This is a genomic window from Flavobacterium sp. LK-23, assembly GCF_058135255.1.
Map to the genome: position 1 here is coordinate 1 of NZ_JBYUVT010000017.1, position 99,573 is coordinate 99,573.

At 33.0% G+C, this 99,573-nt stretch carries 95 protein-coding genes and 2 tRNA genes; 59 read left to right on the top strand and 38 right to left on the bottom strand.

Features of this window, described 5'->3' with window-relative positions; all coding sequences use genetic code 11:
* Window positions 1-239: 239 nt before the first annotated feature.
* A complete protein-coding gene (locus AC3Y25_RS19560) occupies window positions 240-1,286 on the top strand; it encodes a virginiamycin B lyase family protein (protein ID WP_489903899.1) in 1,047 nt (348 codons plus the stop codon).
* A gap of 66 nt (window positions 1,287-1,352) precedes the next feature.
* Here the strand turns inward: AC3Y25_RS19560 and carB are convergent, their stop codons facing one another.
* Window positions 1,353-4,208, bottom strand: coding sequence for a carbamoyl-phosphate synthase large subunit (gene carB / locus AC3Y25_RS19565; RefSeq protein WP_489903900.1), 2,856 nt, complete (start codon window positions 4,206-4,208; stop codon window positions 1,353-1,355).
* A 145-nt stretch (window positions 4,209-4,353) separates the two neighbouring features.
* A complete protein-coding gene (gene rpmH / locus AC3Y25_RS19570; RefSeq protein WP_008464848.1) occupies window positions 4,354-4,515 on the bottom strand; it encodes a 50S ribosomal protein L34 in 162 nt (53 codons plus the stop codon).
* Window positions 4,516-4,684: 169 nt separating this feature from the next.
* Here rpmH and AC3Y25_RS19575 point away from each other — a divergent pair, with 169 nt between their 5' ends.
* On the top strand, window positions 4,685-5,200 hold the full coding sequence (locus AC3Y25_RS19575) for a DUF2892 domain-containing protein (RefSeq protein WP_248728046.1): 516 nt from the start codon (window positions 4,685-4,687) through the stop codon (window positions 5,198-5,200).
* Window positions 5,201-5,420: 220 nt separating this feature from the next.
* Here the strand turns inward: AC3Y25_RS19575 and AC3Y25_RS19580 are convergent, their stop codons facing one another.
* Together AC3Y25_RS19580 and AC3Y25_RS19585 are read right to left on the bottom strand one after the other, a co-directional pair.
* A complete protein-coding gene (locus AC3Y25_RS19580; protein ID WP_489903901.1) occupies window positions 5,421-5,924 on the bottom strand; it encodes a hypothetical protein in 504 nt (167 codons plus the stop codon).
* A 171-nt stretch (window positions 5,925-6,095) separates the two neighbouring features.
* Window positions 6,096-6,752, bottom strand: a complete 657-nt coding sequence (locus tag AC3Y25_RS19585; protein ID WP_489903902.1) for an alpha/beta hydrolase family protein — start codon at window positions 6,750-6,752, stop codon at window positions 6,096-6,098.
* Between the two features lie 291 nt (window positions 6,753-7,043).
* Between AC3Y25_RS19585 and AC3Y25_RS19590 the strand changes: the two genes are divergently transcribed.
* Window positions 7,044-7,346: a GNAT family N-acetyltransferase gene (locus tag AC3Y25_RS19590; RefSeq protein WP_250837246.1), complete on the top strand. Its 303-nt coding sequence runs from the start codon at window positions 7,044-7,046 to the stop codon at window positions 7,344-7,346.
* Here AC3Y25_RS19590 and AC3Y25_RS19595 read toward each other — a convergent pair.
* The 3 genes from AC3Y25_RS19595 to AC3Y25_RS19605 form a co-directional block, all read right to left on the bottom strand.
* Complete coding sequence (locus tag AC3Y25_RS19595) at window positions 7,343-8,773, bottom strand: anion permease (protein ID WP_250837247.1); 1,431 nt, start codon at window positions 8,771-8,773, stop codon at window positions 7,343-7,345. The genes AC3Y25_RS19590 and AC3Y25_RS19595 overlap by 4 nt on opposite strands.
* Before the next feature lie 20 nt (window positions 8,774-8,793).
* Entirely contained in the window at window positions 8,794-9,948 is a 1,155-nt protein-coding gene (locus AC3Y25_RS19600) for a porin (protein ID WP_489903903.1), read from the bottom strand.
* 233 nt (window positions 9,949-10,181) lie between these two features.
* Window positions 10,182-11,816 (bottom strand): ABC-F family ATP-binding cassette domain-containing protein, encoded by a 1,635-nt coding sequence (locus AC3Y25_RS19605; protein ID WP_489903904.1) that lies wholly within the window; start codon window positions 11,814-11,816, stop codon window positions 10,182-10,184.
* A 329-nt stretch (window positions 11,817-12,145) separates the two neighbouring features.
* Here AC3Y25_RS19605 and AC3Y25_RS19610 point away from each other — a divergent pair, with 329 nt between their 5' ends.
* Window positions 12,146-12,589, top strand: a complete 444-nt coding sequence (locus AC3Y25_RS19610) for a PepSY-like domain-containing protein (protein WP_489903905.1) — start codon at window positions 12,146-12,148, stop codon at window positions 12,587-12,589.
* Window positions 12,590-12,727: 138 nt separating this feature from the next.
* On the opposite strand, the gene AC3Y25_RS19615 is transcribed toward AC3Y25_RS19610, so the two are convergent.
* Together AC3Y25_RS19615 and AC3Y25_RS19620 are read right to left on the bottom strand one after the other, a co-directional pair.
* Window positions 12,728-13,903, bottom strand: a complete 1,176-nt coding sequence (locus tag AC3Y25_RS19615) for a GlmU family protein (RefSeq protein WP_489903906.1) — start codon at window positions 13,901-13,903, stop codon at window positions 12,728-12,730.
* A 160-nt stretch (window positions 13,904-14,063) separates the two neighbouring features.
* Window positions 14,064-14,318 (bottom strand): type B 50S ribosomal protein L31, encoded by a 255-nt coding sequence (locus AC3Y25_RS19620; protein ID WP_250837252.1) that lies wholly within the window; start codon window positions 14,316-14,318, stop codon window positions 14,064-14,066.
* Between the two features lie 251 nt (window positions 14,319-14,569).
* On the opposite strand from AC3Y25_RS19620, the gene AC3Y25_RS19625 reads away from it, so the two are divergent.
* The 5 genes from AC3Y25_RS19625 to AC3Y25_RS19645 all read left to right on the top strand — a co-directional run bounded on the left by AC3Y25_RS19625 (window position 14,570) and on the right by AC3Y25_RS19645 (window position 20,822).
* On the top strand, window positions 14,570-15,100 hold the full coding sequence (locus AC3Y25_RS19625; RefSeq protein WP_427875072.1) for a DUF4199 domain-containing protein: 531 nt from the start codon (window positions 14,570-14,572) through the stop codon (window positions 15,098-15,100).
* An 8-nt stretch (window positions 15,101-15,108) separates the two neighbouring features.
* Complete coding sequence (locus AC3Y25_RS19630) at window positions 15,109-16,065, top strand: glycosyltransferase family 2 protein (protein ID WP_248728057.1); 957 nt, start codon at window positions 15,109-15,111, stop codon at window positions 16,063-16,065.
* 127 nt (window positions 16,066-16,192) lie between these two features.
* Window positions 16,193-17,920, top strand: a complete 1,728-nt coding sequence (locus AC3Y25_RS19635) for a phospho-sugar mutase (RefSeq protein ID WP_489903907.1) — start codon at window positions 16,193-16,195, stop codon at window positions 17,918-17,920.
* A gap of 241 nt (window positions 17,921-18,161) precedes the next feature.
* Window positions 18,162-19,991: an ABC transporter ATP-binding protein gene (locus tag AC3Y25_RS19640; RefSeq protein WP_489903908.1), complete on the top strand. Its 1,830-nt coding sequence runs from the start codon at window positions 18,162-18,164 to the stop codon at window positions 19,989-19,991.
* A gap of 129 nt (window positions 19,992-20,120) precedes the next feature.
* Window positions 20,121-20,822, top strand: coding sequence for a hypothetical protein (locus AC3Y25_RS19645; RefSeq protein WP_095929503.1), 702 nt, complete (start codon window positions 20,121-20,123; stop codon window positions 20,820-20,822).
* A 433-nt stretch (window positions 20,823-21,255) separates the two neighbouring features.
* Here the strand turns inward: AC3Y25_RS19645 and AC3Y25_RS19650 are convergent, their stop codons facing one another.
* From AC3Y25_RS19650 to AC3Y25_RS19660, 3 genes are all read right to left on the bottom strand, one after another.
* Window positions 21,256-21,975 carry a CREC-EF hand family protein gene (locus AC3Y25_RS19650; protein ID WP_427875075.1) on the bottom strand — a complete coding sequence of 240 codons (720 nt, stop codon included), beginning with the start codon at window positions 21,973-21,975 and terminating at the stop codon, window positions 21,256-21,258.
* Between the two features lie 88 nt (window positions 21,976-22,063).
* Window positions 22,064-24,529 carry a TonB-dependent receptor plug domain-containing protein gene (locus AC3Y25_RS19655; protein ID WP_489903909.1) on the bottom strand — a complete coding sequence of 822 codons (2,466 nt, stop codon included), beginning with the start codon at window positions 24,527-24,529 and terminating at the stop codon, window positions 22,064-22,066.
* Window positions 24,530-24,541: 12 nt separating this feature from the next.
* Window positions 24,542-26,224, bottom strand: a complete 1,683-nt coding sequence (locus AC3Y25_RS19660; protein ID WP_427875077.1) for a M23 family metallopeptidase — start codon at window positions 26,222-26,224, stop codon at window positions 24,542-24,544.
* 180 nt (window positions 26,225-26,404) lie between these two features.
* On the opposite strand from AC3Y25_RS19660, the gene AC3Y25_RS19665 reads away from it, so the two are divergent.
* From AC3Y25_RS19665 to rny, 3 genes are all read left to right on the top strand, one after another.
* The gene (locus AC3Y25_RS19665; protein ID WP_095929500.1) at window positions 26,405-26,695 is read left to right on the top strand and encodes a hypothetical protein; all 291 of its coding nucleotides are present in this window, start codon (window positions 26,405-26,407) and stop codon (window positions 26,693-26,695) included.
* 4 nt (window positions 26,696-26,699) lie between these two features.
* A complete protein-coding gene (locus AC3Y25_RS19670; RefSeq protein WP_250837260.1) occupies window positions 26,700-26,993 on the top strand; it encodes a cell division protein ZapA in 294 nt (97 codons plus the stop codon).
* Window positions 26,994-27,202: 209 nt separating this feature from the next.
* Window positions 27,203-28,762 carry a ribonuclease Y gene (rny, locus tag AC3Y25_RS19675; protein ID WP_091497308.1) on the top strand — a complete coding sequence of 520 codons (1,560 nt, stop codon included), beginning with the start codon at window positions 27,203-27,205 and terminating at the stop codon, window positions 28,760-28,762.
* A 69-nt stretch (window positions 28,763-28,831) separates the two neighbouring features.
* Here the strand turns inward: rny and AC3Y25_RS19680 are convergent, their stop codons facing one another.
* The 4 genes from AC3Y25_RS19680 to AC3Y25_RS19695 all read right to left on the bottom strand — a co-directional run bounded on the left by AC3Y25_RS19680 (window position 28,832) and on the right by AC3Y25_RS19695 (window position 32,774).
* Window positions 28,832-30,352 carry a PAS domain-containing sensor histidine kinase gene (locus AC3Y25_RS19680; protein ID WP_489903910.1) on the bottom strand — a complete coding sequence of 507 codons (1,521 nt, stop codon included), beginning with the start codon at window positions 30,350-30,352 and terminating at the stop codon, window positions 28,832-28,834.
* Between the two features lie 154 nt (window positions 30,353-30,506).
* Window positions 30,507-31,403, bottom strand: coding sequence for a site-specific tyrosine recombinase XerD (xerD, locus tag AC3Y25_RS19685; protein ID WP_320493163.1), 897 nt, complete (start codon window positions 31,401-31,403; stop codon window positions 30,507-30,509).
* Window positions 31,404-31,482: 79 nt separating this feature from the next.
* Window positions 31,483-32,064 (bottom strand): porin family protein, encoded by a 582-nt coding sequence (locus tag AC3Y25_RS19690; RefSeq protein ID WP_427875080.1) that lies wholly within the window; start codon window positions 32,062-32,064, stop codon window positions 31,483-31,485.
* Between the two features lie 206 nt (window positions 32,065-32,270).
* A complete protein-coding gene (locus tag AC3Y25_RS19695) occupies window positions 32,271-32,774 on the bottom strand; it encodes a hypothetical protein (RefSeq protein WP_095929495.1) in 504 nt (167 codons plus the stop codon).
* A gap of 291 nt (window positions 32,775-33,065) precedes the next feature.
* Here AC3Y25_RS19695 and AC3Y25_RS19700 point away from each other — a divergent pair, with 291 nt between their 5' ends.
* The 3 genes from AC3Y25_RS19700 (at window position 33,066) to AC3Y25_RS19710 (ending at window position 36,829) form a co-directional block, all read left to right on the top strand.
* Window positions 33,066-33,626, top strand: a complete 561-nt coding sequence (locus tag AC3Y25_RS19700) for a porin family protein (RefSeq protein WP_489903911.1) — start codon at window positions 33,066-33,068, stop codon at window positions 33,624-33,626.
* Window positions 33,627-33,756: 130 nt separating this feature from the next.
* The gene (gene aroQ / locus AC3Y25_RS19705; RefSeq protein ID WP_489903912.1) at window positions 33,757-34,170 is read left to right on the top strand and encodes a type II 3-dehydroquinate dehydratase; all 414 of its coding nucleotides are present in this window, start codon (window positions 33,757-33,759) and stop codon (window positions 34,168-34,170) included.
* 169 nt (window positions 34,171-34,339) lie between these two features.
* A complete protein-coding gene (locus AC3Y25_RS19710; protein WP_489903913.1) occupies window positions 34,340-36,829 on the top strand; it encodes a DUF5686 and carboxypeptidase regulatory-like domain-containing protein in 2,490 nt (829 codons plus the stop codon).
* A 174-nt stretch (window positions 36,830-37,003) separates the two neighbouring features.
* Here AC3Y25_RS19710 and AC3Y25_RS19715 read toward each other — a convergent pair whose 3' ends face one another.
* The 4 genes from AC3Y25_RS19715 to AC3Y25_RS19730 form a co-directional block, all read right to left on the bottom strand.
* Window positions 37,004-37,882: a cation diffusion facilitator family transporter gene (locus AC3Y25_RS19715; protein ID WP_250837267.1), complete on the bottom strand. Its 879-nt coding sequence runs from the start codon at window positions 37,880-37,882 to the stop codon at window positions 37,004-37,006.
* 88 nt (window positions 37,883-37,970) lie between these two features.
* Window positions 37,971-39,284 (bottom strand): UDP-N-acetylglucosamine 1-carboxyvinyltransferase, encoded by a 1,314-nt coding sequence (gene murA / locus AC3Y25_RS19720; protein WP_095929490.1) that lies wholly within the window; start codon window positions 39,282-39,284, stop codon window positions 37,971-37,973.
* 192 nt (window positions 39,285-39,476) lie between these two features.
* Window positions 39,477-40,199, bottom strand: a complete 723-nt coding sequence (locus tag AC3Y25_RS19725; RefSeq protein WP_250837269.1) for a DUF4290 domain-containing protein — start codon at window positions 40,197-40,199, stop codon at window positions 39,477-39,479.
* A 4-nt stretch (window positions 40,200-40,203) separates the two neighbouring features.
* Complete coding sequence (locus tag AC3Y25_RS19730) at window positions 40,204-40,500, bottom strand: DUF493 family protein (protein ID WP_066033683.1); 297 nt, start codon at window positions 40,498-40,500, stop codon at window positions 40,204-40,206.
* 271 nt (window positions 40,501-40,771) lie between these two features.
* Between AC3Y25_RS19730 and AC3Y25_RS19735 the strand changes: the two genes are divergently transcribed.
* The 7 genes from AC3Y25_RS19735 to AC3Y25_RS19765 all read left to right on the top strand — a co-directional run bounded on the left by AC3Y25_RS19735 (window position 40,772) and on the right by AC3Y25_RS19765 (window position 47,477).
* Complete coding sequence (locus AC3Y25_RS19735) at window positions 40,772-41,683, top strand: alpha/beta hydrolase family protein (protein ID WP_489903914.1); 912 nt, start codon at window positions 40,772-40,774, stop codon at window positions 41,681-41,683.
* A gap of 10 nt (window positions 41,684-41,693) precedes the next feature.
* A complete protein-coding gene (locus tag AC3Y25_RS19740) occupies window positions 41,694-42,470 on the top strand; it encodes a hypothetical protein (RefSeq protein ID WP_489903915.1) in 777 nt (258 codons plus the stop codon).
* A 423-nt stretch (window positions 42,471-42,893) separates the two neighbouring features.
* Entirely contained in the window at window positions 42,894-43,427 is a 534-nt protein-coding gene (locus AC3Y25_RS19745) for an AAA family ATPase (protein WP_250837272.1), read from the top strand.
* Between the two features lie 65 nt (window positions 43,428-43,492).
* Window positions 43,493-45,388 (top strand): RecQ family ATP-dependent DNA helicase, encoded by a 1,896-nt coding sequence (locus AC3Y25_RS19750; protein WP_489903916.1) that lies wholly within the window; start codon window positions 43,493-43,495, stop codon window positions 45,386-45,388.
* Complete coding sequence (gene fmt / locus AC3Y25_RS19755; RefSeq protein WP_489903917.1) at window positions 45,388-46,335, top strand: methionyl-tRNA formyltransferase; 948 nt, start codon at window positions 45,388-45,390, stop codon at window positions 46,333-46,335. Before AC3Y25_RS19750 ends, fmt begins: the two co-directional genes overlap by 1 nt.
* Before the next feature lie 180 nt (window positions 46,336-46,515).
* Entirely contained in the window at window positions 46,516-46,788 is a 273-nt protein-coding gene (locus tag AC3Y25_RS19760) for an HU family DNA-binding protein (RefSeq protein ID WP_008464760.1), read from the top strand.
* A gap of 128 nt (window positions 46,789-46,916) precedes the next feature.
* Entirely contained in the window at window positions 46,917-47,477 is a 561-nt protein-coding gene (locus AC3Y25_RS19765; protein ID WP_008464759.1) for a YqgE/AlgH family protein, read from the top strand.
* Here AC3Y25_RS19765 and AC3Y25_RS19770 read toward each other — a convergent pair.
* On the bottom strand, window positions 47,474-48,310 hold the full coding sequence (locus tag AC3Y25_RS19770; protein ID WP_489903918.1) for an aminotransferase class IV: 837 nt from the start codon (window positions 48,308-48,310) through the stop codon (window positions 47,474-47,476). The genes AC3Y25_RS19765 and AC3Y25_RS19770 overlap by 4 nt on opposite strands.
* A 54-nt stretch (window positions 48,311-48,364) precedes the next feature.
* Entirely contained in the window at window positions 48,365-48,757 is a 393-nt protein-coding gene (locus AC3Y25_RS19775) for an START-like domain-containing protein (protein ID WP_095929482.1), read from the bottom strand.
* Window positions 48,758-48,907: 150 nt separating this feature from the next.
* Between AC3Y25_RS19775 and AC3Y25_RS19780 the strand changes: the two genes are divergently transcribed.
* From AC3Y25_RS19780 to AC3Y25_RS19810, 7 genes are all read left to right on the top strand, one after another.
* Window positions 48,908-48,981 (top strand) — tRNA-Met (locus AC3Y25_RS19780).
* 76 nt (window positions 48,982-49,057) lie between these two features.
* The gene (locus tag AC3Y25_RS19785) at window positions 49,058-49,468 is read left to right on the top strand and encodes an ACT domain-containing protein (RefSeq protein ID WP_250837276.1); all 411 of its coding nucleotides are present in this window, start codon (window positions 49,058-49,060) and stop codon (window positions 49,466-49,468) included.
* A 70-nt stretch (window positions 49,469-49,538) separates the two neighbouring features.
* Entirely contained in the window at window positions 49,539-49,796 is a 258-nt protein-coding gene (locus AC3Y25_RS19790; RefSeq protein ID WP_248728084.1) for a hypothetical protein, read from the top strand.
* 68 nt (window positions 49,797-49,864) lie between these two features.
* Window positions 49,865-50,464, top strand: coding sequence for a DUF6624 domain-containing protein (locus AC3Y25_RS19795; RefSeq protein ID WP_489903919.1), 600 nt, complete (start codon window positions 49,865-49,867; stop codon window positions 50,462-50,464).
* Window positions 50,465-50,632: 168 nt separating this feature from the next.
* Window positions 50,633-51,001, top strand: coding sequence for a hypothetical protein (locus AC3Y25_RS19800; protein ID WP_489903920.1), 369 nt, complete (start codon window positions 50,633-50,635; stop codon window positions 50,999-51,001).
* 20 nt (window positions 51,002-51,021) lie between these two features.
* The gene (locus AC3Y25_RS19805; RefSeq protein WP_489903921.1) at window positions 51,022-52,440 is read left to right on the top strand and encodes an aminotransferase-like domain-containing protein; all 1,419 of its coding nucleotides are present in this window, start codon (window positions 51,022-51,024) and stop codon (window positions 52,438-52,440) included.
* Window positions 52,441-52,543: 103 nt separating this feature from the next.
* Window positions 52,544-52,930 carry a GNAT family N-acetyltransferase gene (locus tag AC3Y25_RS19810; protein ID WP_489903922.1) on the top strand — a complete coding sequence of 129 codons (387 nt, stop codon included), beginning with the start codon at window positions 52,544-52,546 and terminating at the stop codon, window positions 52,928-52,930.
* A gap of 64 nt (window positions 52,931-52,994) precedes the next feature.
* Here AC3Y25_RS19810 and AC3Y25_RS19815 read toward each other — a convergent pair whose 3' ends face one another.
* Window positions 52,995-55,115 carry a cation:proton antiporter domain-containing protein gene (locus AC3Y25_RS19815; RefSeq protein WP_489903923.1) on the bottom strand — a complete coding sequence of 707 codons (2,121 nt, stop codon included), beginning with the start codon at window positions 55,113-55,115 and terminating at the stop codon, window positions 52,995-52,997.
* Window positions 55,116-55,118: 3 nt separating this feature from the next.
* Window positions 55,119-55,691, bottom strand: a complete 573-nt coding sequence (locus AC3Y25_RS19820) for a hypothetical protein (RefSeq protein WP_489903924.1) — start codon at window positions 55,689-55,691, stop codon at window positions 55,119-55,121.
* A 288-nt stretch (window positions 55,692-55,979) separates the two neighbouring features.
* Between AC3Y25_RS19820 and AC3Y25_RS19825 the strand changes: the two genes are divergently transcribed.
* The 5 genes from AC3Y25_RS19825 to AC3Y25_RS19845 all read left to right on the top strand — a co-directional run bounded on the left by AC3Y25_RS19825 (window position 55,980) and on the right by AC3Y25_RS19845 (window position 61,178).
* Entirely contained in the window at window positions 55,980-56,504 is a 525-nt protein-coding gene (locus AC3Y25_RS19825; protein WP_489903925.1) for an RNA polymerase sigma factor, read from the top strand.
* Window positions 56,505-56,550: 46 nt separating this feature from the next.
* A complete protein-coding gene (locus AC3Y25_RS19830; protein ID WP_489903926.1) occupies window positions 56,551-56,766 on the top strand; it encodes a hypothetical protein in 216 nt (71 codons plus the stop codon).
* A gap of 4 nt (window positions 56,767-56,770) precedes the next feature.
* The gene (locus AC3Y25_RS19835) at window positions 56,771-57,613 is read left to right on the top strand and encodes a FecR family protein (protein ID WP_489903927.1); all 843 of its coding nucleotides are present in this window, start codon (window positions 56,771-56,773) and stop codon (window positions 57,611-57,613) included.
* A 99-nt stretch (window positions 57,614-57,712) separates the two neighbouring features.
* Window positions 57,713-60,331 (top strand): TonB-dependent receptor, encoded by a 2,619-nt coding sequence (locus tag AC3Y25_RS19840; RefSeq protein WP_489903928.1) that lies wholly within the window; start codon window positions 57,713-57,715, stop codon window positions 60,329-60,331.
* A 4-nt stretch (window positions 60,332-60,335) separates the two neighbouring features.
* The gene (locus AC3Y25_RS19845; protein WP_489903929.1) at window positions 60,336-61,178 is read left to right on the top strand and encodes a DUF4249 domain-containing protein; all 843 of its coding nucleotides are present in this window, start codon (window positions 60,336-60,338) and stop codon (window positions 61,176-61,178) included.
* Window positions 61,179-61,221: 43 nt separating this feature from the next.
* Here AC3Y25_RS19845 and AC3Y25_RS19850 read toward each other — a convergent pair whose 3' ends face one another.
* The 6 genes from AC3Y25_RS19850 to AC3Y25_RS19875 all read right to left on the bottom strand — a co-directional run bounded on the left by AC3Y25_RS19850 (window position 61,222) and on the right by AC3Y25_RS19875 (window position 66,721).
* Window positions 61,222-61,761, bottom strand: coding sequence for a GNAT family N-acetyltransferase (locus tag AC3Y25_RS19850; protein WP_489903956.1), 540 nt, complete (start codon window positions 61,759-61,761; stop codon window positions 61,222-61,224).
* Between the two features lie 11 nt (window positions 61,762-61,772).
* Window positions 61,773-62,402, bottom strand: a complete 630-nt coding sequence (locus tag AC3Y25_RS19855) for an MgtC/SapB family protein (protein ID WP_489903930.1) — start codon at window positions 62,400-62,402, stop codon at window positions 61,773-61,775.
* 47 nt (window positions 62,403-62,449) lie between these two features.
* Window positions 62,450-62,992: a hypothetical protein gene (locus AC3Y25_RS19860; RefSeq protein WP_111285767.1), complete on the bottom strand. Its 543-nt coding sequence runs from the start codon at window positions 62,990-62,992 to the stop codon at window positions 62,450-62,452.
* Window positions 62,993-62,998: 6 nt separating this feature from the next.
* Window positions 62,999-64,189, bottom strand: coding sequence for an ImmA/IrrE family metallo-endopeptidase (locus AC3Y25_RS19865; RefSeq protein ID WP_489903931.1), 1,191 nt, complete (start codon window positions 64,187-64,189; stop codon window positions 62,999-63,001).
* 147 nt (window positions 64,190-64,336) lie between these two features.
* The gene (locus tag AC3Y25_RS19870) at window positions 64,337-64,765 is read right to left on the bottom strand and encodes a helix-turn-helix domain-containing protein (RefSeq protein ID WP_489903932.1); all 429 of its coding nucleotides are present in this window, start codon (window positions 64,763-64,765) and stop codon (window positions 64,337-64,339) included.
* A 153-nt stretch (window positions 64,766-64,918) separates the two neighbouring features.
* Entirely contained in the window at window positions 64,919-66,721 is a 1,803-nt protein-coding gene (locus tag AC3Y25_RS19875; protein ID WP_489903933.1) for a glycoside hydrolase family 2 protein, read from the bottom strand.
* Between the two features lie 311 nt (window positions 66,722-67,032).
* On the opposite strand from AC3Y25_RS19875, the gene AC3Y25_RS19880 reads away from it, so the two are divergent.
* The 5 genes from AC3Y25_RS19880 to AC3Y25_RS19900 all read left to right on the top strand — a co-directional run bounded on the left by AC3Y25_RS19880 (window position 67,033) and on the right by AC3Y25_RS19900 (window position 69,813).
* Window positions 67,033-67,356 (top strand): hypothetical protein, encoded by a 324-nt coding sequence (locus tag AC3Y25_RS19880; RefSeq protein ID WP_489903934.1) that lies wholly within the window; start codon window positions 67,033-67,035, stop codon window positions 67,354-67,356.
* 351 nt (window positions 67,357-67,707) lie between these two features.
* The gene (locus AC3Y25_RS19885) at window positions 67,708-67,989 is read left to right on the top strand and encodes a hypothetical protein (RefSeq protein WP_489903935.1); all 282 of its coding nucleotides are present in this window, start codon (window positions 67,708-67,710) and stop codon (window positions 67,987-67,989) included.
* A gap of 520 nt (window positions 67,990-68,509) precedes the next feature.
* Window positions 68,510-68,917, top strand: a complete 408-nt coding sequence (locus AC3Y25_RS19890; protein WP_489903936.1) for a hypothetical protein — start codon at window positions 68,510-68,512, stop codon at window positions 68,915-68,917.
* Between the two features lie 63 nt (window positions 68,918-68,980).
* A complete protein-coding gene (locus AC3Y25_RS19895; protein WP_489903937.1) occupies window positions 68,981-69,196 on the top strand; it encodes a hypothetical protein in 216 nt (71 codons plus the stop codon).
* The gene (locus tag AC3Y25_RS19900) at window positions 69,181-69,813 is read left to right on the top strand and encodes a hypothetical protein (RefSeq protein WP_489903938.1); all 633 of its coding nucleotides are present in this window, start codon (window positions 69,181-69,183) and stop codon (window positions 69,811-69,813) included. Before AC3Y25_RS19895 ends, AC3Y25_RS19900 begins: the two co-directional genes overlap by 16 nt.
* A 290-nt stretch (window positions 69,814-70,103) precedes the next feature.
* On the opposite strand, the gene AC3Y25_RS19905 is transcribed toward AC3Y25_RS19900, so the two are convergent.
* Entirely contained in the window at window positions 70,104-70,232 is a 129-nt protein-coding gene (locus AC3Y25_RS19905; RefSeq protein ID WP_489903939.1) for a hypothetical protein, read from the bottom strand.
* Window positions 70,233-70,525: 293 nt separating this feature from the next.
* On the opposite strand from AC3Y25_RS19905, the gene AC3Y25_RS19910 reads away from it, so the two are divergent.
* Both AC3Y25_RS19910 and AC3Y25_RS19915 read left to right on the top strand, forming a co-directional pair.
* On the top strand, window positions 70,526-71,368 hold the full coding sequence (locus AC3Y25_RS19910; RefSeq protein ID WP_489903940.1) for an SIR2 family NAD-dependent protein deacylase: 843 nt from the start codon (window positions 70,526-70,528) through the stop codon (window positions 71,366-71,368).
* A complete protein-coding gene (locus tag AC3Y25_RS19915) occupies window positions 71,365-71,841 on the top strand; it encodes a hypothetical protein (RefSeq protein ID WP_489903941.1) in 477 nt (158 codons plus the stop codon). The genes AC3Y25_RS19910 and AC3Y25_RS19915 overlap by 4 nt, the downstream gene beginning before the upstream one ends.
* A 178-nt stretch (window positions 71,842-72,019) precedes the next feature.
* On the opposite strand, the gene AC3Y25_RS19920 is transcribed toward AC3Y25_RS19915, so the two are convergent.
* Window positions 72,020-72,628, bottom strand: coding sequence for a 5'-methylthioadenosine/S-adenosylhomocysteine nucleosidase family protein (locus AC3Y25_RS19920; RefSeq protein WP_489903942.1), 609 nt, complete (start codon window positions 72,626-72,628; stop codon window positions 72,020-72,022).
* A gap of 172 nt (window positions 72,629-72,800) precedes the next feature.
* Here AC3Y25_RS19920 and AC3Y25_RS19925 point away from each other — a divergent pair, with 172 nt between their 5' ends.
* From AC3Y25_RS19925 to AC3Y25_RS19940, 4 genes are all read left to right on the top strand, one after another.
* Entirely contained in the window at window positions 72,801-73,364 is a 564-nt protein-coding gene (locus AC3Y25_RS19925) for a DUF6642 family protein (protein WP_095929461.1), read from the top strand.
* 1 nt (window position 73,365) lies between these two features.
* Window positions 73,366-74,283, top strand: a complete 918-nt coding sequence (locus tag AC3Y25_RS19930) for a helix-turn-helix domain-containing protein (protein WP_489903943.1) — start codon at window positions 73,366-73,368, stop codon at window positions 74,281-74,283.
* Window positions 74,284-74,353: 70 nt separating this feature from the next.
* Complete coding sequence (locus tag AC3Y25_RS19935) at window positions 74,354-74,554, top strand: hypothetical protein (RefSeq protein ID WP_095929569.1); 201 nt, start codon at window positions 74,354-74,356, stop codon at window positions 74,552-74,554.
* 25 nt (window positions 74,555-74,579) lie between these two features.
* Window positions 74,580-75,152 carry a pentapeptide repeat-containing protein gene (locus AC3Y25_RS19940; protein WP_489903944.1) on the top strand — a complete coding sequence of 191 codons (573 nt, stop codon included), beginning with the start codon at window positions 74,580-74,582 and terminating at the stop codon, window positions 75,150-75,152.
* Between the two features lie 133 nt (window positions 75,153-75,285).
* Here the strand turns inward: AC3Y25_RS19940 and AC3Y25_RS19945 are convergent, their stop codons facing one another.
* The 4 genes from AC3Y25_RS19945 to AC3Y25_RS19960 all read right to left on the bottom strand — a co-directional run bounded on the left by AC3Y25_RS19945 (window position 75,286) and on the right by AC3Y25_RS19960 (window position 83,754).
* The gene (locus AC3Y25_RS19945; protein ID WP_489903945.1) at window positions 75,286-76,857 is read right to left on the bottom strand and encodes a DUF4957 domain-containing protein; all 1,572 of its coding nucleotides are present in this window, start codon (window positions 76,855-76,857) and stop codon (window positions 75,286-75,288) included.
* A 37-nt stretch (window positions 76,858-76,894) separates the two neighbouring features.
* Window positions 76,895-78,697: a RagB/SusD family nutrient uptake outer membrane protein gene (locus tag AC3Y25_RS19950; protein ID WP_250837302.1), complete on the bottom strand. Its 1,803-nt coding sequence runs from the start codon at window positions 78,695-78,697 to the stop codon at window positions 76,895-76,897.
* A 17-nt stretch (window positions 78,698-78,714) separates the two neighbouring features.
* Window positions 78,715-81,960, bottom strand: coding sequence for a SusC/RagA family TonB-linked outer membrane protein (locus AC3Y25_RS19955; protein WP_489903946.1), 3,246 nt, complete (start codon window positions 81,958-81,960; stop codon window positions 78,715-78,717).
* Window positions 81,961-82,587: 627 nt separating this feature from the next.
* A complete protein-coding gene (locus tag AC3Y25_RS19960; protein ID WP_427875111.1) occupies window positions 82,588-83,754 on the bottom strand; it encodes an MFS transporter in 1,167 nt (388 codons plus the stop codon).
* Between the two features lie 103 nt (window positions 83,755-83,857).
* Here AC3Y25_RS19960 and AC3Y25_RS19965 point away from each other — a divergent pair, with 103 nt between their 5' ends.
* The 8 genes from AC3Y25_RS19965 to AC3Y25_RS20000 all read left to right on the top strand — a co-directional run bounded on the left by AC3Y25_RS19965 (window position 83,858) and on the right by AC3Y25_RS20000 (window position 92,916).
* Entirely contained in the window at window positions 83,858-84,691 is an 834-nt protein-coding gene (locus AC3Y25_RS19965; protein WP_489903947.1) for an AraC family transcriptional regulator, read from the top strand.
* A 70-nt stretch (window positions 84,692-84,761) separates the two neighbouring features.
* Window positions 84,762-85,121: a hypothetical protein gene (locus AC3Y25_RS19970; protein ID WP_489903948.1), complete on the top strand. Its 360-nt coding sequence runs from the start codon at window positions 84,762-84,764 to the stop codon at window positions 85,119-85,121.
* Between the two features lie 98 nt (window positions 85,122-85,219).
* Window positions 85,220-85,750, top strand: a complete 531-nt coding sequence (locus AC3Y25_RS19975) for a DUF3347 domain-containing protein (protein WP_489903949.1) — start codon at window positions 85,220-85,222, stop codon at window positions 85,748-85,750.
* A 1-nt stretch (window position 85,751) separates the two neighbouring features.
* Window positions 85,752-86,312 carry a helix-turn-helix domain-containing protein gene (locus AC3Y25_RS19980; protein WP_489903950.1) on the top strand — a complete coding sequence of 187 codons (561 nt, stop codon included), beginning with the start codon at window positions 85,752-85,754 and terminating at the stop codon, window positions 86,310-86,312.
* 323 nt (window positions 86,313-86,635) lie between these two features.
* Window positions 86,636-89,170 carry a heavy metal translocating P-type ATPase gene (locus AC3Y25_RS19985; RefSeq protein WP_489903951.1) on the top strand — a complete coding sequence of 845 codons (2,535 nt, stop codon included), beginning with the start codon at window positions 86,636-86,638 and terminating at the stop codon, window positions 89,168-89,170.
* The gene (locus tag AC3Y25_RS19990; protein WP_489903952.1) at window positions 89,170-91,416 is read left to right on the top strand and encodes a multicopper oxidase family protein; all 2,247 of its coding nucleotides are present in this window, start codon (window positions 89,170-89,172) and stop codon (window positions 91,414-91,416) included. Before AC3Y25_RS19985 ends, AC3Y25_RS19990 begins: the two co-directional genes overlap by 1 nt.
* Before the next feature lie 202 nt (window positions 91,417-91,618).
* Window positions 91,619-92,635 (top strand): DUF4062 domain-containing protein, encoded by a 1,017-nt coding sequence (locus AC3Y25_RS19995; RefSeq protein ID WP_489903953.1) that lies wholly within the window; start codon window positions 91,619-91,621, stop codon window positions 92,633-92,635.
* Window positions 92,636-92,754: 119 nt separating this feature from the next.
* Window positions 92,755-92,916 (top strand): hypothetical protein, encoded by a 162-nt coding sequence (locus tag AC3Y25_RS20000; protein ID WP_250837310.1) that lies wholly within the window; start codon window positions 92,755-92,757, stop codon window positions 92,914-92,916.
* Window positions 92,917-93,049: 133 nt separating this feature from the next.
* On the opposite strand, the gene AC3Y25_RS20005 is transcribed toward AC3Y25_RS20000, so the two are convergent.
* On the bottom strand, window positions 93,050-93,502 hold the full coding sequence (locus AC3Y25_RS20005; RefSeq protein ID WP_250837311.1) for a DUF4442 domain-containing protein: 453 nt from the start codon (window positions 93,500-93,502) through the stop codon (window positions 93,050-93,052).
* 231 nt (window positions 93,503-93,733) lie between these two features.
* Here AC3Y25_RS20005 and AC3Y25_RS20010 point away from each other — a divergent pair, with 231 nt between their 5' ends.
* From AC3Y25_RS20010 to AC3Y25_RS20030, 5 genes are all read left to right on the top strand, one after another.
* Window positions 93,734-94,213, top strand: a complete 480-nt coding sequence (locus AC3Y25_RS20010; protein WP_248728122.1) for a DUF4870 domain-containing protein — start codon at window positions 93,734-93,736, stop codon at window positions 94,211-94,213.
* 126 nt (window positions 94,214-94,339) lie between these two features.
* Window positions 94,340-94,672, top strand: coding sequence for a PadR family transcriptional regulator (locus tag AC3Y25_RS20015; RefSeq protein WP_008464689.1), 333 nt, complete (start codon window positions 94,340-94,342; stop codon window positions 94,670-94,672).
* A gap of 3 nt (window positions 94,673-94,675) precedes the next feature.
* Entirely contained in the window at window positions 94,676-96,439 is a 1,764-nt protein-coding gene (locus AC3Y25_RS20020; RefSeq protein ID WP_427875123.1) for a PspC domain-containing protein, read from the top strand.
* 3 nt (window positions 96,440-96,442) lie between these two features.
* Window positions 96,443-97,177 (top strand): head GIN domain-containing protein, encoded by a 735-nt coding sequence (locus AC3Y25_RS20025; protein ID WP_427875125.1) that lies wholly within the window; start codon window positions 96,443-96,445, stop codon window positions 97,175-97,177.
* 83 nt (window positions 97,178-97,260) lie between these two features.
* Window positions 97,261-98,121 (top strand): GIN domain-containing protein, encoded by an 861-nt coding sequence (locus tag AC3Y25_RS20030; protein ID WP_489903954.1) that lies wholly within the window; start codon window positions 97,261-97,263, stop codon window positions 98,119-98,121.
* Window positions 98,122-98,247: 126 nt separating this feature from the next.
* On the opposite strand, the gene trxB is transcribed toward AC3Y25_RS20030, so the two are convergent.
* Window positions 98,248-99,195, bottom strand: a complete 948-nt coding sequence (gene trxB / locus AC3Y25_RS20035; RefSeq protein ID WP_489903955.1) for a thioredoxin-disulfide reductase — start codon at window positions 99,193-99,195, stop codon at window positions 98,248-98,250.
* Window positions 99,196-99,372: 177 nt separating this feature from the next.
* On the opposite strand from trxB, the gene AC3Y25_RS20040 reads away from it, so the two are divergent.
* Window positions 99,373-99,447: transfer RNA gene (locus tag AC3Y25_RS20040), tRNA-Pro, on the top strand.
* Window positions 99,448-99,573 lie beyond the last annotated feature (126 nt).

Genomic DNA, 99,573 nt, shown 5'->3' on the forward strand with positions numbered 1-99,573 from the left:
AAACATGAGTTTACTACTGTCTAAAATTGTATTTTTATTTTTTATTAATCCTGTATCACTTTTTCAGGACTAGACAAAATTTCAATTGTTAGCATTAAAATCAGACTTCTTTTTAACTAAACAAAAGTGTCTCAATAGTATAGTAAATTAAAAATACAATCTTCAAAATATATTTTCTTACAAAAAAAATAATTTATTCACTTAAAATTATATCTTTGACCAAACCCTAAATATACTATATGAAAAAAATTTTACTCTTTACATTATTATCAGCATTTGGCGCAAATGCACAAACTCCAACCGATTACGTAACTACAGGATTTAACACTCCAACCGGGATTGCTTTTGATGCTTCTGGAAATTTATTTGTTGCTGATTTCTACACTTACAAAGTAACAAAAGTTACACCTCAATTAGTACAAAGCAATTTTGCAACAGTAAATGGTACACCACAACAAATTGCTTTTGACAAGAGTGGAAATCTTTGGATGGCAGGCTCTGGTTTCATTCAGGAAATAGAAAAAATCACACCATCAGGAGTAGTTACAGCGTATCCAGCAAGTGGAAGCCCTTACGGAATTGCCATCGATGCAGACGACAATGTATTTTACTCTGAATCAAATTCAGGAAACATCAAAAAAAGAACTGCTGCAGGAGTAACTTCAACTTTTGCTACAGATTTTTCCCAGCCTAATGGTTTAGCATTTGACAAATCAGGTAATTTACTTGTTGCTGACAAACTAGATGGTGTAGTTAAAAAAATCACACCAGCAGGTGTCGTAAGTACATTAATTTCAGGAATTAGCAACCCGACGAACTTAGTTGTCGCAGGAAATGGCGATTTGTATATTTCTACAGGTTCTCTAAGAAATATTTACCGTTTCCCTGCTGGAGGAGTAGATGGAGACGAAGAACTTTTTATCAAATTGAGTATCAACGACTATCCTGCTCAAATGGCAATTTATGATGGAGCTCTTTACGTTAGTACAAGCTCTAGCTCTAAAAAAGTTATTAAAATCACATCTCCAACTTTAGGTTTAGGTGATATCAAAAAAACTGAAAAAGGTCTTGCAGTATATCCAAACCCAGCAACAGATTTGGTACACATTGAAAATGGTAGCGATGTTACAATCGAAACTATTGATTTGTATGATGTGACAGGAAGAAACGTTAAAAGCTATAAATCTTCAGATGTAAAAAACAATGTTATTTCTGTATCAAATGTAGTTCCAGGAAATTATATTTTAAAAATAAACAATACTTCAAAGAAGATTATTGTGAAGTAATAAAATATTCTAAAACAAAAAGCTCCAATTTTCATTGGAGCTTTTCTTTTATAATAGAATCTGAGATTATTTACTCAAATACATTTTTCTTCTAGAGTACAATTCGTAGAATTGATCGTCTTTTAAGTCATCAATAAACAAGATACTTTCTCCTGTCGATTTCATTTCTGGCCCTAAAGCTTTGTTTACGTTCGGGAATTTACTAAAAGAGAAAACCGGTTGTTTGATTGCGTATCCTTTTAATTGCGGATTGAAATCGAAGTCAGTTACTTTATTGTGACCTAACATTACTTTTGTAGCATAGTTTACATAAGGCTCTCCGTAAGCTTTTGCAATAAACGGAACCGTTCTTGAAGCTCTTGGGTTTGCCTCGATGATGTAAACTGTATCGTCTTTAATCGCAAACTGAATATTGATTAAACCAACCGTTTTTAAAGCTCTTGCAATTTTATGCGTATGATCTTTAATTTGCTGCATTACAAATTCTCCTAAGTTAAAAGGAGGCAATGTAGCGTTACTATCTCCAGAGTGAACTCCACAAGGCTCAATGTGCTCCATAATTCCGATGATGTAAACATTTCCATCAGCATCACAAATTGCATCAGCCTCAGCTTCGATTGCTCCTGCTAAGTAATGATCTAAAAGTAATTTGTTTCCTGGAATTGCTTTTAACAAATCGATAACGTGCTCTTCCAACTCTTTTTTGTTGATTACAATTTTCATTCCCTGACCTCCTAATACATAAGAAGGACGAATTAAAAGTGGGAAATCTAAAGTATCTGCCAATTTTGAAGCTTCATCAGCCGTTTCAGCGATTCCGAATCTTGGGAAAGGAATATTTAATTCAGTCAATAAGTCTGAGAATCTTCCTCTGTCTTCAGCTAAGTCAAGTGCATCAAAACTAGTTCCGATGATTTTCACTCCATATTTAGATAATTTATCTGCTAATTTAAGAGCTGTCTGACCTCCCAGCTGCACGATTACACCTTCTGGTTTTTCGTGTTGGATAATGTCATAAATATGCTCCCAGAAAACTGGCTCGAAGTATAATTTATCAGCTGTGTCAAAGTCTGTAGAAACTGTTTCAGGATTACAGTTAATCATGATCGTTTCGTAACCGCATTCTTTTGCAGCTAAAACTCCGTGTACACAAGAGTAATCAAACTCGATTCCTTGACCAATTCTGTTTGGTCCAGAACCTAGAACGATTACTTTCTTTTTATCTGTAAGAACACTTTCGTTATCTACATAACGCTCTCCATTTGCTTTTTCGATTTCTGCCTCAAAAGTTGAGTAGTAATAAGGTGTTTTAGCTTTAAATTCAGCTGCACAAGTATCAACCAATTTGAACACACGGTTGATGTTCATGTTCATACGTAAAGTGTGCACTTCACTTTCTAAACAACTCATCATGTGAGCGATTTGTCTATCTGCAAAACCTTTTTGTTTTGCCTCAAGCAATAATTCTTTTGGAAGATTTGAAACTTTGTAGTTTGAGATTTCTTTTTCTAAAGTATAAAGCTCTTCGTATTGCTTTAAGAACCACATGTCGATTCTTGTAATTTCGTGAATGGTACTTAATGGAATTCCCATTGCAATGGCATCGTAGATTACGAATACACGATCCCAACTTGCATAAGTTAGTTTTTCGATAATTTGTTCGTAATTTTTATATCCTTTTCCATCAGCTCCTAAACCATTTCTCTTAATCTCTAAAGATTGAGTTGCTTTGTGAAGTGCTTCTTGGAAAGAACGTCCGATTCCCATAACCTCACCTACAGATTTCATCTGAAGACCTAAAGTTCTGTCTGAACCTTCAAATTTATCGAAGTTCCAACGTGGTATTTTTACGATTACATAATCTAAAGTTGGTTCGAAAAGAGCCGAAGTCGATTTTGTAATTTGGTTTTGTAATTCATCTAAGTTGTATCCTAAAGCTAATTTAGAAGCAATTTTTGCAATTGGATATCCAGTTGCTTTTGATGCTAAAGCAGAAGAACGAGATACACGAGGGTTGATCTCGATTGCTACGATATCTTCTTTTTCGTCTGGCGAAACTGCGAATTGCACGTTACATCCTCCAGCAAAATTTCCGATACTTCTCATCATTAAGATAGCGTAGTCACGTAATTTTTGGAAAGTTGTATCAGATAATGTCATCGCTGGCGCAACCGTAATCGAATCTCCAGTATGGATTCCCATTGGATCCATGTTTTCGATAGAACAGATAATTACAACATTGTCATTTTTATCTCTTAAAAGTTCTAACTCGTATTCTTTCCATCCCATTAACGCTTTATCAATTAAAACTTCGTGAATTGGAGAAGCTTCAAGTCCGCGAGTTAAAAGCTCATCAAAATCTTCTTTTTTGTAAACCACAGCTGCTCCAGTTCCTCCTAGTGTAAACGATGGACGAATTACAAGCGGGAAACCAAATTCCTGAGCGATTTCTTTTCCTTCAAGGTAAGAAGTAGCTGTTTTTGCAGGTGCAGTTGGCACATTAATTCTTTCTAAAAGCTGCTTAAACTGCTCTCTGTCTTCTGTAATATTAATAGCATTTACATCAACACCGATTAATCTCACTCCGAAATCTTGCCAGATTCCTTTTTCCTCAGCTTCCAAACACAAGTTTAAGGCTGTTTGTCCTCCCATTGTTGGTAAAACAGCATCAATTTGCGGATGTTCCTTAAGAATTTCAATAATCGATTTTGTCGTTAAAGGTTTCAAATAAATATGATCGGCCATAGATGGGTCGGTCATAATCGTCGCTGGATTCGAGTTAATCAAGATAACCTCAATTCCTTCTTCACGAATCGAGCGTGCAGATTGAGATCCCGCATAATCGAATTCGCAAGCTTGGCCAATAACAATAGGTCCTGAACCTATTATTAAAACTGATTTTATTGATGTGTCTTTAGGCATTTTGTATGTATTGTGTAGTTGTTTACGATTTAAAAAAACTTTTCTAGTGCACTATAAACTAGAAAGTTGAGAGATTTTTTACCGACAAGGTATAAAAAAAGGCGATACTAAAAAAGTAATCGCCTTATGTATGTTTATACAAACATTATTTTTTGTGTCTAGGCTCGCTAGAAACAGTTAATTTATGTCTTCCTTTTGCTCTTCTACGCGCTAGAACTTTTCTTCCATTCGCAGAAGCCATTCTGTCCATAAATCCGTGCTTATTTCTTCTTTTTCTTTTCGATGGTTGAAACGTTCTTTTGCTCATTGCTTTGTATCTTTAAAAATGGTATCTATTAACTCGTTTATTTGGTTTTGGATATCGTTGTTCAAAAACCGAGTGCAAATATACAAAGACTTTTTTTTCTGGCAAGTACTTTTATAAAAATATTTTTAATTCCTTTTACTATCTTTGCAATCACAAATTTACAATAATTATGTTTCACAAGAATATTAAACTTATTTTGGCCGGACTTCTTGTAGTGGCGGGCGTTTGGCAATTTACAGAAAGTAATATTGGGAATGGTATATTCCTTATCTTATTGACTGCAATTCCGATTTTTCTTTATTTTAAAAACGAATTTATCCTTTTAGCCTTCCTTAAATTAAGAAAACAAGACTTCGAAGGTGCTAATAAATGGTTATCATATATCAAAAATCCAGAAGGAGCATTAGTAAGAAAACAACAAGGATACTTAAATTATTTACAAGGTATCATGTTATCTCAAACCAATATCAACCAAGCGGAGAAACATTTCAAAAAAGCAATCGAACTTGGACTATCAATGGATATGGATTTGGCTGTAGCTAAATTAAACCTTGCAGGAGTTGCAATGTCTCGCAGAAGAAAATTGGAAGCGACTAATTTATTAAACGAAGCTAAAAAATTAGACAAACAAGGTATGCTGAAAGAGCAAATCTCTATGATGAAAGAACAAATGAAGAAAATCTAATTTTCTAAATTACAATATTATAAATCCCAAATTCCAAAAGAGTTTGGGATTTTTTTATTTTAGATTGTTGAGTTTAGATTTTAGATTTTGCTCAATTTATGTCTTCCTGATCGAAGTCGAAGGACACCCAAAGTAAAGAAAACACTGAATGGATTTAGCATGCGATCCTTCGACTTCGCTCAGGAGGACAAAACTTTGTGGTTCCTTTGTGTAAATCTATTTATTTTAGAGAATCTTTTTTACGAGGCAAAAATTTAACTTCTGAAATTACCATTTTATTTATTTCTCTTAAATCTATTTTTTTATTTATTTTTAAAAACTGAAGATTGAGCTTAATTTTATCCAATGTTTCTCCAAAATGCCAAAACTGTTTAGGACCAGAAATCCCATAAATTTTAATCTTTTTAGATTCCTTACCATTCTTTAATACGAACGCATTAGTTTCTCCATCATTAAACACTATATCTTCAAAAGTATCATTCTTTGGAAAAGTTATAGTGTCTAATATATTTTGAATTCTTTCTTTTTGTTCTTTATTTAAAATTGCAAAAAAAGTCTCTAACTTAATTCCATGAGCATCTACACAATAGAGCGTATCAGAAGAATTAAACTTCAAATAATAAGATTCATGGATATTCCATTTAAAAAATGTAAAATCGTAATCTTTCTTTGGAGATTTACATCCTGCTAAAATCAAAAGCAAAGCTACTATACTGATTCTCATATTTTTCTTCGAATTACTTTGTGGAGTTACTTGCGAAGATTTCTCCCTACGGTCGAAATGACAAGATTGCGTGCAAATTTTCTTAAATACATCTTTGTCAAAGTTTTTAAACTTTGACAAAGATTACAAATCCTCAAAGTATTGGAATTTGGAATTTTTAAAATTGGAATTTTACTCAAGTATAATAGAAGGCAAATTCTCATTCAGCCATTTGTACTTATTCAAGATCATAATATGAGTTCCGCCCTTTACTAAAATGCATTTATCGATATATTTAATCGGAAAAACTTCGTCTTGATCTCCGTGTATATGCACTACATTTTCATCAATTTTATCGCGATCCCATAATATTACACTTTCTACCGCCCACTGTAAATAACCCAAATCCCGTACAGATAAAAATTTCTCGTACAATTTAATACGTTTATTGACTTTTTCGCCAAATGAAAATTTAGCCAATTTCTCAATATTAAGAATTAACTGCATCGGAATTAGTTTGTAAGCTTTTGTTCTCTTCCCTATTTTCATTCTTCTCGGGAACTCCAAATTACTTCTTACACTCGATATAATAATAACTTTTCGTGCTTTTATATGTTTCGAAATTTCCTGAACTAGAATTCCGCCAAAAGAAACTCCGACCAAAACAGGATTTTCGTGTTTTATGTTTTTACTAATTCGAAGTGCATAATCTGACAAAGATTCTTTCGGATGTGGAATTTCCCATTCCAAAAGATGCATTTCAAAAGTATCTTCATCCAATTTTATTCTTTCAAAAATAGATGAACTCGCAGCCAAACCTGGCATAAAATAAACTGGAATTTTACTCATAACATTAAAATGAAATTACCATTAAGATATTTATTCTAAAAAATAAAGTTACTTTTTTTAATGTCATGATAATCAAATTTCAGACCTATTTTATAGCAATTCAAAAAAAATCCAAGTTCAAAACAAAAACTTAAAGTTTATAGCTGCAAAAAATAATTTATTATTGAAAATCAAATGATTACCTTTGCAATTCGAAATATTTCTTGAACTTAAAACTTATAAAGAATTTTCTTTCAATAAAATTTCGAGTCCCAAATTCACTATTTACCAATAACCTAACAAGAAATTACTATGGAATCTTCTGTAACTATGGAAATCAAAGACAACACTTTTGCACGCCAATTTGAAACTGTCATCCCTGAAGGAATGTTAGCAGTTGAGTATTCATTTCAAGAAAAAAAAATCTTTTTAACCAAGATCAATAAACCAGATTCATACGAAAACGAAGAAACGATCAACATGCTTCTTAAAAATATATTAGATTTAAGTTCTGAAAAAAATTACAGAGTAGTTCCTATTCACCCAAAGATTGTTTCATTTTTCAAAAAAAACCCTAGATATAAAGAATTACTTCCTCCAGGAATTAGAATCTAAAAATATCCAATTACTCGGAGCCACAATCCTCCTATTACCATATAAATAAAGAGCATAACCAAACCCGTTATAAGCCCTTTGACCCACCAGCTCTTTAGGTCAACGTAACCGCTCCCGAAAAATACGGGTGCCGGACCGTGACCATAGTGCGTTAAAGTTCCGTAAAGAGATCCCACAAAACCAAGCATAAATGCTAGCAATAATCCCGGAATTCCCAGCGAAACACCAACACCAAGCAAGGCTGCGTACATTGCTGCAACGTGCGCAGTTGCACTTGCAAAAAGATAATGACTAAAGAAGTATACCAATATAATGATCGGAAAAGCCATCTGCCAGCTTAATCCGCCAATTTCTGCTTTTACTAAATCGCTAAACCACGCGATAAAGCCTAATTCATTAAGTGAACTGGCCATCATTACTAAAACAGAAAACCACACAATGGTATCCCAAGCACCTTTTTCAGCTTTTACATCATCCCATGTCAAAACTGAAGTTAAAAGTAAAATCACCAATCCGATAAAAGCTGTTGTTGTTGCATCGATAGAAAGCAGATCCCCTGTCATCCAGAGAAAAAGCAGAATAAAAAAGGTCAGCAACATCATCCATTCATCTCTAGTTATTGCCCCCATTTCTTTCAATTTCTGTGTTGCTATCTGCGGCGCATCTCCAGTCTTTTTTAATTCTGGAGGATAAATTTTATACAGCACAAACGGAATTACAATAAAAGCACACAACCCCGGAACAATTGCAGCCGCCGCCCAAGACATCCAGCTAATTTTTATTCCTAAATTAAGCGCAAACTTCTGACACATCGGATTACTCGCTGTTCCTGTTAAAAACATCGAAGAAGCAATCAGATTCATATTATAACTATTTAAAGTTAAATAAGCCCCTAATTTTCTATGCGTTTCTGGCTTATCTGGCATTGAACCAAAACTCATCGACATTGATTTCATGATCGGATAAACAATTCCTCCTCCTCTAGCCGTATTACTTGGAACAGCTGGCGCTAAAACCAAATCTGCCAATCCTAAACCATACGCGAGTCCTAAAGAACTTTTTCCGAATATTTTTATAAATAAAAAAGCAATTCTGTTTCCCAGACCTGTTTTTATAAATCCTCTTGCTATAAAAAATGAAATTCCGATCAGCCAGATTACTTTATCACCAAATCCTTTTAATGCTAATGTGATCGATTTTCCAGGATCTCCTGGAGCCAAAACCTGAGACATCGCCGTTAAAGCAATTGCAATCATACACATTGTTCCCATCGGAGCCGCTTTTAAGATAATTCCTAAAATAGTGGCTACGAAAATGGCAAATAAATGCCAAGCTTCTGTTACAACCCCTTCTGGAGCAGGAACAAACCAAATGGCAACCAAAACTGCCAACGTAATTAGGGTCTGTGGAATTTTTACTTCTTTCATAAAAACAAAGATTAAGTGAATTAAATTCTGAGCTGTAACTGAATTAAAAATAAATTATCGTTGTAGGTTGACGTATCTGGAATGCTTTTATCAAATCGGTCAATTTCAAATCCCATCTCGATACGTCCTGTATACGATTTCCCGAATTCCAAACTAACCATTGGCGTATAAGTGGTGCGTACATTTGAATCGATTTTGTAGCTCGGATCAAAAGTTTCGTAGCGACAAGAAATTTCAAATGCTGTAAGTTTTTTATAATCTACTTCATATCTAAAATTCGGCAGAAAATAGATTCCGCGCATTTGATAATCTGCAACATTATCTGTACGGCTAGCAACTGGCAAAGAATAATATAAACTATGGTTTGTTCCTTGCTTATATTCTATCTGCAAATCAAAACTAAGTCTATCGGTTATTTTAAAATCACTGGTAATATCTGCTCCTAATGCAAAAACATCTTCCTTAAAGACTTTCCCGAAACCTCCGTTTAAACCCAGATTAATTTTATGCTCTTTTGACAAACCAAAAACCCATCTTGAGGAATATTGTTTTCCGTTATCTTTATCCATTTCTACATTTTTCCCATTTCCATTCAAAATAGAAACCGCATAATTCACTGGGATTTTCCCAATATCAAAACCTCCTGTCGCTGATGCTCCTATTTGAAAACTTGTCCATCCATTTTTTCCAAATTCATAATACTGATTCGAAAAATCAAAAGATTTAATAATATCTACCGGAACAAGCTCCTCAAGACCAAATGCTGGACGAAATTGCCCTCCTGTTAAAGCTATATATTTATTAAAAGTATATTTACCGTAGGCATTTTCAAGAACTTTTCCTTTTGGATCAGATTTAAAATCGGCTAAATTGACCAGAATTACAATTTCTGTAGTCTCGCTTAACTTTGTATTTAAACCAACTCGCATTCTTTTTATGTCAAAAGTACTCTGAACTGCATCTCCCGTTGAATGATGCGTTCCTAAAACATCTACATTATCTCCAAAACTCTCTAGATATCTTGCTTGAAGAAGCCCTTTTAATTGAAATTGCGGATATTTTACTTCTTCACTTTCTTTTTTATCAGCTCCTTGATTCACATCTCCTTGGGCATATAAAAAAAATGGGGTTATAAAAAAAAGGAAAAAAAATGGCGATAGTAGACTTTTACTCATAGGCTTAAATTAAATGAAACAGTAATGCTTATATAGTGATTTAAAAATCAGCGTTCTATTCTTGATCAAAAAACTTAATTACTTATAGTCAACACGAAATGAGAACACTAAAGTAACAAAAAAAGACATTTTATGTAAAAAAAATTGCATTAAAATACTGTTACGAATATTGCAACAAAGAAAAAGGGCATAAGAATAAACTTATGCCCTTTGAAAATTATATTGAAAAAATACTATTTCTCAATCTCTCTCATAGAATCCATTTTCTTATGCGCTAAGAAACCAGCAACATCTTCAAAGTGTTCTTTAACTCTTTTATTTCCGAATTCAAAAACTTTAGTCGCTAATCCGTCAAGGAAATCACGGTCGTGAGAAACCAGAATCAAAGTTCCGTCGAAATCGCGTAAAGCATCTTTAATGATGTCTTTGGTTTTCATATCCAAGTGATTCGAAGGCTCATCTAGAATTAATAAGTTAACTGGCTCCAACAACAATTTAATCATTGCCAAACGAGTTTTCTCTCCTCCAGAAAGCACTTTTACTTTTTTAGTAATATCATCACCTTGGAACATGAAAGCCCCTAAAATATTTTTGATTTGTGTTCTGATATCACCAACTGCAATGCTATCGATTGTTTCAAAAATGGTAGCATTTTCATCTAATAAAGCAGCTTGATTTTGAGCAAAATATCCGATTTGTGCATTATGACCAATTTCTACGCTTCCAGAATCAACACCAATTTCTTTCATAATCGCTTTAATCATTGTCGATTTTCCTTCACCATTTTTTCCAACGAAAGCTACTTTTTGTCCACGCTCGATTACAATGTTTGCATCTTTAAAAACAACATGATCACCATAAGCTTTAGACATTTCTTTTACAATAACAGGATATTGCCCAGAACGTGCTGCTGGCGGAAATTTTAATCGTAAAGCCGATGTATCTACTTCATCAACCTGAACAATTTCCAATTTTTCAAGCATTTTTACACGAGACTGAACGGCATCTGTTTTAGAGAATGTTCCTTTGAAACGATCAATAAAAGCACGATTTTCTGCAATCATTTTTTGTTGCTCATCATATGCTTTTTGCTGGTGAATTCTACGATCTTTTCTTAATTCTAAATAATGAGTATATTTTGCTTTATAATCATAAATCCTTCCCATTGTAACCTCAATAGTACGATTGGTGATATTATCAACAAAAGCTCTATCGTGCGAGATTACCACTACAGCTTTAGCTTGGTTTAGCAAAAATTCCTCTAACCACTGAATACTTTCAATATCCATATGATTCGTTGGCTCATCTAGCAAAATCAAATCAGGTTTTCTCAATAGGATTTTAGCCAATTCGATACGCATTCTCCATCCTCCTGAAAATTCAGAAGTTTGACGTCCAAAATCTTCACGTTCAAAACCTAAACCAACCAAAATTTTCTCAACTTCAGCTTCGTAGTTTACTTCTTCAATTGCATAAAATTTTTCGCTTAAGTCAGAAACTCTTTCGATCAATTTCATGTATTCGTCACTTTCATAATCTGTACGAACTGTCAATTGCTCATTAATAGCATCGATTTCAGCTTTCATTGTAAAAATCTCACTGAAAGCTTTTGATGCTTCTTCCATAACCGTTGCACCATCTTCGGTAAGCAAATGCTGTGGCAAGTAAGCGATTACAGCTTCTTTTGGAGCAGAGATACTTCCAGTTGAAGGTTTGTTTACACCCGCAATTATCTTTAAAAGTGTCGATTTTCCCGCACCATTTTTACCCATAAGGGCAATTTTATCATTTTCATTTATAGCAAAAGAAACATCGCTAAAAAGTGTAGTTCCGCCAAACTGAACCGAAATATCGTTAACTGTAATCATTTATGTTTGTTAATTTGTTTAATCGGTTAATCGTTTATTTGACTACCCATTTTTTTTCGTGCTGCAAAGATAGATTTAATTAGATAATGTCCCAATTTGATAATTAGATAATTTTGGAAATGTGTTAATTAGATATTTTTTTTTGCCACAGATTAAAGAATTTTTACTGATTATTTTTTTTAAAGAATCCATATTCTAAAAAAAAATCTTTTTAATCTTTTAATCTGTGGCAAAAAAAAGAAGCTTGATTGATTTTTAAACCTGACCAGATTTTCCAATTTCAAAATTTTAGTCTTAACTTGTACTATAATTTTAAAAATCAGCAAAATATGAGAACGAAATTAAAACTGACCATCTGCTTAATTACGGGATTACTATTTGGACTTTCTGCAAATGCACAAAAAACCGTAATTAAAAAAGAAGCTTTACCGGGCAATGCACAAACATTCTTAAAAACCCATTTTGGATCTAAGAAACCGAGCTATATACTAGAAGACAAAGAAATTCTTTCTACAGAATACAAAGTGCAATTTAGCAATCAAATCGAAATTGAATTTGACAAAAAAGGAAACTGGAAAGAAGTGGATGCTAAAACTGGAAAAGTTCCAAAATCTATTATCCCAAAAAAAATTGCTTCTTACATAAAAGCAAATTTCCCTAAAGAAGACGTAACCAAAATAGAAATTGGTTCTTCTGGATATGAAACAAAATTAACCAATGGTTTAGAATTAAAATTCAACTTAAAAGGGGATTTTATTAAGATTGATAAATAAGTAAAATTAGAAAATGTTTCAATTAGGAAATTAGAAAATTCTCTAAAACCTTAAAATAACAAAACCCGACAGGTTTTTAAAACCTGTCGGGTTTGCTATAATTATCTAATTTCCTAATTGACTAATTACCTAATTAAATTAGTCTTTTCTCCATTTTTTAGTTTCTTCGAAAATATGCTCCATAATTGCAACTTCCGTTGCATCGAATTCTACATTTCTTCGGCTCATCACTAACCTTGCTGTTTCAAAAGCTTTTTTAGTTACGTAAGTTGTAAAACCTGCAGCGCCTCCCCAAGAAAAACTAGGAACAAAATTACGAGGAAATCCAGAACCGAAAATATTAGCACTTACACCAACAACAGTTCCTGTATTAAACATCGTATTGATTCCGCATTTACTGTGATCTCCCATCATTAAACCGCAAAACTGAAGTCCAGTTTTAGCAAAACCTTCTGTTTCGTAGCTCCACAATTTTACTTCTTCGTAATTATTTTTTAGGTTTGAGTTATTAGAATCTGCTCCAATATTACACCATTCGCCTAAAACAGAATCGCCTAAAAACCCTTCATGACCTTTATTTGAATTGGCAAAAAGAACTGAGTTTTTAACTTCTCCGCCTATTCTCGATCCTGGCCCAACAGTCGTTGCACCATAAACCTTCGCTGACATTTTTACCATTGCATTTTCGCATAAAGCAAAAGGTCCACGAATTACAGTTCCTTCCATAATTTCGGTATTCTTACCTATATATATAGGACCGTTTGAAGCATTTAGAGTTACAAACTCTAGTTTTGCACCTTCTTCAATAAAAATATTTTCTGGAGCAATTACATTAACGCTTTTAGGAATGGGTTGCGAAGTACGATCTTCTGTCAAGTATTTAAAATCTTGACGAATCGCTGCATCGTTTTTTGAGAAAATATCCCAAGTATGCTCTATTGCAATACAATCTTCATTATACTGAATAATTTCATAAGAATCAAAATCGACTTCTTCTTGGTTTTCGTTTGCAAAAAATGCAATTACATCTTCACCTTTAAAGATCGCTTGGTTTTCTGTTAAATTAGAAACCATCTCTGCAAGAGTATCATTTGGCAAATACGCTGCATTGATCATTACATTTTCCTCCATTTCAACCATTGGAAATTTCTCCGATAAATATTCCTCTGTTATAGTAGTGATTGTCGAACCAAGATATTTTTCCCATTTCTGGCGTATTGTCATGATTCCTACCAAAATATCAGCTACCGGTCGTGTAAAAGTAAAGGGTAATAAAGCATTTCGAACGGGACCGTCGAAAAGAATGTAGTTCATAAATAATTGAGTGTTTGTTAAAATTTGATTTGGTTACCTGGCACCAAAGTTACAAATATTTTACCGGTTTAGTAAAAAACCACTTTAACGAAAAGTAATATTTAACGCATAAAAAAAGCCTTCCGAAATTGGAAGGCTTTTGTATAATGTAAAACAGCTATTATTTTTTAGCGTGTTTAGCGTATTTAGTTTTGAATTTATCAATACGTCCTGCAGTATCGATAAGTTTAGATTTACCAGTATAAAAAGGGTGAGATGTTCTAGAAATCTCCATTTTTACAACTGGATACTCAACTCCGTCAACTTCAATTGTTTCTCTTGTATCTGCAGTAGATTTAGTGATAAAAACGTCATCATTAGACATGTCTTTAAATGCAACTAATCTGTAATTTTCTGGGTGAACTCCTTTTTTCATCTTGTCTTTTTATTTATTGTTAATAGAGCACTTTTATTTTGAAGCTTTTTCATGGTTAGAAAAAGGTATAAACAAACATTACTCTTTTTTGTTTAAAAATTTAATTATTTTTGAGTGTGCAAATTTACAATTCTTTTTTAATAAACAAACAGTTAGCTTATTTTTTTTTAGTTTATTTCGAAAAGCTTTTTTTATATCCGATTATAGGGGGAATTACTATATTTGTGGATTAATTTTAAAACTATCACAATATGATTAATGAAGTTATAAAAAAGAACGGCGTTACTTACGGAATCATCTTAGGAATTATTCTGGCATTAATTACAGCAACTATCTATGCGGTAGATTTAAAATTATTTGTTTCAGGCTGGATTGGCGGTCTAAGTTTTGTCATTTATGTAGTAATTGGAATCTTATTACTTACTAAAACAAAAAAAGACATCAATGGTTTTTTCTCTTTTAAAGACGCTTTTACAACCTTCTTTATAACTACAATAATTGCTCTCGCAATTTCTACTTTGTTCAGCATCGTATTGTTTAATGTAATTGATCCTGAAGCAAAAACAACTATAAGCGAATTATTGGTTAAATACATGGCCGAAACATTGCAGAAATTTGGAACTCCAGCCGCGAAAATAAATGAAGCATTAGCTAAAATGAAAGAAAACAATCCTTTCTCAACTGTTGAACAATTAAAAGCTCTTATTTTCAGCATTATTGGCTATTCAATCTTAGGATTAATTTTAGCGGCATTTTTTAAAAGCAAATCTACACAAGAATAAAAATATAAATGAATTTATCTATACTTATACCGCTTCTAAACGAGGAGGAATCACTTAAAGAACTGTACACATGGATCATTAAAGTGATGCAGTCTAACAATTACTCTTATGAAATCATTTTTGTAGATGATGGTAGTACAGATAATTCTTGGCAGATTATTGAAGGTTTCTCCAACGAAAACCCTAGTGTAAAAGGGATTCGTTTCATGAAAAACTTTGGAAAATCTCAAGCTTTACATGCTGGTTTTGCAAAAGCAAAAGGTGATGTTATTATTACCATGGATGCCGACTTGCAAGACAGTCCAGACGAAATTCCTGAATTGTACGAAATGATTATAAATCAGAAATACGATTTGGTTTCTGGATGGAAAAAGAAACGTTACGATTCTGTTGTGGCCAAAAATCTTCCTTCAAAATTATTTAACTGGGCGGCTAGAAAAACTTCTGGCGTTGAGCTAAACGATTTTAACTGCGGATTGAAAGCCTACAAAAATGTCGTGGTAAAAAACATCGAAGTTTCTGGCGAAATGCACCGCTACATCCCGGTTTTGGCCAAAAATGCTGGATTTGGAAAAATTGGCGAAAAAGTAGTCATTCACCAAGCTAGAAAATATGGTGAAACAAAATTCGGAATGGAACGTTTTATAAACGGTTTCTTGGATTTGATTACGATTTGGTTTTTATCAAGATTCGGAAAAAGACCTATGCACTTATTTGGTGCAATGGGCTCGTTAATGTTTATAATCGGATTTTTGTCTGCAGGATACATTGGCGTTTCCAAACTATACCATATGTATACTGGAATGAAATATACTTTGGTTACCAACAATCCGTGGTTTTACATTGCTTTAACCACAATGATTCTTGGCACTCAATTATTTTTAGCAGGTTTCTTAGGCGAAATTATTCTAAGAACTAAAAGCAATGAAGCACGTTACAAAGTAGCTCGAGAGGTTAATTTTTAATTTTTTTGTCTTTATGCAGTATTTTTTTTTAAAATCCGTTTTTTAAATAAGACACAAAAATATTGCATACAGCACCATTAACCCTCTGTAAAAATCTATTTTTAAATAAATAAAAACGAAATCAAAAATGAATATAGCACCAAACATACTAAACGCGGTCAATGAATGGTTAACACCAACATTTGACCAAGAAACGCAAGCAGCAGTTAAAGAATTAATGACCACTTCTCCAAAAGAACTGGAAGAGAGTTTTTACAAAAACTTAGAATTCGGAACTGGAGGAATGCGTGGTGTTATGGGCGTTGGTGATAATAGAATCAACAAATATACGCTTGGAAAAAATACTCAGGGATTATCTGACTACCTGCACAAAGTTTTTCCAAACGAGCCTTTAAAAGTGGTTATTGCTTACGATTGTCGCCATAACAGTAATACTTTAGCAAAAGTGGTTGCTGATGTTTTCTCAGCAAACGGAATTCAAGTGTATTTGTTCTCTGATTTGAGACCAACACCAGAATTATCTTTTGCACTTAAATATTTAAAATGCCAGTGTGGAATTGTTTTAACAGCTTCTCATAATCCGCCAGAATACAACGGATACAAAGTTTACTGGCAAGACGGAGGACAAATTGTTCCTCCACAAGACAAAGAAATTGTCAATGTAATTGAAAGCTTAGGTTACGACAAAATTAAATTCAATGCAAACGAAAGTTTGATTGAGTACATTGATACAGAACTTGACAAAGCATTTATAAAATCATCTATCGAAAACGCAAGTTTTAATACTCCGGCTGAAGCCAAAGACAATCTTCATATTGTGTTTACTTCACTGCATGGAACTTCTATAAAATCAATTCCAGATGTTTTATCGCAAGCTGGATATAAAAATGTTCATATTGTTCCTGAGCAAGCTGTTCCAGACGGAGATTTCCCTACAGTAAAATCGCCAAATCCAGAAGAACCAGAAGCTTTGACTATGGCTTTGGCTTTGGCAGACAAAACAAATTCTGACATTGTAGTAGGAACAGATCCTGACTGCGACCGATTGGGAGTTGCTGTTCGTAACAACGATGGCAAAATGATTTTATTGAACGGAAATCAGACTATGGTTTTAATGACTTCTTTCTTATTGAAACAATGGAAAAAAGCAGGTAAACTAAACGGAAAACAATTCGTAGGTTCAACAATTGTTTCTACTCCAATGATGATGGAATTGGCGTCAAGTTATGGTGTTGAATGCAAAGTAGGATTGACTGGTTTTAAATGGATCGCAAAAATGATCAAAGATTTTCCTGAGCTTGAATTTATCGGTGGTGGTGAAGAAAGTTTCGGATTTATGGTTGGCGATGCCGTTAGAGACAAAGATGCTGTTGCCGCTACCTTATTAATATGCGAAGTTGCCGCTCAGGCAAAAGCTGCAGGAAGTTCTGTTTATAAAGAACTTTTACAGCTTTATGTTGAAAATGGCTTCTACAAAGAATTCTTAGTTTCTTTAACTAAAAAAGGAATGGAAGGTTTACAAGAAATCAACCAAATGATGATCGATTTACGCGAAAATCCTTTAAAAGAAATTAACGGACAAAGAGTTATTATGGTTGAAGATTATCAATCATCTATTGCTTTGAATTTATTAGACGGTTCAGAATCGACAATGGAAATTCCAAAATCGAATGTATTGATTTATTATACAGAAGATGGATCAAAAATTTGCGCTAGACCTAGTGGAACTGAACCTAAAATTAAATTCTATATCAGTGTAAATGCTGCAATTGAATCGGCTTCTGATTTTGATGAAGCAGAGAAATTCTTAGACAACAAAATTAAAAATATCATTGCAGACATGCAGTTAAATTAAACCTGCATTTTTCAATTAATACAATTTTGCAAATTGCATGCAGAATTACAAGTTCGATATCTTTGAACTCTGGTTTACAATCTTGAAAGTAAATCAGAGTTTTTTTTATAAAAAAAACTAAAAAGAAATTGAAAACACCTCAATTGGATTAATTTTGTGCATTGAAAATTACATGCTCAAAATAAATACTAAAACCCAAAAGAGCTGACCAACCAAAAGAAAATAACATCAAGAAAAATAAATGAGTAATTTCAAAAAAATAGTTCCTTTTATATATCCGTATAAAAAATACGCATTCTTAAATATCTTTTTCAATGTTTTGTATGCGCTTTTCAGCACACTTTCGTTTGTGGCTTTAATTCCTATGCTTCAGGTATTATTTGAAAAAGGAAAAAGAGTAGAAATAGAGCCCGTTTACGAAGGCATTTTTAAAATAAAAGAATATGCCGAAAACTATTTGGCTTACTACATTACCACTGCACAAAAAAACCACGAACCCGGTTATGTTTTGTCGGTAATGGTTGCCATTATCATTTCGATCTTTTTACTTAAAAACTTAGCCGATTATTTGGCGATGTTTTTTATCAATTTCCTTAGAAACGGAGTGTTAAAGGATATGCGAAATGCTTTGTACAAAAAAACATTAGAACTTCCTTTAGCATTTTATTCTGAAAAAAGAAAAGGAGACGTAATTTCTAGAATTTCAGCTGACGTAAACGAGGTTCAAAACTCTTTCTTGGCCATCTTGGAGCTTATTGTAAAAGAACCTTTAACGATTATCTTTACCATAACCACGATGCTTATCATTAGTGCTAAGCTGACTTTGTTTGTTTTCATTTTTATTCCTGTTTCTGGATATATTATTTCATTGATCGGAAAACAGCTTAAAAAACAATCAACCAAAGCCCAAGAAGAGCAAGGAAGGTTCCTTTCTACTATCGAAGAAACAATTGGAGGATTGAAAGTTGTAAAAGGATATAATTCAGAAAATTACTTTAATAAAGTTTTTCAAAACTCGACAGAGCGCTTTTTCACTTTATCAAATAGTATTGGAAACCGCCAAAACTTAGCTTCTCCTGCAAGTGAATTTATGGGAATTACCGTAATTGCCATTTTGCTTTGGTACGGCGGTCAGATGGTTTTGATTGACAAAACACTACAAGGCGCTGCATTTATTGCTTACATGGGATTAGCTTACAACATTCTAACTCCTGCAAAAGCCATTTCTAAAGCTTCGTATGGAGTAAAAAGAGGAAATGCCGCAGCAGAACGTGTTCTTGAAATTTTAGAGCAAGAAAACACTATCGTTTCTAAAGAAAATGCTATTGAAAAAACTTCTTTTGATGACAATATCAGTGTTCAAAATGTAAACTTTAAATACGAAGAAGAAACAGTTTTAAAAGACTTCTCTCTTCAAATAAAAAAAGGACAAACTGTTGCTCTTGTTGGACAATCTGGAAGCGGAAAAAGTACAATAGCAAATTTATTGACTCGCTTTTACGATGTTAACGATGGCTCTATTTCTATTGACGGAATTAACATTAAGGACATGAATCTGCAGTCTCTTCGAAGTCTGATGGGATTGGTAACGCAAGACAGCATTTTATTTAATGACACCATTAAAGCAAATATCGCTTTAGGAAAATTAGACGCTACTGATGACGAGATTATCGAAGCACTTAAAATTGCGAATGCTTATGAGTTTGTAAAGGATCTTCCGCAAGGAATCTACACGAATATAGGTGACAGTGGAAACAAGCTTTCGGGAGGACAAAAACAGCGTTTATCTATTGCTCGTGCCGTATTGAAAAATCCGCCGATTATGATTTTAGATGAAGCAACATCGGCTTTGGATACAGAAAGTGAAAAATTTGTTCAGGTAGCATTAGAAAACATGATGCAGAACAGAACGTCAATTGTAATTGCACACCGACTTTCGACTATTCAGAAAGCAGATGTGATTGTCGTAATGCAAAAAGGAAAAATCGTTGAACAGGGAACTCACGAAGAATTAATTGCCCACAACGGAACTTACAATAAACTGGTAACCATGCAGTCTTTCGAATCGTAAGAACACATCAAACACCAGATTAATTTACACAGATTAAGGAAATATTAAAACTCAGTTTAATTTCTTTAATCTGTGTTTATTTTTATAACTTTAGGTTGATTAAGAACAAAACTTGTAACTCTGCCCAAAATGTATCTTAAAAACCCCAACATAAAACTTCCAGATGACTCTGATACTATTGTGTGGAAATATCTTGATTTATCTAAATTTCTAGACCTTTTACTTTCTAAAAAACTATTCATGTCTCGTTCCGACAAGTTTGAAGATCAATACGAAGGCACCTTTAGCGAACCGACTTACGAAGAAATTAAAAAACTAGCGGCAGATAATCCTGAATTTTTAAATTACTACAAAACACATCGTGAAAAAGTAGCCATTAGCAGCTGGCATATCAATGAATATGAATCTTTTGCCATGTGGCAGATTTTCACAAAAAATAACGAAGGCTTAGCTATTCAATCTACAATTGGAAGGTTGCAAAAAGCAGTAAAACCAGAAAACAATTTCGACCAGTTTATTGGTGAAGTAAATTACATCGATTATAAAAAAGAATATATTCCGTTTGATGATTTATTCTTTCCGTTTTTATTTAAAAGAAAAAGTTTTCAATACGAGAGAGAAGTCCGCATTCTGAGTGATACGTCCAAAAGCGACATCAAATTAAACGACGGATTAAAGATCAACGTCGACATCAACCAATTAATCGAAAAAATATACATTCACCCAAAATCTGAAAACTGGTATAAAAAACTGGTAATTGAATTGGTTGAACGTTTAGGATTTGGTTTCGAAATTGAGAAATCTGATCTTGAAAGCGATATATTAATTTAAAGATACTAAGGTTCTGAGATGCTAAGATTCTAAGTTTTTTTTTGCCACAGATTAAAAGGATGAGAAAGATTTTTTTTTCCCGTTTCTGATTTGATTATGTTCCGTAGGAACATTTCATCGGTAGAAAAAATTATATTGTTTTGGTTAATTACGTTCCGTAGGAACGTTTGATTTAGACATTTTTTTGACAATCCAACACATCAAATGTTCCTACGGAACGTAAATTGATTTGTCATCATTTTTCTACCGACCAGACATTCCTACGGAATGACGGCTTGATGTATAAAAATAAAAAACGTTGTTTTCATTAATAAAAGCAATTTAAAAAAGAGAGGCTGTTTCAACTTATTGAAACAGCCTCTCTTTTTATAAATCTTTTTAATCCTTTAATCTGTGGCAAGAAAAAAACTTAGAATCTTAGCATCTCAGAACCTTAGATAGGTTTATAACTCTTCACTTCCCATTTTTTAGAAGCCAAATCTATATAGTTGTAGTGCAACACATCATTTTTATCAAACTGTCCGTTTTGGTTAGTGTCTTCGATTGTTCTAAAATACAGACGGTTTTTAGATTCTATCAAACTCCAATCTACCAATTCTTCCAAATCGGCTGAAACTTTTGTAAAATTTTCACCGCTGATATCGCTTAAGTACAAAGTTTTAATATCGCTTGTATCAATTTTCCCGTCTTTATTAGTATCCGAATCTGTTAATGTATAAACCATAACATTATTATGCGTTTTATCTGCAACGGTTTTCAGAAAAGTAGCCGTTAAAATTAGAACTGGTTTATCTGATAAAGGTCGGATAGAATCTGAATCAACTTTTTGGAATTTTAAATTCTGAAGATATCCTGTAATTTCATATTCACCTAAATTAGAAATCGTAAAACTTACATCATTAACGCTCGAAGAACCAAATCTTGCCTTAGATCCTCTTTCAAAAACCCTTAAATCTCCAACTGGATGAATTAAATAATTGGTTCCTTCCATTTGAATTGGCAAATCGGCGATTTCAATCTGGGTCGTATCGGTTTTAGTAATGCTCACTTTATTTGAAGCACCGTAACTTACTTTTGGTTTTTGAACTTCTTCTCGGCAGCTTATGACTGTTCCGATAAGTATAAGGGCGATATATTTAAAATACTTTTTCATCTACAATGATTATATACGATTATCAAATATACTATTTTTGATTGTATTTTTTGTTTTTATTGAATTTTATAACCGATCACGGAGCAGATTAAAGCCTCGCATTAATCTTAACGTTAAAAACCCTCGAAGTCATATAATTTGGAATCGCATATTGATTTTTTGAATACACATCACGAACCCAAGTATTTGTAATCGCATTTTGATTATTAAAGAGATTAAAAATTTCTAACCCCAAAGACAATTCTTTAAAGTTTTTTAGCCAGCCTGTTTTTGTGTTCTGCGTACTGCTGTCTACAAAGACTTTTGCAAAACCAATATCTGCCCTTCTATAATCATTTAATCTATTTTGATACAAGTATGGATCTGTGTAAGCTGGCGCACCGCCTGGCAAGCCTGTATTGTAGACTAAATTTAAATACACTTTCACACTTGGAATGTTCGGCATATAATCCTGAAACAACATCCCAAATTTTAATCTCTGATCTGTCGGACGGGCAATATATCCTTTGTTTTCGTAATTTTCTTCCGTGTTCATGTATCCAAAACTTATCCAAGATTCGGTTCCTGGTACAAATTCGCCGTTTAATCTAAAATCTAAACCTTGCGCATATGCTTTTGCATTGTTATTGGCAACATAACGAATACGAACATTATCAATAGAATACACGTTTACATCTGAAAGTGATTTATAATAAAGTTCCGTCACCCATTTAAAGGGGCGATTCCACATTTTAAAATTATAGTCGTTACCCAAAACAACATGAATCGCTTCTTGTGCTTTTACATTCGGATTTACGACGCCGTCCAGATCTCGAAGTTCCCTATAAAATGGCGGTTGATGGTACAATCCTCCAGAAATTCTAAAAACCATATCGCGATCCCAATCTGGTTTTATTGCAAATTGCGCCCGCGGACTTACCACAAATTGTGTTTTTCCTTCTTCTATTGCTCCCGAAACATTCCATCCTTGAAAACGCGCTCCTAAATGATACCAAATCTGACTTGAACCAATTTCCGATTGTTTATTCCACTGCGCATAACCAGAAAATCTATTTATGGTATTAAAATTTGTAGCACGAATATCTTGATACGGCAAAAGTGGCCCAGTGTAAGGAGCATAGGGCTGATTATTTTTTGGAAGAATAAGCAACGGCGGATTTATAGAAAATCCAGCAGAATCGATTACCTCCCATTCTACTACTCGATCTCGAATGGACTCTCTAGTATATTTTAAACCAAATTCTAACTGGCTTTCTTTCCAGTTCTGAATTCCTTTCAGTTCAATATTTGCAATTAAAGCATCCAAATCGTTACGGGCATGATTTAGCTGAGAACCAATTCCGCGCGTAAAATCAATAGCAGAAGCATTTTCTGGATCTTCAGCGTTTACGCTTCCTAAACGATATTGCGCCAAAATATCAAAATGCTCCTTTTCTGTAGTATGAAATAAAGAACCAATTAATTTTAAAGTAAGTGTAGAAGATGCTTTATAAGTAGTTTTAAGAGCCCCAAAATAAGTATCGTATTGATCTTTTTCTTGCCCGTCATAATATACTGAAAGCGCCATTGGCTGGTCTGCTGTACCAAAATTAGTTTGACGCACCAAAGGTTCATACGAATATTTATTTTGAGAAATATTTCCTAAAAAGCTCATTTGCCACTTTTCAGAAATATCGTAATTGATATTCGTTTGAATGTCGGCAAAAGTCGGTTTGTAATTAGTCTCTGTATCTTGGCTGTTTACCAAAAGGCTATTATTTCTATAACGCACTCCAGTTACCGCTGACCATTTTTTGTTTTTTGAAACTAAATCGACCGCGGCACTTCCTCCTAGAAAACTGGCTTCAAAAGCAGCACCAAATTGCGTTGGCTTTCTATAAGTAATATCTAAAACAGAAGACAATTTATCTCCAAACTTGGCTTGAAATCCACCAGCAGAAAATTCAACATTCTGAACCAAATCTGTATTCGTAAAACTTAAGCCTTCTTGTTGTCCCGAACGAATTAAAAACGGACGATAAACTTCTACTTCATTCACATAAACTAGATTTTCATCATAATTTCCGCCTCGCACCATATATTGCGAACTCAACTCGTTATTGGAATTAACACCAGGAAGCGTTTTCAAAATATTTTCGATTCCGGCATTTGCGCCTGGAATTTTCTTTATGGTTTCTGCATCAACAGAGGTAATTCCTTGAACTCGCTTTCTATTTCCAGAAGAAACAAAAACCTCTCCCATTTGCTCCTCAGAATTATTCATAATCGGATTAAAAACAAAAACTTCATTTGTTTTCAAACTAACGGTTAGACTCATCATTTTTAATGAAACGTGAGTAAAAATCAAAGAAACTTTTTTGTTTGAAGGAATTAAGATTTCATAAAACCCATTCGAATCTGACTGAACAAAAGTATTCTGCCAGGAGACATTCACGCCCGAAACAGGATGTTTCTCTGCATCTAAAATCAGCCCTTTAATACGAGCGTTTTGAGCTAATGCAATACAGCTGAAAAATAAAAAGAGAAAAGCGAATGTAAACCTATTTTGACTCAAAGATTTTGGGTTTTATTTTTTTTGACTTCTAAAAAAACGAGTTTCAAAGATAGTAGTATTTCCTACATTATCAACTACCTCAATTTTTAAAACGTTTTCTCCTTCTGCCAAATACTGATCATCAAAAGTATGAGTAATTCTTCTGGCTTTATTCTCATATTCAAACAAAACCCAACTTCCGTTTAAATATCCATTGTAAGACTTAATTCCCGACAAAGCATCGCCTATTGTAAAGTCAATTTTCTTTTGATCGCTAATCCATTTTCCTTCAACTGGTTTTGCAATTTTTATCACTGGCCCAATTGTATCCAAAACCAAACCATATGCACCTAATATTTTTGCCTTGGCAGTAAAAACGTCTCCTTTTCTAATGGTTCCATTATAACTTGTTCCTTTGCCAATATACAGCTTGTCTCGCAATGATTCTGGATAAGTATCGTCTTTTATCGTAATTGTAAAATTAGAATGCACCGGAACCGTATCGTCATGAATAAAAACTTTGTTATTTCTAACATCAAAATTCATATTAAAATCATCATAGAAAGTTCCTGCTGGAAAGAAAACCGACATATTATCTTTCTCAAAGTTGGCATCTCTGTTATACTTAATAAAATATTTTCCGTTAACTGGCTCCGCTTCTACAAGTGGCGTCGCGGTATCAAACTCAATTGGAATGGTCACCGAATTCATGTTTCCAAAATAATCTGAGACTTCGATTTTGTAATTTGAAGTTAAATTAGGTTCTGCTTTTACAATACCACGAAGAGAATCTGTTTTTATAATGCTTAAAGCAAAAGGCGTTTTCATAAAAAGCTTTTGCACGCGCTGTCCAGATTTTTTATAACGAGAATAATCTATCAGAGCATTGATGTAACGCATTTCATCAAAAGAATAGGTATTAAATTGATAATTATAATTCTGATTTCCGTTTAAAAAAGTCGAAACATTAAAAACGCCATTTTTGTTATGCGAGACATCATCGGTATCTACCGCATTAATTCCGAAACCTATTTTTCCATTAGCTTTTACTTTAGAAGCTAAATAAGTTCCATCTTTTTGAAGCACCATATTAACCAACAAAGGCTGTTTTGAAAGATTTACTGTACCATTATCCAAAGGATAGGCATATAAACTTGACAAAGTAGGCTTTTTGGTATCTTTTAAATTTTGGTCAAAGCCAAAGAATATCGGATTGATGACAAACTCCGTTTTAGTATCTCTTATTTCAAAATGAAGATGCGGACCTTCAGAGGAACCTGTATTTCCAGAAAGGCCAATTATGTCTCCTTTTGCAACCGGAAGTTCATCTGGTTTTGGAAACATTTCAATTTCATACGCCTTTTCTTTATAATGTGTTTTTGTTACATAATCTAAAATGGCACCCGTTGGCGTTTGCAAATGCCCATAAACAGAAGTATAACCATTTGGATGCGTGATGTAAATACATTTTCCGTTTCCAAAAGTTGAAATTTTGATTCTCGAAACATATCCATCGGCAATAGCATGCACAGTTAATCCTTCTCTCTGATTGGTTTTCAAATCAAAACCAGCATGAAAATGATTAGGCCTTAACTCTCCAAAATTGCCAGAAAGCTGCATCGGAATATCTAATGGAGGACGAAAATAGTCTTTAGGATATTGCGTTTGAGCAAATATAAAATTACAAATCAAAAGGGTAAAGGCAGAAAATCTCATAAGCAACATTTTTGCTAAGATAAAGAAAAATAGACCAATAAAAGCAAGAAAAAACCTATAATTTCACAATTAATTGAATTACATATATTTATCTATTTTAATGTAAAAAAATCGATAAAAAATTGCATTAATAAAAAGGAATATTAACTTTGTAGGATTAAGTAATGAATAGGATGTATAATGAGTGTAATTGCAGAAATAATTGATACTCTTGAATATAAAGCCCAAAAGCTTTTTGAGAAATCAAAAGGTTTGGAGCAAAACAATCAAGTATTACGATTAGAATTAGCCAAAGCTGCGCAAATTATCCAGAAACAATCTGAGGAAATGGAAGCTTTGAAAAAGCAAAATGAAACACTTAAAATAGCCAATTCGTTACTTGGCAGCGACAATAACAAGAGAGAGACAAAGCTTAAAATAAATTCATTAATTCGCGAAATTGATTACTGTATAGCACAACTATCAGATTAATAATATGGACGGAAAGCTTAGAATTAAAATATCAATTGCAGACCGCGTTTATCCGCTTACGGTTGAACCTAGTCAGGAAGAAGGGCTTAGAAGTGCTTCTAAAAAAATTGATGCTATGATAAAGCAGTTCGAAGAAAATTACGCGGTTCGTGACAAACAAGATGTTCTAGCCATGTGTGCATTACAATTTGCATCGCAAGTAGAACAAAAACAAATTGACAACGCAATCGATGGAGAAGAAACCATCGAAAGAATTAAAAGATTAAATTCGCTTTTAGATCAATATCTCGAAAAATAAACGTTCTTTACAGAAACTAAGATACTGCCTACATTAGTTCACAATTGGTAAACTCAACACTAACAATTTAGAATGAGCAAATCGTCGCTACTATAGTATGCCCTCCATTTGGCTGGGAAACTTGAACAGTGAGTTAGCTCAAAACTTGTCTTTACGAGTTTATACAAGCAATTAATGTAGGCTTTTTTTATATATAAACCCTAACAAACATGGACATCATAACGATCATCATTGGTATTGTAGGTATTGCAGCAGGATTTGCAATAGCTAAAATTATCGAGAAAAGTAATATTTCAAACCTAATTAAAAACGCTAAAAAAGAAGCAGCTTCTATCTTAAAAGACGCTAATTTAGAAGCCGAAAATATCAAAAAAGATAAAATTCTTCAAGCAAAAGAACGTTTTATCGAATTGAAATCAGAACACGAACAAGTTATTTTAGCACGTGATAAAAAAGTGGCTGAAGTAGAAAAACGTGTACGCGATAAAGAATCTCAAGTTTCTAATGAACTTTCTAAAGCTAAAAAAGTTAACGACGACTTTGAGGCTAAAACTGCCGAATACAACAATAAAATCGAGGTTTTAGACAAAAAACAAGCTGAAGTTGACAAACTTCATAAAAGTCAATTACAACAATTAGAAGTAATTTCTGGTCTTTCTGCTGAAGAAGCAAAAGAGCAATTGGTAGAAGGTTTAAAAGCTGAAGCTAAAACGAAAGCAATGTCTCATATTCAAGAAACTATTGAAGAGGCAAAATTAACTGCACAGCAGGAAGCTAAAAAAATCATTATCAACACTATTCAAAGAGTTGGAACTGAAGAAGCAGTTGAAAACTGTGTTTCTGTTTTCAACATTGAATCTGACGATGTAAAAGGACGTATTATTGGTCGTGAAGGACGTAACATTAGAGCTCTTGAAGCTGCAACTGGAGTTGAAATCATTGTTGATGATACACCAGAAGCAATTATCCTTTCTTGTTTTGATCCTGTTCGTAGAGAAATTGCTCGTTTGTCTTTACACAAATTGGTAACTGACGGACGTATTCACCCAGCACGTATCGAAGAAGTTGTAGCTAAAACAGCCAAACAAATTGATGACGAAATTATTGAAGTTGGAAAACGTACCGTAATCGACTTAGGAATTCACGGTTTACACCCAGAATTAATTAAAGTGGTGGGTAGAATGAAATACCGTTCTTCTTACGGACAAAACTTATTACAACACTCAAGAGAGGTTTCTAAACTTTGCGGTATCATGGCTGCAGAATTAGGATTAAACGTAAAACTAGCTAAAAGAGCTGGTTTATTACACGATATCGGAAAAGTGCCAGATACAGAAAGTGATTTACCACATGCACTTTTAGGTATGCAATGGGCTGAGAAATACGGTGAAAAAGAAGAAGTTTGCAACGCAATTGGAGCGCACCACGATGAGATTGAAATGAAATCTTTGTTATCTCCAATCATTCAAGTTTGTGATGCCATTTCTGGAGCTAGACCAGGTGCAAGACGTCAGGTTCTTGATTCTTACATCCAGCGTCTTAAAGATCTTGAAGATGTTGCTTACGGATTCAGCGGAGTTAAAAATGCTTATGCAATTCAAGCTGGTAGAGAACTTCGTGTAATTGTAGAAAGTGAAAAAGTTTCTGACGACAATGCAGCAAACTTATCTTTTGAAATTTCACAAAAAATTCAAACAGAAATGACTTATCCTGGACAAGTAAAAGTTACAGTTATTAGAGAAACAAGAGCTGTAAATATTGCTAAATAATCTTAGGAACATAAATAAAAATAAAGGCTGTCAATTGACAGCCTTTATTTTTTTATCTCTATTTAAGTTTTACATATCATTAAAAACGATTTTAAAGCTAGTTCCTACTCCTACTTCACTTTCCACTTCAACCGTTCCTTTCATAGCCTCAATTTGATTTCTTGTAATATACAATCCGATACCTCGAGCTTCTTCGTGTTTATGAAAGGTTTTATACATTCCGAATATTAAATCGCCATAAACCTTCAAATCGATTCCTAGACCGTTATCTGAAATCTTAAGCGATTTAAAGCCTTCTGGCTCTATTGCAAAATCAAAAGTAATTATCGGATCACGATCAGGATGTGCATATTTAATTGCATTTGTTGTAAAATTCAGCAAAACACTTTCCATATACGCAGGATTAAAATTAACCGTGAGATACTTCGGAACGTTGTTTATAATCGTTACTTTTCGCTGTTTATCATAACCTTTAATAGTCGAAATTGTCTTCTCGATATACTCACAAAGCTTTAACGGAACGACTGCAATATTAATATTGCTTTGCGTTTTTACAATTTGGGTAAGATTTGAAATAGTTTCATTGAGATCGTTAGAAACGGCTCGCAAATATTCCAGCATTTCAGCTACAGTTTGCTTACTAACATCAGCATCGATAAGATCTAAAATCGATTTTATGTTCCCGGCCTGTGTATTTAAATTGTGCGAAACAATATGCGAAAAATTCAATAAACGACTGTTTTGATCACTATACAGTTTCATCGTTTTTAAAAGTTCCAGCTCTTTTTCTTTTTGCGCCGACACATCTGTATGAGTTCCAATTACACGCAGAGGCTTTCCATTTTCATCCCGTTTAATCACTTTTCCCCGATCCAAAATCCATTTGTAATTTCCACTGGAAGTCATTACACGATGATAATTTTCGTAAAACGGAATCTTATTATCAAAATGTTCATGAATGTCGGAGTAATATTTTGGAAGATCATCAGGATGAACGATTTTATCCCAACGTTCTGGATCATCAAAAATATCGGTAGATTCCAGTTCTAAAATTTTAAGAGACAGAGATGAATAAAAAACACTATTGGTAACCATATCCCAGTCCCAAATTCCAACAGTAGAAGCATCAAGAGCAAATTGAAAACGTTCTTCAGAAATCTTAAGTTTCTCTTCTTTATCTTTCAGTTCCGTAATATCCGAAACATGTCCATAGAAAATTACATTTCCATTTGAAGAAGATTCTGTTTTAGAGGAAACCCTAAACCAGCGCATTCCTTTTTTTGGAAGAACAGCTCTAAACTCAATTTCCCAAGGTTTTATTTCTTTTCTAGCTTTGACTAAAGACTGAAAAAAAAGCTCACGATCCTGTGGTATAATTCGATCGTAAACTATAAACTTTATATCATTATTAAAATCCACTGCAGAAAGTTCAAATATTTCGTCGGCCGATTTACTTACAAGTGGAAAGGTGTAATTATTATCAGCATCAATAACAAACTGAAAAAGCAGGTCGGGCATTTCGGCCAACAATTTTTTATAAAAATTATTTACCTCCAAGCAATCGTCATTTCCATATAAATCAAAAACCATATACTACTTTTTTATGTAAATAAGATATTCAAAAACTTACTCAAGTGAAGTAAAACAAAAACATCATATTTCACTGTATTTAATTCACTTTAACGCAAATTTTTAACACAATATATAAATTTTCAAAACAAAAAACGCACAATGCAATAAAAAATTATTTTCTCGGATGAAAACTATGCATAACCTCTTTTAAAAAACTGCGATCCAGATGAACATAAATTTCTGTTGTTGTAATAGATTCATGCCCTAACATTAATTGAATTGATCTTAAATCTGCACCATTTTCAAGCAGATGTGTAGCAAACGAATGGCGTAATGTATGCGGACTTATATTCTTCTTCAACCCCATTTTTTGTGCAAGATCTTTAATGATAGTAAAGACCATCGCGCGTGTTAACTGATTTCCTCTTCGATTCAAAAATAAAGTATCTTCTGCTCCTTTTTTAATATTGAGATTACAACGAATTGCATTTCTATAAATATCAATATATTTCTGAGTTAATGATCCTATCGGAACAAACCTTTCTTTGTTTCCTTTACCCGTAATTTTAATAAAGCCTTCATCAAAAAACAGATCTGATATTTTTAGCGAAATCAACTCAGAAACACGAAGTCCACAGCCATAAAGAGTTTCCAGCATGGCGCGGTTTCGCTCGCCTTCGTTGGTGCTTAAATCGATGTTTTCAATCAAAGCGTCAATTTCCTGAAGCGATAAAGTATCAGGTAATTTACGGCCTGTTTTGGGGGCTTCAATTAATTCTAAAGGATTATCATTTCGATAATCTTCAAAAACCAGATAATTGAAGAAACTTTTGAGTCCAGAAATTATCCTTGCCTGTGATCTCGGATTTACTTCTTTGGCAACCGAATAAATAAATTGCTGTAATGTTTCATCCGAAATTTTTATCGGCGAAACATCAATTTGATTGGTTTCTAAAAAAAGACACAAACGTTCGATATCAAAGCCGTAATTTTCGATTGTATTTTTAGACAAACCTCTCTCAATCCTCAAGTACGACTGATAATCCTTTATATATCTACTCCAATTCATATTTACAAAGTAAGTAATTTTTTGGCATAAAAAAACCTTCCATTATTCGGAAGGTTTTTAAAATATTTTAAAATTCAGATTAGAATTTATAAGCTAAAGAAAGCTGTAAGTTGCTATTTTTTGCGCTATCATAATATTCTTCTGAATCATCAATATCCCTATCAGAAATAGGAGACAAACCGATAGTATAACGAAGTCCCACAGAGAAGTTATCAGTGAAGCTATATCCGGCTCCTAAATTAAAACCAAAATCTGTTGATCTTGTATAATCTTTAAAGTCTTCACCATCTGCCTTAGCCGATACTAAAATACCTAGTTGAGGCCCCGCTTCTACATTAAATTTTTTATCTACAATGTAGTATTTTGCTAGCACAGGAATGTTTATATAGTTTAATTTGATATCTCCATCACTTCCAAAAGGTCCATCAAATTTAGCTCCTTGTGTAGAGAATAAAAGCTCTGGCTGAATATAAAACTTTTCAACTATGTGAATCTCAGCTAAACCTCCAACGTGAAATCCAACTAATGTTTTATTATCGTCTATATCTCCACCAACGATATTTGAAAGATTAAGACCTCCTTTTATTCCAAATCTTGTTTCCTGAGCATTTGAGAATGCAAAAGCCATAATTGCAATGGCAGATAAAATAATTTTTTTCATTCTAATTTGTTTTGGGTTAAATTAATTACATCAAATATAAAAATATTCTTCATAAATCTATATTAGGTTTTTAACAAATAAAATAGTAAATATTACAGTAATTGTTAATTTTGAATTAAGCCAATTTAAATTAGAATTTCCATAATACAAAAAGCCTCTTCATTTTAGCGAAGAGGCTTTTAAAAAACACTTGATTAACTAAATACTTAGAAGTGTAAAGCGAAACCAACGTTGAATTGGAAAACATCTTTATAGTCATTCAAACCAATATTATAACGTAGACCTGGTTCAACAGAAACATTTTTTCCAAGAAACCAAGCATAGCCACCTTGTAAACCAACAAAAGAAGGGTTTTCATCATAACCTTTTATACTAGCTCCAGTATAAGAAGCCTCTAAAGGAAATTTATTTAATAAATAATACTTTGCCCCTACTTTATAAGAAAATGCATTGTCACTGTGTCCAAAATCATTATAGCCAAGACCAACTTTAACTGCTAGATTATCAGCTACAAAATATCCTCCTTCTGCTCCTAATCCCCAAGTAGTTTCTCCATCAACACTCGATAATGAGAATCCTGTATTACCTACATTAGTAGCTCCAAAAGAAGTATTAGTTTCAATTAACCATTTTCCTTTTGCTGTTTGTTCTTGAGCATTTGCCCATCCGAAAGTCAATACTGCAATAGCAGCTAAAACAATTTTTTTCATAATTTTTAAAATATTATTTGATTTAATATTTAGCAAAACTAAGATTAGACTTACAAAACATACTCCACTATAAGCTTAAAAAGTATTAAAATAAGACAAAAATGAAATCGATATAGACTAATTGAAAATCAAAGCTTTGAAAGAAAAAAAGAGGTTTTTCAAATATAAAAAAGCAGTTTGAGTGGGAATTTTAGTAATTATTTAATCCAAATTATAATGCAATAAAATGCTAAATATGTAGTTTTGAACTTTAAATAACATTTTAAAATACCAATTTTTAAAAACCTTTTTATGAAGAAAATACTTTTAGTAGCTGTTATGTTTATTGCAACATCAGCAGCAGTAAACGCACAATTTGTACAAATCGGGGTAAAAGCAGGAGCTAACTTTGCTAACCAAACTGGAGGTTCAGACTTTAATGGAATCTCTGTTGATAAAGAAGGTATTACAAGTTACCACGCAGGTCTTGTAGCAGAACTTAAATTATTAGAAAAATTCTCAATTCAGCCAGAGCTTTTATATTCTACTCAAGGAGCTACGTATAAAAATGCTATTTCAGAATTTAAAAATGAGATGGGATATATTGCTATTCCTGTAATGGCAAAAATCTATATGACTAAGTCTCTTAGTTTAGAACTTGGTCCACAGGCATCGTTCCTTGTTAGCAATAAAAAAGAATTTGACGCTGCAGATCCAAAAACATTCGATTTTTCTCTTAACGCAGGTTTAGGATTAAAAGTTGTTGGAGGTCTTTTTGTTCAAGCTCGTTACGGAATTGGTCTTACTGAGATTTCAGAAGAAGCTGATTTTAAAAACTCTGTATTCCAACTTTCTGCTGGATACATGTTCTAAAAAAAATATATCACATACTTTTACAAAAACCGCTCTATTTATTAGTGCGGTTTTTTTTATTTTTACACAGCTCAATGACAATTGCAAAAATCAATAGCAATGTCAATATCTCAAAACAAAACATACACATATGAAAATCTGCATTATCAACGGACCCAACTTGAATCTTTTAGGAAAACGCGAACCTGAAGTTTATGGAAGCCAAACCTTTGAAGATTATTTTGAAACGTTGAAACAAAAATTCCCAAACATTGAACTTTCATATTATCAAAGTAATATTGAAGGCGAGCTGATTGGTAAAATTCAAGAATGCGGTTTTAGTTATGATGGAATTATTCTAAATGCAGGCGCATATACGCATACTTCTATTGGTTTGGGAGATGCGATTAAAGCCGTTACAACTCCTGTAATAGAAGTTCATATTTCTAATACTTACGCTAGAGAAAGTTTTAGACATCAGTCGTATTTATCCGGAAATGCCAAAGGCGTTATTCTCGGATTTGGTTTAAAAAGTTACGAATTAGCGATTCAGTCGTTTTTATAATTTTTTTAAATAAATGTGATCTTGAGCGAAGTCTAAGACTACTGGAAACCAGATGAGGCTTCGACTTCGCTCAGCCTGACATACAAGTCACTAGTTTCTTATCGAATTTAACAAATTATTAGTAACCTCATTTTCAACTTCTTTTATTTTTGTGAGAGAAACCACTTTCATGAGAAACTATACTTTACTCGCTTTTTTTTTATTTTCTATTTCCAATTTCGCTCAAATCAAAGGAACTGTAACCGATGAAAAGGGAAATCCGTTGCCATTTGTTTCTATTTTTCAAGAAGGCACCTATCACGGCACCACTTCTAACGAACAAGGAAAATATCAGCTTAATGTAAAAGAAATTGCGGGAAGCACCATAATTTTTCAATATTTAGGCTATAAAACTCAAAAGAAAATTGTTCTCGCAGCAACAACAACAGTCATTTTGGATGTTCAGCTTCAAGAAGAAAGCTTCGCATTAAATGAAGTTGTAATTGATCCTAAAAATAATCCCGCAAATGCAATTATAAAAAGTGCCATTGCCAATAAAAAAGAAAACTCAGATAAAACAGGAAGATATACTGCCGACTTTTATTCGAAAGGAATGCTTAAAGTAAAAGATCTTCCTAAAAAAATTCTAGGCAAAAAAGTAGAATTAGGTAGCGATATGGGGGCTAATTTAGATTCGACCGGAACAGGGATTTTATATTTATCTGAAACAATATCTAAAGTTAGTCTTGAAAAGCCAAACAAGTTTAAAGAAAACATTATAGCTTCTAAAATTTCTGGAAATAACCGTGGCTACAGTTACAATACAGCAGCATTATCCAATTATGATTTTTATGATAATGCCTTAGATTTTGATGTTAAACTCATCTCTCCTATCGCAGACAATGCTTTTAATTACTACAAATACAAATTAGAAAGTACTTTTTACGACGATAACAATCAACAGATTAATAAAATTAAAGTCATTCCGAAACGCGATAAAGAACCCGTTTTTGAGGGTTACATTTATATTGTAGACGATAGTTTTGCCATTTATGCCATCGATTTAGAGATCAAAGGGTATAGAATGAAAAATGAATTTACTGAAATAATGAATCTAAAACAGAGTTTCAGTTATAACTCCAAAAATAAAATATGGTCCAAAAATGCACAGACACTTTCTTTTAATGCGGGTATTTTTGGCGTAAAGTTTTCTGGAAATTTCAATTATGTTTATTCGAATTATGAATTTCCAGCGTCGTTTGAAAAGAAAACTTTCGGAAATGAATTGGTGGCATTTGACCTCAATGCGAATAAAAAAGATGATGCTTTCTGGAATGAAATTCGTCCGATTCCGTTAACTATGGAGGAAAGTAATGATTACACCAAAAAAGACAGTCTGCAAACCATTAGAAAATCAAAAAAATACACCGATTCTATAGACGCAAAAAACAATAAATTTAAAGTCTGGGATGTTTTAATGGGTTACGATTATAAAAACACTTTCAAGAAATATTCTTTTGATTATAAAGGTTTGCTAAATATTTCTTCTTTAAGTTTTAATACCGTTCAGGGTTTTAATCTGGATTCTGGTTTCTCTTTTAAAAAATGGAATGAGGAAAAAGGAACAAACACTTCAATAAGCACCACTTTTAATTATGGCTTTTCGGATCAACGTTTTCGTGCAATTGGCGAATTCAGCCATCGATTCAACACGATCAATTACGCAACAATTTGGGGTTCTGGAGGAACGAAAACAGCACAATTTAATAGTGCAGAACCTATTTCTAAATTGATCAATTCTGTAAGTTCTTTGTTTTTTAAAGACAATTACATGAAGCTGTATAACTTAGAATTTGTTGAAATTAACTACGGTCAAGATATTGCAAATGGTGTAAACCTTACCGGAAAAATTGGCTACGAACAGCGTAAACCACTTTTTAACACCACCGATTATTCGTTCTTTAAAAAAGAGGATCTTTATTCTTCCAATAATCCGCTGGCGCCAAACGATTTTACAACTCCCGCTTTTGATCAGCATCATTTGTTTAAAGCGCTTGTGACAACGAGAATTAACTTTGGCAACAAATACATTTCGAGACCAGACGGAAGATTTAATTTTAAAGATGATAAATATCCGACCATTTATTTAGCATTCGAAAAAGCATTCGCGGCAAGCGAAAAAAAGTACGAATACGAAAGAATAGGTGCTTCTGTTCAGTATGATTTATCTCTTGGAAATAAAGGTCTTTTAGGAACTAATTTTAGAGGAGGCAAGTTTTTTAATGCAGAAAATATTTCGTTTATCGATTACAGACATTTCAACGGAAACCAAACCCATATAGGAACAAGCGAACGTTATTTGAATGTTTTTAATATGATGCCATACTATTCTAACAGCACAAACGATAGTTATTTCGAAATGCATACTGAATACAATGATACAGGTTTTGTTATGAATAAAATTCCGTTATTGAATCTTTTAAAATCGACTATGAATATTGGTTTTCATGCTTTAGCGATTCCGGACAGAAAACCATACTCTGAATTCACTGTTGGTTTAGACAATTTAGGTTTCGGAAAATTTAAATTATTCCGAGTGGATTATGTGCATTCTTATCAAGGAGGGATTCAACAAAATGGTGTTGTATTTGGGTTGAAGATTTTGAATGCGTTAGACTAAGATTCTAAGATCCTGAGATCCTAAGATTCTAAGTTTTTTCCTTTAGTAACCTATTTACTAATTTTTGTCAGGTTGCGCGAAGTCGAAGCCCACACGAAGATTTTTAAATTAATCTTTGTCAAAGTTTTAAACTTTGACAAAGAAAAAACTTAGAATCTTAGAACCTTAGCATCTTTAACAATGATAATCATCTGGTTCAATATGAATCAAAACATTTCCTAACTGAGGAATTTGTTCTTTTAAAGTATCTTGAAGTTTATGAGACAAATCGTGTCCTTCTTTTACAGAAATTTTTGCCGAAACTATGGCGTGAAGATCAACATGATAACGCATTCCTGCTTTACGAATAAAACATTTTTCGGTTCCAAGAATTCCTGGAACAGTTAAAGCGACAACACGAATTTCTTCTACTAAATCGTCGTTTAAGTTTTCATCCATGATTTCGCCAAGCGCTGGTCTGAAAATTTTATAACTGTTATATAAGATAAAAAAAGCGGCAAAAAGCGCAGCCCAATCATCTGCAGATTCGTAGCCTTTGCCCATAATTAAGGCAATTGAAATTCCGATAAAAGCGGCTACAGAAGTAATGGCATCACTTCTATGATGCCAAGCATCGGCTGCTAAAGACGAACTATTTGTTTGTTTGCTTCGTTTCATTACCAAACGAAAAGAATATTCTTTCCAGATAATAATTGCGCCTAAAACATATAGAGTCCACGATTTCGGTAAATCGTGCGAAGTCCCAATATTAGCAATACTTTCGTAACCAATAATTGTTGCCGAAGTAATTAAAAATCCAACAACCAAAAACGTAATAAGAGGTTCTGCACGACCATGACCATAAGGATGATTTTCGTCTGCCGGTTTATTCGAATATTTGATTCCAAACAGCACCAAGAAGGATGCAAATATATCTGTCGTCGATTCAATCGCATCTGCAATCAAGGCATAAGAATTGCCAAAAAAACCTGCAAGACCTTTTACAAGGGCCAAGCAGGTGTTTCCAACTATACTAAAGATAGTAGCTTTTATAGCTTTTTGTTCGTTTGTCATTTAGACTATTTTTTTTCGCCACGAATTCACGAATTACTTTTTATAATCTTTGAAAATAAAAATTCGTGAATTCGTAGCTATAAACTTTTTAAGCTCTCACGATTTTTGCGCCGATTGCTCTCAAACGCTCGTCGATACGCTCGTATCCACGGTCGATTTGCTCGATATTTTGAATTGTGCTGGTTCCTTTTGCAGAAAGCGCCGCAATCAATAATGAGATTCCTGCGCGAATATCAGGAGAAGACATTGTAGTTGCTTTCAATTGAGATTCGAAATTATGTCCCATAACCACAGCTCTGTGCGGATCACATAACATAATTTTTGCTCCCATATCAATTAGTTTATCTACGAAGAACAAACGGCTTTCGAACATTTTTTGGTGAATTAAAACGTCTCCTTTTGCTTGTGTTGCCACAACTAAAACGATACTTAATAAGTCAGGTGTAAATCCTGGCCATGGAGCATCAGCAATAGTTAAGATAGAACCGTCGATATCTGTTTTTACTTCATATCCGTCTTTGTGAGCAGGAATGTAAATATCGTCGTTACGTTTTTCGATTGTGATACCCAATTTTCTGAAAGTATTCGGAATCAAACCTAAATTTTCCCAGCTTACATTTTTGATTGTGATTTCGCTCTTTGTCATAGCCGCAAGACCAATCCAAGAACCAATTTCGATCATATCTGGTAAAATTCTGTGCTCGCAACCTCCAAGGCTTTCAACACCTTCGATAGTCAATAAGTTAGACCCAACTCCAGTGATTTTTGCTCCCATAGAGTTTAGCATTTTACACAATTGCTGTAAGTATGGCTCACAAGCAGCGTTGTAAACTGTAGTTGTTCCTTTTGCCAAAACTGCTGCCATTACAATGTTTGCAGTTCCAGTTACAGAAGCTTCGTCTAAAAGCATATCTGTTCCAGTTAAGCCCTCTTTTGGAGATTCTACTCCATAAAAATGATCTTCTCTGTTATATCTAAATTTTGCTCCAAGGTTAATAAAACCTTCAAAGTGTGTATCTAATCTACGGCGACCGATTTTATCTCCTCCTGGTTTTGGAATATATCCTTTTCCGAAACGAGCCAAAAGCGGACCAACAATCATAATAGAACCACGAAGCGCTCCTCCTTCTTTTTTGAAAGCTTCAGTTTCTAAATATCCAACATTAACTTCGTCAGCTTGAAAAGTAATCGAACCTGGTTCGTTACGTTGAATTTTTACCCCTAAATTACCCAACAAAGTGATTAATTTATTGATGTCTATAATGTCAGGAATGTTATTAATTTTTACTTTCTCTCCTGTTAGAAGCACGGCACATAAAATTTGTAATGCCTCATTCTTTGCTCCTTGCGGAGTGATTTCTCCTTTTAAAGGAGTTCCTCCTTCGATTTTAAAAATTCCCATAGATTTCTTTTAGGTTCTTTCAAAGTTTCTAAGATTCTGAGATTCTAAGATTCTAAGTAAAAAAACTCAGCAACTTAGTAGCTTAGTAGCTTAGCAGCTTTTTTTTATTTTTGTTTTTGTTTTTGTTTGTTTTTAAGCATCTAAGTAAAAAACCTTATCAACTAAGAAGCTTAGCCTCTTAGCACCTTTTTTTTACTTTTGATTATTATTTTTTTGAAATGTCTTTTTTTGACCGCCTTTATTATTGTTTTTGTTATTCTGAGTTTTCGGCTGTATACCAGAAGCTGTTTTATTAGACATGCGTTTATTGGTACGCATTAAATCTGTAGTGTTTAACAGTTCTTCAGTACTGTGCAATAAGTTGATTTTGCCTCCCGATAATTCAAATAAATGTTCAAAAATCACATCGTCTTTTACGGTATCTTTGTTCCAGCTTAGGAACGATTTTTTCATGTGATTCGCAATTACCATCACCAAAGCAGTTTTCATTTCGCCTTCTTCCCATTTATTAGCAACATCAATCATGTATTTAATGTTGTTTCCGTAAAATCTATATTTCGGGAAATTCTGAGGATATTGCAAAATCTCAGGTTTCAGTTGCAAAACATCTCTTGACGGAATCGGATATGGTGATTCTACATTAAGTTTAAAATCAGACATAATAAAAAGCTGATCCCAAAGTTTATGTTGAAAATCTGGAACATCACGCAAATGCGGATTCAGACTTCCCATAACCTGAATGATATATTTTGCGGCTTTATTGCGCGTTTCATCATCTTCGATTGCAGTTGCCTGATCAATCAATTTTTGCAAATGACGACCGTACTCCGGAATAATTAAACGCTGTCTTTCAGAATTGTATTCTAAATTGAAAACAACGTCACTTGCGGCTTCTCTTTTATATTTTTCGATCATAAGTTTATAATGAAACTATACCTTCTATTGTAGAAACTTCTTTGTATTTACTGATTACATCATCTGAGCTGTGCATAGTAACATCTACAGAAACGCTGGTAAATTTACCAGTTTTTGATTTTGTTGTTTTAATCACCGCTCCCATTCTATCGAAAGCTTTTTCAACACGCTCTACATTATCTGCTACAGAAGGCACAATAAATTTGTACAAGTATTCTGCTGGCCAAGTGTTTGCGTTATCAAGCTCCACTTTTAATCTTTCGTAAAATTCGGCTGTATTTTTTTCTTTATCGTTCTCCATTCGTAATTAAAAATAAACGCAAATATACGGTTTTTGATTTTAGATTTTTTATATTTTTTCTTCGAAAAAAGGTTCAAAGTTACAAAGTTACAAAGGTGCAGAGAAAAAAGCTTTGGAAGATTATTTCATTGTAAATTTTACGCTTATATTTGAGAAAATAATCCGCAGAAATCTCTCGCAAAGTCGCAGAGTCGCAAAGTTTTTTTACTAATTAAGCTTTTAAGAAATTACTTTGCGTCTCTGCGACTTTGCGAGATTAAAAAATACTATAATGAAAAAACTCCTTTTACTTTTTATCGCTTTAACAATAAATTCAATTCAAGCACAAGAAGTCAAAACCTTAACCTATTTCCAAAATGACACTTTAAAACTGGATTTAGATTTATATCTGCCTAAGAAAAAAGCTGGCGAAAAAATTCCGTTAATTATGTTCGCTTTCGGTGGCGGATTTTCTGGAGGAGAACGAACAAGCGAAAAAGAATTCGGAAAATTTATGGCTCAAAACGGTTATGCCGTTGCCAGTATTTCGTACAGTTTATATATGAAAGGAAAAGATTTTGGTTGCAAAGGAACTTTAACCGAAAAAATAAAAGCGATCCAAATTGGCGTAAGCGATATGTGGCAGGCAACAGCTTTCTTAGTTGAGAATGCTGATAAATATAATCTTGACACTTCAAAAATCTTTATTTCTGGAATTAGTGCCGGAGCAGAAATTGGTTTTCATGCTTCGTTCTGGGATTATAAATTAATGAATTTATACAAAAGCAATCTCCCTGAAAACTTTAAATACAAAGGTTTCATTGGAGGTTCGGGAGCGATTCAGGATATTAATTTGATTACAAAAGAAAAAGCAATTCCGATGTTATTGGCGCACGGAAGCAATGATGATACTGTTCCATACGCTGCAGGCTCACATCGTTCTTGCCCAACAAATGCTTCGGGCTGGCTGATTCTTTTTGGCTCTTATGCCGTTTACAATCAAATGAACGATTTACATAAAGACATCGAACTGATTACTTTTTGCGGTGGTGGACATGAATTCTCTGGTTATCTTTTCCACGAAGGACAACAATATGTTTTAGATTTTGTGAATGATGTTCTGAAGGGAAAAAAATTCCAATCGCATTTGATTGTTCCTTCTAAAAACGGAAAAAGTTCTGAGAAGTATTTGTTTTGTGAGTAAAATAAAACCTATGAAAATAATATTGTCAATAATTATTCTAGGATTATGCATTCAATGTAAAGAAGCTAAATCTAAAAAAAATGAACAAAAGATCGAGCAAATCTCTGCTGTAAATCATTATAATTTCTTTGGCAAGTCAAGCTTCAAATTTCAATTTTTCTCCGATAGTTCATATATCTTTACAATTATTGAAAAAGATATAAATCATGAAAAATTAGAAAAATTTAGTGACTTCTGCTACAAGAAAAATGACACTATTTATTTCAGTCAAACACGTTTCCGTTATAACGGAAGTAAAAAAGCAGTCATAAAAAATAATTTCATTGAATTTATTGACGGAGACTTTCCTCTAAAAATTGAAGTCAAAAAGAATGTGTTTCATACAAAAAGTAAATTAGATTTAAAAAAACATAAGGACTACGCTTTTTTTAGTTTTGAAGAGAAATTTCATGAAAGATACTTTCGAAATAGATCAAAAAACATTAAACCTTTAGATTTAAATCAAAACGAATTAACCGAATTGGATGAAATTTTAAAAAAATGCTTTTCAGAAAATAGTTCAAAACTTAGAAACATAAATCAATACCTAAAACAATGTATTGTTGTTTTAAATGAAAAACAAGAAAAAGAAATATGGATAAGCTGTTATTGTAAAGATTTCGATTTGAATGAAACATTTCAATATAGCCTAATAGATATGAGTGATGGCGGAAACTGCAATATTAATTTAAAGATCAATTTAACCAAACATAATTATTCAGATCTAAACATTTCAGGAAGAGCATAAAAAATAATTTTCTTTTTTTCCATTTAAAAAACTGCTCCAGCGGAGCAAAATATTTATAGAAAAACAATTTACCACATATCAAAAAGCTCCGGAGGAGCGACATATAAATTACTCTAAAATGTATCGCTCCTCCAGAGCTTTTTAACCTATGACATCCCTACTTTCTCTATAAATATGTCGTCCCTCTGGGACTTTTTTGTTTCGTAAAATTATATTCATAAAATAATTCCAAAAACAAAACCATCTCTCCTTTTTAGCCCTGATGGAAGCGGAAATCCTTTTGCTTTTTCCTTTAAAAAGCAAAAGATTGCAGCGGACAGCAGGAACCCATGACTACAAAAAATGCCAAATCTTTCGCTTCAAGCAAATATTCTTTTTAATTATAAATAAGTTTAGGTAAATTTGCGCTTTATTTTTAGAATAGTGCAAAAAGAAATTATAGTCTTGCTTGGCGGACCTGGTACTGGAAAATCAACACTTATTAACGAATTGGTAGCTCGTGGCTTTTGCTGCTATCCAGAAATCTCTAGACAGGTTACCATGAAAGCGCAAGAACAAGGCATTGAGCAGTTGTTTCTAGAACAGCCGCTTTTGTTTAGCGAAATGTTATTGGAAGGTCGTATTGATCAATATAAAAATGCTCTTGAAGAACCTGATAATGTGGTTTTTATTGATAGAGGAATTCCAGATGTGGTAGCTTATATGGATTATATTGGCGATGAATATCCGGAAAGTTTCGTTAAAGCATGCGAAGATTATAAGTATTCTAAAACTTTTATTTTACCGCCTTGGGAAGAAATTTACCAAAGTGATTCTGAACGTTATGAAAATTTTGATCAGGCAGTAAAAATCCAAGAGCACCTTGTTGAAACTTACAAAAAATATGGTTACGAACTGATTGAAGTTCCTAAAGATACAGTTGAAAACAGAATTCTTTATATCTTAGACAAAATTTAGCGGTATGGTTTAAAGTTGCAAAACTAGAAACTGTTTTCTAAATTTTTAACTTTAAAACCAAAGCAATGCTCGGAGCACAGGATATTCTTCTAAAATACTGGAAACACGACAGTTTTAGACCGTTGCAAAAAGAAATTATCGATTCGGTTCTGGAAGGACAGGATACTTTTGCCGTACTTCCTACGGGCGGCGGAAAATCAATTTGTTTTCAGGTCCCCGCTATGATGCAAGAAGGAATCTGTCTCGTTATTTCGCCTTTGATCGCCTTAATGAAAGATCAGGTGATGAATCTGCAGAAAAGAGACATCAAAGCGATTGCACTTACGGGCGGAATTCATACCGAAGAACTGATTGATCTTTTGGACAATTGCCAGTACGGAAATTATAAATTTCTCTACTTATCACCAGAGCGTTTGCAATCGGATTGGATTCTGGAACGTATTAAAAACTTGCCTATCAATTTAATTGCTATTGACGAAGCGCATTGTGTTTCGCAATGGGGTCATGATTTTAGGCCTGCGTATCTTAAAATTTCGGAATTGAAAAAGTTCTTTCCGAAAATTCCGTTTTTAGCTTTGACAGCGACAGCAACTCCGAGAGTTATTGAAGATATTAGAACGCAATTAGAATTAAAAAATCCAAGACATTTTCAACAATCATTTGAGCGAAAAAATATCGCTTATATGGTTTTTGAAGTGGAAGATAAATTATACCGCACTGAGCAGATTCTTAAAAAAAATCCGCAACCTTCTATTATATATGTGCGAAATCGCAAAGCGTGTTTAAACATGTCTTCGCAATTGCAATCGTTAGGTTTTACATCAACTTACTATCACGGCGGACTTTCATCTAAAGAAAAAGACAAAAACATGCAGTTGTGGATGTCTGAGCAGGCGCAAGTTATTGTTGCCACGAATGCTTTCGGAATGGGAATTGACAAAGACAATGTAAAAACCGTTATTCATACACAGCTTCCAGAAAACTTAGAAAATTATTATCAAGAATCTGGGCGCGCAGGACGAAATGGCGCAAAAGCCTTTTCGGTTCTTTTGTATAATAATTCAGATTCTATTCAGACCGAGCAGCAATTTTTAAATATTTTGCCAGACAAAAAATTTCTGAAAACGATGTACAACAAACTTTGCAACTACTTCCAGATTGCTTACGGAGAAGGTTTAGACGAAACTTTTTCTTTCAAACTGAATCATTTTTGCAATAAATACGACTTCCCTACTCTTAAAACCTATAATGCTTTACAGTTTCTGAATCAGCAGGGAATTATTACCATGTCTCAGGAGTTTTCAGAAAAAATCAATATTCAGTTTTTGATTGAATCTAAAGAAGTGATTCGATACATGAGCCTAAACCCAAATGACGAAGAAATCATATTGGCCATTCTAAGAACGTATCCAGGAGTTTACGAGGTAAAATCTAATTTAAACCTGGGATTGATTGCTAAAAAAGCGAATCGTTCTGAAGAACAGGTTCTTTCTGTTTTAGATAAATTAAAAGAAAAAGAAATTATTGAATATAAATCTAAAAATAACGATGCTACAATTTTATTTAATGAAGTTCGCGAAGATGATCATACTATAAATAGAGTTTCGAAATATTTAGAAAAACAGAATGAAGTTAAAAAAGAACAGCTTTTATCGGTTCTTCATTATATAAAAGACAATAAGACCTGCAAAAATAGATTGGTTTTGGATTATTTTGGAGAAGAAACAAAAGAAAACTGTGGCATCTGTTCGTACTGCATTACACTAAAAGGAAAAATTACCGAGGCCGATTCCATTGCAGATAAGATTTTATCTTTACTCAGAACCGCTTCTCTGACTTCGAGAGAAATAGAAAATCAGATAAAAATGGATACAAAAGACATTTTATCGGTTCTTCAGGAATTACTCGAAAACAATCATATCATTATACAAGCGAATAATAAATACACTTTAAAATCATAATGGAGAAATTGAAAATTATATTTATGGGAACACCAGAATTTGCCGTTGGCATTTTGGATACCATTATTAAAAATAACTATGAAGTTGTTGGCGTAATTACTGCTGCAGATAAACCAGCAGGACGCGGACAAAAAATTAAATATTCGGCTGTTAAAGAATATGCACTTGCCAACAACCTTACTTTATTACAGCCAACCAATTTAAAAGACGAGAGTTTCTTAGCCGAATTAAAAGCTTTAAATGCCAATTTACAAATTGTAGTTGCTTTTAGAATGCTCCCGAAAGTGGTTTGGGAAATGCCAAGTTTAGGAACCTTTAATCTTCATGCTTCTTTATTGCCAAATTATCGTGGGGCGGCTCCTATTAACTGGGCTATTATTAATGGCGAAACTAAAACTGGAGTTACGACTTTCTTTATTGATGATAAAATTGATACCGGTGCCATGATTTTAAATTCGGAGATCAATATTGAGCCAGAAGAAACGGCAGGTCAATTGCACGATCGTTTAATGGAACTAGGAAGCACAACTGTAATTGACACTTTAAAAGTTATTGAAAGCGGAAATGTTACCACAACAATCCAAGAAGACAATGACGATATTAAAACCGCTTATAAATTAAACAAAGAAAACTGCAAGATCGACTGGACAAAATCTGGTGCAGAAATAAATAACTTAATTCGAGGATTAAGTCCGTATCCTGCATCTTGGTGTTTTTTAAAAGATCAAAATGAAGAATTAAACATCAAAATTTACGAAGCCAAACTAGTCTCAGAATCACACTCTTATGAGATTGGAAAGCTAATTAGCACTAAAAAAGAAATCAAGATTGCAATAAAAGAGGGCTTTATTCAGTTATTAAGTCTACAATTTCCAGGAAAAAAGAGAATGCTTGCTTCAGAATTATTAAATGGGGTGAGTTTTTCAGAAGTTGCAAAAGTGTATTAAGGTCAGTAAAACAGGGGTTTGTACCTGTTTTTCATCGATGAACAACACTCTTTATGAACAAAAAAAGCAAGTTATTAACAATTTTTGCTAAAAATAAAGAAAACACTTGCACGCAACGGATTTCCTACTAAATTTGTGTATTAACAATTTTTTTTAACCAACAATTAATAACTAATTATTATGAACAAATCAGAATTAATCGATGCTATCGCTGCTGATGCAGGAATTACAAAAGCTGCGGCGAAATTAGCTTTAGAGTCTTTTTTAGGTAATGTAGGAACTACTTTGAAAAAAGGTGGAAGAGTTTCATTAGTAGGTTTCGGATCATGGTCAGTATCTTCAAGAGCTGCTAGAGACGGTAGAAACCCTCAAACAGGAAAAACTATCAAAATCGCAGCTAAAAACGTTGTAAAATTTAAAGCTGGTGCTGAATTAGAAGGTGCAGTGAACTAAGTAAGAAAGTTCTCTAAACTTATAATATAATTAAAACCTTCCTTCTGGAAGGTTTTTTTATGCGGTTTAACGATTTTTTTTGTGATTTTAATTTTTTTATGATTAAATTTAATAAAAATTGTAACCGTATGATTTCAGAAAAATTAAAAAAAGGACACCTGCTTATTGCCGAGCCTTCAATAATTGGAGATTTATCTTTTAATAGATCGGTAATTTTATTAGCAGACCATAACAAAGAAGGATCAATAGGTTTTATAATTAACAAGCCATTAAAATATACTATTAATGACTTGATTCCTGAAATTGATGCTAACTTTAAGATATATAACGGCGGCCCTGTAGAACAAGACAACCTTTATTTTATTCACAATATTCCCGAGTTAATCCCAAATAGTGTTGAGATTTCAAACGGGATTTATTGGGGTGGCGATTTTGAGTCAACCAAAGACTTAATAAACAACGGATCTATTAGTAAAAATAATATTCGTTTTTTCTTAGGTTACACTGGTTGGGAAGAAAATCAGCTTGAGAATGAAATGCAGGGAAACTCTTGGATTATTGCTGATAATAATTACAAAAATAAAATTATCGGAAAATCTACTACCCATTTTTGGAAAGAGCAGATTATTGAGCTTGGCGGCGATTATCTTATTTGGTCTAACGCACCTGAAAATCCATATCTGAATTAATTTTCAGAGATGGATTCATTTAGTCGTTGCACTAATAAATGAGCCAGATTTGCTGTAAACTCTTTTTTTCGATATTTGGTTATCGGCTGTATTCCCGTGATTACATTAGTTAGAAATAATTCGTCTGCTTTTTGAAGATCAAACGGCGAAATTATTTCTTCTGATACTTCTATACCTTCTATTTTTTTCGCTAGAGCTAAAATCTGTTTACGCATAATTCCGTTTAAAGCACCTTCTGAAACCGGAGGCGTAATAAGCTTGTTACCCATTACCATAAAAATATTTCCCTGAAGTGCTTCCACAACATTTTTACTATCATTCAGTAAGATACAATTGGCCAAGTCATTTTCACTCGCGTAAATACTTCCTGTAATATTAATTATCTTATTTGTCGTTTTAAGAGAAGATAATAATTGTTTTGTCACATAGAAGTCTTTATACAAATCTACTTCGTATTCGTTTGTATTTATACTGTACGCTTTATTTCCAAGAGAAATGGCGTTGATTAAGAATGAAATATCATTGCTTTTTGGAAGATATAAACCGCCATCATTTCTAAAAACGGTAATTCTTGCACGTGCTGAAGCCTCAATTCCTTGTTCTTTTACCAAACTAAGAATCTGCTCTTCAAAATACTCCATTGTAAAATCCATCGGAATCATCATTCTAACCACACGCATTGAAGCCATTAATCTAAAATAATGATCTTCAAGGAACAAGATCTTCCCATTGACAATTTTTACTGTTTCGAATATTCCGTCACCATACAAAAAAGCGCGATTTAGAGTTAACATATTGTCTTCCTGCGCTATATTTCCGTTAAAATTAATCATAAAAAAACCCTGAATTTTGTTCAGGGCAAATATAAGGTATAAAATAGACTTTTACTAAACTGAACCTATAAGATGTTTTAGATCTGAGATCTGATTCTCCCACAATTGTTTAGCTTCGCCTAATTCATCTTTATCGGCAAAATCGACTACCATAAGCGATACATCTTTAGTCAATTCATCGACTAAAATATGAAGTTCAAAAAAGTACTCAGTATCTTTACTGCTATCATCAACCCATTTGAATTTTACTTTTTCTCCAGATTTTTTTGAAGCCAGACGCGCTTTTTCTTGTGAATCGTTCCACATAAAGGTAAAAAATTCACCTCTTGAATTAACATTGTCAGCAAACCATTCTTGTAAACCTGACGGAGTTGATATATATTGATACAATAATTGCGGCGAAGAATTGATCGGAAACTCTATTTCGTAACGTATTTTTGAATCCATGTGCTACTTTAATTTTTTTCGAAATATAAGAATATATGTCCAAAAACAATGCATTTTTAAAAATATTTTTTTTTCTTCATTTTATGCTTGTATGCTTTAATAATATTTATATCTTTGCACCCGCAATCAGGAATTCATGATAGCAGTCCAGGCGAGGTAGCTCAGTTGGTTAGAGCGCAGGATTCATAACCCTGAGGTCACGGGTTCAACTCCCGTCCTCGCTACTTAGAAGGTAAAACCCTTAAACAGAAATGTTTAAGGGTTTTTTATTATTTTTAAATAAAAAACAGTCCTAATTTTATGGAAGGCGAAATAAATTTAAATACTATTTTGGAGAATCTTAATCCTATTCTTAATGAAGGGAAATATGTTTTTACAAAAGTAGATTCTCTAGAACAAGTTCCTTTTTCAAAAATTTTGTTTCTATTTAAAGAAAAAGAAGGGATTACTGTAGTATTAGAAAAACATTTTGCAGAAGAGCTTAATCTTCATTTCTCTTATATTGCTTCTTGGATTACTTTAGAAGTTCATTCTTCTTTAGCCGCTGTGGGTTTAACCGCTGCATTTTCTCAAGCACTAGGAAATGCCAATATTAGTTGCAATGTAGTTGCCGCCTATTTACACGACCATATATTTGTTGATGAAAATGACGCTCTGAAAGCAATGGATGTACTTCTGAAATTGAAAGAAGAAAATAAAAATTCTTTGTAATTAAAAAATCAAAAAATAAGCATAAAAACTGCCATTAAAATAGTTATTTTGCAGAGGTAATTTATAACATATGGACATAGTAAAATTTAAGATCACATCTAAAACTATAAAAGTAGAAGTACGTAATTCTAATAATTATGTTTTTAATTTCAATACTGCTTTAGATATTGCCAAAGAAGACAAAGATGTTTTATTAAAACTTTACAATGCGCTTGATCTACTTTTTAAGAAAGAGCAAATTAGCGAAAATAAAAACTACATTTCGCCAAATCAAACCAACATCTTAGATCAGATTTCTGCTGCAGATTTGGAAAAGGAGGATAATTAATTTTATCCTGAGACCCTTTTTTTTAAAATCAAAAACCATTTCCAGTTAATTCTATTAACCAATATCAAATGGATAACAAAATCATTTCTGAAAGAATAATTGAGTTGAAAAATGCTGATCTCAAATTGAGAAACAAGCTTATTGAAAACAAAAAGCTTTTTGAAGGATATGATGAAGAAATGGAAAAGCTGCATAAACAAAATGCAATAATCTTAGATGAAATCATAAATACAATCGGTTATCCGACGATTGATAAAGTTGGGAAAGAAGCAAGCGAAGCTGCTTGGCTAATCATACAACATTCTATTGGATCTCCAGATTTCATGAAACGATGTGCGGAGCAATTGCAAAATGCAGTCAAAGAAAAACAAGCAGACCCTATTAATCTTGCCTATTTAAAAGACAGAATAGCCGTCTTGGAAGGAAATCCACAACTTTACGGAACCCAATTTGATTGGGATGAAAAAGGAAATTTAAGTCCAAATTTATTCGATGACTTAAAAATGGTAAATCAAAGAAGACAATCTATCGGACTCAACTCTCTGGAAGAGCAAACCGAACTTATTCGAAATCGAATAATACAAGAAAATCAATTACCTCCTGAAGATTTCGAAAAACGAAAACAAGAAGCACTTGAATGGAGGAGAAAAACAGGATGGATAAAATAACTTCAACTCCAACTGCAATTCTCAATCAATTCCGCCTACTGTAAAAAGTCGGCAGACAGTTTTTACCGACTCGAATAAAAACATTATCTTTAATCTGTACCCATAAAAAAAGTATTTTCTGTGTCTGTACCCAAATCTGCAATAGCAATAATTTTGCTAAAAAAAGATATGGAATCTAAAGCAGTTACTCAGAAAAAAATAAATTTTAGAGAAGTTTATGTATTTGATATGGAGATTTTACAAAACATCTTCATTCAAAACATGCGTGAGAAGGCGGAAGACAAAATGCTTTTTGGAATCCCTTTTCTTCTCTGCGAAAAAAACAATAAAATAAATTCGTTTGCCAGTTTAATTTTAAACAAAAGCAATCAAATCGAATTTATAATTTATGATAATGGAAGTTTAACAAACGAAGAAAAAGCAGCATTTAACGATTACATCAAAAAATTTCTGAAGAAGAAAAATAGCGCCAATTTCAATAATGCCGCACAACTCATACAAAGCACCGATCAGTTTATCCATTGTCTGTCTTTTTAAACGCTTAAGAAAAAGCAAAAATGAAAAATCGAGAAACATTATACTTAAAACTTGCCAAAATCATTGAAGATCAGATTCACAATGAGACTTTAGCACTTGGCGACAAATTGCCTTCTGTACGAAGTGCACAAAAATTGTATAATGTTAGTTTGAACACTATTAAACAGGCTTATCTAGAATTAGAAAGCCGTTCGCTTATAGAGTCGCGTCCAAAAACGGGATATTATGTGAGTAAAAGTTCGCAACGCACAACAGCACTTCCAACAATTGCGAGTATAGACAATAAGCAAACAGAAAATACTCCCGAAGAGCTTATTGATAAAGTTTTTGGCACCATCACCCAAGTCGACGTAACCCAATTTGCACTTGGCATGCCTGGAAAGAATTTCCTGCCTATCGCAAAACTAAATAAAGGAATCATCAATGCTGTAAGCAACAGAGACGATGCAGGAACTGCTTATGAACCAGTTCAAGGACCTGAAAGTCTTCGTCGTGCTATTGCAAAATGGGCTTTAGTGATGGAAGGAAAAATTACTGAAGATGATATTGTGATTACTTCTGGTGCAATGCATGCGATTTACAACGCGCTTATGGCGGTGACATCTCCTGGAGACAGCGTTGCAGTAGAAAGCCCAGCTTATTTTGGAATACTTCAGGCGATAAAAGAATTAGGTTTAAAAGCAGTTGAAATTCCTACACATCCCTTGTTTGGATTGGACCTTGAGGCTTTGAAAAAAGTTCTTCCCGAAATTAAAGCTTGCTGTTTTATTACCAATTTTAACAATCCAATGGGATTTCAAATGCCTGACGACAACAAAAAGGAATTGGTTAAACTGATCACACAATATAACGTTCCGCTGATTGAAGATGATATCTATGGCAATGTTTACTTCGGCTCAGAACGTCCGAAACCTTGCAAATTTTATGATGAAGCTGGTTTGGTTTTATGGCTCGGATCGGTTTCAAAAACACTTGCACCTGGGTATCGAGTTGGATGGATTGCTCCCGGAAAATTTAAGGATAAAATTATTCGTCAGAAATTGGTTCAGACGGTTTGCAATTCTTCATTGTATTCAGATGTTATTACAGATTTCTTAGAACACGGACGTTATGATCATCATTTAAGAACATTCAGAAATAAGCTTTATGCCAATTATCTTCAGATGAATCGTGCTGTCGAAACTTATTTTCCAGACAACACCAAAATTGCACAGCCGAAAGGTGGTTTTATGCTTTGGCTAGAATTAGATGAAAGAATATCAACAACAGAATTATTTAATACAGCCCTAAACCAGAAAATCAATTTCGCGCCCGGAAGAATTTTTTCGCAGTACAATCAATACAATAATTGCATGCGGCTGAATTATGCATTAGAATGGAACGAGCGCGTAGAATCTGATTTAGAAAAATTGGGCAGAATAATAAAAAACAGTATTTAATGTATTATGAAAAATAAAGAACAAGTAGAAATAGTAACTTATAAAACCTGAGTATCAAAAAAGCTTTAAGGATTTAAATATAGAATGGATTTCAAATTATTTTGTGGTTGAACCTAATGACGTAAAAGCACTAGATCATGCCAAAGAATATATTATAAATAAAGGCGGAGAAATATTTTCTGCCATTTTAAATAATGAAGTTTTAGGCGTTTGCTCTTTAATTAAAGGTGACGGTAAAAATTATGATTACGAATTGGCCAAAATGGCTGTAAGCCCAAAAGCTCAAGGAAAAGGTGTTGGCTTATTATTGGCTGAATCAGCAATAAAATGGGCTACAGAAAAAGGAGCTTCTAAAATTTATCTGGAAAGTAACACCAAGCTGAAACCTGCTATTAAACTGTATGAAAAACTAGGTTTTAAAGAAATAAAAGGCATTTCGTCGTCTTACGACAGAGTAGATATTCAAATGATGCTTACGCTAAATTCTTAAATATCCCCAAAAAAAACAAAACCCCTTAAACACAGATAGGTTTAAGGGGTTTTGTTTTTTATCATTATTTAAAAATATTCCGAATGACCTTACCAATCTCCACAAAATCGTCGTGACTGCTTACAGCTCTTTTTTCGGTAGTATTTATTTCTGTTTTGCTAAAAGGATAAATGAGTATATAATTATTATTGCTCGCTCTACTATTAAGCAGATCTGGCACATCCTTCATATGCGGAACATACGAATGCATTCCTTTATCGGCCATCATAATTATCAATCCAACGTCTTGCCCTAAATCGATAGCAATTTCTTGGGCTTCTTGCCAAGAACCAATGGTTTCAAATGTAGCTTCAATTGATGCTTTTTTTACAATCCTTTTCAAAATGAGCATGGTTTTGTCTTTTCCATAGAAACTCATTTTCGCGCCAGAATTGCGTCCGATATTCCAGATCCTTAACATCGAATGAAAAAAGCCGGCATCCATTTCTGCATTTTCAGGTATCAGCACAGCATATTTTTTAATTGTCGATACAGGCTGAACCGCATGATACACCATGAGATTTATATTTTTATTTCGAAGGTAGCCGTTGTACAAATTGTATACAAAAGAAGCCGAAAAGCCTTTTCCGCCTTGTAATCCTACAATAAGATCGGTAATTTCTTTTTCTTTAACAACATTACTTATTCCGCTTGCGGTATCATTATCATGGCGCGTAATCGGATTTAGTTTAACATCGGCCGCCGAAGCTGCTTTAACTGCCGATTCTAGAATTTTTTCGGCATTTTTTACCGACGATTCATTTTCTTCTTCATTAATAACATTTACAGCAAAAATACGATCGGTGTTGGTCGATGTTTTCACCATAAGTCCCAGATTGACCATTTTATCTACGGTATCTTCATGGTTAAGCGCCAAAAGTATATTTTCTTTTTCTTCACTATTTCCAGATACTTTATTGTCCTTATCTGCATCTGCTATACGCTGGGCTGTTGCCATGGAAACGAAAGAAGAAACAGTACAGGAGATCAAAATCAGAAGTATGCTGCCATTTAAAACATGATCGTTTAAAAGTCTTATTGGTTCGCCGGCATCATTTTCTCCAATAATGATATTGTACCCAACCATCACTGATGCTAAAGTTGCCGCAGCAGAAGCCGAACTCATTCCAAAAATCAGTTTGCCTTCATCATTGGTCAATTTAAATGTTTTCTGAGTTAAGATTGCTGCAAAATATTTTCCGCCAATTGAAGCAATCAGCATAATTGCAGCTACCCACAAGGTTTCCCAACTTTGTATAAAAGCACTAAAATCAATAAGCATTCCCACACTTATCAAGAAGAAAGGAATAAAAATGGCATTCCCTACAAACTCTACCCTATTCATTAAAGAGGAAGTATGTGGAATCAGTCTGTTTAACGCCAGTCCGGCAAAAAATGCTCCAATTATCGATTCAATTCCAGCAAGTTCAGCTAGAAGTGCAGCGAGGTAAATCATTACAATAACAAAAAGATACTGCGAAATTTTATCTTCTACAGTCTTAAAAAACCAGCGGGCAATAATGGGAAACACTAATAAAACAATCAAAGTAAATAGAACCATCGAAATGGAAAGTTTCAGCCAAAACGCTGTTCCAACTTCTCCTTGCGACATTCCGACTACAACAGCCAAAACAAGAAGAGAAAGAACATCTGTTATCATGGTTCCGCCTACCGTTACATTAACCGCAAGATTTTTAGCAATTCCTAAACTGCTGATCATTGGATATACAATTAAAGTATGCGACGAAAACAAACTGGCAAAAAGCACCGAAGTCAGTAACGAAAAACCTAAAATGTAATAACCACCAACAAGTCCTAAAATAAAAGGAACAGCAAAAGTGTAAAGAGAAAAGGTGATGCTCTTCCATTTATTTTTTTTGAAATCGGCCATATCAATTTCCAATCCAGCCAAAAACATAATATACAACAATCCTGTTGTACCCGTTACCACAACACTGCTGTCTCTTGAAAGCAATCCAAAACCGTTAGGACCAACAACAGCTCCAGCAATGATAAGCCCAAGCAAATGGGGCACTTTAATTTTATTCAATAAAAGAGGAATGCACAAGATGATGATAATTTCGATAAGAAATTTTAAAAGCGGATCTTCTATTGGGAGAGTTATATGATGTATACTCAAAAACATAAATTATTTTTTAGATGGCGTAAGTTCGACCGAGAATTTTGTAGTGCAATTGTCTTGTCTAATTATGGTCTGCGTTCCTTTAATGACATTTTTTTTGATATCGTCCAATACGACATTAATTTTTATATTGCTTTTAGCAGAACTCTCTTTGGCTGAATCGAGTACTATTTTATTGACTAAATATTGTCCTCTAAAAACTCTCTTAATCTGATTATTGCTCAATACATTCGCGTACATTCCTGTAGAATCTGATGCAAATTCCCAGACTTCTGTACGCTGATCTCCAATAACATAATTACTGCAATTGGATTCTCGGCAAATCATTTTACTGTTCCATTTAATCTTTAGGCTATCTGGCCAAGTCTGAATTTTAGGCACCGAATCTTTTATCTGGACAGCCAATTGAAGACTGTCTTTCATCTTCAACAATAATTCATATTCGGCTTCTTTGTCGGCAAATTTCTGTTCGCGTTCCAGAAGCGCGTTTTCTCTTTCTGTAAGTTCTTGTTCTTTTTTATTATCACAAGAAATCAAAAGAGGAATAAGGATTAAAACTAAAAGTCTTTGCAAAGTCATAACAGTTGATTTTTGTAACCAACAATTTAAGGATAAAAATCGGTTTATCGCAGTAATGGCTCTAAAAACACCAATACTTACATTGCTTTTTCTTTGCTAATTTGTTTTTATAGATAAAAAAGAAGCATACAAATTGTAACATTTATTATGCAAAAGCGTCAAATCTAAAATTAAATTACGGTTCTTTGTAACTTATTACATTCTCACTTGGGATTACTGAATTTCTGAATACAATAATATTGACTCCAATGAGTTTAGAACTAGGAAGCTAGTCACGATATTTTCGTTATGGACAATAAAAAAATTATTTTAAGTTTAAAAAAAGGTAATGAAGCAGCTTTCAAAGAAGTCTACTTCAACTATTACGATAAACTTATAAATATTGCCAAACGATTCGATTCTTCTGTTTTTACTCCCGAAGACTTTGTTCAGGAAACCTTCATAAGATTATACAATAAAAGAGAACTGCTTAACGAAGAGGTGCTGTTTGACAAACAGATATTTGTTATCTGCAAAAACATCATTCTCAATCATGTTAATAGAGAAAACAAAATAATACAGCTTGATCCTTCTCAAGTTGAAATGTTAGATGATGAAGAAACCGATTCAGGAATTTTTGAAGAAAGACAAGAAAAACTACAAAATTTTATAAATCAGCTTCCAGAGCAGCAACAAAAAATATTCACTCTACACAAACTGGAAAACCTTAGCTATAAGGAGATTGCAGAAATAACGGATCTTTCTGAAAAGACCATTGCCAATCATATTTATCTCGCCAGTAAATTTATTCGAAAAAAAATCGAAAACCATTAGGAACTTTTTAGTTCTCGTTTGTTATACTAAAAAACAAGAACTAAAAATGCATATCGAAGCGTATAAAACTAATGTAAAAACAAAGAAAGACGCAAGTTTACTTGTAGCTTATTTACAGTTTGTTATTTCTGATTGTATCATAAATTTTGATCGTCAAGGACAAGAAAACATCCTTAAAATCGAAACTAATCGAGACATAAAAGAAATGGTTTACGGTGTTTTTAACAAACAAGGATTTCATTGTCAAATCATTTACACCTAAAAAAATGGATCAGGAAAAATTTGACGAGGAATTTAAAAAGTTATGGGAAGAGTCTCCCCTTTCTCATGCGGAAAGCGAAAAAGAAGCTTCGTGGGAACAATTCCATGCTAAAACATTTTCTGAGAAGAAAAGGAAATTTAAACCTTGGCATCTTTATGCAGCGGCTTCGGTTTTACTTTTTACACTTATTGGAACTGGAATTTATTTCAACCAGGAAACTGCTGCTGAAAATTTAGTTTTGGCCGAAAATGTAATCGAAAATACAACCTCAGCAATAAAGTACATTGTTTTACCAGACAGCTCAAAAGTAGAACTAGGTCCAAATTCTAAAATTATTTACGGAAACAATTTTGCTTTAAACAGAAAAATAGAAATTGATGGTGAGGCTTATTTTAAAGTTAAAAAAGACAAACAGCATCCTTTTCAGGTTTTTTGCGATGAAACAACAACTACCGTTTTAGGAACTTCTTTTACGGTTAAAGAATCTGAAAATGAAGAAGTGACCGTTGAACTTTTTGAAGGAAGCGTTCAAATGAATGTAAAAGGCCAAAACCAAAAATGGATTTTGAAACCTGGTGATAAATTTACCTACGGAAACCAAACGGCTTCAGTAACAGAATTCAGCAGATTTATAGATTTTGATAACGAAAAACTGTCGGTTATCAGTCAATACATTGAAGAAAAATATGGTTACAAAGTCAATATTCCGAAAGAAAATCTTGATCAGAAAATTACAATTCGCATCAATAAAAAGGAAGATTTAAAAACAATTTTACAATTAATATCAGAAATGTATAACCTAAATTTTGAAATAAATGAAGATTTAAAACAGATCACTTTTCAATAAAAACAAGAAAGGATGTAAGCCGCGAAACTCCACATCCTCCTAATATTCAGGATAACACGAGGTTATTCCATTTAATAATATTCAAAAATACAAAATTTCATGAAGCATATAATTTCAGCATGCTTTTTTTTATTCAGTTTATGTATGTCCGCTCAGAGCGTTACCATAACTGTAGATCAAAATACGACATTAAAAGAGTTCTTCAAGCAGATTGAAAGTCAAACCGATTTTAAATTTGCTTTTACAGATCAAATTGATACGAATAAAAAATATTTTACAAAAAAAAGCACTTTTAAGGCTATCGAAATTGAGAAGATCATTTCTGAATTAAATCAAACTTCGATTGTACAGTTTTCTATTTCGGGCAATAATATTTTTGTCAAACAGAAATCTCAAACTCAAAAAACAGCTAAAAAAAAAAATAAGCTGACAGGTCGTATTTTTGATGATGAAAGACAACCCGTTATTGGCGCCAATGTTTTTATTAAAGAATTGGAAACAGGTGTTGTAACAGATGTTAATGGAAATTATAGCATTGAAGTTCCTGACGGGAATTATACGGTTCAAGTAAGTTATGTTGGATTTAAAAATGAGGAAAAACGAGTTTCTGTTACAGATGACAATAAAATCAATTTTAACATAGATCCAGATAGCCAGCAATTGGGAGAAGTTATTGTAATGAACAATAAAGCTGCCGATATTAAAGCAACTCAAATGAGTGTTAATAAGCTTTCGATGCAGGAAATTAAAAAAATTCCTGTTGCTATGGGTGAGCCAGATCCTTTAAAATCAATTTTAACTCTTCCTGGAGTTACCAATGCGGGAGAAGCTTCTTCGGGTTTTAATGTAAGAGGTGGTGCTGCCGATCAGAATTTAATTCTTTTGGATGGTGCTCCGGTTTATGCAGATTCGCATATGTTTGGATTCTTCTCTATTTTTAATGCCGATATCGTTAACGGTTTAGATTTATACAAAGGGGGAATTCCTTCAAAATTTGGAGGACGTGTTTCTTCTGTTTTAGATGTAACGCAGCAAACAGGAGATTTTGAAGAATATAAAGTAAATGGAGGAATCGGAATTATCTCCAGCCGTCTTTTAGTTCAAGGTCCGTTAGAAAAAGAAAAAGGTTCTTTTATTCTTTCTGGGCGTGCTTCTTATGCGCATTTATTTATGAAATTGGCAGATAATAATAACTCAGCGATGTTTTATGATTTGAATGCCAAATTAAATTATCGTTTTAATGCCAAGAATACGCTTTCGTTTTCGGGTTATTTCGGAAATGATTTATTCGATATTAACGATCGTTTTGCAAGTACGTACGGAAGCACAATGGGAATTTTAAATTGGAAACATAAATTTACTGATCGCTTAAACAGCAATTTATCGGTTTTCTATAGTGATTACAGATTCAATCTAGAAATTCCAATTGAAAGTTTTAAATGGGATAGCAATATTGCGAGCTACGGATTGAAATACAATTGGAATTTCCAACAATCTGAGAAGTTTAAAATCAATTATGGAATTGATGGTTTGTATTATAATTTCAATCCTGGCGTTGTAAAACCGACTTCTTCAGATTCGCAGTTTAATTATATGCAGCTGGATAAAAAATATGCTTTAGAAACTTCTGCCTTTGTCGATTTTGAAAATCAGATTTCAGAAAAACTGACTTTCCGCTATGGACTTCGTTACAGCATGTTTTACCGTTTAGGAGACGAAACCATCAGCACTTACGAAAACGGTCAGGCTGTCGTTTATAATCCTTTATACAATATTTATGAGGAAGGAACTCCAAACGGAAGCATTTCTTATGAAAAAGGAAAAAAAATCAGCAGCTTTAATAATTTTGAACCGAGAGCTGCATTGTCTTATGCTTTTAACGACGAAACTTCTGTAAAAGCAAGTTATAATAGAATGGCACAGTACATTCATATTTTATCAAATACACAGTCACCGTTGCCAATGAGCATCTGGACACCAAGCGGACCTTTTACAAAACCTCAGCTTTTGGATCAATATGCGATGGGTTATTTCAGAAATTTCAAAGATGGAGATTACTCTTTAGAAACCGAATTATTCTATAAAAATGTTCAAAATCGTATTGACTATATTGACGGCGCTGATGTTTTGGCTAACAACAATATTGAGCAAGTTATTCTAAACGGAAAAGCCAGATCTTATGGTTTAGAATTGTTATTCAGAAAAAATACTGGCGTTTTCACTGGATGGGTTTCTTATACTTTATCTAGAGCAGAACAAAAAACGCCAGGGAGAACTCCCGAAGAACCAGGAATTGCAAATGGCGACTGGTACTTGTCTGGTTACGACAAACTGCATAATTTGAGTATTGTGGGAAGTTATGAACTAAACCCGAAATGGTCATTTAATGGAAATTTCACATTACAATCTGGACAGCCGGTAACGTATGCCAATGGCTATTATGAAATGGGAGGCATTCATATTCCGAATTATTCTTTGAGAAACGAAAATAGATTACCGCTTTTCCATCACTTAGATGTTGCCGCAACATACACGCCAAAACCAGACAAAAAGAAAGGATGGCAGAGCTATTGGGTATTCAGCCTTTATAATATTTACAACAGAAAAAATGCGGCTTCTATGAGTTTTACAACCAATGAAGATACAGGAGCAAATGAAACCAGAAGGCTTTCTATTTTCGGAATTGTACCTGGAGTTTCTTATAATTTTAAATTTTAATGCTATGAATAAATTGAAAAAATATACAATAATGAACAGAGCACTGGCATTAATAAGTCTTCTTTTTGTTTTTTCTTTTGCTTCTTGCGAAGATGTAGTCAATCTGGACCTGGAAACTGGCGAAACGAAACTGGTTATCGATGCTGAAATAATCTGGAAAAAAGGAACTGACGGAAAAGAACAAACTATAAAAATTAGTAAAACGGCTCCTTATTACAACAATTCTACGCCAAAAGTTTCTGGCGCACAAGTACGAATAGAAAACAGTAACGGAGATGTTTTTACCTTTAACGAAACTGAGGCAGGAGTTTACAAATGCACCAATTTTATTCCTGTAATTGATGCCGATTATAAATTATTTATCAATGCTGAAGGGCAAAGTTTTACCGCAACAGAAAAGTTAACTTCTACAACTCCAATCAATAAAATCGAACAAAAGATTGTTCCTGATTTTGACGGAACAGATATCATTGAATTGACTTTTTATTACAACGACCCAGCAGATCAGATCAATTATTATGTAACCGATTATCAAGCTTCATTTTTGATTTATCCTGAATATGAAATTACAAATGATGAATTTTATAACGGAAACGAAATCAGTACAAGATATTCTAATGAAGACAAAATGAAACCTGGAAATACGGTTACAATTACGCACAGAGGCGTTTCTAAAAACTTCTATAATTACTGGAAATTAATTTTGGAAGCTTCCAGTTCAAATCCTTTTTCTGTTCCTCCAGGAAATATTAGAGGAAATATTATAAATACTTCTGATGCTAATAATTTCGCTTTTGGTTATTTCAGACTTTGCGAAGCCGATCAAATTGATTATTTGGTGCAATAAAAAATCAATTGTATGAAAAAGAGAAAAGCCTTAAACAATATGTTTAAGGCTTTTCTCTTTTCCAGTCTTCTTTATTTATTTGATACACAAAATTCCATTTTGGATTTTCTCCAAAATAAGCCACCTCCTCTTCAGCCACTTTTTCTGCTCCTACTCTTGAAATTGCAATTTGTGATCGGATATTTTCTGAACCAATATGAAATTTCACTTTCGAGACATATTGAAAAAGATAATCCAGCATGGTCTTTTTCACACTTTGATTTATGCCTTTTCCCCAGCACGAAACAGCATAAAAAGTATAACCTATAAAAATGCTGTCGTCTTCTTGATCAAAATCGTAAAATCGTGTACTTCCAATAACTTCTCCGGTTTCTTTATTTGTAATTTTAAAAGCGCCTTTACTTTTCATGGCTCCTTCAAAAAAGTTTTCGAAGACTTCTTTTTTCCATCTGTCTTTATTAGGATGCTGTTCCCAAATTTTAGGATCGGAAGCTACTTTGTATAATGCATCAAAATCTTTTTCTTCTAAAGGAGATAGAACACAAAGATCATTTTCTAAAACGGGTTGTAAATTAAAATTCATCATTCTTATTTTTATAACACTAATTCTTCAAAAATTGGATCCATTAAAAGCGAAGCATACAGAGATTCTATAGAATGTTTGGAACCATGTATCTGCCATTCTAAAGTAACATGATCTAGATTACGGCGCTGTGTAATCAATTTTGATTTTACGCCAGAAGTCGAAAAAAGTTCTTTACATCTTGCGTGACCATCATCGGAACGTTTGAAGGTTATTCGGAGAATTTTATGCTCGTTGATGAGGTCAATTTTATCTTGAAGAACCGTTAGCATCGTTAGAATAACAATGATCATAATCGCTGCACAAGCCGAAGCAAAGTAATAACCCGCTCCTACTCCCATACTAACTGCCGCAACCGACCATATTGTCGCTGCGGTTGTAATTCCCGTAACATGATTATCTGATCTAAAGATGACTCCCGCGCAAAGAAAACCTAAACCGGTTACAATATTAGAAGCAATTCTGTCTGGATTTCCTGCTCCGCCGATCCATTCAGACATTAAGGTAAAAAAACAAGCTCCCACAGAAATCATTATTGTGGTGCGAAGTCCAGCAGCTTTTCCTTTGTATTCTCTTTCGGCACCAATTAAAGCTCCCCAAAATGTTGCTAAAAGCAATCTTATGATAATTTCTACTTCCATTAAAACATTATTTAACCATTCTTAAAGCGCATTAAAAGAAAGTTCTCCTATCTTTTACTAAGATCAAGCATTGCTTTTGCCACAGCTTTAGTTGATTTATCATAATCCTCATGTCCATAATTATACTTTTCATTTAATTCATAAAAATCACGATAAATATCAAATGGATTTTGTGATTCGCCAACCCAGTTCACAATAATATCTAAAATCTCATTCATTACTGGTTGATATGTCATTCTTCCATCTGATTTTCTAGTACCGTTATTATCAGATTTCTTCTTTCCCAAATTTAAAAACACATTCTTTTCATCATAAATTATGTTTCTTATTTGTTTATAATCCTTTCCTTTAGGTAAAAAATCTATCAGTAATTTTCTAATACCTCTATAATAAAGATTATACTTCTCTTCTGGATTTTCAAAATCTTTATCAATTAATTCTTTTAATTCGTTGAATTCTTCTAAGTTACCTGACTCTGAATTAATTGTCAACTGTTTTCCAACCTTCTCATTTGCTTTTTGTAAAAGCTCAAATCTCTCAAGATCAGCCTGACTTAGACTTTGGTCTTTTATTTTTTTATTATTTTCCATAAATTATTACTTTATTTCTAAAACGGATTTTATCTTTTCACTCGCTTCTTTTAAACTCGTTTCATTCCATGAAATTGGATTAAGTCTTTTAATTGCACTAAAATAATCTGGATAATGTTCCTTATATGCAGCATGATAATTTTTTCCATATAGTTTTTTTTGATACCAAGTAAAAAAAGAATAAATTATTGATGGATGTATCTCATTTTCAATAGCAAACTTTGATACCAAATAAGGATTATTTATATATTTTTTTATGTAATTAAATTTATCTACAGAAAAAAAGAAATCTCTTGCAAAATTATCTGCTTTATCTTCAATTAGAAATAAATCATCTTCACCAGACAAATGAAAACTACTTGATTCAATTGTTTCATAATCGAAAAGTACGTGATTAAGCTCATGTAAAAGCGTAAACCATAATGTTGGATACATTTTATTAAAATCAGTAATTACTATAGAAGGTTTTCCAGCAATTATAAAAGTGGCTCCCCTAACTTGGGTAGTCGATAAATAATTTTGAAAAATAACTGTAACTCCAATATTGTATAATGCTTTACAAACAGTGTACAAACCGTTTTCAACATCTTGAGAATAAGGTTTTATTTTTACAATTAATTCCTTTAATCTTTCTCTATCATATTCATTCGGGTTATTTATTATTCTAAAAGTCTGATAAGCGGATTTAACCCAAAAATCCTTCATCTTATCCGAGTGGTTCTTTTTTACTCTACTATAAAGCGGCTCTTCCAATTGATGCTCAAATTCATAAGTAGATTCATATCCAAAATAACACAATATTTTATCAACTAATTTATTTGTATCATCAGATACATCAAAAAATCCAAGCTTAGTTAATGTTTTCACATCAAAATTTTTCACAATGAAAGTCGCCTTTCTAGCATTTTCAATAGACGAAATATTTTCTGCACTTTGATTTCTTAAAACCAATTTAATAAAGCTGTTAATTTCAAAATTTAAAAATTCGGCAATCTTCACTATATTTATTAAGTTAGGTTGCTTAGCGTTACCGCTAATTATTTCTTCGAAAACATCTTTATCAATATTAAGAAGTTTCAATGCCTTTGTTTTGCTTAAATTATACTCAAGCAACTTCGCATCAAAAATCTCTTTTATATTTACTTCATCATCAGTAAATATTGAATTCAATAAAGAACTAATATCTAATTTATCCATAAAAAGGGTATTTACCTTTGCAAATATACACAAAAAACTATTTAAAAAACAAAACAAGGGGTAATTACCCCTTGTTTTGTTTTTTAAATCTATTCCGTAACTTTTATTAAAATTATTTTAATAAAAAAGAGACTTAAAAAGTCTCTTTCAATGTTTATCTTTCAATAATTTTTCTAAATATTCAATTTTATCTTTTTCAGCTTGCAGAAGGCGTTCGTAAAGCTTTTTATTTTCTTCAACAGATTCTATTAATTTATCTAATGGATTAAATGTGCATACATTATTACTTCCAAAATTAGTTCCTTGACTATGGCTAAAATCATTTTCTGTGAAAGTATTAAAATAATTAATTACTCCTTCCTCAGAAAAATTCTTAATAGCTTCAACACTTACGCCTAAAGCTTTAGCAACTTGAATTAGTTTCTCTTCATCAATAGTCTCACTATTTTCCATAATAGAAACAGCTTGCTGGTTTGTTCCTAGCGCCTGTGCCAATGCTTCTTGTTTCATGTCTTTCAGTTCACGAATACGGCTTATTTTTCTACCGATGTGATTTGGTCTGGTTAATGTACTCATAGTTCAAAGATAATAATTACGACTTTAAAAATAAGAAATATGTATCTTACATAATTTGTTCTGTATGATACCGAAAACAGTAAATAGAAACTTATTTTTGCATCATGACAAAAATACAACTTTTCAGACAAAAATAAATTTTAAAAATCCAGTTTACTTATATTCTTTTTCTTTTTGTGCATACCAATCTTTCATAACATAAAAAGCTTTCTTTTTAATTCCTTGATCAGAAACTAAACCTTTGCGATTAAAGAAATCCTGAATATTGGGCAATTGTCTTCTTGGCGATCTAAAATCAACGAGAATCCAAGGAGAAACTCCGGCTAAACCTTCAATTCTATTAAACATTTGTGTGTTTTGAATGTATAATTCTTCCTGATATTCTTCGTTCCAACGTTCTTTTTTGTCACCATGCAAACCTTGTAACGCTTCGCCTCCAAATTCACTTATAATAACGGGTTTGTTATACGGAATTACCCATTGCATGTCTTTGCAAGATTCATTAGTTCCTCTATACCAACCTAAGTATTGATTGAAACTTACAATGTCCACATACTCATTCATATTATCGTGAAGCGTATTGATATTATTGGAGCTCGAAGTAACTTCCATCGCCATACTAATCAAACGAGAATTATCCTGCGTACGCGCATATTTTGCCAGTTTACTTAAGAAAATATCACGATCATCGCCATGAGGCGTTTCATTGGCAATTGACCAAATTACGATTCCGCAACGGTTTTTATCTCTGTAAATCATGTCATGCAATTGGTGTTCGGCATTGGCATACGTATCTGGATTTGTCCACGAAATGGTCCAATAAACCGGAACTTCAGACCAAATCATTAATCCCATTTTTTCAGCTTCTTTTACCATATTTTCGTTGTGCGGATAATGCGCCAAACGAACATAATTACAGCCCAACTCTTTTGCCCATGTCAATAAAGTAATCGCATCATTTTGAGACCAAGCTCTTCCAGATCTAAAAGGCGCTTCTTCATGAATGCTGATTCCGCGTAAAAAGACTTTTTTTCCGTTTAACAGAATTTCTTTGCCTTTGGTTTCAATGGTTCTGAAACCAATTTGATCGGCGATATTTTCATCTGCTTTAGAAATGGTTACATCATATAATTTTGGTTTTTCAGGCGTCCACAAAACAGGATTGGCTTTAATTTCAAAAGAGGCAATTCCTTTAGCATCGGTCGTAACGCTTTTTTTAATTTTCAATTCTGGAATGGAAACCGAAACCGTTTGATTTGCCGATTCGCTGTTTAATTTTATCCAACCCGAAATTTTTCCTTTTTCTTTTTTATCCAATTGAACTAGATAATCTTCGATATACGTATTCGGAACTTGAGCTAGAGTTACGTCTCTTGTAATACCGCCATAATTCCACCAATCCATATTTACGGTTGGCACATTGTCTTTATGGCGTTTGTTGTCCACTTTTAGGACTACGAAGTTATTTCCGTCGACCAATAAAGTGGTTACATCAAAATTAAAAGGTGTATAACCGCCAATATGTGTTCCTGCCAATTTTCCGTTTACATAGACTTTCGCATCATAATTGACAGCTCCAAAATGAAGAATTCCCTTGGTTTTGGCGTCTTTTTTATAATTGAAATCTTTTTGAAACCACACCGTTCCTTCATAAAAAAACAATCTTTGATCTTTCGAATTCCAATCAGACGGAATATCCATAACTGATGAGGTTGCGAAATTATATTCGCTCAACTCGGTGGTATTCCATTTTTTATTCTCGAAAAAGCCATTGTCTTTAAAGGGCTCTAAACGATAATTGTAATATCCGTTTTCGAGAGGATCTACAATATATCTCCATTTTCCGTTTAACGTAATATTGTTTCGAGCTGAAATGTTAGATACCAACGGAATTTCCTGTGCTATTGCTTTTCCAATTAGCAGAAAAGTACAACACAGCATTATTATCTTTTTCATAGTTAAAATCATTTTGGTTTTGAGGATCTTTAGTTAGTAAAATATGAAGATTATAAAGTTAAAAAGTTTCTTTAAAGCTGTATTAAATCAACCTCATTCATTTCTTTAAAATACCCCATCAAATACTTATCAGTTTAGCATTTATAACACTTTCTAATTCTAAATTCAGTCTTTTTTGATCTTTATTCTACGAAAAATACTAATATATTTGGAATTAAATTTGCCAACCTTAACCAATAATCACTAATAAATATTCAAGCAAATTATCAATATATTGCTGTATTTAAGCCAATTTCCCCATTAAAATAAGTATGAAAAAAATAAATATTTTTAGAATTTTACCCCTATTTATTGTTATTTCTGCAGTGACCGTATTTCTTATGTATAATAATCAATTGAATAAAAAATTTATAGGACTAGAGGTAAATAGCATTATTGTAAAGCGAAATAATTGGCAATTAAGAACGACTGAATTTTATTTGCAAAATGGATTGAGAATTGACTCTACATTTAAGAATAATTTTGACCTAAAAATAGGAGATTCTATTTCAAAAAAATCAAATACTAATATTTTTAGTGTTTACAGGAAAGAAAATGGAAAGTATCTATTTTATAAAAAAAGTGCTATCGATTAAAGCAAACATATCTTGAATTTAAAAATTAAAAAAGATTAATCCTTTGCTCCTATTGATGCAAATAATCCATCAAGAGGTGGATTTACTTCCGTAGGAGAATAAAGTTGAAGGAATAGTTCAAAATGAACGTGGTGATGAAATAAAGGGACATCTTTCGGGTTTTAGCGGTGGATATGAGACCAACTCGACTAGTAATGAAATAAGTGGTAGCGCTAGTGTTTATGGCGTATCTGCAAATGCCGCAGCTAAAATAGGTAAGTTATCAATATCTGGCGAAGGAAGTATATTCAAAGCTGAGGTTGGTGGAGTAGCGGGTATTTAAATGGTAGTGAGGGAAAATATGGATTTAAATTGGGATCAGAAGCGAAAGCTATTGGTCTAAATGGTAGTTATACTCCTAGTGTTAGAATTTTTGGGTTAAATATAGGATATACAGTAGGGGCTTCAGTAGGAAGTGCACATGCAGGTGCAAAAGTTGCTGCTTTTTATGACCAAATACTGGAGAAGCAGAAATATCTGCTATTGGACATTTCGGATTCGGTGCAGGGGTTAAATATTGTTTTAGTATTACTAATACTAGTCAAGAGTAAAATTAAAACCCTCAAAAAAAGGATTAATAATTCAATAAATTAAAATGAGAATATTATATATATTATTTTTTACAATATTAGGTTTGGTTATTTTTAATGTTTTATCTAAACCAATTTTAAAATTAAGATTGAAAATTTTATTTTCAATCTTAATTTTTGTATTTTGTTTATTACAATTTACTTTATTCTGTAAGTTAGGCTATATGGATAATGAAAAATTCGTTATCTTACTAGTATTTAGTTTTGTGGTTTTTGTCTTTCATTACGGCATTAATTCTCTATTGATTATGTTTTTAAATAAAAATGATACTTTTCAAGGTAATTATTTAGCAAACAGTTTTATTTTTTTTAGAAATTATATTATTTATTTTCTAATTTGGGTTTTTCAAGTATATACAATATTATCGGGTAGTGTTAAATGATGAAATGTAAAATAAAAACAATTAAAAAATAGTTTACCCCGTGATGGCGCGAGCGTCTCACTCATAAACGCAATCAAAATAAAAAAGTCACTTCATTATGAACATGCCCCAAAAAGTTAGACACTATTTGGGGCATTTTTTATGGAAAGAAAAGTAAAATATGCCAATACCTTTACAACCGATTATGCTGGCGCTTTTATTTACGAAAACAACCAACTACAATTTTTCTCGCAGCCTGAAGGATATGTATCAAATAACTCGGGAACTTTTGATTACATTTACCAATACAAGGATCATCTTGGAAAAGTTCGTTTAAGTTATGATAAAGACTTGGTTATTCAGGAAGAAAACAACTATTATCCGTTTGGTTTAAAACATAAAGGGTATAATGCTGTTACTAACATTACGAAAGGAAATAGAGTTGCGCAAAAGTATAAGTATAAAATTTCACAGAAAAGTCATATGCTGATAAACCTTCAGATTACAAAAACCATCCAGGTAAAAATCCAGATTCGGGAGGGACAGCAGCAGGGGCTTATAAAGCATTAAAAAGATTTTTACTCTGGAAAAGACTTTAGTCCTACAAGTCAAGATAAAGCATCTGTAAACAATATGACATCTGCTAGTTATAATGCAGCAAAATCTGGGAACATGACTGATTTTAAGACAACGACTCAAGCTAGGTGGACTTCTCTACAACATTGGAGTGTTCCTCAATTAGAAAAAACTTTCAATTCATATCGAGCACAAGAATTGTCTGGAAATTCTTCCATTGCAACTCCTGTTGGTCAATTACAAAAAGAAATAACATTATGGCCACAAATGTAAATCAAATACCCAAGATTCAAATATTATTTCTATTCTTAATTTCTATTTTTATGGGATGTCAAAAGGATTTATCCAAAGAGATCGTAAAAGACACTTCGATTTCAAAAAAAACTAAAGCTGTACCATTGCTTATAAATCCTGACGAAGTAATCATAAGAAGACTAGAGTACAATAAATTTGCATTAATCATAAAAACTCAATTTTCTAATGATACATTAGATATAATTGATTATAAAAATGATTTTTGCAGTAGTCCAATCATTTTAACGCAAGAATTATCTTTTTTTGAGAAAAATAAATTAATCAAACATTATAAATTACCTATTCAAGTTTTAAAGAAAAAAACCATTACCAAAAATAATTTAAAAACTTTAAAGACTCCGATATATGAAATATTTTTGACTAAAGGGAATAGTAATTATTATTATATTGTAAATGGAGCAGATTGTTGTAATGGTGTCGATTGTGCTGAGTTTACAGGTATTTACACTCTACTAGGTGAAGTTATTTATGAAGGTACATCAATGACAAAAGAGAAAGTTTCTTTAGTAGCCATTCTTCGTAAATATAAAATTGACCTGAATAAATCTGAAAAAAGTATAAGAACAGATAAATAAGATATTTTTTAAGTCTGACAAAAAATTTAAACTTCTAACTCATTGAAATAAATAAACATTAAATAAAAAGTCTTTTAAAAATGAATTTAAGAAATAATTAAAAAGCTTTCTAAAATTGAACTGTCTCCGCTCTTATAAGAGTTCATTATGAAAAGCTGCGCAAATGTCTCTCGACTGCCTCCTAATAATCTCTACCTTTTTCGGTGTAGTCTACTCAGGCTTTGCGCATATATAAAAAAACAAAAGCCATTTCAACTAAGAAATGGCTTATTTATTTTCTTCAATCAATCCTAAAATTTTACCGTAAGCAATTGCCGTTTATGAACTTGAATCGTCCAATCTTCTGCAGCATTGTCATCGGCTGCATCAGAAATATATTTTAGACTTAAAAACGGAATATTTTCTTTCATGGCAATCATGCCTAGAACATACGCTTCTCTGCTGTTGTAGCTTATCGTTTTGAAAAAGCAACTGATAATTATCTTTAAGGATCAGGTTTTGGAGAGGCGATGGTAAGGAAATATTTTAACGGAATTGTAACCGATGGAACTAATTTAACACCTATATCAACACATTAATTCTTGTAAAATAAAACATCTTCCACAGACAAGAAAATTTCAAAACCAAGAGCAATTCCATAAAAGAATCAGAATTTCAAGATATTAAATTTTAGTTTATATTTAATCAAAAAAATATCCCTTTTTCATTAAACATGGAACAATTAGAAGACATAATAAAACACGTTTCTACTAAAAATAAAAGAAACCTATTTACCTTTTTAACGGGCGCCGGAATTTCTTCTGAAAGTGGAATTCCGACTTATAGAGGTGTTGATGGTATTTGGATCAAGGGAACAAAATTTCATAAACCTGAAGAATTTGGGACTTTTAAATACTTCAAAGAAAATCCCGAAGAAGTTTGGCAATATTCATTGTTTAGAAAAAAAATGTTCGAAAATGCAAAGCCAAATGCAAGCCATTACGAATTGGTCGAAATTGAAAACATTTTAAAAGACAGATTTCATCTAATTACTCAAAACATAGACAACCTACACAGGTTAAGCGGAACAGAAAGAATTTTCGAAATTCATGGAAATAACAGACAAATAAAGTGTTCAAACGGTTGCAGAGAAATTATAAATCTACCTGAAGAAATAAAAGGAAAAGAGATTGATGAAGATTTAACCGAAAGAGAAATAGAGCTTTTAAAATGCAAAAGTTGCGGAAGTTGGATGAGACCAAATATTCTGTGGTTTGACGAATATTATGACGAACAGACAAATAAAAAGTTCAGTTCCTTAAAAATTGCCAAAAATTCAGGAATACTTTTTATTCTGGGAACTTCTGGTGCCACCAATCTACCTGTTGCAATTGCAGAGACTACTTTAAAATACGGAGGAACTATCGTTGATATTAATATAGAAGACAATCAGTTTACGGCTTTGATAAAAGATAAAAAGAATAAAATTATCATTCGTAAAACATCTACTGAAGCTTTAAAATTGATTAAAGAAATAATTAAACATATGCATACTATAGTTAAAACTCCAATATGAGAACAATTATGCTACTAACATTCATCTTCCTTACAAACAATATTTTTTCACAAAATTATTTTGACTACAAAAAAGAGAGAAATCTTTTTAATTTAAAGCTCATAAGTAAAAATCAGAAAATATTATCTTATAAAAAAATAAATGATTCTGAAAGATTTCAAGGTAGATACTTAGGAGAAGTAAAGACTAATCAAGGAAAATATTATATTGTTATTTCATCATTTATTTTTAATTTAAAAAATAGTCCAAGTGCTGAAAATCATATTTTTATATATACTGATAAAAAGCAATTTTTTGGATATTATTATTTAAGCCATATTAATGAACTCCCCACTATATTGAAGAAATGTAAACTATATTTCGGCAACAAAGATTGCAAGGAAAAGAATATCATTAATCTTGATAATGGTTTTCCTAAAGCAATAAATTTAAAATGTAATGGAGAAAACAATTATTATGAACTTAATAAGTAAATCAAAAAATATAGTTAGATGAAACTATCTTAATTCAAAATTAAATTAAACTTTGAGCCTTTATAAAAAGTGTCCTTTATAAAAAACTGTACAAGTTAGAGACATTTTGCATAGCGCTTCAGTGAAGACTAAAGAGAGTAGAAAACAGATTTATTAACAAGGTAATAAGCCATTTCAACTAAGAAATGGCTTCTTTATTTTCTTCAATCAATCCCAAAATTTTACCATAAGCAATAGCCGCTTTATGAACTTGAATCGTCCAATCTTCTGCAGCATTATCATCGGCTCCATCAGAAATATATTTTAGACTTAAAAACGGAATATTTTCTTTCATCGCAATCATGGCTAAGGCGTAGGCTTCCATATCAACCACATTGTAGGCATCTGAACAATGTCCCATTTCAAAATTATCTCCAGTTCCGCAGATGCCTTCTTGAAGATTATCCATTAACAAACCATATTCTAAAAGTGGCGACAAACCAGAAAGTGGCGTTTCGTATAAAGCAAATCCTAAACCGCGAACGTCCATATCTCTTTGTACAAATTTGGTACAGCAAATTACATCTCCTTTTTGAAAACAGCTGCTTCCCGCCGAACCCAGATTAACAATTACAGAGGGCCTTTTCTTTTGAATGGCTTTTGTCAATTCGTAAGCTGCATTTACTTTTCCGATTCCGGTAATTAAGACATTGTGATCTTTAAAAACTTCTGCTGCTTCAGATTCGAGCGCAAAACAGAATAATATATCTACAACCGCAAATGATGCCGTTTGGTTAATTTGTATCATGTGTAATTTATTTTCGGTTTACAAAAATACGTTTAAAAATTTACGATGCTCTAACCTAAATTTAAAATCCAAAAAAGACGTTAAAGTCTGTTTTCGCTATTGGATTTTATGATATAAAAAATACATTTGCGAGAACCAGTAATAAAAGTTTAAAACCAGAAAGAATAACTGCATGGATAGTGAAAAATTTATTTTCTGCCTTGAAGGCGTTAAAGATATAGACGATCATACCCAGACCAATGTGGTAAAATGTTTGGAAGAATTGGCCATAGACCAAGGTATTTCGAGCATTCATAAAACTTGCGATACAATCGAAGGTTTAGAAGAAAGTCTGAATATTTTGCTTTACGAAGATCATAATTTCAAAGATTATGAAATCATTTATTTAGCCATGCCTGGGCAGGAAAATAATATCTGCCTTCACGATTATTATTACAGCATTGAAGAAATTGCCGAATTGTTTGAAGGAAAAATGAAAGGAAAAATTATTCATTTTGCCAATCTTAAGGTTTTAGATTTAAATGAAGAAGAAGCGCAATATTTCTTAGACATAACTGGAGCAAGAGCCATTTCTGGCTATGGTTCTACCTACAATAAAATTGCCAGTTGTAGCACGATTGACAAAGCTTTTTTTAGCTTGTATCAGGAAAACGACAATATAATTGAAGTGGTTGAAGATCTGTATGCTAAACATTACAATCTCTGCAAACTGCTTGATTTTAGATTATATTATTAGAATGAAAAAGCAGGCAGAAAAAATAAAAACCTATAATCCAAAAGGGTTTCGAGAAAAGTTTTTAGGAGAAGACAATCCTATTCATTTACTTTTTAAATCGAATTCTGATCATTTTTTCTGTTTGGAAATCGAAGAAATGATGCAGATGCAGCATCCTGTTCCGCCTTCGAAACATTCTTGCCATACTCTAATTTTTATTTCGTCGGGACAGCATGTTATGAAATTGGGTTATCAGGAATATGCCACGACCGATAATGAAATGATTATGGTTCCTGCTGGTCAGATTTTTTCGCTTGATAATGTCAACAACATTCATAAAGGTTATATCTGCCAATTTCATCCCGATATATTGATTCGAAAATATGGCAGCCGTGAACTGCTCAATGATTTTGACTTTCTAAAAATTTCAGGAGATCCCAAAATTAAGCTTGCTCCCGAAGATATTACTCCAATTACCAATATTTTGGAACGATTGAAAAAGGAATATTCTGAAAAAACGATTACAGATTTAAATATTGTTCAGTCGTATCTGATTACTTTGTTTTATGAAATGAATAAAAATGCAGTGAAAACTTCTAAAAGTATTTCGGCGGCAGAAGCAATTACGGGGAAATTTAAAGAATTGATTCATGACCATATTAAAACCCAACATCAGGTCAATTACTATTCCTCGATGCTAAATGTTACTCCCAATCATTTAAACAAATGTGTCAAAAATGTAACAGGAAAATCTGCTGTAAAATGGATTGACGAAAACATATTGCTAGAGGCCAAATATTTATTGTTCCAAACCACACTTTCTGTAGGTGAAATCGCAACGCAAGTAGGCTTTGAAGATCAATCTTACTTTAGTCGATTTTTTAAAAAAGCAGAAGGAATCTCTCCTATTCGATATCGAAAAATGATTGATAAGTCCTAATTATTGATTATAGAATCCTAACAAATATGCGGGTGTTTTTCAGAAATTTGCTTCCTCAAAAATGCAAATTATGATTTATGTTTTTAAAACTTCCGTTGACAGCCCATCCAAATTTGAATCGGCCTCTGTACTTCTAAATGAATTATTACCTAATTCTTTGTGGAATTTTGACCTCGAAGATTGCGACAACATTCTGAGAGTTGACAGCGAGCTGAATGTGACCGCATTACTTCAAAACAATAGTATTTTCGATTGTATCGAATTAGAATAAAACTTTACAAGCCTTTTAAATTTATATGGAATCAAAATTATACCAAAACCGAACTTTTGAAACGATTGATTATTCGGATCAGAGTTTAGCCAATACCGAATTTGTAAACTGCGAATTCGTTAATTGCAACTTTTCTAAAAGTGATTTAAGTCATAACGACTTTCTAGATTGCACTTTTAAAAATTGCAATCTTTCTTTGGCTACTTTGAGAAATACGGGATTAAAAAACATCAAATTTATTGGCTGTAAATTAATGGGATTGGATTTTAGCGCTTGTAATAGTTTTTTATTTTCGATGAATTTTCAAGATTGTGTATTAGATTATTCTACTTTCATTTATAAAAAATTGAAGAAAACCAATTTTATAGACTGCCTCCTAAAAGAAGCTGATTTTTCGAATACCGATTTATCTTTGGCCGTTTTTAAAAATTGTGATCTTTCTGGTGCCACTTTTGTGGAAAGTATTTTAGAAAAAACCGACTTCAGAACTTCCAAAAACTATGCTTTTGATCCATCCGAAAATAAAATTAAAGGAACAAAAGTTTCCCATACGGCACTTGCGGGTTTGCTTCAAAAATTTGATTTATCCATAGAGTGATTTTAAGTTTTCAGTCGCAGTCACAGTTTTCAGTAACTGAAGACTGTGACTGAAAACCGAGACTGAAAACTTAAAAAGCGGGACTACAAACTAAATTGTATCCCGCTTTTCTCTATTTAATCAACCACGATTTTTATTTTATCCAACGTGGATCTCCCACTTTTCTATCAATTAATGTTTGATTTTTAACTGTAAAATCACCATTTACTGCATTCGTAAATTGAGGATCTAATACAGTTGCAGCAGCATCTGGTCTATTATTACCAGTTGTTACCTGTAAATTAGGCGAATTGAAATTATTATTATTCGCAAATCCTGGAGCAGCCGTTGCTGTAGAATTGGTGTAAACTGCAGATCCAACTGCTAATAATGTATTACGTACTGTTGATAAATTAGAAACAAAACGTATATACAGAATTCTACTTGCTGACGGTAATGTAGGTGCATAGATTGTACATCCATCGATTAACACATTACTAGTTAATCCTGTTCCTGTTAATCCTGCAGCAGCATCTAAACGGATGAAATCACGTGATGAACAAGTATCGAATGTACTTTTTGTTAAAGAAACACTTGCCACATAAGTAGTTCTGAAGTCAATAAAATCAGCACCTGCATTAACGTTTACATTTTCAATAATACTATTATCCACAGAGAATGATTTCAATCTTGCTGAGGCATTTCCGTAGATTAATTGAGATGGATAATCATGAACATAACATCCGCTTATTAAAACATCTCCTAAACCTGTAGCCGCTGCTGTCGCAATTGCTATTGCTCCACCAGTTGTACCAGTTCCGTTTAAGTCTAAATCGATTAATGAAAGGTTAACCACTTCACTTGAATTAGCCGGATTATTAGCCAACGTAAAATTAACTTTTAGTTTTGGTTTGTTTTCTGGTCTTAAACCTCTTAATGTTATTGTTTTATTTATTGCAATTGTTCCAGTTTGAGCTGTATAATCTCCTGGCATGAAAACTAAAACAGATCCTGAAGGCGCATCAATAATTTTCTGAAGGAAATTATCTCCCTCTTTAACTAATATTCCTGTTCCAATGTCTATTCCGGTGGTAAAAGTTGCATTACCTCTTTTCTTTGTTCCGTTTAATAAAATTGCAGTATAAGCAGTTTCTGGTGTTAATCCTGTAAGTGTAGCTACTCCCGCAGTTTTTTCAGCTGCTGTAATGGTGTGCGCAATATTTCCAGGCATAGCAGTAATTTGTGTTACAGCGCTATTTGGAGTCCATCTCAATGTAACTTGAGTGGCTTGAATATCTGCATCTTGAACAGGGAACATGATCTGCTCTGATAATGTTGTAGCTGTTATAACCGACCATTTAGAATCTGCTAAGCCAGAAGTAACTGCTTTTACTCTAATAGAATAAACCGTTTCTCCTTCTAATGCTACTTTTACAGGAAGTTCTGTAGGAGCAACATTTACCGTTTTATAAATTGTAGCGAAACTAGGATCATCGGCACTAAATTCAACTACATAATGATCTGCATTTTCATCTGCTTTAACTGTCCAATCTAACTCAACCGTGGTTGAGTTTCTGATGGTAGCTTTAAGTCCGATGGGAGAAAATTCTCTTGTATTTCCTATACCGTCTAATAACGCTTCATTATAACTTTCACAGCTAGAAACTGCAACTGAAAGAAGTAATACGGTTATTAATCCTTTAAATATATTTATTGTTTTCATCATAATAACTTATAATTTATTATTAGTTTTTTGAAAGATTTTAATAACCGTAATCATTTTTTAACTGACCATTACTTGCATCAAGAAATACTTGCCATATTGGCCAGAATTGTCTCTCATCAGGATTTACTCCTGCTTTATACAATGAAGCTATCTTAGCATCTGCAGCAGTTCCTGTCCATGTCCAAGCAGTAGAAGAATACAATGCTCCTGGATTTGTAGTTTCTCCACGATTAAGTCCATAGATATCTAAACTTACATTATCTGACTGATATTTATAGTACAAAGTCGCTGGCACATCTGCATATTGTCCCGTACGAGTAGATAATTCAGCCATTTTTTGTTTTGCTTTATCTAAGTTTGCTTTAAGCAAGTTCCAACGGATAAGCGCTTGTTTACGTTCCATCTCTCCTGTAAACTCATATTTATTTTCTTCAACAAGAGCATTAAACATTGCGTCTTTGCTCGTTAAGGCATTTACATAAGATTCAACCTTAGTCGCTTGATCTGCTGTAGAAAATGATCTTCTACGAATTTCTTTCAAATAGGGCATTGCTGCACTTGGACCTTCTAATTCGTTTGCTGTTTCAGCAGCTATTAAAAGCACCTCAGCATAACGCATGTACATTTTATTAACCCCGTCATCATTAGTTGAAGTTACATAACGTTTCATCCATTCATAACGATATTTACCAAAATACCATGTATCTAGAGTACCCAATTCTTGTTTTGCAATACCATTTACTGCTGCACCATATTTGTAAGGTACACATGTAACATTTCTACGTGTATCTGCTTGATCATAGTCATAGAAAACAAATGGCAATGGTCCTGCTACACCTCCACGGTTAGCTCCATTAGCTTGAAATTGATCAGCTGCTGCAGTGTGTTTTACTGCAAAAGTGAATAACATTCTACCACGCCCATCAGAAAAAGGAAGCTCCCAAAGAGATTCTCCTCCTGCAGCAGTATTTTCTTCATTGTATTTTCTCCATAATCCTTCAAAAGTAGATTCTAAACGAGCAGAACCACTTTGGATCACTTCGCGAGATTCTTTTAATGCCAATGCATACATGTTGGCAACTGAAAGTTCTGGATCGCTACTTCTTCTTACTCCATCAGGATATTGCTGATAACCACTTGCTGCCAAAGCCAAACGTGCTCTAAATGCTTTTACAAAAGCTTTATTTACATGTTCTACCGTACTTGTATAAGAAGTTTCGTTAGGCCATGCCACCAATGTTGATGCTTCACCTAAATCTGCAATTAATTGTTTGTAAATAACATCTCTACTCGCTTTAGGCAAATATAATGTTGCAGTAGTGATAGGTTCAAAACGAGCTGGAACATCACCCCAAGACTTAAGCAAATCGGCATAATAGATTGCTCTTAATGTTAAAGCTTCTCCCAGTAGTTGTCCCATTTCTGAGCCTGGTGTAGGATTCCCATATTGACGTAGACCTTTAATACAGATATTGGCACGCTCAATACCTGAATACATCATTGAATAAGCATTGTTGGTAGTATTCATCTCCGTATTAGTTGGCTTCGCATCATACACACACAAATCTGCTTTATCTCCTGCTGTCTGCGAAGTATTGTACCATTCTACGTCTGTATTTAATCCATAATATGGTAAAAATCTTCCTCTATAAGAATTGGTTTCTGCAAATGGCACTTTTATTCCATCAATAGCTCCTTTTGCAAGTGCTACTTCAGAAAATATCAAAGATGGTTCTAATGTTGATTTTGCATCTGTTTCTAAATAGTCATCTTCAAATTGCTGGCAAGAACTAAATAAAGCCGCAATAATCAATCCCGCTATTATTATTTTATGTTTCATTTTGTGATCGTTTAAAATTAGAAATTAAGATTCATTCCAAAAATCATCTGTCTGCTTCTTGGATAAGGACTTGAATCAACCCCAGGAGTAAGTGGAGTTTTTCTTTTTGTTGAAACTTCTGGGTCTGAACCCGAATAATTAGTCCAAACAAAAACATTGCTTCCTGTCAAGTAAAATCTCAATTTAGAAACTCCAAGTTTAGATGTAAACATCTCAGGCATTGAATACCCTAATGTTAAAGTATTCAATCTTAAAAAAGATGCATCTTCAACTGCCCAATCAGTAAAGATAGCTTGTCTCATATATGGAGACCACATCGTTGTATTAGCGTTAAGCGCCGCTAAAGCTTCAGGATTATCTGTTACTAATTGACCTGTTGCTGGATCTAAATTAGTCCATCTTTGACCATCAGCCATAGTAGAATTTAAATTTTTATATCTTCCTGAAGCTGTAGCTGTAGAAAATTCAATTTTATCGGCATTGTATACCTCATTACCAATACTCCAGTTAAAAGCTGCCATTAAATCGAAACCATAAGCATTACCATTAATCACAAAACCTCCTGTGCTTTTAGGATTAACATTACCAATAACGGTTTTATCGTTTATATCTACTTTACCATCTCCGTTAATATCTTTTAATTTCATATCTCCAGGCTTAAGACCACTTCCGTCTCCTACTAGAGAAGTCGAAGTATTAACTACTCCAGTTTTCAAAACATACTTCCCTGCAACATAATCAAAGTCTGAAACTTCATATCTTCCATCATTTTTGTAGCCGTACATACTTCCTAACGAAGAACCAACTGCGATAAGATAATCATCTCCAATTTGAGAAGAAGCCCATCCTGTAGGTTGTCCAAAGTCATTCATAATACCCAATGAGTTAACACGATTTTTGTTTACTGCCATATTGAATGAAAAATTCAATCCATATTTCGCTTTTTCAATTGCAACAACGTTTATAGTAGCCTCGAAACCTTTATTTTGATTTTGTCCCATGTTACGATATTGAAAATCATATCCAACTCCTGAAACTGGAAAATTAAGCAATAAGTCGTTCGTTAGATTTTTATAGATATCAAAATTACCACTTAAGCGATTTTTGAAAAATGCAAAATCTAAACCAATATTTTGAGTAACTGTTGTTTCCCATTTCAAGTCAGGATTAGGCATTGTTTTAGAAGGTGCCCAAACACTAGTAACGCCGTTAATCCATGTTGTTGGTGTTGATTGAAAAATTTGAATTTGCTGTCCAACAGGTATATTGTTATTACCTGCCTCACCATAACTTGCTCTTAATTTTAAAAGGCTTAACCAAGTTTTATTTTTTAGCCAATTTTCTTCTGACATTTTCCATCCTGCTGCAAAAGCTGGGAAATATCCCCAACGGTTCGCCCCTAAAAATTTACTAGATCCATCTGCACGAAATGTAGCCGATAGGATATAACGGTTTTTATAATCATAATTTGCACGTCCGAAGAAAGATAATAATCTGTCATCAGGGCTATAATAATTATCTACCGCTTGAGGAGTACCTTGTGTAGTTAGAGTTTTTGCTTTTTCAAAATCAAAAAAGCTAGGATATCCATGTATCGTACTCGTTACAGTATTGGTGCTATATGTAATACTTTCCTCCCCTATAAGAGCTGTCAAATGATGATCTTCTCCCATTATTTTTTTGAAGTCGTAATTTAACGTATTAGCATTTCTAAAGCGTTTCTGTTTACCATCTGACATAATCATTGCAGGCAAACCTTGTAATACAGCTGTTGGCGAATTATTTACATAATAAGTTGATTGACCATAAAAACGATAATCTGTGTTATTAGAATTATCTAGACCTAAATCTACTTTCAGTTTTAAATTATCTACGATCTCCCATCCAAAACTTCCTAACATATTAAAGTTTTTACGAAACTGCTGAGCATTATTATCCGAAATAGAAGTAAAAGGATTTATTAACATATCTGTTCCATCTCCACTCACATCTTCTGAAGTTAGACCTGGTACTGGAAGTGGTGCATAACCCACAACAGTACGCATACGAGAATCTGACGAAGATTTCTCATTTTGCTCATTTACCCCGCCACCATCAATCTCTGTATCTGAATAACGCATTGTAAAAGCAACATCAATTTTATCATTTAGTTTACTTTTTAAAGCTAATGCTAAGTTATTTCTTTTGTAGTTTGAGCCTACCATGATAGCTTTTTCATCGTAATGAGCATAATTAAAATTATAATTAAGCTTATCCGTTCCACCTCTAATTCCCAAATCACGACTTTGAACTTCTCCTGTGCGTCCAAAAATTTGCTCTTGCCAATCATCCCCTTTTAAACCTTGGTACATATCGTGATCTTGCCAATTTCCAAAATACTTTGTATAGCTATCTGGATTAGAAGGTACTTTAGTTCCGCTTTGCGAAAGCAAGGCATATTCATATTGCCATTTCGTATAATCCTCTGGAGATAAAACATCAATTTTATTCGCCATCGTTTTCATACCATAAAACATATTAAAGTTTACGGCCATTTTTCCATCTTTTCCGCTTTTTGTCGTAATAAGAATTACCCCATTTGCACCACGTGATCCGTAGATTGCAGTTGAAGCCGCATCTTTTAAAACGGTCATTGTTTCAATATCAGATGAAGAAATATCATTCATATTATTGATAGGGAATCCATCTACAATAATTAAAGGCGAAGCGTCTTGAGTAAGTGAACCTCCTCCACGAACTCTAATTTTAATATCAGCATCTGGAGAACCCTCTGCTGCAGTTACCTGCACACCGGCAATTCTACCCGTTAAAGCTTCAGCAACATTGGCTACCGGCACTTTTTTCAAATCTGCACCAGAAATAGTAGAAACTGCACCAGTTAAATCAGATTTCTTAGCTGTTCCGTATCCGATTACAACAACTTCATTTAAGTTGTTAGAATCTTCAGACATCGTTGCGTTAACTTTCGTTTTTCCCTCAGCAGAAATGTCAATGTTTTTGAATCCTATAAAAGAAAAACTTAATACTGCTTTCGGATTGGTTAGTTTTATTTTGTAATGCCCGTCAAAATCGGTAGAAGTTCCGTTCTTAGTTCCTTTTTCTAAGACGTTTACCCCAGGAAGAGAAAGTCCCGCAGCATCCTTCACGGTTCCCTCTATCGTTGTGCCCTGCGCGTGTACTTGACTACCGATCAATAAGCACAGTAAGAAAACAAGTTTAAAGCAAAAATTTGCTCCTTTGTTTAATAGTTCTTTAAAGTTCATGGTTGATTGTTTAAGTTATTAAAAGTTTTTTCTTTTTGGTTTAAGTGGTTTTTTGTGGTTACTTTCAATTCATTTTATAGTTAATTTTTGTGGTTTTATTTTAACAGTAATTTATCTACCTCCTCACTAAAGCTTTGTTTCTGCTCTATTTCCCATCTTTTTACTTAATCGATTTCGAACAATCAAAAAAAAGTTGTAATCGATTACACAAACATAGATATTTTTTTCAAACGAAAAATAAAATTTCCCAAAAATTTCATAAAAAAAATTACATTTTAAAAATTTTATTGCTTTTTTATGTGGGATGTATAATTTATACCAACTTAAAATATTAAAAATATTATTATTAATCGTTCATTTGATTCTATTTTTGCAAAAAAAACAATCGATTACATGAATATTAATTACGAAATTATTAGGTGTTAATTTTACACTTAAAAAGTTAAAGAGATCCTAAAAAAAATTAGAACAGCGAGAAAGAAGAGCTATATTTTAAAGTGTATTTTCTGACTAGAAGCGTCTAATGAATAAACCCGAAGAAGAGTTTAAGCTTTAATCAATTCGTTTAAGGCACAAAAAAAGCCCTTAAACAAAAGTTAAGGGCTAAGAAAAATGAATATTTTAAAGTTATACAGGCTGTAACTGAACTTGTTTCTGATGTAATCTCATCAATATGAATGTAATAATCATTCCGATTACCGACATAACAACTCCAATAAGATTTGGAGACGAATAACTGAATCCCGCAGCCAAAGGTAATCCACCAAGGAAAGCGCCTAAAGCATTACCAATATTAAAACTTCCTTGAAGTGATGCCGAAGCAATCATTTCTGCTCCTTTTGCTGTACGAATCATAAGCATTTGAATTGGCGCAATAACCGAGAATGAAATAGCTCCGGTCAAAAAAGTAAGAAACAGCGATACATATTGATTGAATGAGAAAAAGTAAACTAGAGTTAAATCTAAAGACATTACTAATAATAAAGCTAATGTCGTTGGTGCTGGCGAAAAACGATCTGCCAATTTACCTCCCACAAAATTACCAACTACCATTCCTAGTCCTGCTAAAATCAGGATAGACGAAACATCTTCTGGTGAAAATTTAGACACATTAATTAATAAAGGAGCAATATAACTGATCCAAGCAAACAAGCCTCCAAAACCAATTGCGGTAATTCCGATAATTAGCCAAGCTTCTGTTTTCTTAAAGAACTGAAGTTGTGTTTTCATATTTACACTTTCTCCTTTTTCAAGATTTGGCATCCAAAGATAAATTGCCAAAAAAGTCAATAATCCAACAATAGCAATTAATACAAAAGTATAACGCCAAATAAAATGATGACCTATATAAGTTCCAATTGGCACACCTATTAAGTTGGCAATAGTTAAACCAGCAAACATTATAGAGATTGCCTGCGCTTCTTTTCCTTTATCTGCCAAACGGCTTGCGACTACTGCTCCCACTCCAAAAAATGCTCCATGCGGTAATCCAGATAAAAATCTAGATGCAAATAAAATATTATAATCGGGAGCAATAATGGACAATGCGTTAAAAACGGCCAACATTAAAGCTAAAATTAAAAGCATTTTTTTAGGTGCATAATTTCTTCCTGCGATTACTAACAAAGGCGCTCCAATAACAACTCCAAGTGCATAAGATGAAATTAAATATCCGGCAACTGGGATTGAAACTTTCATATCTGAAGCAATATCTGGGAGCAATCCCATCATTACAAATTCTGTAATACCAATAGTTAACCCTCCTAAAGAGAGCGCAATAAGACTTTTTTTCATTTTGATTTACTGTAGAAAGGAATAGATTTCTACGAGGCAAAATTAACACCGTTAGCCTTAAAAAAAATTGTAAATTTGTGACATAAAATTGTATATTTAAGTTATGCCTAAATTAAATCAGTTTAAAACGCTTGTTCTGGATGAATTTGAAGAAGAGAAGTTTCATCTCCCTCCACATACGCATACGTATTATGAAATCATCTATATAAAGAAAGGAAGCGGAATTCATCACCTCAATAACAATCTGCTTCCGTATAAAGCTGGAGATCTATTTGTTATTTCGCCAGACGACGAACATTATTTTGATATAAAGAAAAGTACCCGATTCATTTTTATCAAATTCACTGATAATTATTTCAACTCCAAACAAAATCTTACTTGCGATGAATTTTTAGTAAATACTCCCGAAAGCTTCATGCGTGATAAGATCCTAAAAGAAACGGTTTTGAAGTTTGACGAACCTTGCAAAACGATTCTAAAAAACACAGTTGAAAACATTGTAACGTATGGGCATTATATAGATGTTACCTCATCTCCTATTGTTTTCTATCAGATTCTTTCTCTCTTTGGTTTAATTAAAGAAACAATTCGAGGCATGAATTTACAGATGAAATCGACTCATTTGGATAGCGAACAAATTGCGAATTACATTCATCAGAATATTTATCAGCCCAAACTGGTTCAGGTAAAAGTAATTGCGGATCATTTTAATATTGCTCAAACGTATTTTAGTGCTTATTTCAAAAGAACTTTCAGCATCAGTTATCGCGAATACATTCATAATTTAAGAACTACTTTAATCGAAAAAAGATTTCATAACAATCAATTGCCAATAAAACAGATTGCCTACGAATTTGGTTTTACATATGAAAGTCATTTGACGAATTATTTTAAAAAGCGAAAAAACATGAAACCAACCGATTTTAAGAAACTGTAGTTATCGAAATCTTAAAAAGTAATTTCTCCACACATTTTTAACTAAATTTGTATTTATAAAAACAATTTCTTTGAAAAAGAAGATCCATATAATACTGCTTTTTATAACACTCAGTTTCTTTTTGAATCCGAGTTATATCTACGCATGCAATATGGTGCATCACAAAGAAATCGCTTCTAAAGAAGAAAACAGCTGTTCTAAAAAATGCTGCGAAAAGAAAACTTCAAAACAGGAAAAACACAATTGTGACGGAAAATGCCGTCATTCTGGCTGCACAACTTCTGCATTGCAATTTGTTATTTTAACTTCAAATGATCTTGAGTTACAAAATGATGTTTTCAATTTTTCTTTAAAAAACACTATTTCATCTTACAGTAATTCTACCATTTCTTCTGGATTTACTTCTATTTGGCTCAAGCCGAAAATATAATTATCGCATTGATGACAGCCCATATTGGGTCTTTTTTAAAACTAAATTTTTAATTAATTTTAAAGGAAATAAAATCCTTTACCTAAATATTATATACAATGAAAAAATCAATCATAGCTTTAGCAACAGTACTTACCCTATTATTTAATGCCAATAACATTCAGGCAAATACAGCAAAAGTAGAATCGGGAACAACAGAAATCGTTGATGCGAGTCAGCTTCAATCTGTTTACGATGCTTATTTTACCGTAAAAGATGCACTTATTAAAAGTGATAGCAAATTAACTTCGGCGAAAGCCAAAGACTTACTGACAGCGATTACTGCGGTAAAAATGGACAAACTAAAAAGCAACGAACATACGGTTTGGATGAAAGTGGTTAAAAAACTAACTGCCGATGCTAAAAGTATTTCAGCAACAACAGATCTTAAAAAACAACGCGAGACTTTTAAATCTTTATCTAAAAGCACTTATGATCTTATAAAAGTTTCAAGTCCAGAACAGCCAATCTACAAACAATATTGCCCAATGGCAGATGCTGATTGGTTGAGCAAAGAAAAAGCAGTTAAAAATCCGTATTACGGTTCTTCGATGCTGACTTGCGGAAATGTGGTAGAAACGATTAAATAATATGAAGCTTTACATCAAAAATATGGTGTGCAGCCGATGCAAAATGGTAGTGAAGTCTGAGTTCGAAAAACTCGGACTTCAAACTATCTCTGTTGAATTGGGTGAAGTCGAACTGGAAAAAGAAATTAGCGACGAGCAAAAAGAAGTTCTATTAGAAAACCTTCAAGTTTTAGGTTTTGATTTAATTGACGATAAAAAAACAAAAACCGTCGAAAGAATAAAAAATCTGATTGTCGATTTAGTTCATCATAAAAACAACGAACTTAAAATTAACTTATCTGATTATTTGGCAGAAAACTTAAATCAGGATTATAATTCATTAAGCAACTTATTTTCGGAAATTGAAAATACCACGATTGAAAAGTATTTCATCAGTCAGAAAATTGAAAAAGTAAAAGAATTATTGATTTATAATGAGCTTTCGTTAAGCGAAATTGCAGATATTCTCAACTACAGTAATGTAGCTCATTTGAGTAATCAATTTAAAAAAATTACAGGCTTTACTCCTACTTCTTTCAAGCAATCAAAAGATAAAATGCGTATTCAGATTGAGAATATATAGTTTTTGATTTTTAACCGCAAAGAGCGCAAAGGTTTACGCAAAGTTCGCATAGACTTTTTTATTTAGCCACAGATTATAAGGATTAAAAGGATTTTAAAATCTGTGTTAATCTTTTTAATCTGTGGCTAACTTTTTATGCGCAAAGCTTTGAGAACTCTCTAATCTTTAAACAAACAAAACTTAGTGCTCTTTGCGTAAATTCTTTGCGCCCTTTGCGTTAAAAAACAGCATTTCGTAAATCTTACAAATCATTCCCAAAATTCTACAAACTGAACTCGCAGATACTTCGGAAATTTGCATTGTAATACTTAAAAACCAATACAATGACTCATCAATATATAATTTCAGGAATGTCTTGCAACGGATGCCGAACCAAAGTAGAAAAAACTTTAAATGAAGTTGAAGGCGTTCAGGCGGAAGTAACTTTAAATCCTCCAACGGCTACCATAACGATGGATAAGCACGTTCCTACTGAAAAGTTTCAGGAAGTTTTATCTGCAGCGGGAAATTATACAATTGAAATGGATTCTCCTAAAAACCATTCTGAAACAGCAGTTAAATCATGTTGTTCTAGTCATAAAAAAGAGCATCACAATCATCATAAAACAGAAACTAAAAAAATACATCAGCACAGTGCAAATGGCGTTTATTACTGCCCCATGCATTGCGAGGGTGACAAAACATACAATAAACCTGGAGACTGCCCAGTTTGCGGAATGGACTTAGTACCGCAAGTTGCCATAACCGCAACACAATTTACTTGTCCAATGCATCCCGAAATCATTTCAAGTGAACCAGGCGATTGTCCGATTTGCGGAATGGATTTGGTTCCGATGCAAGCTTCTGAAAGTGAAGAAAACAAAACCTATTCTGATTTATTGAAGAAGATGAAAATTGCTATTTTGTTTACGCTTCCAATTTTCATTATTTCCATGTCAGAAATGATTCCGAATAATCCACTCTATAATATAATGTCTATCGAAAAGTGGAATTGGGTTCAGCTTTTATTTTCGATTCCCGTTTTATTTTACTCAGGATGGATGTTTTTTGTTCGTGCTTACAAATCTATTGTAACTTGGAATTTAAACATGTTTACTTTAATTGGAATTGGAACCAGTGTTGCGTTCCTATTTAGTATTGTCGGAATGTTTTTCCCAGATATTTTTCCATCGGAATTCAAATCACATCACGGAACCATTCATTTGTATTTTGAAGCTGCGACCGTAATTATCACTTTAGTTTTATTAGGACAATTATTGGAAGCCAAAGCTCACGGACAAACAAACGGAGCCATAAAAGAATTATTAAAATTAGCACCAACTGAAGCGACTTTGGTTGAAAACGGAATAGATAAAGTAATCTCTATTCATAATATTAAAAAAGGTGATTTACTTCGTGTAAAACCAGGAGAGAAAATTCCGGTTGACGGAAAAATAACTTCTGGCGAAAGCAGCATCGACGAATCTATGATTACGGGAGAGCCAATTCCGGTTGATAAAAAAATGGACGATGCCGTCATTTCCGGGACTATAAACGGTACAAAATCATTTGTGATGATTGCAGAAAAAGTAGGATCAGAAACCATGTTGTCGCAAATTATTCAAATGGTAAATGATGCCAGCAGATCTCGCGCTCCAATTCAGAAATTAGCCGATCGCGTTTCTAAATATTTTGTGCCGACAGTTGTGATCATTTCGATTTTAACATTCTTTCTTTGGGCAAAATTTGGTCCAGAACCCGCTTACGTTTACGGATTAATTAATGCGATTGCCGTTTTAATTATTGCTTGCCCTTGCGCACTCGGATTGGCAACGCCGATGTCGGTTATGGTTGGGGTTGGAAAAGGAGCACAAAACGGAATCTTGATCAAAAATGCCGAAGCATTGGAAAACATGAATAAAATTGATGTTTTAATTACTGATAAAACGGGAACAATTACCGAAGGAAAACCATCTGTAGAAAAAATATATTCAATTAATAATGAGGAAGATTTTCTACTTCAAAACATTGCCTCTTTAAATCATCATAGCGAACATCCTTTGGCGCAAGCTGTAGTCAATTTCGCGAAAGCAAAAAATAGTTCATTCAAAGAAGTTCAAGGTTTTGAAACTATTGCAGGAAAAGGTGTTTTAGGAACAATAGAAAACATAAGTGTCGCTTTAGGAAATAAAAAACTAATGGCTGAAATTGGTGCTTCTGTTTCTAATGATTTAGAACAAAAAGTAATTTCTGAACAGAATTTAGGAAAAACTATTTCGTACATCGCCATTGAAAAAAGCGTTTTAGGCTTCGTAGCCATTACCGATGCTATCAAAGAAAACAGTGCAAAAGCCATTAAAGAATTAATCGCTCAAGGTGTTGAGGTTATCATGATGACGGGCGATAATCATAATACCGCAAAAGCTGTTGCTGAACATTTGCATCTGAGTTCCTTTAAAGCAGATTGTCTTCCAGAAGATAAACTAAAAGAAATCGAACGTCTTCAAGCACAAGGAAAAATTGTAGCCATGGCGGGAGACGGAATCAATGATGCGCCAGCTTTAGCACAATCAAACATTGGAATTGCAATGGGAACAGGAACTGATGTTGCGATAGAAAGTGCTAAAATTACTTTGGTAAAAGGCGATTTAAACGGAATTGTAAAAGCTAAAAACCTCAGCCATGCTGTAATGTCAAACATAAAACAAAACTTATTCTTTGCTTTCATTTATAACACTTTGGGTGTACCAATTGCGGCAGGAATTTTATATCCGTTTTTAGGAATATTGCTTTCGCCGATGTTGGCCGCTGTTGCAATGAGTTTGAGTTCTGTCTCAGTAATTGTAAACGCTTTGCGATTGAGAAATTTAAAATTATAATGATGATAAAAATCAAATATATACTTGTACTTTTTTTAATTGCTTTTCAGCTAAAGGCGCAAAAAGTAGTGCGTTACGATTTGCATGTTCGTGACACAATTGTCAATTTTTCGGGTAAAGAAAAACGAGCGATTGCGGTAAATGGACAAATTCCGATGCCGACTCTGACTTTTACCGAAGGAGATATTGCCGAAATTTACGTGCATAACGAATTAAAAAAAGAAACAACTTCAATGCATTGGCACGGATTGTTTTTACCTAATAAAGAAGATGGTGTTCCGTATTTAACTCAAATGCCGATTGAACCTGGAACAACTCATAAATATACTTTTCCAATTATTCAGAACGGAACGTATTGGTACCATAGCCATTCTGGTTTGCAGGAACAAATTGGTTTGTACGGACTTTTTATCATCAACAAGAAAAAAGACGATTCAACTATTAGAAAAGGCATTGATGATTTACCTACTATTCCAGTTATTTTAAGCGAATGGTCGGATCTTAAACCGGAGAATATTCAGCGAATGCTGCACAATGCCAACGATTGGTTTGCAATTAAAAAAGGAACAACACAAAGTTACTCCGAAGCCATAAAACAAGGACATTTTTCGACCAAAGTGACCAACGAATGGAAAAGAATGAATGCTATGGATGTCAGCGATGTCTATTATGAAAAGTTTCTCATTAATGGTCAAAATGAACAACAATTTTCTGATCTTAAACCAGGTTCAAAAGTAAGATTGCGAATTGCAAACGGAGGTGCTTCCAGTTATTTCTGGCTGACTTATGGTGGAGGAAAAATCACCGTTGTAGCTAGTGACGGAAATGATGTTGAACCTGTAGAAGTCGATCGTTTGATTATTGCAGTTTCTGAAACCTATGATGTTGTGGTTACAATTCCCGAAGACCATAAATCTTTTGCCTTTTTGGCTACAGCCGAAGATAGAACAGGATCTGCCTCTTTGTTTTTAGGAAATGGCGAAAAACAGCCCGTTCATCATCTTTCGAAATTAAAATATTTTGAAGGCATGAAAATGATGAACGATATGATGAAAATGAACGGTGACATGAACGACATGGGCATGAATATGTCTTTGAACAAAATGGACATGAATGCCGTAATGTATCCCGAAATTTCGGGTGAAGATAAGAATGCAAAACCTGCTATGGATCATTCAAATCATAATATGGAAGACATGAAAATGGAAAGTGACAGTACTGAAACCTCCGAAATTGTGACTTTGAATTACGGAATGCTGAAATCTCCTTTTAAAACCAATCTTCCAAAAGATGCGCCTGTAAAAGAATTACGTTTTACGCTTTCTGGGAACATGAATCGTTACGTTTGGAGTTTAGATAATAAAGTAGTTTCTGAAACCGATAAAATTTTAATTAAAAAAGGAGAAAACGTTCGCATCGTTTTATACAATGGTTCGATGATGCGTCACCCGATGCATTTACACGGACACGATTTTAGAATTTTGAATGAACATGGCGATTATTCTCCGTTAAAAAATGTCATTGATATTATGCCAATGGAAACCGACACCATCGAATTTCAGGCAAATGCCGACGGCGACTGGTTTTTTCACTGTCATATTTTATACCACATGATGGCTGGAATGGGAAGAATTTTTAGTTACGAAAATTCAGCTCCAAATCCATTGATTCATCATCCAGAAATGGCTTTCAAAATGTTGAAAATGGACGATCGTATGTTTCATTTTATGGCTGAAAATGATTTTGCAACCAACGGAAATGATGGTGAAGCCATGTTTAGCAATACCAGATGGAGTATTGGAACCGAATGGAGATTGGGTTATAATGACAAACATGGTTACGAAACAGAAACTCACATTGGAAGATATATTGGTAAAAATCAGTGGCTGATGCCTTTTATTGGTTTTGACTGGCGTTATCGAAAAATGGGAATGGACGAACAGGAACAAAATCTTTTTGGTCAAAAAAACACCAAAGACAATCGTTCGGTTTTTAGTGCAGGTCTTGAATATACTTTACCAATGCTCATAAAAGCACAAGTTGAGGTTTATACGGATGGAAATGTTCGTTTTCAGTTTGAGCGAAAAGATATTCCGCTTTCGCAAAGACTTCGCATGAATTTAATGTGGAATACCGATAAAGAATATATGGCGGGATTGAAATATATCGTGGCTAGAAACTTCGGAATTACGACGCATTATGACAGCGACATGGGAATTGGATTTGGGGTTAATTTGAATTACTAACTTGTTTTTTGAACCATATAATCATCATAAAATGCAATAGGATTTTAGAAAATTATTAAATTATGTTTTTCAAAAAAACACGTACAACTACTTAATATTTAATAGATATATTATTTATAAATTGCCGAAGAATTTAATTTCCTTTCATAAGAAATTTAGTCACTAAACATTATATTAAGGAAAAAACTAAACAATTTAAAAGATGATAAAAAAATATTCAGTATTTGTAAGCTCTACATATAAAGATCTCATCGAAGAAAGAAAAGAAGTAATACAGGCTTTATTAGAATTAGATTGTATTCCAATTGGAATGGAATTATTTCCTGCAACAGATGATGATCAATGGACTTTGATAAAAGAATTAATTGATGAATCAGACTATTATATTTTAATTCTTGGAGGAAGATACGGTTCTTTAAGTAAAAGTGATATTAGTTATACACAAATGGAATACGAATACGCAATTTCAATAGGCGTTCCCGTTATTTCATTTTTGCCAAAATTTCCCGATCAAATTCCTATTAGTAAAACAGATAAAGATTCTATCAAAGAACAAAAATTGAATGAATTTAAATCAAAGGCATCAGAAAAAATGACAAAATTCTGGAGTTCTCCTGAGGAATTAGGTTCTGTAGTAAGTAGAAGTTTAGTTAAATTAATAAAAACGAAGCCTAGAACTGGATGGGTTAAATCTGATCAAATCAGTTCCGATGAAGCCAACTTAGAAATTTTAAAACTGAAACAAAAAATTCATGAGTTAGAAGAAGAACTAAAAATTTCGATTAATAAGGAAAATCAAGATTTAATTCAAGATGATGATTTATTTAGAATTCAATATGTTTATAAATTAGATGGTAAAGGAAATTATATTTCAACATCTATTGATTTAAAATGGAATGATTTATTTTCAAAAACATGCACTATTCTAATTGACGAAGGGAAAGAAGAAGATTATAAATCATTTATAAGCTCTTATATAACTCATGTAATCAAAGACACATTACCTAAACAGAAAGATATTACTATAATAAAGGATAGTTTTTTATCAGTTTTAATACAATTGAAAGCTCTAGGATTAATAGAAAAAAGCATTAGAAAAAGATCTCTTAAAGATTCTAGTACATATTGGCAATTAACCCAAAAAGGTGATGATTTAATAACTAACTTAAGAGCAGTTAAAAAGATGGAATTGCCTGAAAACATCCAAAACCTAAACTAAATAATAAATTACTTTTCACTTTTACCAAAATATTAACAATCAAACTATTCTTACAGATACAAAATCAGTTTATATTTGATTTACCAATTATAATCTCTAACACTAAAAAACATTTAAAAATGACAAAAGTTATCACGGTAGTAACAGTTGCTTTATTTTCGATCGGTGTAATGGCTCAGGAAACAAAACCTGCAACAAAAGAAAAAGCAAAAAAGGAATCTTGTTGCAAAAAAACATCAACTGAGAAGAAAGATAAAAAGTCTTGTTGTGTTAAAAAATAATTGAAATGATGATTTCATGGAAAAGGCCTCAAAAATATTTGAGGCCTTTTTTTATACTGTTGAAAAACTGTGTCACAGTTTAAAACTTTGACAAAGTTCTTAAATTGTAATTCGTGAATTCGCGGCAAAAAAACTATTTAACTCGAATACTCCATTCAAAATCCATTTCAGAAACTTGAACACCTTCTTCGTTTGTTCCAATAGATTTCATCCAGAACGTCTGTCCTTCTCCAGTTTCTATGGTTTTCTTTATTGCCTCTGTAATTAAATGCCCGTCATTGCAGACAAAAGTAATCCTTCCTGTCGCTTTTTTTGTGAAGTTCCCTTTGTTGTTGGCTACTAACATCGAAATCTTTTTTCCACTTTGCTGAATCTGAGAAATCACTAAAGCTCCCGTTGTAAGCTCTGCCGCCATAGCTTGAACAGCAAAATACATGGAGTTAAACGGATTCTGATTGATCCAGCGATGCTTGACACTTACAATGCAACTATCACTATCAATTGCTTTTACACGCACACCACAAAAGTATGCAGAAGGTAATTTGAACAAGACGAATTTGTTAAGTTTTGAGACCGAAAGTGCCATATGATTTGTTTTTTCTTGTAAAAATACAAAAAAACTATGCATGCACAATAAATTATTCGCATATCAAAAGATTCCCAATAAATACAGGGATTCGGAATGATTTTCAGTCTTTTAAAGGTTATTTCACTGTTTTAAATTTGTTAATTTTTTGTTAATATTTGGTACTATGCAAAACAAGATACTGTCTTTTAGACATATATTTGCATAAGAAATTACTATATACTTTTAATTATGGAAACAACAACACCACTCATCATGGAAAAAACATCAGAAAAGAATACCGCATCATTTACTCATTTGAGTACTTTAAGCCAATATATAATTCCGTTTGGGAACTATATTTTTCCGCTAATCATTTGGACAAACTATAAAGACAAGTCTGAATTTGCAGATCATCACGGAAAACAAGCTTTAAATTTTCAGTTAAGCATTTTGCTTTACAGTTTGATCTTAGCACTTATTGCTATTCCGATTTTCGTTACTGTTTTTTTGCAGAATCTTCCGTTAGAAGCTGTTTTTAATGACGACGATTTTGTAATTAGAAACTTTAACTTTCAAGCAAACATTGGACTTTTAAGTGTTGGAATTACCGCTGTGGTCCTTTTTGGAGTTTTAAAATTCGTTGAATTCTTTTTAGTGATCTATGCTTCAATAAAAGCTTCAAACGGAGAATTATACAAATATCCGCTTACGATTCCTTTTATAAAGTGACACTAAAAAATTAAAAGTTATAGTCGAAACATCAATCAAATCAAATAAGTTTCGCAATCAATCATCAATCAAATTATCATCAATCAAAAAACGAATTGTTCAATCAAAAAAAAACAAAATGAAATTATGAACATTGAAAACACAAAAGCACAGATGCGCAAAGGTGTTCTTGAGTTTTGCATCTTATCAGTTCTAAAAGAAAAAGACGCATATACATCTGAAATATTAGACACTTTAAAAAACGCAAAATTACTAGTTGTAGAAGGAACCGTTTACCCGTTGTTAACTAGATTAAAAAATGACGGTTTACTTAATTATCGCTGGGAAGAATCGACCTCTGGGCCACCACGAAAATATTATGGGCTAACCGAGATAGGACAAACTTTTTTAAACGAACTTAGCGGCACCTGGACAGAATTATCTGACGCCGTAAATCTAATCACCAATCAAAATCAATAAGTCATGAACAAAACAGTAAATATTAACTTAGGCGGGATGTTTTTTCACATCGATGAAGATGCATACTTAAAATTGACACGCTACTTTGACGCTATAAAACGATCACTTAACAACTCATCTGGACAAGACGAAATTATTAAAGATATCGAAATGCGTGTTTCTGAATTGTTGACAGAAAAACAAAAAAGCGAAAAACATGTTGTTGGACTGAAAGATGTTGACGAAGTGATTGCGGTAATGGGTCAACCAGAAGATTATAGAATTGAAGACGAAGAAAATGCAAATCAATCTTTTAATAACTACAGTGCAAGAAAACACAAAAAATTATATCGTGACAAAGAAAATGGTATGATTGGCGGTGTAGCGACAGGTTTAGGACATTATTTCGGAATTGACGCCGTTTGGATCAAAATCATATTCTTAATCTTTGTTTTTGCAGGTTTTGGAACTGGAATTTTAGCTTATTTCGTTCTATGGATTGTAACTCCAGAAGCTGTTACAACATCTGAAAAATTAGAAATGACGGGAGAGCCAGTAACCATTTCTAATATCGAAAAAAAAGTTCGAGAAGAAATTGATTCGCTTTCTGAGAAATTCAAAAATGCGGATTATGATAAAATGGGAAACCAGGTAAAGTCGGGAGCTGGGAGAATAAGTAGTTCATTTGGAGACTTTGTCATGACGGTTTTTAAAATCTTTGCTAAATTTTTAGGCGTAATTCTAATTATCTCAGGGATTTCTACCTTAATCATGTTATTAATTGGAGTTTTTACTTTAGGAACCAATATTTTCATCGATTTCCCTTGGCAGAATTTTATTGAAGCTGGAAACTTTACAGAATACCCACTTTGGTCATTCGGATTGTTAATGTTCTTTGCAGTTGGAATTCCGTTTTTCTTCTTGACTCTTTTAGGATTTAAACTGTTATCTCCAAATTTAAAATCAATCGGAAACATCACAAAATATACGCTTTTAGCTCTTTGGATTATTTCTATCGCAATTCTTACTAGTATTGGAATCAAACAGGCAACTGAAATTTCATACGATAATAAAGTAGTAGAGAAAAAAGCTCTGGCAATCAAACCTACTGATACTTTATATATTAAGTTCAAGTACAATGATTATTACACAAAAAGCTTGAACCACTATAGAGAATTTGAGTTTGTACAAGATTCTGCAAATAAAGAACTGATTTATTCTAATGATGTACGTATACACGTATTACACACAGACGAATCAGCTCCGTTTATGCAGATTGAAAAAAGTGCAAGAGGAAACTCTTTTACAAATGCTAAAAAAAGAGCAGAAAAAATCGATTATAAGTTTCAAGTTAACGGAAATCATTTAATTTTGGATAACTATTTTCTGACAGATGTAAAAAATAAATTTAGAGGTCAAGAAGTTGACATCTATCTTTACTTACCAGAAGGGCAATTAGTTAAACCAGATTCTTCTATAAGAGATTACTATAACTCAGATGACAATTTCTTTGAATTAAATTACAACGGAGATTACAATTACAAAGTTATCGGGTCTAAAGTAAAATGTTTAAACTGTCCTGCTGATGAGGATAATGACAATGATGAAACGGACTACGAGAATATAAACGAAGAAGTTAATAATGCCATTAATGATGCTCAAATTGAAGCCAATGATACGGTAAGAGAAGTTTCGGTTAAAATTAACGGAAAAGAAGTTATTAACGGAAAGAAAACTAAAGGAAGACTAACCACTGATAAAAACGGAGTAATAATCAAAATTAACTAAACCATGATAAAAATAATCATTCATATTACGAAATTTATAATCATAACTATAACTGCTTTATTGTTTGCTTCGTGTAATTTTAACATGAATGCAATTGAAGGAAGCGGTAATGTTACAACAGAAAAAAGAACCGTTCAAGGAGAGTTTAAAAACATCTCTGTAAGCAATACTATCGATTTGGTTATTGTACAGTCTGATGCTACAGAAATTACCGTTGAAGCTGATGATAATCTTCAAAAAGAAATTGTTACTAAAGTAGAAAACGGAACACTTATTATAGAATGCAAATACAGCTCTTTCCGCAACATTACATCAAAAAAAGTAACGGTAAAAATGCCTGTTGTTCATAAAATTGAAGCTTCAAGTGCTTCAAGTGTTGAAACTGAAGGACTTGTTCAGGGCGAAGACATTACTTTAGAAGCTTCAAGCGCAGCTTCGATGGATGTTAAAATCGAATCGGATAGAATTGCAATAGATGCTGGAAGCGGAAGTTCTGTAGATATTGAAGGTAAAGCATTAAGCCTTACTACTTCTGTTTCAAGCGGAGGAAGTATTGATGCCGAAAAGTTAATGGCTAATGAGGTTCAGGCAGATGCTTCTAGCGGAGGAACAGTTTCTGTAAAACCAATCTTAAGCTTAAAAGCAGATGCTTCTAGTGGAGGAAATATTAACTATAGCGGCACTCCAAAAACTATTGAAAAATCTGCAACATCTGGAGGGAGTGTAAATAAAAGCTAAAAAAGCAACTGTTAAATATAAACGAAATCATTCATCAAAAGTGGATGATTTTTTTATATTTGTCAAAATCAAATCTAGAATTAATGAAAAAAAGTACAGCCCTGCTCCTATTATTATTTGTTACGACACTGACTTTCGCTCAAAAAAGAGAAAAAATTAAAGGTTCTAAAATTGTGACAACCTCAGTAAAAGAAGTTGGAAGTTTTGATGCCCTTGAAGTCGATGATAATATTGAAGTTTATTTGGAACAAGGAGAAAAAAACGAAATTAAAATTGAAGCCGATGACAATCTTCACGATATCATTGGAATGGATTTAAGAGAAAAAACACTTCGATTATATACCAATAAAGAATCTTCTATATTCAAGAAATTATCTGTTAAGGTTACTTATACTAAATCATTAAATAAAGTAATCACAAAAAATGAAGCTATTGTTTATGCTATTCAGGAATTGCAATTAGATGATATTACGATGAATTGCGTTGATTATTCTAAATTGTATCTGAATGTAAATGCAAAGAGATTTACTCTAATTGCCGATGATAAATCTAAAACAGAGTTAAACTTAAAAGCCGAAGACGGAAATTTACAATTGAGTAAAAATGCCGTGGTTAAAACATTGGTTTCTGCTGTAAAATTTAAATGTGATTTGTATCAAAGAGCAACTGCTGCAATTGAAGGCATTGCCGAAAAAGCAACTATTAGATTAGACAATAATTCTGTTTTTACAGGAACAAAATTTACTTTGAAAGATGCAAATGTTACCACTGAAGGTTCTGCCGTTGCTACTATTTTAGCAGATACTACTATTGCAATAGCAGCTGGAGACAAATCTGAAATCTCATTATATGGCGATCCAAAAATAGACCTTACGCGCTTTAGCGAAGAAGCAAAACTGATTAAAAAGCCAGGCGCAACAAAAGCAAAATCAACGACATTGTAAACTCTTTAAAGTTTAAAATATAATGAAAAAGAAAAATCCCAGTCTAAAATTTTAGACTGGGATTTTTTATTACAAAAATTTCAAAGTTCCAACAACTTGAAACCTGAAACTTGAAACTTTTTTAACTTACTCCTTTGAAGCCAAATATCTTTCAGCATCCAAAGCAGCCATACAACCTGTACCCGCAGCCGTAATTGCCTGACGGTATACATTATCTGCAGCATCACCAGCTACGAAAACACCATCTACATTTGTTCTAGATGTTCCTGGTGTATTTACGATATAACCGGTTTCGTCAAGGGTGATATAATCTTTAAAAATATCTGTATTAGGTTTGTGACCAATTGCCACGAAGAAACCAGTTGCAGGAATTTCGATTGTTTCGCCAGTTGTTTTGTTTAAAGCTTTAACAGCATGTACCACATTATTATCACCTAAAACTTCAACCGTATCATGATTCATTAAAATCTCGATATTTTCAGTTTTACGAACACGCTCTTCCATGATTTTAGAAGCTCTAAATTTTTCGCTTCTAACCAACATCGTTACTTTTTTACAAAGTTTAGATAAGTAATGTGCTTCTTCGCAAGCAGAATCTCCTGCTCCAACAATAACAACATCTTGGTTTCTGTAGAAGAATCCGTCGCAAACTGCACAAGCAGAAACTCCACCACCCATATTTAAATAGTGTTGTTCTGATGGCAATCCTAAATATTTAGCCGAAGCACCTGTAGAAATAATTACGGTTTCACAGTGCAATTCGATTGTATCGTTAATCCAAACTTTATGAATATCTCCAGAAAAATCAACTTTTGTTGCCCATCCGTCACGAATGTCTGCACCAAAACGTTTGGCTTGATCTTGTAACTGAATCATCATTTCAGGTCCTGTTACTCCATCAACATAACCAGGAAAGTTTTCAACCTCATTAGTAGTTGTCAATTGACCACCAGGCTGCATTCCTTGATATAATACTGGATTCATGTTAGCTCTAGCCGCATAAATAGCCGCAGTATAACCTGCAGGACCAGAACCTATAATAAGGCATTTAATTTTTTCGATTGTATTTGACATAGTAATAGTATTTTTGAGTTGCAAATGTAAACTTTATTATAAAAAATAACGTCTAAAATAAATCTGAAATAGCTATGTGGAAATAAGTTTTATTTATTTTCATTTTTTTTCTTTTACAAATCAAATTTATTTATATCTTTGCATCCGCTTTCGGGCACTACAACAAAATTACATCTTCGGGGTGTAGCGTAGCCCGGTTATCGCGCCTGCTTTGGGAGCAGGAGGCCGCAGGTTCGAATCCTGCCACCCCGACAAAAGCCGAACAGAAATGTTCGGCTTTTTGTTTTTCTTAAAATTTTACACTTTATGTTTTTCGTTTATATTCTTTACAGCGCTAAAAAAGAAAAGTTCTACATTGGTCAAACTAATGATATAGAA

What these genes read in the sequence shown, in the direction of transcription:
- AC3Y25_RS20020 (WP_427875123.1), top strand. Translation starts at nt 94,676, where the DNA reads ATGAACAAAACAGTAAATATTAACTTAGGCGGGATGTTTTTTCACATC.
- AC3Y25_RS19845 (WP_489903929.1), top strand. Translation starts at nt 60,336, where the DNA reads ATGAATAAATTGAAAAAATATACAATAATGAACAGAGCACTGGCATTA.
- AC3Y25_RS19580 (WP_489903901.1), bottom strand. Translation starts at nt 5,924, where the DNA reads ATGAGAATCAGTATAGTAGCTTTGCTTTTGATTTTAGCAGGATGTAAA.
- AC3Y25_RS20015 (WP_008464689.1), top strand. Translation starts at nt 94,340, where the DNA reads ATGAACATTGAAAACACAAAAGCACAGATGCGCAAAGGTGTTCTTGAG.
- AC3Y25_RS19830 (WP_489903926.1), top strand. Translation starts at nt 56,551, where the DNA reads ATGCATATCGAAGCGTATAAAACTAATGTAAAAACAAAGAAAGACGCA.
- AC3Y25_RS19870 (WP_489903932.1), bottom strand. Translation starts at nt 64,765, where the DNA reads ATGAGTACATTAACCAGACCAAATCACATCGGTAGAAAAATAAGCCGT.
- carB (WP_489903900.1), bottom strand. Translation starts at nt 4,208, where the DNA reads ATGCCTAAAGACACATCAATAAAATCAGTTTTAATAATAGGTTCAGGA.
- AC3Y25_RS20000 (WP_250837310.1), top strand. Translation starts at nt 92,755, where the DNA reads ATGACAAAAGTTATCACGGTAGTAACAGTTGCTTTATTTTCGATCGGT.
- AC3Y25_RS19965 (WP_489903947.1), top strand. Translation starts at nt 83,858, where the DNA reads ATGCCTAAATTAAATCAGTTTAAAACGCTTGTTCTGGATGAATTTGAA.
- AC3Y25_RS19585 (WP_489903902.1), bottom strand. Translation starts at nt 6,752, where the DNA reads ATGAGTAAAATTCCAGTTTATTTTATGCCAGGTTTGGCTGCGAGTTCA.
- aroQ (WP_489903912.1), top strand. Translation starts at nt 33,757, where the DNA reads ATGAAAATCTGCATTATCAACGGACCCAACTTGAATCTTTTAGGAAAA.
- AC3Y25_RS19560 (WP_489903899.1), top strand. Translation starts at nt 240, where the DNA reads ATGAAAAAAATTTTACTCTTTACATTATTATCAGCATTTGGCGCAAAT.
- AC3Y25_RS19920 (WP_489903942.1), bottom strand. Translation starts at nt 72,628, where the DNA reads ATGATACAAATTAACCAAACGGCATCATTTGCGGTTGTAGATATATTA.
- AC3Y25_RS20005 (WP_250837311.1), bottom strand. Translation starts at nt 93,502, where the DNA reads ATGGCACTTTCGGTCTCAAAACTTAACAAATTCGTCTTGTTCAAATTA.
- murA (WP_095929490.1), bottom strand. Translation starts at nt 39,284, where the DNA reads ATGGGAATTTTTAAAATCGAAGGAGGAACTCCTTTAAAAGGAGAAATC.
- AC3Y25_RS19875 (WP_489903933.1), bottom strand. Translation starts at nt 66,721, where the DNA reads ATGAAAAAGATAATAATGCTGTGTTGTACTTTTCTGCTAATTGGAAAA.
- AC3Y25_RS19765 (WP_008464759.1), top strand. Translation starts at nt 46,917, where the DNA reads ATGATTTCAGAAAAATTAAAAAAAGGACACCTGCTTATTGCCGAGCCT.
- AC3Y25_RS19640 (WP_489903908.1), top strand. Translation starts at nt 18,162, where the DNA reads ATGAGTAATTTCAAAAAAATAGTTCCTTTTATATATCCGTATAAAAAA.
- AC3Y25_RS19760 (WP_008464760.1), top strand. Translation starts at nt 46,516, where the DNA reads ATGAACAAATCAGAATTAATCGATGCTATCGCTGCTGATGCAGGAATT.
- AC3Y25_RS19770 (WP_489903918.1), bottom strand. Translation starts at nt 48,310, where the DNA reads ATGATTAATTTTAACGGAAATATAGCGCAGGAAGACAATATGTTAACT.
- AC3Y25_RS19620 (WP_250837252.1), bottom strand. Translation starts at nt 14,318, where the DNA reads ATGAAAAAAGGAGTTCACCCAGAAAATTACAGATTAGTTGCATTTAAA.
- fmt (WP_489903917.1), top strand. Translation starts at nt 45,388, where the DNA reads ATGGAGAAATTGAAAATTATATTTATGGGAACACCAGAATTTGCCGTT.
- AC3Y25_RS19890 (WP_489903936.1), top strand. Translation starts at nt 68,510, where the DNA reads ATGGAAAGAAAAGTAAAATATGCCAATACCTTTACAACCGATTATGCT.
- rny (WP_091497308.1), top strand. Translation starts at nt 27,203, where the DNA reads ATGGACATCATAACGATCATCATTGGTATTGTAGGTATTGCAGCAGGA.
- AC3Y25_RS19630 (WP_248728057.1), top strand. Translation starts at nt 15,109, where the DNA reads ATGAATTTATCTATACTTATACCGCTTCTAAACGAGGAGGAATCACTT.
- AC3Y25_RS19625 (WP_427875072.1), top strand. Translation starts at nt 14,570, where the DNA reads ATGATTAATGAAGTTATAAAAAAGAACGGCGTTACTTACGGAATCATC.
- rpmH (WP_008464848.1), bottom strand. Translation starts at nt 4,515, where the DNA reads ATGAGCAAAAGAACGTTTCAACCATCGAAAAGAAAAAGAAGAAATAAG.
- AC3Y25_RS19735 (WP_489903914.1), top strand. Translation starts at nt 40,772, where the DNA reads ATGAAAAAACTCCTTTTACTTTTTATCGCTTTAACAATAAATTCAATT.
- AC3Y25_RS19680 (WP_489903910.1), bottom strand. Translation starts at nt 30,352, where the DNA reads ATGGTTTTTGATTTATATGGAAATGACGATTGCTTGGAGGTAAATAAT.
- AC3Y25_RS19750 (WP_489903916.1), top strand. Translation starts at nt 43,493, where the DNA reads ATGCTCGGAGCACAGGATATTCTTCTAAAATACTGGAAACACGACAGT.
- AC3Y25_RS19795 (WP_489903919.1), top strand. Translation starts at nt 49,865, where the DNA reads ATGGATAACAAAATCATTTCTGAAAGAATAATTGAGTTGAAAAATGCT.
- AC3Y25_RS20025 (WP_427875125.1), top strand. Translation starts at nt 96,443, where the DNA reads ATGATAAAAATAATCATTCATATTACGAAATTTATAATCATAACTATA.
- AC3Y25_RS19800 (WP_489903920.1), top strand. Translation starts at nt 50,633, where the DNA reads ATGGAATCTAAAGCAGTTACTCAGAAAAAAATAAATTTTAGAGAAGTT.
- AC3Y25_RS19980 (WP_489903950.1), top strand. Translation starts at nt 85,752, where the DNA reads ATGAAGCTTTACATCAAAAATATGGTGTGCAGCCGATGCAAAATGGTA.
- AC3Y25_RS19825 (WP_489903925.1), top strand. Translation starts at nt 55,980, where the DNA reads ATGGACAATAAAAAAATTATTTTAAGTTTAAAAAAAGGTAATGAAGCA.
- AC3Y25_RS19790 (WP_248728084.1), top strand. Translation starts at nt 49,539, where the DNA reads ATGGACATAGTAAAATTTAAGATCACATCTAAAACTATAAAAGTAGAA.
- AC3Y25_RS20010 (WP_248728122.1), top strand. Translation starts at nt 93,734, where the DNA reads ATGGAAACAACAACACCACTCATCATGGAAAAAACATCAGAAAAGAAT.
- AC3Y25_RS19995 (WP_489903953.1), top strand. Translation starts at nt 91,619, where the DNA reads ATGATAAAAAAATATTCAGTATTTGTAAGCTCTACATATAAAGATCTC.
- AC3Y25_RS19635 (WP_489903907.1), top strand. Translation starts at nt 16,193, where the DNA reads ATGAATATAGCACCAAACATACTAAACGCGGTCAATGAATGGTTAACA.
- AC3Y25_RS19595 (WP_250837247.1), bottom strand. Translation starts at nt 8,773, where the DNA reads ATGAAAGAAGTAAAAATTCCACAGACCCTAATTACGTTGGCAGTTTTG.
- AC3Y25_RS19690 (WP_427875080.1), bottom strand. Translation starts at nt 32,064, where the DNA reads ATGAAAAAAATTATTTTATCTGCCATTGCAATTATGGCTTTTGCATTC.
- AC3Y25_RS19710 (WP_489903913.1), top strand. Translation starts at nt 34,340, where the DNA reads ATGAGAAACTATACTTTACTCGCTTTTTTTTTATTTTCTATTTCCAAT.
- AC3Y25_RS19615 (WP_489903906.1), bottom strand. Translation starts at nt 13,903, where the DNA reads ATGAACTACATTCTTTTCGACGGTCCCGTTCGAAATGCTTTATTACCC.
- AC3Y25_RS19990 (WP_489903952.1), top strand. Translation starts at nt 89,170, where the DNA reads ATGATGATAAAAATCAAATATATACTTGTACTTTTTTTAATTGCTTTT.
- AC3Y25_RS19695 (WP_095929495.1), bottom strand. Translation starts at nt 32,774, where the DNA reads ATGAAAAAAATTGTTTTAGCTGCTATTGCAGTATTGACTTTCGGATGG.
- AC3Y25_RS19740 (WP_489903915.1), top strand. Translation starts at nt 41,694, where the DNA reads ATGAAAATAATATTGTCAATAATTATTCTAGGATTATGCATTCAATGT.
- AC3Y25_RS19700 (WP_489903911.1), top strand. Translation starts at nt 33,066, where the DNA reads ATGAAGAAAATACTTTTAGTAGCTGTTATGTTTATTGCAACATCAGCA.
- AC3Y25_RS19645 (WP_095929503.1), top strand. Translation starts at nt 20,121, where the DNA reads ATGTATCTTAAAAACCCCAACATAAAACTTCCAGATGACTCTGATACT.
- AC3Y25_RS19905 (WP_489903939.1), bottom strand. Translation starts at nt 70,232, where the DNA reads ATGATTGCCATGAAAGAAAATATTCCGTTTTTAAGTCTAAAATATATT.
- AC3Y25_RS19925 (WP_095929461.1), top strand. Translation starts at nt 72,801, where the DNA reads ATGGATAGTGAAAAATTTATTTTCTGCCTTGAAGGCGTTAAAGATATA.
- AC3Y25_RS19775 (WP_095929482.1), bottom strand. Translation starts at nt 48,757, where the DNA reads ATGGATTCAAAAATACGTTACGAAATAGAGTTTCCGATCAATTCTTCG.
- AC3Y25_RS19670 (WP_250837260.1), top strand. Translation starts at nt 26,700, where the DNA reads ATGGACGGAAAGCTTAGAATTAAAATATCAATTGCAGACCGCGTTTAT.
- AC3Y25_RS19730 (WP_066033683.1), bottom strand. Translation starts at nt 40,500, where the DNA reads ATGGAGAACGATAAAGAAAAAAATACAGCCGAATTTTACGAAAGATTA.
- AC3Y25_RS19850 (WP_489903956.1), bottom strand. Translation starts at nt 61,761, where the DNA reads ATGAATTTTAATTTACAACCCGTTTTAGAAAATGATCTTTGTGTTCTA.
- AC3Y25_RS19930 (WP_489903943.1), top strand. Translation starts at nt 73,366, where the DNA reads ATGAAAAAGCAGGCAGAAAAAATAAAAACCTATAATCCAAAAGGGTTT.
- AC3Y25_RS19715 (WP_250837267.1), bottom strand. Translation starts at nt 37,882, where the DNA reads ATGACAAACGAACAAAAAGCTATAAAAGCTACTATCTTTAGTATAGTT.
- AC3Y25_RS20030 (WP_489903954.1), top strand. Translation starts at nt 97,261, where the DNA reads ATGAAAAAAAGTACAGCCCTGCTCCTATTATTATTTGTTACGACACTG.
- AC3Y25_RS19865 (WP_489903931.1), bottom strand. Translation starts at nt 64,189, where the DNA reads ATGGATAAATTAGATATTAGTTCTTTATTGAATTCAATATTTACTGAT.
- AC3Y25_RS19985 (WP_489903951.1), top strand. Translation starts at nt 86,636, where the DNA reads ATGACTCATCAATATATAATTTCAGGAATGTCTTGCAACGGATGCCGA.
- AC3Y25_RS19855 (WP_489903930.1), bottom strand. Translation starts at nt 62,402, where the DNA reads ATGGAAGTAGAAATTATCATAAGATTGCTTTTAGCAACATTTTGGGGA.
- AC3Y25_RS19815 (WP_489903923.1), bottom strand. Translation starts at nt 55,115, where the DNA reads ATGTTTTTGAGTATACATCATATAACTCTCCCAATAGAAGATCCGCTT.
- AC3Y25_RS19785 (WP_250837276.1), top strand. Translation starts at nt 49,058, where the DNA reads ATGGAAGGCGAAATAAATTTAAATACTATTTTGGAGAATCTTAATCCT.
- AC3Y25_RS19935 (WP_095929569.1), top strand. Translation starts at nt 74,354, where the DNA reads ATGATTTATGTTTTTAAAACTTCCGTTGACAGCCCATCCAAATTTGAA.
- AC3Y25_RS19660 (WP_427875077.1), bottom strand. Translation starts at nt 26,224, where the DNA reads ATGAGATTTTCTGCCTTTACCCTTTTGATTTGTAATTTTATATTTGCT.
- AC3Y25_RS19650 (WP_427875075.1), bottom strand. Translation starts at nt 21,975, where the DNA reads ATGAAAAAGTATTTTAAATATATCGCCCTTATACTTATCGGAACAGTC.
- AC3Y25_RS19665 (WP_095929500.1), top strand. Translation starts at nt 26,405, where the DNA reads ATGAGTGTAATTGCAGAAATAATTGATACTCTTGAATATAAAGCCCAA.
- AC3Y25_RS19945 (WP_489903945.1), bottom strand. Translation starts at nt 76,857, where the DNA reads ATGATGAAAACAATAAATATATTTAAAGGATTAATAACCGTATTACTT.
- AC3Y25_RS19820 (WP_489903924.1), bottom strand. Translation starts at nt 55,691, where the DNA reads ATGACTTTGCAAAGACTTTTAGTTTTAATCCTTATTCCTCTTTTGATT.
- AC3Y25_RS19900 (WP_489903938.1), top strand. Translation starts at nt 69,181, where the DNA reads ATGGCCACAAATGTAAATCAAATACCCAAGATTCAAATATTATTTCTA.
- AC3Y25_RS19895 (WP_489903937.1), top strand. Translation starts at nt 68,981, where the DNA reads ATGACATCTGCTAGTTATAATGCAGCAAAATCTGGGAACATGACTGAT.
- xerD (WP_320493163.1), bottom strand. Translation starts at nt 31,403, where the DNA reads ATGAATTGGAGTAGATATATAAAGGATTATCAGTCGTACTTGAGGATT.
- AC3Y25_RS19960 (WP_427875111.1), bottom strand. Translation starts at nt 83,754, where the DNA reads ATGAAAAAAAGTCTTATTGCGCTCTCTTTAGGAGGGTTAACTATTGGT.
- AC3Y25_RS19805 (WP_489903921.1), top strand. Translation starts at nt 51,022, where the DNA reads ATGAAAAATCGAGAAACATTATACTTAAAACTTGCCAAAATCATTGAA.
- AC3Y25_RS19600 (WP_489903903.1), bottom strand. Translation starts at nt 9,948, where the DNA reads ATGAGTAAAAGTCTACTATCGCCATTTTTTTTCCTTTTTTTTATAACC.
- AC3Y25_RS19610 (WP_489903905.1), top strand. Translation starts at nt 12,146, where the DNA reads ATGAGAACGAAATTAAAACTGACCATCTGCTTAATTACGGGATTACTA.
- AC3Y25_RS19975 (WP_489903949.1), top strand. Translation starts at nt 85,220, where the DNA reads ATGAAAAAATCAATCATAGCTTTAGCAACAGTACTTACCCTATTATTT.
- AC3Y25_RS19915 (WP_489903941.1), top strand. Translation starts at nt 71,365, where the DNA reads ATGAGAACAATTATGCTACTAACATTCATCTTCCTTACAAACAATATT.
- trxB (WP_489903955.1), bottom strand. Translation starts at nt 99,195, where the DNA reads ATGTCAAATACAATCGAAAAAATTAAATGCCTTATTATAGGTTCTGGT.
- AC3Y25_RS19725 (WP_250837269.1), bottom strand. Translation starts at nt 40,199, where the DNA reads ATGATCGAAAAATATAAAAGAGAAGCCGCAAGTGACGTTGTTTTCAAT.
- AC3Y25_RS19950 (WP_250837302.1), bottom strand. Translation starts at nt 78,697, where the DNA reads ATGAAACATAAAATAATAATAGCGGGATTGATTATTGCGGCTTTATTT.
- AC3Y25_RS19575 (WP_248728046.1), top strand. Translation starts at nt 4,685, where the DNA reads ATGTTTCACAAGAATATTAAACTTATTTTGGCCGGACTTCTTGTAGTG.
- AC3Y25_RS19605 (WP_489903904.1), bottom strand. Translation starts at nt 11,816, where the DNA reads ATGATTACAGTTAACGATATTTCGGTTCAGTTTGGCGGAACTACACTT.
- AC3Y25_RS19880 (WP_489903934.1), top strand. Translation starts at nt 67,033, where the DNA reads ATGAAAAAAATAAATATTTTTAGAATTTTACCCCTATTTATTGTTATT.
- AC3Y25_RS19590 (WP_250837246.1), top strand. Translation starts at nt 7,044, where the DNA reads ATGGAATCTTCTGTAACTATGGAAATCAAAGACAACACTTTTGCACGC.
- AC3Y25_RS19840 (WP_489903928.1), top strand. Translation starts at nt 57,713, where the DNA reads ATGAAGCATATAATTTCAGCATGCTTTTTTTTATTCAGTTTATGTATG.
- AC3Y25_RS19940 (WP_489903944.1), top strand. Translation starts at nt 74,580, where the DNA reads ATGGAATCAAAATTATACCAAAACCGAACTTTTGAAACGATTGATTAT.
- AC3Y25_RS19955 (WP_489903946.1), bottom strand. Translation starts at nt 81,960, where the DNA reads ATGAACTTTAAAGAACTATTAAACAAAGGAGCAAATTTTTGCTTTAAA.
- AC3Y25_RS19860 (WP_111285767.1), bottom strand. Translation starts at nt 62,992, where the DNA reads ATGGAAAATAATAAAAAAATAAAAGACCAAAGTCTAAGTCAGGCTGAT.
- AC3Y25_RS19910 (WP_489903940.1), top strand. Translation starts at nt 70,526, where the DNA reads ATGGAACAATTAGAAGACATAATAAAACACGTTTCTACTAAAAATAAA.
- AC3Y25_RS19835 (WP_489903927.1), top strand. Translation starts at nt 56,771, where the DNA reads ATGGATCAGGAAAAATTTGACGAGGAATTTAAAAAGTTATGGGAAGAG.